This is a genomic window from Gilliamella sp. ESL0443, assembly GCF_019469165.1.
Classification (GTDB): Bacteria; Pseudomonadota; Gammaproteobacteria; order Enterobacterales; family Orbaceae; genus Gilliamella; species Gilliamella apicola_E.
On sequence record NZ_CP048263.1, the window covers coordinates 115,344 to 230,686 of the forward strand.

The 115,343-nt window shown below is 35.7% G+C and carries 114 protein-coding genes, 3 tRNA genes and 3 rRNA genes (2 of these 120 cut by a window edge); 72 read left to right on the forward strand and 48 right to left on the reverse strand.

Annotated features, from left to right (window positions below; genetic code table 11):
• The 29 genes from rpoC to GYM76_RS00645 all read left to right on the forward strand — a co-directional run.
• On the forward strand, positions 1 to 1,436 hold the 3' portion of the coding sequence (rpoC, locus tag GYM76_RS00505) for a DNA-directed RNA polymerase subunit beta' (protein ID WP_065561817.1). 2,782 nt of this gene lie to the left of the window's left edge; only the last 1,436 of its 4,218 coding nucleotides appear in the window; its start codon lies beyond the left edge, outside the window; its stop codon occupies positions 1,434 to 1,436.
• 80 nt (positions 1,437 to 1,516) lie between these two features.
• A complete protein-coding gene (locus GYM76_RS00510; RefSeq protein WP_065735208.1) occupies positions 1,517 to 1,828 on the forward strand; it encodes an antibiotic biosynthesis monooxygenase in 312 nt (103 codons plus the stop codon).
• A gap of 436 nt (positions 1,829 to 2,264) precedes the next feature.
• Positions 2,265 to 2,861, forward strand: a complete 597-nt coding sequence (locus tag GYM76_RS00515; RefSeq protein WP_065561819.1) for a LemA family protein — start codon at positions 2,265 to 2,267, stop codon at positions 2,859 to 2,861.
• 371 nt (positions 2,862 to 3,232) lie between these two features.
• Positions 3,233 to 4,159: a YgcG family protein gene (locus tag GYM76_RS00520; protein WP_220225537.1), complete on the forward strand. Its 927-nt coding sequence runs from the start codon at positions 3,233 to 3,235 to the stop codon at positions 4,157 to 4,159.
• Between the two features lie 181 nt (positions 4,160 to 4,340).
• Positions 4,341 to 5,243 carry a YgcG family protein gene (locus GYM76_RS00525; RefSeq protein ID WP_065561821.1) on the forward strand — a complete coding sequence of 301 codons (903 nt, stop codon included), beginning with the start codon at positions 4,341 to 4,343 and terminating at the stop codon, positions 5,241 to 5,243.
• A 369-nt stretch (positions 5,244 to 5,612) separates the two neighbouring features.
• Positions 5,613 to 5,864, forward strand: coding sequence for a hypothetical protein (locus GYM76_RS00530; RefSeq protein WP_220225538.1), 252 nt, complete (start codon positions 5,613 to 5,615; stop codon positions 5,862 to 5,864).
• Between the two features lie 100 nt (positions 5,865 to 5,964).
• Positions 5,965 to 6,870 (forward strand): YgcG family protein, encoded by a 906-nt coding sequence (locus GYM76_RS00535; protein ID WP_220225539.1) that lies wholly within the window; start codon positions 5,965 to 5,967, stop codon positions 6,868 to 6,870.
• Positions 6,871 to 6,973: 103 nt separating this feature from the next.
• Positions 6,974 to 7,882, forward strand: coding sequence for a YgcG family protein (locus tag GYM76_RS00540; protein WP_220225540.1), 909 nt, complete (start codon positions 6,974 to 6,976; stop codon positions 7,880 to 7,882).
• 320 nt (positions 7,883 to 8,202) lie between these two features.
• Positions 8,203 to 8,532, forward strand: a complete 330-nt coding sequence (locus tag GYM76_RS00545; RefSeq protein ID WP_065561825.1) for a PRD domain-containing protein — start codon at positions 8,203 to 8,205, stop codon at positions 8,530 to 8,532.
• Positions 8,533 to 8,577: 45 nt separating this feature from the next.
• Positions 8,578 to 8,946, forward strand: coding sequence for an SFCGS family glycine-rich protein (locus tag GYM76_RS00550; RefSeq protein WP_065561826.1), 369 nt, complete (start codon positions 8,578 to 8,580; stop codon positions 8,944 to 8,946).
• 13 nt (positions 8,947 to 8,959) lie between these two features.
• On the forward strand, positions 8,960 to 9,256 hold the full coding sequence (locus GYM76_RS00555) for a DUF4312 family protein (protein WP_220225541.1): 297 nt from the start codon (positions 8,960 to 8,962) through the stop codon (positions 9,254 to 9,256).
• A gap of 15 nt (positions 9,257 to 9,271) precedes the next feature.
• Positions 9,272 to 10,024: a DUF4311 domain-containing protein gene (locus tag GYM76_RS00560; RefSeq protein WP_065735203.1), complete on the forward strand. Its 753-nt coding sequence runs from the start codon at positions 9,272 to 9,274 to the stop codon at positions 10,022 to 10,024.
• 18 nt (positions 10,025 to 10,042) lie between these two features.
• On the forward strand, positions 10,043 to 10,696 hold the full coding sequence (locus tag GYM76_RS00565) for a DUF4310 family protein (RefSeq protein WP_065561829.1): 654 nt from the start codon (positions 10,043 to 10,045) through the stop codon (positions 10,694 to 10,696).
• Between the two features lie 49 nt (positions 10,697 to 10,745).
• Positions 10,746 to 11,882 (forward strand): amidohydrolase/deacetylase family metallohydrolase, encoded by a 1,137-nt coding sequence (locus GYM76_RS00570; protein ID WP_220225542.1) that lies wholly within the window; start codon positions 10,746 to 10,748, stop codon positions 11,880 to 11,882.
• Positions 11,860 to 12,999, forward strand: a complete 1,140-nt coding sequence (locus GYM76_RS00575) for a DgaE family pyridoxal phosphate-dependent ammonia lyase (RefSeq protein ID WP_220225543.1) — start codon at positions 11,860 to 11,862, stop codon at positions 12,997 to 12,999. Before GYM76_RS00570 ends, GYM76_RS00575 begins: the two co-directional genes overlap by 23 nt.
• Positions 12,999 to 13,739, forward strand: coding sequence for a KDGP aldolase family protein (locus tag GYM76_RS00580; RefSeq protein ID WP_220225544.1), 741 nt, complete (start codon positions 12,999 to 13,001; stop codon positions 13,737 to 13,739). Before GYM76_RS00575 ends, GYM76_RS00580 begins: the two co-directional genes overlap by 1 nt.
• Before the next feature lie 3 nt (positions 13,740 to 13,742).
• On the forward strand, positions 13,743 to 15,662 hold the full coding sequence (locus GYM76_RS00585; RefSeq protein ID WP_220225545.1) for a transcription antiterminator: 1,920 nt from the start codon (positions 13,743 to 13,745) through the stop codon (positions 15,660 to 15,662).
• Positions 15,663 to 15,958: 296 nt separating this feature from the next.
• A complete protein-coding gene (gene yceD / locus GYM76_RS00590) occupies positions 15,959 to 16,468 on the forward strand; it encodes a 23S rRNA accumulation protein YceD (protein WP_220225546.1) in 510 nt (169 codons plus the stop codon).
• A gap of 4 nt (positions 16,469 to 16,472) precedes the next feature.
• Positions 16,473 to 16,640: a 50S ribosomal protein L32 gene (gene rpmF, locus GYM76_RS00595; RefSeq protein ID WP_025316508.1), complete on the forward strand. Its 168-nt coding sequence runs from the start codon at positions 16,473 to 16,475 to the stop codon at positions 16,638 to 16,640.
• 33 nt (positions 16,641 to 16,673) lie between these two features.
• Positions 16,674 to 17,720, forward strand: coding sequence for a phosphate acyltransferase PlsX (plsX, locus tag GYM76_RS00600; RefSeq protein WP_081303428.1), 1,047 nt, complete (start codon positions 16,674 to 16,676; stop codon positions 17,718 to 17,720).
• Between the two features lie 4 nt (positions 17,721 to 17,724).
• A complete protein-coding gene (locus GYM76_RS00605; RefSeq protein ID WP_220225547.1) occupies positions 17,725 to 18,678 on the forward strand; it encodes a beta-ketoacyl-ACP synthase III in 954 nt (317 codons plus the stop codon).
• Between the two features lie 35 nt (positions 18,679 to 18,713).
• Positions 18,714 to 19,649, forward strand: coding sequence for an ACP S-malonyltransferase (gene fabD, locus GYM76_RS00610; RefSeq protein ID WP_065735198.1), 936 nt, complete (start codon positions 18,714 to 18,716; stop codon positions 19,647 to 19,649).
• 18 nt (positions 19,650 to 19,667) lie between these two features.
• Positions 19,668 to 20,402, forward strand: coding sequence for a 3-oxoacyl-ACP reductase FabG (gene fabG / locus GYM76_RS00615; protein ID WP_065561837.1), 735 nt, complete (start codon positions 19,668 to 19,670; stop codon positions 20,400 to 20,402).
• A gap of 150 nt (positions 20,403 to 20,552) precedes the next feature.
• Positions 20,553 to 20,786 carry an acyl carrier protein gene (gene acpP / locus GYM76_RS00620; RefSeq protein WP_065561838.1) on the forward strand — a complete coding sequence of 78 codons (234 nt, stop codon included), beginning with the start codon at positions 20,553 to 20,555 and terminating at the stop codon, positions 20,784 to 20,786.
• A gap of 153 nt (positions 20,787 to 20,939) precedes the next feature.
• Complete coding sequence (fabF, locus tag GYM76_RS00625; RefSeq protein ID WP_255561358.1) at positions 20,940 to 22,184, forward strand: beta-ketoacyl-ACP synthase II; 1,245 nt, start codon at positions 20,940 to 20,942, stop codon at positions 22,182 to 22,184.
• A 230-nt stretch (positions 22,185 to 22,414) separates the two neighbouring features.
• On the forward strand, positions 22,415 to 23,506 hold the full coding sequence (locus GYM76_RS00630; RefSeq protein WP_220225548.1) for a glycerol dehydrogenase: 1,092 nt from the start codon (positions 22,415 to 22,417) through the stop codon (positions 23,504 to 23,506).
• A 165-nt stretch (positions 23,507 to 23,671) separates the two neighbouring features.
• A complete protein-coding gene (gene dnaE / locus GYM76_RS00635; protein WP_220225549.1) occupies positions 23,672 to 27,151 on the forward strand; it encodes a DNA polymerase III subunit alpha in 3,480 nt (1,159 codons plus the stop codon).
• Positions 27,152 to 27,370: 219 nt separating this feature from the next.
• Entirely contained in the window at positions 27,371 to 28,330 is a 960-nt protein-coding gene (gene accA, locus GYM76_RS00640; protein WP_220225550.1) for an acetyl-CoA carboxylase carboxyl transferase subunit alpha, read from the forward strand.
• An 18-nt stretch (positions 28,331 to 28,348) separates the two neighbouring features.
• Positions 28,349 to 28,720 carry a diacylglycerol kinase gene (locus GYM76_RS00645; protein ID WP_220226188.1) on the forward strand — a complete coding sequence of 124 codons (372 nt, stop codon included), beginning with the start codon at positions 28,349 to 28,351 and terminating at the stop codon, positions 28,718 to 28,720.
• A 70-nt stretch (positions 28,721 to 28,790) separates the two neighbouring features.
• Here GYM76_RS00645 and GYM76_RS00650 read toward each other — a convergent pair whose 3' ends face one another.
• The 4 genes from GYM76_RS00650 to metK are packed head-to-tail and all read right to left on the reverse strand — an operon-like array spanning position 28,791 to position 31,897.
• Positions 28,791 to 29,633, reverse strand: a complete 843-nt coding sequence (locus GYM76_RS00650) for a 23S rRNA (adenine(2030)-N(6))-methyltransferase RlmJ (protein ID WP_065735195.1) — start codon at positions 29,631 to 29,633, stop codon at positions 28,791 to 28,793.
• Positions 29,627 to 30,244, reverse strand: a complete 618-nt coding sequence (locus GYM76_RS00655; RefSeq protein ID WP_220225551.1) for a hypothetical protein — start codon at positions 30,242 to 30,244, stop codon at positions 29,627 to 29,629. The genes GYM76_RS00650 and GYM76_RS00655 overlap by 7 nt, the downstream gene beginning before the upstream one ends.
• 14 nt (positions 30,245 to 30,258) lie before the next feature.
• Entirely contained in the window at positions 30,259 to 30,762 is a 504-nt protein-coding gene (locus GYM76_RS00660) for a SprT family zinc-dependent metalloprotease (RefSeq protein ID WP_220225552.1), read from the reverse strand.
• The gene (gene metK / locus GYM76_RS00665; protein ID WP_220225553.1) at positions 30,746 to 31,897 is read right to left on the reverse strand and encodes a methionine adenosyltransferase; all 1,152 of its coding nucleotides are present in this window, start codon (positions 31,895 to 31,897) and stop codon (positions 30,746 to 30,748) included. Before metK ends, GYM76_RS00660 begins: the two co-directional genes overlap by 17 nt.
• Before the next feature lie 205 nt (positions 31,898 to 32,102).
• Here metK and murI point away from each other — a divergent pair, with 205 nt between their 5' ends.
• From murI to gltP, 17 genes are all read left to right on the forward strand, one after another.
• Positions 32,103 to 32,930, forward strand: coding sequence for a glutamate racemase (murI, locus tag GYM76_RS00670; protein ID WP_220225554.1), 828 nt, complete (start codon positions 32,103 to 32,105; stop codon positions 32,928 to 32,930).
• Positions 32,931 to 33,311: 381 nt separating this feature from the next.
• Positions 33,312 to 34,849 (forward strand): 16S ribosomal RNA (locus GYM76_RS00675).
• Between the two features lie 55 nt (positions 34,850 to 34,904).
• Positions 34,905 to 34,981 (forward strand) — tRNA-Ile (locus GYM76_RS00680).
• A gap of 48 nt (positions 34,982 to 35,029) precedes the next feature.
• Positions 35,030 to 35,105: transfer RNA gene (locus GYM76_RS00685), tRNA-Ala, on the forward strand.
• 210 nt (positions 35,106 to 35,315) lie between these two features.
• A 23S ribosomal RNA gene (locus GYM76_RS00690) occupies positions 35,316 to 38,214 on the forward strand.
• Positions 38,215 to 38,367: 153 nt separating this feature from the next.
• Positions 38,368 to 38,483 (forward strand): 5S ribosomal RNA (gene rrf, locus GYM76_RS00695).
• Together the 16S, 23S and 5S rRNA genes with 2 tRNA genes alongside form the textbook arrangement of a ribosomal RNA operon.
• A gap of 116 nt (positions 38,484 to 38,599) precedes the next feature.
• Complete coding sequence (locus GYM76_RS00700; RefSeq protein WP_220225555.1) at positions 38,600 to 39,160, forward strand: YgjV family protein; 561 nt, start codon at positions 38,600 to 38,602, stop codon at positions 39,158 to 39,160.
• Positions 39,161 to 39,258: 98 nt separating this feature from the next.
• A complete protein-coding gene (gene rppH, locus GYM76_RS00705) occupies positions 39,259 to 39,831 on the forward strand; it encodes an RNA pyrophosphohydrolase (protein WP_220225556.1) in 573 nt (190 codons plus the stop codon).
• Complete coding sequence (gene lgt / locus GYM76_RS00710; RefSeq protein ID WP_220225557.1) at positions 39,828 to 40,697, forward strand: prolipoprotein diacylglyceryl transferase; 870 nt, start codon at positions 39,828 to 39,830, stop codon at positions 40,695 to 40,697. Before rppH ends, lgt begins: the two co-directional genes overlap by 4 nt.
• Positions 40,694 to 41,488, forward strand: coding sequence for a thymidylate synthase (gene thyA, locus GYM76_RS00715; RefSeq protein WP_220225558.1), 795 nt, complete (start codon positions 40,694 to 40,696; stop codon positions 41,486 to 41,488). Before lgt ends, thyA begins: the two co-directional genes overlap by 4 nt.
• 239 nt (positions 41,489 to 41,727) lie before the next feature.
• A complete protein-coding gene (gene lpxL, locus GYM76_RS00720; RefSeq protein WP_220225559.1) occupies positions 41,728 to 42,672 on the forward strand; it encodes an LpxL/LpxP family Kdo(2)-lipid IV(A) lauroyl/palmitoleoyl acyltransferase in 945 nt (314 codons plus the stop codon).
• A gap of 38 nt (positions 42,673 to 42,710) precedes the next feature.
• Entirely contained in the window at positions 42,711 to 43,793 is a 1,083-nt protein-coding gene (gene rlmM / locus GYM76_RS00725) for a 23S rRNA (cytidine(2498)-2'-O)-methyltransferase RlmM (protein WP_220225560.1), read from the forward strand.
• Positions 43,794 to 43,813: 20 nt separating this feature from the next.
• Positions 43,814 to 45,667, forward strand: a complete 1,854-nt coding sequence (locus tag GYM76_RS00730; RefSeq protein WP_220225561.1) for a penicillin-binding protein activator — start codon at positions 43,814 to 43,816, stop codon at positions 45,665 to 45,667.
• The gene (locus GYM76_RS00735) at positions 45,630 to 46,004 is read left to right on the forward strand and encodes a YraN family protein (protein WP_065735146.1); all 375 of its coding nucleotides are present in this window, start codon (positions 45,630 to 45,632) and stop codon (positions 46,002 to 46,004) included. Before GYM76_RS00730 ends, GYM76_RS00735 begins: the two co-directional genes overlap by 38 nt.
• A 16-nt stretch (positions 46,005 to 46,020) precedes the next feature.
• Complete coding sequence (locus GYM76_RS00740) at positions 46,021 to 46,599, forward strand: SIS domain-containing protein (RefSeq protein WP_065561979.1); 579 nt, start codon at positions 46,021 to 46,023, stop codon at positions 46,597 to 46,599.
• A gap of 97 nt (positions 46,600 to 46,696) precedes the next feature.
• Entirely contained in the window at positions 46,697 to 49,390 is a 2,694-nt protein-coding gene (gene gyrA, locus GYM76_RS00745; protein ID WP_065561980.1) for a DNA topoisomerase (ATP-hydrolyzing) subunit A, read from the forward strand.
• 91 nt (positions 49,391 to 49,481) lie between these two features.
• A complete protein-coding gene (gene gltP / locus GYM76_RS00750; RefSeq protein WP_370632593.1) occupies positions 49,482 to 50,792 on the forward strand; it encodes a glutamate/aspartate:proton symporter GltP in 1,311 nt (436 codons plus the stop codon).
• Positions 50,793 to 50,914: 122 nt separating this feature from the next.
• Here gltP and rpmG read toward each other — a convergent pair whose 3' ends face one another.
• Together rpmG and rpmB are read right to left on the reverse strand one after the other, a co-directional pair.
• On the reverse strand, positions 50,915 to 51,082 hold the full coding sequence (gene rpmG / locus GYM76_RS00755) for a 50S ribosomal protein L33 (protein WP_034884348.1): 168 nt from the start codon (positions 51,080 to 51,082) through the stop codon (positions 50,915 to 50,917).
• Positions 51,083 to 51,097: 15 nt separating this feature from the next.
• Positions 51,098 to 51,334: a 50S ribosomal protein L28 gene (gene rpmB, locus GYM76_RS00760; protein ID WP_025314527.1), complete on the reverse strand. Its 237-nt coding sequence runs from the start codon at positions 51,332 to 51,334 to the stop codon at positions 51,098 to 51,100.
• A 382-nt stretch (positions 51,335 to 51,716) separates the two neighbouring features.
• On the opposite strand from rpmB, the gene aroE reads away from it, so the two are divergent.
• The 4 genes from aroE to argA all read left to right on the forward strand — a co-directional run bounded on the left by aroE (position 51,717) and on the right by argA (position 55,210).
• Positions 51,717 to 52,547 carry a shikimate dehydrogenase gene (gene aroE / locus GYM76_RS00765; RefSeq protein WP_220225563.1) on the forward strand — a complete coding sequence of 277 codons (831 nt, stop codon included), beginning with the start codon at positions 51,717 to 51,719 and terminating at the stop codon, positions 52,545 to 52,547.
• Between the two features lie 133 nt (positions 52,548 to 52,680).
• A complete protein-coding gene (locus GYM76_RS00770) occupies positions 52,681 to 53,034 on the forward strand; it encodes a DUF1870 family protein (protein WP_220225564.1) in 354 nt (117 codons plus the stop codon).
• Between the two features lie 165 nt (positions 53,035 to 53,199).
• On the forward strand, positions 53,200 to 53,715 hold the full coding sequence (gene aroL / locus GYM76_RS00775; protein WP_065561984.1) for a shikimate kinase AroL: 516 nt from the start codon (positions 53,200 to 53,202) through the stop codon (positions 53,713 to 53,715).
• 166 nt (positions 53,716 to 53,881) lie between these two features.
• Positions 53,882 to 55,210, forward strand: coding sequence for an amino-acid N-acetyltransferase (gene argA, locus GYM76_RS00780; RefSeq protein WP_065735021.1), 1,329 nt, complete (start codon positions 53,882 to 53,884; stop codon positions 55,208 to 55,210).
• 41 nt (positions 55,211 to 55,251) lie between these two features.
• Here argA and GYM76_RS00785 read toward each other — a convergent pair whose 3' ends face one another.
• The 11 genes from GYM76_RS00785 to GYM76_RS00835 form a co-directional block, all read right to left on the reverse strand.
• Positions 55,252 to 56,505, reverse strand: coding sequence for a PTS ascorbate transporter subunit IIC (locus tag GYM76_RS00785; protein ID WP_220225565.1), 1,254 nt, complete (start codon positions 56,503 to 56,505; stop codon positions 55,252 to 55,254).
• A 104-nt stretch (positions 56,506 to 56,609) separates the two neighbouring features.
• On the reverse strand, positions 56,610 to 56,771 hold the full coding sequence (locus GYM76_RS00790) for a hypothetical protein (protein WP_220225566.1): 162 nt from the start codon (positions 56,769 to 56,771) through the stop codon (positions 56,610 to 56,612).
• A gap of 157 nt (positions 56,772 to 56,928) precedes the next feature.
• Positions 56,929 to 57,900, reverse strand: coding sequence for a sugar-binding transcriptional regulator (locus tag GYM76_RS00795; RefSeq protein ID WP_065561987.1), 972 nt, complete (start codon positions 57,898 to 57,900; stop codon positions 56,929 to 56,931).
• A gap of 102 nt (positions 57,901 to 58,002) precedes the next feature.
• Positions 58,003 to 59,247, reverse strand: coding sequence for a zinc-binding dehydrogenase (locus GYM76_RS00800; protein ID WP_220225567.1), 1,245 nt, complete (start codon positions 59,245 to 59,247; stop codon positions 58,003 to 58,005).
• A 163-nt stretch (positions 59,248 to 59,410) separates the two neighbouring features.
• Complete coding sequence (locus tag GYM76_RS00805; protein WP_255561360.1) at positions 59,411 to 60,241, reverse strand: mannose/fructose/sorbose PTS transporter subunit IID; 831 nt, start codon at positions 60,239 to 60,241, stop codon at positions 59,411 to 59,413.
• Positions 60,242 to 60,258: 17 nt separating this feature from the next.
• On the reverse strand, positions 60,259 to 61,065 hold the full coding sequence (locus GYM76_RS00810; protein ID WP_220225568.1) for a PTS mannose/fructose/sorbose transporter subunit IIC: 807 nt from the start codon (positions 61,063 to 61,065) through the stop codon (positions 60,259 to 60,261).
• A 24-nt stretch (positions 61,066 to 61,089) separates the two neighbouring features.
• Positions 61,090 to 61,584: a mannose/fructose/sorbose PTS transporter subunit IIB gene (locus tag GYM76_RS00815; protein ID WP_065561991.1), complete on the reverse strand. Its 495-nt coding sequence runs from the start codon at positions 61,582 to 61,584 to the stop codon at positions 61,090 to 61,092.
• Positions 61,585 to 62,004 (reverse strand): PTS sugar transporter subunit IIA, encoded by a 420-nt coding sequence (locus GYM76_RS00820; RefSeq protein WP_220225569.1) that lies wholly within the window; start codon positions 62,002 to 62,004, stop codon positions 61,585 to 61,587.
• Between the two features lie 214 nt (positions 62,005 to 62,218).
• Positions 62,219 to 62,896: a DNA mismatch repair endonuclease MutH gene (gene mutH, locus GYM76_RS00825; RefSeq protein WP_220225570.1), complete on the reverse strand. Its 678-nt coding sequence runs from the start codon at positions 62,894 to 62,896 to the stop codon at positions 62,219 to 62,221.
• 69 nt (positions 62,897 to 62,965) lie between these two features.
• Positions 62,966 to 63,514 carry an NADPH-dependent FMN reductase gene (locus tag GYM76_RS00830; protein WP_065735025.1) on the reverse strand — a complete coding sequence of 183 codons (549 nt, stop codon included), beginning with the start codon at positions 63,512 to 63,514 and terminating at the stop codon, positions 62,966 to 62,968.
• A gap of 79 nt (positions 63,515 to 63,593) precedes the next feature.
• Positions 63,594 to 64,190 carry a Dps family protein gene (locus GYM76_RS00835; RefSeq protein WP_220225571.1) on the reverse strand — a complete coding sequence of 199 codons (597 nt, stop codon included), beginning with the start codon at positions 64,188 to 64,190 and terminating at the stop codon, positions 63,594 to 63,596.
• 268 nt (positions 64,191 to 64,458) lie between these two features.
• Between GYM76_RS00835 and srlA the strand changes: the two genes are divergently transcribed.
• The 6 genes from srlA to GYM76_RS00865 all read left to right on the forward strand — a co-directional run bounded on the left by srlA (position 64,459) and on the right by GYM76_RS00865 (position 68,605).
• Positions 64,459 to 65,007, forward strand: a complete 549-nt coding sequence (gene srlA / locus GYM76_RS00840; protein WP_065561995.1) for a glucitol/sorbitol-specific PTS transporter subunit IIC — start codon at positions 64,459 to 64,461, stop codon at positions 65,005 to 65,007.
• 31 nt (positions 65,008 to 65,038) lie between these two features.
• Positions 65,039 to 66,028 carry a PTS glucitol/sorbitol transporter subunit IIB gene (locus GYM76_RS00845; protein WP_220225572.1) on the forward strand — a complete coding sequence of 330 codons (990 nt, stop codon included), beginning with the start codon at positions 65,039 to 65,041 and terminating at the stop codon, positions 66,026 to 66,028.
• A 95-nt stretch (positions 66,029 to 66,123) separates the two neighbouring features.
• Positions 66,124 to 66,492, forward strand: coding sequence for a PTS glucitol/sorbitol transporter subunit IIA (gene srlB / locus GYM76_RS00850; protein WP_065561997.1), 369 nt, complete (start codon positions 66,124 to 66,126; stop codon positions 66,490 to 66,492).
• 10 nt (positions 66,493 to 66,502) lie between these two features.
• Positions 66,503 to 67,282 carry a sorbitol-6-phosphate dehydrogenase gene (srlD, locus tag GYM76_RS00855; protein ID WP_065561998.1) on the forward strand — a complete coding sequence of 260 codons (780 nt, stop codon included), beginning with the start codon at positions 66,503 to 66,505 and terminating at the stop codon, positions 67,280 to 67,282.
• Between the two features lie 74 nt (positions 67,283 to 67,356).
• On the forward strand, positions 67,357 to 67,725 hold the full coding sequence (locus GYM76_RS00860; RefSeq protein ID WP_065561999.1) for a transcriptional regulator GutM: 369 nt from the start codon (positions 67,357 to 67,359) through the stop codon (positions 67,723 to 67,725).
• Positions 67,726 to 67,825: 100 nt separating this feature from the next.
• Entirely contained in the window at positions 67,826 to 68,605 is a 780-nt protein-coding gene (locus GYM76_RS00865; RefSeq protein ID WP_065562000.1) for a DNA-binding transcriptional repressor, read from the forward strand.
• Positions 68,606 to 68,783: 178 nt separating this feature from the next.
• Here GYM76_RS00865 and serA read toward each other — a convergent pair whose 3' ends face one another.
• Together serA and rpiA are read right to left on the reverse strand one after the other, a co-directional pair.
• On the reverse strand, positions 68,784 to 70,025 hold the full coding sequence (gene serA / locus GYM76_RS00870) for a phosphoglycerate dehydrogenase (protein WP_065562001.1): 1,242 nt from the start codon (positions 70,023 to 70,025) through the stop codon (positions 68,784 to 68,786).
• 70 nt (positions 70,026 to 70,095) lie between these two features.
• Positions 70,096 to 70,755, reverse strand: coding sequence for a ribose-5-phosphate isomerase RpiA (gene rpiA, locus GYM76_RS00875; protein ID WP_065562002.1), 660 nt, complete (start codon positions 70,753 to 70,755; stop codon positions 70,096 to 70,098).
• A gap of 208 nt (positions 70,756 to 70,963) precedes the next feature.
• On the opposite strand from rpiA, the gene GYM76_RS00880 reads away from it, so the two are divergent.
• The 4 genes from GYM76_RS00880 (at position 70,964) to GYM76_RS00895 (ending at position 74,054) form a co-directional block, all read left to right on the forward strand.
• Positions 70,964 to 71,869, forward strand: a complete 906-nt coding sequence (locus tag GYM76_RS00880) for a LysR family transcriptional regulator ArgP (RefSeq protein ID WP_220225573.1) — start codon at positions 70,964 to 70,966, stop codon at positions 71,867 to 71,869.
• 76 nt (positions 71,870 to 71,945) lie between these two features.
• Positions 71,946 to 73,016, forward strand: a complete 1,071-nt coding sequence (hemE, locus tag GYM76_RS00885; protein ID WP_220225574.1) for a uroporphyrinogen decarboxylase — start codon at positions 71,946 to 71,948, stop codon at positions 73,014 to 73,016.
• On the forward strand, positions 73,013 to 73,606 hold the full coding sequence (locus tag GYM76_RS00890; protein WP_220225575.1) for a YjaG family protein: 594 nt from the start codon (positions 73,013 to 73,015) through the stop codon (positions 73,604 to 73,606). Before hemE ends, GYM76_RS00890 begins: the two co-directional genes overlap by 4 nt.
• A 175-nt stretch (positions 73,607 to 73,781) precedes the next feature.
• On the forward strand, positions 73,782 to 74,054 hold the full coding sequence (locus GYM76_RS00895) for an HU family DNA-binding protein (protein WP_065562006.1): 273 nt from the start codon (positions 73,782 to 73,784) through the stop codon (positions 74,052 to 74,054).
• 120 nt (positions 74,055 to 74,174) lie between these two features.
• Here the strand turns inward: GYM76_RS00895 and ybaK are convergent, their stop codons facing one another.
• From ybaK to glyQ, 4 genes are all read right to left on the reverse strand, one after another.
• Positions 74,175 to 74,660 carry a Cys-tRNA(Pro) deacylase gene (ybaK, locus tag GYM76_RS00900; RefSeq protein WP_255561361.1) on the reverse strand — a complete coding sequence of 162 codons (486 nt, stop codon included), beginning with the start codon at positions 74,658 to 74,660 and terminating at the stop codon, positions 74,175 to 74,177.
• A 96-nt stretch (positions 74,661 to 74,756) separates the two neighbouring features.
• Positions 74,757 to 75,581: a hypothetical protein gene (locus GYM76_RS00905; protein WP_065562008.1), complete on the reverse strand. Its 825-nt coding sequence runs from the start codon at positions 75,579 to 75,581 to the stop codon at positions 74,757 to 74,759.
• A 60-nt stretch (positions 75,582 to 75,641) separates the two neighbouring features.
• Entirely contained in the window at positions 75,642 to 77,714 is a 2,073-nt protein-coding gene (gene glyS, locus GYM76_RS00910; protein WP_370632594.1) for a glycine--tRNA ligase subunit beta, read from the reverse strand.
• Between the two features lie 10 nt (positions 77,715 to 77,724).
• Positions 77,725 to 78,657: a glycine--tRNA ligase subunit alpha gene (gene glyQ, locus GYM76_RS00915; protein ID WP_065562010.1), complete on the reverse strand. Its 933-nt coding sequence runs from the start codon at positions 78,655 to 78,657 to the stop codon at positions 77,725 to 77,727.
• A gap of 202 nt (positions 78,658 to 78,859) precedes the next feature.
• Here glyQ and envC point away from each other — a divergent pair, with 202 nt between their 5' ends.
• Both envC and GYM76_RS00925 read left to right on the forward strand, forming a co-directional pair.
• A complete protein-coding gene (gene envC, locus GYM76_RS00920) occupies positions 78,860 to 80,068 on the forward strand; it encodes a murein hydrolase activator EnvC (RefSeq protein ID WP_220225578.1) in 1,209 nt (402 codons plus the stop codon).
• A complete protein-coding gene (locus tag GYM76_RS00925; RefSeq protein WP_065735032.1) occupies positions 80,065 to 80,862 on the forward strand; it encodes a divergent polysaccharide deacetylase family protein in 798 nt (265 codons plus the stop codon). The genes envC and GYM76_RS00925 overlap by 4 nt, the downstream gene beginning before the upstream one ends.
• 9 nt (positions 80,863 to 80,871) lie before the next feature.
• On the opposite strand, the gene rapZ is transcribed toward GYM76_RS00925, so the two are convergent.
• The 4 genes from rapZ to dsbB form a co-directional block, all read right to left on the reverse strand.
• Positions 80,872 to 81,720 (reverse strand): RNase adapter RapZ, encoded by an 849-nt coding sequence (rapZ, locus tag GYM76_RS00930; protein WP_065735033.1) that lies wholly within the window; start codon positions 81,718 to 81,720, stop codon positions 80,872 to 80,874.
• 93 nt (positions 81,721 to 81,813) lie between these two features.
• Positions 81,814 to 82,410: an XTP/dITP diphosphatase gene (locus GYM76_RS00935; protein WP_065735034.1), complete on the reverse strand. Its 597-nt coding sequence runs from the start codon at positions 82,408 to 82,410 to the stop codon at positions 81,814 to 81,816.
• A 74-nt stretch (positions 82,411 to 82,484) separates the two neighbouring features.
• Entirely contained in the window at positions 82,485 to 83,141 is a 657-nt protein-coding gene (gene rluA / locus GYM76_RS00940; protein WP_065562015.1) for a bifunctional tRNA pseudouridine(32) synthase/23S rRNA pseudouridine(746) synthase RluA, read from the reverse strand.
• 75 nt (positions 83,142 to 83,216) lie between these two features.
• Positions 83,217 to 83,750: a disulfide bond formation protein DsbB gene (gene dsbB / locus GYM76_RS00945; protein ID WP_065735035.1), complete on the reverse strand. Its 534-nt coding sequence runs from the start codon at positions 83,748 to 83,750 to the stop codon at positions 83,217 to 83,219.
• A 148-nt stretch (positions 83,751 to 83,898) separates the two neighbouring features.
• Between dsbB and rluC the strand changes: the two genes are divergently transcribed.
• Together rluC and GYM76_RS00955 are read left to right on the forward strand one after the other, a co-directional pair.
• Positions 83,899 to 84,873: a 23S rRNA pseudouridine(955/2504/2580) synthase RluC gene (rluC, locus tag GYM76_RS00950; protein WP_220225579.1), complete on the forward strand. Its 975-nt coding sequence runs from the start codon at positions 83,899 to 83,901 to the stop codon at positions 84,871 to 84,873.
• A gap of 26 nt (positions 84,874 to 84,899) precedes the next feature.
• Positions 84,900 to 85,559: a histidine phosphatase family protein gene (locus GYM76_RS00955; protein WP_220225580.1), complete on the forward strand. Its 660-nt coding sequence runs from the start codon at positions 84,900 to 84,902 to the stop codon at positions 85,557 to 85,559.
• Between the two features lie 61 nt (positions 85,560 to 85,620).
• On the opposite strand, the gene GYM76_RS00960 is transcribed toward GYM76_RS00955, so the two are convergent.
• From GYM76_RS00960 to proS, 3 genes are all read right to left on the reverse strand, one after another.
• Entirely contained in the window at positions 85,621 to 87,075 is a 1,455-nt protein-coding gene (locus GYM76_RS00960) for a M48 family metalloprotease (protein ID WP_220225581.1), read from the reverse strand.
• A gap of 134 nt (positions 87,076 to 87,209) precedes the next feature.
• On the reverse strand, positions 87,210 to 87,761 hold the full coding sequence (locus tag GYM76_RS00965) for a tyrosine-protein phosphatase (RefSeq protein WP_220225582.1): 552 nt from the start codon (positions 87,759 to 87,761) through the stop codon (positions 87,210 to 87,212).
• Between the two features lie 33 nt (positions 87,762 to 87,794).
• On the reverse strand, positions 87,795 to 89,510 hold the full coding sequence (proS, locus tag GYM76_RS00970) for a proline--tRNA ligase (RefSeq protein ID WP_065735039.1): 1,716 nt from the start codon (positions 89,508 to 89,510) through the stop codon (positions 87,795 to 87,797).
• A gap of 171 nt (positions 89,511 to 89,681) precedes the next feature.
• Between proS and GYM76_RS00975 the strand changes: the two genes are divergently transcribed.
• Both GYM76_RS00975 and GYM76_RS00980 read left to right on the forward strand, forming a co-directional pair.
• Positions 89,682 to 90,062, forward strand: coding sequence for a hypothetical protein (locus GYM76_RS00975; protein ID WP_220225583.1), 381 nt, complete (start codon positions 89,682 to 89,684; stop codon positions 90,060 to 90,062).
• Positions 90,063 to 90,299: 237 nt separating this feature from the next.
• A complete protein-coding gene (locus GYM76_RS00980; protein WP_220225584.1) occupies positions 90,300 to 91,658 on the forward strand; it encodes an L-serine ammonia-lyase in 1,359 nt (452 codons plus the stop codon).
• 254 nt (positions 91,659 to 91,912) lie between these two features.
• Here GYM76_RS00980 and mpl read toward each other — a convergent pair whose 3' ends face one another.
• The 4 genes from mpl to xerD form a co-directional block, all read right to left on the reverse strand.
• Entirely contained in the window at positions 91,913 to 93,295 is a 1,383-nt protein-coding gene (gene mpl, locus GYM76_RS00985; protein ID WP_220225585.1) for a UDP-N-acetylmuramate:L-alanyl-gamma-D-glutamyl-meso-diaminopimelate ligase, read from the reverse strand.
• A gap of 121 nt (positions 93,296 to 93,416) precedes the next feature.
• Positions 93,417 to 95,147 (reverse strand): single-stranded-DNA-specific exonuclease RecJ, encoded by a 1,731-nt coding sequence (gene recJ / locus GYM76_RS00990; protein ID WP_220225586.1) that lies wholly within the window; start codon positions 95,145 to 95,147, stop codon positions 93,417 to 93,419.
• A gap of 73 nt (positions 95,148 to 95,220) precedes the next feature.
• Positions 95,221 to 95,925, reverse strand: a complete 705-nt coding sequence (dsbC, locus tag GYM76_RS00995; protein ID WP_065735043.1) for a bifunctional protein-disulfide isomerase/oxidoreductase DsbC — start codon at positions 95,923 to 95,925, stop codon at positions 95,221 to 95,223.
• Between the two features lie 26 nt (positions 95,926 to 95,951).
• Positions 95,952 to 96,866 carry a site-specific tyrosine recombinase XerD gene (gene xerD / locus GYM76_RS01000; protein WP_065562027.1) on the reverse strand — a complete coding sequence of 305 codons (915 nt, stop codon included), beginning with the start codon at positions 96,864 to 96,866 and terminating at the stop codon, positions 95,952 to 95,954.
• A 146-nt stretch (positions 96,867 to 97,012) separates the two neighbouring features.
• On the opposite strand from xerD, the gene GYM76_RS01005 reads away from it, so the two are divergent.
• Together GYM76_RS01005 and grxB are read left to right on the forward strand one after the other, a co-directional pair.
• Entirely contained in the window at positions 97,013 to 97,639 is a 627-nt protein-coding gene (locus GYM76_RS01005) for a Pr6Pr family membrane protein (RefSeq protein WP_220225587.1), read from the forward strand.
• Complete coding sequence (gene grxB / locus GYM76_RS01010; RefSeq protein ID WP_220225588.1) at positions 97,636 to 98,286, forward strand: glutaredoxin 2; 651 nt, start codon at positions 97,636 to 97,638, stop codon at positions 98,284 to 98,286. The genes GYM76_RS01005 and grxB overlap by 4 nt, the downstream gene beginning before the upstream one ends.
• Positions 98,287 to 98,417: 131 nt before the next feature.
• Here the strand turns inward: grxB and GYM76_RS01015 are convergent, their stop codons facing one another.
• Positions 98,418 to 99,458 (reverse strand): tagatose 1,6-diphosphate aldolase, encoded by a 1,041-nt coding sequence (locus tag GYM76_RS01015; protein WP_065562030.1) that lies wholly within the window; start codon positions 99,456 to 99,458, stop codon positions 98,418 to 98,420.
• A gap of 183 nt (positions 99,459 to 99,641) precedes the next feature.
• Between GYM76_RS01015 and GYM76_RS01020 the strand changes: the two genes are divergently transcribed.
• Positions 99,642 to 100,961: an MFS transporter gene (locus GYM76_RS01020; protein ID WP_220225589.1), complete on the forward strand. Its 1,320-nt coding sequence runs from the start codon at positions 99,642 to 99,644 to the stop codon at positions 100,959 to 100,961.
• A 62-nt stretch (positions 100,962 to 101,023) separates the two neighbouring features.
• Here GYM76_RS01020 and GYM76_RS01025 read toward each other — a convergent pair whose 3' ends face one another.
• The 6 genes from GYM76_RS01025 to GYM76_RS01050 are packed head-to-tail and all read right to left on the reverse strand — an operon-like array spanning position 101,024 to position 107,764.
• Complete coding sequence (locus tag GYM76_RS01025; RefSeq protein ID WP_220225590.1) at positions 101,024 to 101,827, reverse strand: pyrroline-5-carboxylate reductase; 804 nt, start codon at positions 101,825 to 101,827, stop codon at positions 101,024 to 101,026.
• A 15-nt stretch (positions 101,828 to 101,842) separates the two neighbouring features.
• Positions 101,843 to 102,694 (reverse strand): VOC family protein, encoded by an 852-nt coding sequence (locus GYM76_RS01030; protein WP_220225591.1) that lies wholly within the window; start codon positions 102,692 to 102,694, stop codon positions 101,843 to 101,845.
• A 12-nt stretch (positions 102,695 to 102,706) separates the two neighbouring features.
• Positions 102,707 to 104,347 carry an ABC transporter ATP-binding protein gene (locus tag GYM76_RS01035; RefSeq protein ID WP_220225592.1) on the reverse strand — a complete coding sequence of 547 codons (1,641 nt, stop codon included), beginning with the start codon at positions 104,345 to 104,347 and terminating at the stop codon, positions 102,707 to 102,709.
• Positions 104,344 to 105,174 (reverse strand): ABC transporter permease, encoded by an 831-nt coding sequence (locus GYM76_RS01040; protein WP_220225593.1) that lies wholly within the window; start codon positions 105,172 to 105,174, stop codon positions 104,344 to 104,346. The genes GYM76_RS01035 and GYM76_RS01040 overlap by 4 nt, the downstream gene beginning before the upstream one ends.
• A gap of 2 nt (positions 105,175 to 105,176) precedes the next feature.
• Positions 105,177 to 106,154 carry an ABC transporter permease gene (locus GYM76_RS01045; protein ID WP_220225594.1) on the reverse strand — a complete coding sequence of 326 codons (978 nt, stop codon included), beginning with the start codon at positions 106,152 to 106,154 and terminating at the stop codon, positions 105,177 to 105,179.
• Positions 106,155 to 106,168: 14 nt separating this feature from the next.
• Complete coding sequence (locus GYM76_RS01050; RefSeq protein ID WP_220225595.1) at positions 106,169 to 107,764, reverse strand: ABC transporter substrate-binding protein; 1,596 nt, start codon at positions 107,762 to 107,764, stop codon at positions 106,169 to 106,171.
• Positions 107,765 to 108,094: 330 nt separating this feature from the next.
• On the opposite strand from GYM76_RS01050, the gene adhP reads away from it, so the two are divergent.
• Entirely contained in the window at positions 108,095 to 109,126 is a 1,032-nt protein-coding gene (adhP, locus tag GYM76_RS01055) for an alcohol dehydrogenase AdhP (protein WP_065735054.1), read from the forward strand.
• A 182-nt stretch (positions 109,127 to 109,308) separates the two neighbouring features.
• Complete coding sequence (locus tag GYM76_RS01060) at positions 109,309 to 110,754, forward strand: APC family permease (RefSeq protein ID WP_220225596.1); 1,446 nt, start codon at positions 109,309 to 109,311, stop codon at positions 110,752 to 110,754.
• A 182-nt stretch (positions 110,755 to 110,936) separates the two neighbouring features.
• On the opposite strand, the gene GYM76_RS01065 is transcribed toward GYM76_RS01060, so the two are convergent.
• The 5 genes from GYM76_RS01065 to GYM76_RS01085 all read right to left on the reverse strand — a co-directional run bounded on the left by GYM76_RS01065 (position 110,937) and on the right by GYM76_RS01085 (position 113,590).
• Positions 110,937 to 111,233, reverse strand: coding sequence for a GNAT family N-acetyltransferase (locus tag GYM76_RS01065; RefSeq protein ID WP_220225597.1), 297 nt, complete (start codon positions 111,231 to 111,233; stop codon positions 110,937 to 110,939).
• Positions 111,188 to 111,352, reverse strand: a complete 165-nt coding sequence (locus GYM76_RS01070; protein WP_220225598.1) for a hypothetical protein — start codon at positions 111,350 to 111,352, stop codon at positions 111,188 to 111,190. The genes GYM76_RS01065 and GYM76_RS01070 overlap by 46 nt, the downstream gene beginning before the upstream one ends.
• A 105-nt stretch (positions 111,353 to 111,457) precedes the next feature.
• Entirely contained in the window at positions 111,458 to 112,822 is a 1,365-nt protein-coding gene (locus GYM76_RS01075; RefSeq protein WP_065562041.1) for a PTS ascorbate transporter subunit IIC, read from the reverse strand.
• Positions 112,823 to 112,842: 20 nt separating this feature from the next.
• Positions 112,843 to 113,115, reverse strand: a complete 273-nt coding sequence (locus GYM76_RS01080; protein WP_065562042.1) for a PTS sugar transporter subunit IIB — start codon at positions 113,113 to 113,115, stop codon at positions 112,843 to 112,845.
• 31 nt (positions 113,116 to 113,146) lie between these two features.
• A complete protein-coding gene (locus GYM76_RS01085) occupies positions 113,147 to 113,590 on the reverse strand; it encodes a PTS sugar transporter subunit IIA (RefSeq protein ID WP_220225599.1) in 444 nt (147 codons plus the stop codon).
• A gap of 333 nt (positions 113,591 to 113,923) precedes the next feature.
• Between GYM76_RS01085 and GYM76_RS01090 the strand changes: the two genes are divergently transcribed.
• On the forward strand, positions 113,924 to 114,952 hold the full coding sequence (locus GYM76_RS01090; RefSeq protein ID WP_220225600.1) for a LacI family DNA-binding transcriptional regulator: 1,029 nt from the start codon (positions 113,924 to 113,926) through the stop codon (positions 114,950 to 114,952).
• A 63-nt stretch (positions 114,953 to 115,015) separates the two neighbouring features.
• Here GYM76_RS01090 and GYM76_RS01095 read toward each other — a convergent pair.
• Both GYM76_RS01095 and tgt read right to left on the reverse strand, forming a co-directional pair.
• Positions 115,016 to 115,092 (reverse strand) — tRNA-Pro (locus GYM76_RS01095).
• A gap of 71 nt (positions 115,093 to 115,163) precedes the next feature.
• Positions 115,164 to 115,343, reverse strand: partial view of a tRNA guanosine(34) transglycosylase Tgt gene (gene tgt, locus GYM76_RS01100; protein ID WP_220225601.1) — the end only. 957 nt of this gene lie beyond the right edge of the window; only the last 180 of its 1,137 coding nucleotides appear in the window; its start codon lies beyond the right edge, outside the window — the gene reads right to left on this strand; it ends in the stop codon at positions 115,164 to 115,166.

A 115,343-nucleotide genomic window follows, 5' to 3' on the forward strand; every position in this document is an offset into this window, starting at 1 on the left:
CACAGTTAACCATGCGTACGTTCCATATCGGTGGTGCGGCATCACGAGCAGCAGCAGAATCAAGTGTTCAAGTTAAAAACAAAGGTAGCATCAAATTATCTAATGCTAAATTTGTAACTAACCCAGATAAGAAACTGGTTATTACATCTCGTAATGCTGAATTAACGATTATCGATGAATTAGGTCGAATGAAAGAAACTTATAAAGTTCCTTATGGTTCGATTCTAACTAAAGGTAATGGTGCAGCGGTTGATGCCGGTGAAACAGTTGCTAACTGGGATCCACATACCATGCCAGTTATCTCTGAAGCGAAAGGCTTTGTTAAATTTGTTGATATGGTTGATGGTCAAACTATCACACGTCAAACCGACGAATTAACAGGTTTATCATCAATTGTTATTTTAGATGTCGCTGAACGAACAGGTGTTGGTAAAGATTTACGTCCAGCAATCAAGATTGTTGATGCTAAAGGTAAAGATATTTATGTTGCAGGTACAGAGATGCTTGCTCAATATTTCTTACCAGGTAAAGCATTAGTACAATTAGAAGATGGTGCTGAAATCAATGTGGGTGATACACTTGCACGTATTCCACAAGCATCGGTTGGTACTAAAGATATTACCGGTGGTTTACCACGCGTTGCTGACTTATTTGAAGCACGTAAACCTAAAGAGCCAGCAATTCTTGCTGAAATCGATGGTATTATCTCGTTTGGTAAAGAAACCAAGGGTAAACGTCGCTTAATTATCACTCCACTAGATGGTAGTGATCCATATGAAGAGATGATTCCAAAATGGCGTCAACTCAACGTATTTGAAGGCGAACAAGTTGGACGTGGTGATGTGATTTCTGACGGTCCAGAATCTGCACATGACATTTTACGTTTACGTGGTGTTAATGCAGTGACACGTTACATCGTTAACGAAGTTCAAGAAGTTTATCGCTTACAAGGTGTAAAAATCAATGATAAACATATTGAAGTTATTGTTCGTCAGATGTTACGTAAAGCGACAGTTATTCATCCGGGTGGTTCTCGTTTACTTGACGGCGAACAACTTGAAGTTTCACGCTTGAAGATTATTAATCGTGAGCTTGAGGCACAAGGTAAAGAGCCAATTGTTTACTTGCATGATTTGCTTGGTATTACTAAAGCATCACTTACTACTGAATCATTTATTTCTGCGGCATCGTTCCAAGAAACGACTCGCGTATTAACTGAAGCAGCAGTTGCTGGTAAAAATGATGAGCTTCGTGGCTTGAAAGAAAACGTTATTGTTGGTCGCTTGATTCCAGCTGGTACTGGTTATGCTTATCATAAAGAGCGTTTGCGTAAACGTACAATGCCTATTGATGATGAAATTCAACCAACTGTTTCAGCTGAAGAAGCAACAGCTAACTTAGCAGAATTACTCAATTCTGCAGAAGAAAATCAATAGTCAGTAGGACTAAGTTATTAAAATAGCACGTGTAAGCACGTGCTATTTTTTTATGTGTATTTAAAAAAAGGAGTTTTGATATGTATATTGTCATGAACCGATTTAAAGTAAAACGAGGTAGTGAAGAGGCTTTTATTGAAATATGGCGTAATCGTGATACCCATTTAAAAGAGATGAAAGGCTTTAATCGTTTTTATTTTTTAAAGGGGAAAACTGAGGAAAATTATACGTTATTTTCATCATTTGCTGAGTGGGAATCAAAAGCCGATTTCGACGCTTGGGTAAACTCAGAACAATTCAAACATACTCATCGTAATACCGGAAATAGACCAAATAATAACGATATTTACTATGAGCCAGCACAGTTAGAATGCTTTGAAAGTGTATTATAAATAATTATCAAATAATAAACCGCTTATTATAAATTGGTAAAATCTACCTAAATCATCATTAATAAAAGTTTTATGATCAAGAATAAAAATAAGCGGTATATTTTTTATGCGTAAATTAGGATTATACATAGCATGCATTATAAAAATGGCTATAATAATATTGAGTAAATTATCTTAAACAGTGTGGATTAAGGCGACATTAATTTGCAATATAGCCAATTCAATATTAGTGAGTCCACAGATTGATAACTTACATTCCTTGTTTTTTTCAGAGCTTGTTCTTTTTATCGAGATATCGGTATAAATTTGTTAGTGAGATTTAAACTTGAGGTATAAATAAGTGTTTAAAAATCGCAGATAGCTTATTTTAATTCTATTTTTTGATGTATTCATTTGTTAAGCTATCCATAAATTCAACTATTTATAGGAATATACAATGAAATCAAAATTTCTATTATGTGTTTTGGTATTAATTATTGTTGGAGCATTTTTTTGTTTTAGTCGATACAATGATATCCAAACTCGTGACGAAGGTGTAGCAGCTGCATGGTCAGAAGTTGTCAACCAATATAAGCGTCGGGCTGATTTAACTCCAAGTTTAGTTAATACGGTTAAAGGTTATACTACACACGAAAAAGAAGTGTTAACTCAAGTGACCGAAGCAAGAAGTAAAGTTGGCTCAATTCAAATCAACGCTGATCAGCTAACCGATCCGGCTTTATTTGCTAAATTCCAACAAGCGCAATCAGAATTAAGTACTGCCTTAAGCCACTTAATTGCTGTCAGTGAAAACTATCCAGATCTTAAAGCCAGTTCACTTTTTCAGGATCTTATGAGCCAGTTAGAAGGCACTGAAAATCGGATCGCAGTTGCCAGAGGACGATATATACAAGCAGTTCAATCGTTTAATATTTATATCCGAAAAATACCAAATAAGTGGATTGCTGGCTTTATAGGTGTAGAACCTAAACAGCAATTTACGGTTGATAATGAAAAAGAAATTTCAAATGCACCCGCAGTTAACTTTCAATAAACATAATTGCTCAAAAAATATTGAGTGTTAAGTTTGCTGTTAATCATCAGTTGGTATCGATCAACTGAAATTCTCTTCCTTTAAGATCGAGTTATGACCATACCTTAACTCGATCACATAGAAATATTGTACAATAAAGCTCTATTAAGTTTCCCCAATACAAAATAAATAGTGCCAAATTTCCATGACGGCAAAACTTGATAAAAAAAGCAGATGTTAATAGCAAAATTGTTATCTGGCTATATAATAGTCATTTCTACCTATTGATGTCTTATACTACTTAAACCTAAAATAGAGTAGATTAGCTTTTGATATGCGTTTTTTAAAAGTAATAATATTATTCTATTGCAGGTCATTTTGGTCAAAATATAATGAAAAAATATGTTTTCTTTAGTATGTTGTTAATGCTTAGTTGGTTTAGTTATGGTTTGACTGAAATTCCTGCTTTTAATAGTCATATTATTGATACAACCAATACTTTAAGTGCATCGCAAGTCAAGTCTTTAGAATCAAGCCTAATTCAATTTGAACACTCGAAAACTGATGGGGCGCAAATAGCGGTTTTGATGATCGCAAAACTCGACAACGAAACCATAGAGCAGTACGCGCAGAGAGTTTTTAACCAATGGAAAATTGGAAGAAAAGGGCTGGATAATGGTATTTTATTGTTAGTAGTAAAAGATGACCGACAGATGCGTATTGAAGTGGGGTATGGGCTTGAAGGCATTGTTACTGATTTAGTTGCTAGCCACATCATTCGGGAACAGTTAGCTCCACAATTTAAGCAAAATAATTATTATCAAGGTATTAATGATGCAATTTCGGTATTAAAAGATGTCACAATAGGTAATGAAATTCATCCAGAGAAACAAACCCAGAATAATCATAGAATTGGGTTAAGTGAAATGTTAGATATGTTGTTTAACTGGATTATTCAACAAAGCTGGAAAGTGTTTTCCTTTTTTGTTTGTTTAGCCTTCACGGTTAAATTCGAAAAAAATGTATTTAAACGCATTATCATTACATCACTATCAAATAGTTTATTTATCCTAATTGTAACTTGGTGTGTTCACGGTTTTACTTACTTATATCTAATCGATGTCGTTTTTATTTTTGGTATAAATTATGTAGTTGCTAACTTGTTATTCATCGCTATCAGTTTTAAAAATGGCACTAGAAGAAGTCGTAGCGGGAGTGGCAGTAGCAGCCGATCTTCATATAGCCATTCGAGTAGAAGTTCCCGAACCGGCGGAGGTGGCGGCCGCAGTGGTGGTGGCGGTGCATCTGGTCGTTGGTAATGAGATGAACAAAGATAATACTCATTAAGTTTTAATAGTAAGATTATGATTCGGCTATATATTAGTTTTAGTTAACCAATGATATCTTGTCTAAACGCTTTATTAAATGGATCGCAATTAACTGTTTGTTGTAAAAAGTAAAATTTTATTTAGCGTTGTTAATCATAAGGCAAAAAATACAATGAAAAGATATTTTCTAAGTAGTTTATTGTTAATATTCAGTTGGTTTTGTTATGGGCTAACAGACATCCCGGAATTTGCACATCGTGTTATCGACACGACTCATACTTTAACCGATTCTCAAAAAGAGTCATTAGAATCAAGCCTAATTGGCTTTGAAAAGCCTCGAACAGATGGTGCCCAGATAGCGGTTTTAATGATTCCCAAACTGGATGATGAAACGGTAGAACAATACGCAGATAGAGTCTTTATTCAATGGAAAATCGGTCGAAAAGGACAAGACAATGGTATTTTATTACTTATTGTAAAAGATGATAAACGTATGCGAATTGAGGTTGGCTATGGGCTTGAAGGAACTATTACTGACTTAGTGGCCAGTAAAATTATTCGTGAACAATTAGCGCCAGAATTTCGACAAAATAACTATTATCAAGGAATTGATAATGCCTTATCTGCACTGAAACAAAAAATCGATAATCCTGCCCCGAAAAGTGAAGATAACGAACAAGGCTTTAACTTGTTATCATCAGAAGATTTTACTTCCATGTTGAGTAATTATGCGCTGGTGTCATTCGTTATTTGTCTTATACTTGCCAAATTATTGTATCGTAAAGATAAAACCAATCAATGTCTTCTTACTGGTTTATTTAACGCACTATCTGTTGGTGGATTTACCCTTTGGCATATGCGCGATATATTTATTATAGTATTTATCATGTTTGTGGTATTTATTTTGAGTACCATTGCCAGCCGCATTGTGACTCCCGGAGCAGGCGGCGGAAGAGGAAATCATCGAGGAGGAGGCGGTTTTGGTGGTTCTAGCGGTGGCTTCGGCGGAGGTGGTGGCTTTAGCGGCGGTGGTGGTGGTCGCAGTGGAGGTGGTGGCGCTTCCGGTAGCTGGTAAATAGGATAAAAAATAAGGCGCTATATGCGCCTTAATCATATCGATTAATAGCAGTTTATTTTTTACAACAATCGCTAGCCACATCATTAGGGAACAGTAAGCCACACAATTTAAGCAAAAGAACTATTATCAGGGTATTAATGATGCAATTTCGGTATTAAAAGATGTCATAATAGGTAATGAAATTAATCCAGAGAAACAAGCCCAGAATAATCATAGAATTGGGTTAAGTGAAATGTTAGATATGATGTTTAACTGGATTATTCAACAAAGCTGGAAAGTGTTTTCTTTTTTTGTTTGTTCGTTTTCACGGTTAAATTCGAAAAAAGTGAATTTAAACGCATTATCATCACATCACTATCAAATAGTTTGTTTCTCCTTATTGTAACTTGGTATGTTCACGGTTTTAGTTACTTATATCTTACCGATGTCGTTTTTATTTTTGGTATAAATTATGTGTTTGCTAACTTGTTATTCATCGCTATCAGTCGTAAAAACGGCATAAGAAGAAGTCGTAGCGGGAGTGGCAGAAGCAGTCGATCTTCATATAGCTATTCGAGTAGAATTTGCCGAGGCGGAGGTGGCGGCCGCAGTGGTGGTGCATCTGGTCGTTGGTCATGAGATGAACAAAGATCATACTCTTTAAGTTTTAATAGTAAGATTTTGATTTGACTATATAATAGTTTTATTTAGCGTTGTTAGTCATGAGGCGGAAAATATAATGAAAAGATATTTTCTAAGTAGTTTATTGTTAATATTCAGTTGGTTTTGTTATGGGCTAACAGACATCCCGGAATTTGCACATCGTGTTATCGACACGACTCAAACTTTAACCGATTCTCAAAAAGAGTCATTAGAATCAAGCCTAATTGGCTTTGAAAAGCCTCGAACAGATGGTGCCCAGATAGCGGTTTTAATGATTTCCAAACTGGATGATGAAACGGTAGAACAATACGCAGATAGAGTCTTTATTCAATGGAAAATCGGTCGAAAAGGACAAGACAATGGTATTTTATTACTTATTGTAAAAGATGATAAACTCATGCGAATTGAGGTTGGCTATGGGCTTGAAGGAACTATTACCGACTTAGTGGCCAGTAAAATTATTCGTGAGCAATTAGCACCACAATTTCGACAAAATAACTATTATCAGGGTATTGATAATGCCTTATCTGTGCTGAAACAAAAAATCGATAATCCTTCCCCGAAATGTGAAGATAATGAACAAGGCCTTAGGATTGAACAGTTATTTACAGAAAACTTCGCTTATTATGCGCTGGTGTCATTCGTTATTTGTTTTATACTTGCCAAATTATTATATCGTAAAGATAAAACCAAACAATGTTTTCGTACTGGTTTATTTAACGCATTATCTGTTGCTGGATACACTCTTTGGCATGTGGAATATATACTTGAGATAGCATTTTTGATGTTTGTTATAATGTGTGTCGTATTTTGTTTAAGTACCATGGCTAGCGGCATTTTAACTCCCGGAGCTGGCGGAGGAGGAAATAATCGCGGAGGAAGTGGCGGTTTTGGTGGTTCTAGCGGTGGTTCTCGAGGTGGCGGATTTAGTGGTGGCGGTGGTGGCCGCAGTGGTGGTGGCGGTGCATCTGGTCGTTGGTAATGAGATGAACAAAGATCATACTCATTAAGTTTTAATAGTAAGATTTTGATTTGACTATATAATAGTTTTATTTAGCGTTGTTAGTCATGAGGCAGAAAATATAATGAAAAGATATTTTCTAAGTAGTTTATTGTTAATATTCAGTTGGTTTTGTTATGGGCTAACAGACATCCCGGAATTTGCACATCGTGTTATCGACACGACTCAAACTTTAACCGATTCTCAAAAAGAGTCATTAGAATCAAGCCTAATTGGCTTTGAAAAGCCTCGAACAGATGGCGCCCAGATTGCGGTTTTAATGATCCCAAAACTTGATGATGAAACGGTAGAACAATACGCAGATAGAGCCTTTATTCAATGGAAAATCGGTCGAAAAGGACAAGACAATGGTATTTTATTAGTTATTGTTAAAGATGATAAACTCATGCGAATTGAGGTTGGCTATGGGCTTGAAGGAACTATTACCGACTTAGTGGCCAGTAAAATCATTCGTGAGCAATTAGCGCCAGAATTTCGACAAAATAACTATTATCAAGGTATTGATAATGCCTTATCTGTGCTGAAACAAAAAATCGATAATCCTACCCCGAAATGTGAAGATAATGAACAAGGCCTTAGGATTGAACAGTTATTTACAGAAAACTTCGCTTATTATGCGCTGGTGTCATTCGTTATTTGTTTTATACTTGCCAAATTATTGTATCGTAAAGATAAAACCAAACAATGTTTTCGTACTGGTTTATTTAACGCATTATCTGTTGCTGGATACACTCTTTGGCATGTGGAATATATATTTGAGATAGCATTTTTTCTGTTTTTTATAATGTTTGTCGTATTTTGTTTCAGTCTCCTAGTTAGCAACTTTTTAACTCCCGGAGCTGGCGGAGGAGGAAATAGTCACGGAGGAAGTGACGATTTTGGTGATTCTAGCGGTGGTTTTAGCGATAGCGGCGACTTTAGCGGCGGCGGTGGAGGTTCTAGCGGTGGCGGTGGCGCTTCCGGTAGCTGGTAATTTTTAATAAAACGATCTTGGTTATATATCTTCTCCACAATAATCAGCTTTAACATTAAAACCCCGATCATCAAAAAAAAGTTGAGGAACGGGGTTTTTTAATATTAATTTAGGGCGTTAATGACGTTTTTAATCGTTTTTAATGATTAAGTTTGAAATCAATTTACTCAATTACTTATCCAACACGACAATCCTTGTTAGTTACAGAACTCACTCATCATGACAATAAATTTCCTTTTGCAATAGGAAAAAGTCTCTCTCCACATTGATTGTTATTTCATTTAGGCTAAGTCATCTTATAAATAAACAAGAGAATAATAATGACTATGCCACAATTCCGAATGGTCGAAGATGATTTAGATCCCGAAGTTGTTACTGAGCAAACGATAAAAATCATTAATCATTGGTTAGCTGAGCATCAAATCACTCAAAATGATGTGCAAAAAGCGATGCTGTTATCACATGTTAAAGCGATGGTAGAAAGAGCAAAAACTTTAGAAAAACTCCCCGAAGTCGATCCCACTATATTTGATGAATTATCAGAGCAAGCTTTAGCTCTTTCGCGTAAAACAGTAGAACTATTCAATAATCTTCCAATGGAAGAGGTTTATTTATTGGCTGTTCATTATGAGGTGGCCATGGCCAACTAAACAAGTTACTAGATATAAAAAACGATAATTAATAGGAGAACAATTATGGCAGAAGTAGTCATCGTAATCGGCGATAGAATGGGAAAAGGACAAAAAATTGCAGAAGGAATCAATTCTATTGATGGATGTCGCGCAATTGTTATACCAGGTATGGCCGCCGATATGAAATTAGGTGATGTGATGAATCAAGAAAATGCGGATTTAGGGCTTTCGTTTTGTGGAAGTGGTGGCGCGGGTGCGATAACAGCCCAAAATAAGTATGGTTATTCACAACGACATGGTATGCGTTCGATTGAAGAAGGTGAAACTGCCATTAATGATGGTTGTAAAGTGCTTGGTTTTGGTTTTATGGATACGGTAGAGCTTGGTCAGCGTATCGCCCAAGCATTTTTAAAAAAATACCCTCGTTCTTAAATAGGTTTGAAATATGAAAAAAACTGAGCAGATACAAGTAAGAGTAACCGGGCAAGGGGATTCAAAGCAGCGTGCATTTGCCATAGCCTTAAGCCAAGTGCAGAAACAGGTGCTTAAAAATACGAATAATATAATGTTACGAATTGAACCCCTAGATATTAGTGTTGTTTCTGCTACAGAAAAGATAACTACAGAACGTTTTTTATTTATCTTTTTACCTAGAAAAAAAGCATTTTATGACATCACTCTTGATGTATCAGTAAATGTTACGTTTATCGATCTAAGCGATATTAAATTTATCTCTAAATAACGTAAAAGGAAAGTCATGGAAATTCTAATTATAGCGTTAAAGTCTATTGTAATTGGTGGACTGTGTGGATTTGGAGTAGGAGCGGGTGCCGCTCGAATGTTTCATGCTCCAACCTATCAAGGTATGGGGGCATTTCGTACCCTAGGTGAGCTCAATTCATGTGAGGGTGATCCAGCTGCTCACTTTTCATTTGGTTTAGGATTCTTTTTTAATGCATGGGCTTCATCAGTTGCTGCGGGTTCATTCACGCAAGATGTTGATCATCGTATTATCCCAAACTGGGGCGCTGCATTATTGATGATAAAGAACCGAAATTTAGCTCAAACGCTACATGATCCTAAGAAAATGGCGTTTGCTTGCGCATTTATCGGTGTGATTGTTGTGTTATTTTTAAATACAACGACATCAGTTATTCCTGATTCATTAAAAATTACTGCAACAAAAGTCCTAGTTCCAGCTGCGAATTTGCTTGTGGCTACAGTGATGCCAGTTATTTTCTGGTTAGCTGCCTTAGATGCTGGTCGAAGAAGTGGTTTTTGGGGGACATTGTTTGGTGGCCTTGCCCAATTAATTATGGGTAATGCAGTGCCAGGATTAGTTCTGGGAATCTTGATTGGCAAAGGTGTAGATGACAGTGGTTGGAATCGAGTAATGAAAATCATGCTTGTTGCAGTAATCATCTTATTTGTCATGAGCGGATATTTCCGTGGTTTTGATATGAAGATGATAAATTCATTTCGAGATGGTTTGTCTTATTGGTTTAAATAATATAGGGAACAACACATTATGAATACTCAAACAACCATTAATAAAAGTTTTTGGTATGCAGATTGGTCTTTCCCTATTCTTTGTGGATTACTCTCTGCTGGTATTTTTGCTGGGACGCATACTTTCTATGTATATGGTATTGGCGCTTTTAATGAAATTGCCTTTGTTGCAATGCTTAAATCAGGAATGACAACGGGCGACTATGGCGCTGTAGCAGCTTTTGGGGCGAGCTTTTTATTTGCACGTGTTATTGAAGGATCGCTAGTTGGTATCCTTGATATCGGCGGTGCACTACAAACCGGTATTGGTTTAGGGGTACCTGCGCTGTTATTAGCTGGTGGCTATACATTGCCAATTGAGAATTTTTTTGTGGCATTAGTAACAGGTTTAATTCTCGGTTTAGCAATAGGCTTAATTATCATCCTGATACGTAAATTTACCGTTAACAGTGGCGGTGGTTCAACCTTTGGGGCTGATGTCATGATGGGCGCGGGGAATGCTTCAGGTAGATTTCTTGGTCCAATGATTATTTTATCAGCTATGGTTGCTTCTATTCCAATCGGTATAGGTTCACTGCTTGGTGCACTACTATTTTATGTGTGGAAAAAACCTATTACTGGTGGTGCAATCTTGGGTGCCATGATCTTTGGTGGTATCTTCCCAATTATATAACGTCATGTTCCCCTCTATTTATAACATGGTGGAGGGGTTGGATTAAATTATGTATGACTTAATTATAAAAAATGCCAAACTTATTAATGATTCAGTAACTGATATCGCTATTAACCATGGCAAAATTGTTGAAATTGGCAAGGATATAACAGCCCCATCTGAACAGGTGTTGGATCTAAAAAGTCAACACTATATCAGTGCTGGTTGGATAGATTCTCACACTCACTGCTTTGCGCGATCACCTATATATCATGATGAACCCGATCTAATTGGTGTTAAGGCTGGGGTGACGACAGTTGTTGACGCCGGCAGTGTTGGTGCCCTAGATATTGATGAGTTTTATGATTTAGCTATGCAAGCTAAAACTCATGTTTATTCTTTTTTAAATATCTCAAAAATTGGCTTAATAAGGCAAAATGAGCTTGCTGATATGCAAGATGTTGATGTTGCGTTATTTGACAAATCACTCGCTAAATATCCTCATTTTATTATTGGAATAAAAGTTAGGATGAGCCGTAGCGTTGTTGGTGACAATGGTATTTTACCATTAATCAAAGCGAAAGAGATGCAGAAAAAGACTGGTTTACCACTGATGATTCATGTTGGTAATAATCCTCCTGAACTTGATGAAATTGCAGATTTATTAACTAAAGGCGACATTATTACTCACTGTTTTAATGGTAAACCAAATCAAATATTCGATAAACAAAATAATCTGCGAGATTCAATTAAACGCGCTATTGAGCGTGGCGTCATTTTAGATATTGGTCATGGCGGTGAAAGTTTTAGTTTTGCTGTTGCCGAGCGCGCTAAATGTTTAGATGTTTATCCTAACACTATCAGTTCTGATATTTATTCTAAAAATCGCTTACAAGGCCCAGTATTTAGCTTGGCTAATGTTATGAGTAAATTAATTTGTTTAGGTTATAGCAAAACTAGAATTATAGATAGTGTGACGAAAAATGCGGCACAAATATTGCATTTAAAAAACAAAGGAGAAATAGCAATTGGCTATGATGCTGATTTGACTATTTTTGATGTAAGAAAGCAGACTGTTTTGTTTACTGATTCAGAAGGTGATGTGCGTGAATGTCATGAGCAGTTTGTTCCTTTGGCTTCTATCGTTAATAATATTATTGAAATAATACAAGAAGGTAGTGAAAATGAGCTCAGAATCTCAAACTGAAAAAGAAATATACAGTAAATACCATTTGAAAAAAGTGATTAATGCTTCCGGGCGAATGACTATTTTAGGTGTATCAACCCCTAGAGCAGAAGTGGTAGATACCGTATCTCATGGTTTGAATGAATATTTTGAAATAAAAGATCTTGTTGATAAAACAGGTCAATACATTGCTAAATTACTTAATGTAGAAAATGCTGTAGTTGTGTCCTGTGCTTCTGCTGGAATTGCGCAAGCTGTCGCGGGTTTAATTGTTAAAGATGATCGTGATTTGCTATTTAATCTCCATAGTTCTGATAAATATGTACCTCGTGAAATTATTGTTCCCAAAGGACATAACGTTAATTTTGGTGCTCCTATCGGTACGATGGTGTCTTTGGGTGGTGGGCTTGTCGTTGAGGCGGGGTATGCGAATGAGTGTAAACCAGAGCATATTGAATCACTAATTAATCCTGATACTGCAGCTATTTTATATGTTAAATCACACCATTGCGTGCAAAAAAGTATGTTATCCGTAGCTCAAACCGCCACGATTGCCAAAAAATATAATATTCCTTTAATTGTTGATGCCGCTGCAGAAGAGGATTTACAAGCCTATTATCAACAAGGTGCGGATTTAGTTATCTATAGTGGTGCAAAAGCTATTGAAGGGCCGACTAGTGGATTAGTCATTGGTCGTCATCAAGCAATTGAGTGGCTTAAACTTCAGTCTCAAGGTATTGGAAGACCAATGAAAGTGGGGAAAGAAGGTATTTTAGGTTTAACAAAGGCTATTGAATTATATATTAATGATCCAAAACAAGAAACTGGACAAGAAATGGTTTCTAAAATGACACCATTTATTGAAAAATTAAATTCAATTGATGGCATATCGGCAAAAGTTGTTTGGGATGGTGCAGGGCGCGATATTGCTCGAGCAGAAATATCATTTGATTCAAAAGTTATTGGTAAAACCGCAATTGAAATGATTGAGCTGATGAAGCAAGGTGAAGTTGCAGTCTATTTTAGGGAATATAAGGCCAATGAAGGCAAAGTAGATGCAGATGTTCGCAGTGTAACTGCCGAACAGCTTGATATTATCTATAACAAAATTAAAAAAATTATCCAAGGAGTAAAATAATGCAATTAACACCAAATTATTTTAATGACCGTGTCTGTTTGAATGTACTAGCCAATTCAATTGATAATGCGCGTGCTATTTATGAAGCTGCTCAAACTTATGTTGTTGTTGGCGTCTTATCAAAAAACTATCCAGATAATGAGCAAGCAATTACTGATATGAAAAAATATGCTTTAGCCATTGATAATGCAATTTCAGTTGGTCTTGGCGCGGGTGATCCAAACCAATCTAACATGGTGTCTGAAATATCAGCCGTTCTTCAGCCTCAACATGTCAATCAAGTTTTTACTGGAGTAGGAACAAGTCGCGCTTTGTTAGGGCAAAAAGAAACTGTAATCAATGGACTTGTATCACCAACAGGTAAAGTGGGCTTAGTTAATATCGCAACCGGACCATTAAGTTCAAAATCACCCGCTGCAATCGTACCTGTTGAAACCGCTATTGCGTTATTAAAAGATATGGGAGGGAGCTCTATAAAATATTTTCCTATGGGTGGTTTAAAACATGTAAATGAATATGAATATGTAGCTAAATGCTGTGCTGAATATGATTTTTATCTAGAGCCTACAGGGGGAATAGATTTAGACAATTATGAAGCCATTTTGAAAATTGCTTTAGATGCAGGTGTAAAAAAAGTGATTCCACATATTTATACGTCAATTATTGATAAAGAAACTGGTGCGACAAGAACTGAAGATGTTAAACAACTTTTAGCTATTACGCAAAAATTAGCAGGATGAGTAATGGCATCTAAATTGCTATTCCCTTATCAACGATTAGCTTATATTTTTGATACGATAAAAAATGAATTGCTACCTCAAAAAGAGCTAGCAAATCGTTTTTCAGTATCGATAAGAACTATTCGTTCGGATATTTCTGCTTTAAATGATGTGTTACAAACTTATGGTGCGCAGGTTGATTATATTAAAAATATTGGTTATCGCCTTGTAATAGTTGATTCTAACCTTTATGCAACAATACCCATCGTTCAGCAAATTGAACGGGTTCCTCGCACTAATAAAGAACGCGTTTCCGCCTTACTTATTGCATTTTTAACACAATCTAAATCTGTAAAATTGGATGATATTGCTGGTGAATGGTTTTTAAGCCGTAATACATTGCAAAATGATGTTATTGAAGTTAAGCAGTATTTAGACAAATACCATTTATCGCTCGATAATCGTCCTTATTCTGGTATGCGATTAGTCGGAGAGGAATCAGCTATCCGAGCTTGTTTAACTGATATTTTATGGCAACACCATATAACGGGCAATACTATCAATGTTAATCGTTTAATACAGGCAATATTGCCTGATATTGATTTAGAGTATCTTGAAAGCCTATTACAAGACCAGTTTGAACGTTTTGAATTGAAATTAACTTCGGAAGGGCAAGGGTATTTGCTCTATTGTTGTGCAGTCTCGATAACTAGAATTACGCAAGGTCATGAATTATTGGACTATCAAGTGGATCATATTGATTCTACAGTAATTGGAGCTGCACGAGAGGTCTCTGAAGGCTTTTCTTATTTTTTAGGCAGTGCACTTTCAGATGCTGAATTTAATTATTTATGTGTGCAGATTATGTCGCGCACTATTATGCAATCACCTAATCAAGCTAAAAGTCTAGAGTTATTTGAACATATCTTGTCTTATATCAATGATTCTTATCACTATAATTTGAAAGATGACATGAAACTTCGCCAAGATATGTTAATCCATATTTCATCGATGCTATCTCGGATCAAGTATAAAATTCATACTTCCAATCCATTACTACATGAAATTAAGCAATATTACCCTTTTGCCTATGATATTACTTTATCAGCATTAGCGAATATTCATAAATTTACTGATGTTAAAATGACTGAAGATGAAATTAGTTATTTAGCAATTCATATAGGCGTCGCATTAGAGCGTAACTATAGTGCTGGATATGAAAGATTAGTGCAAATTTTACTCGTTAGTGAATTAGGTAATGCCACCTTGCGTATGATTGAATCAAAGATTAAACGAGATTTCCCTCATATTTTAATTAAACGAACGCTTTCTTATCGAGAATACGAGCAGTTAACTCATATTGAGGAAGATTTTGTTGTCTCTACCGTTCGCTTGACCGAAAAAGATAAGCAAATAGTAAAAATAGCGCCATTTCCAACACCTTATCAACTTGAACAATTAGGGCGATTATCTATGGTAGATCGCACAATGCCATATATTATTGAGCGCTTTTTTAATGAAAAGTTTTTCCTAATTATTGATAAGCCAATGACACAAAATGAACTGTTTCAGATAATTTGTCAGCGCCTTGAGAAATCAGGATATGTTGGATCAGATTTTCATTCATCGGTGGTGGAGCGAGAGAATATTGTATCAACCTTAATTGGTGAAAATATTGCTATTCCCCATTCAGTAGGGTTGTTGGCTAAAAAGACAGTGGTAACAACTATTTTGGCTCCTCAAGGTATTGAATGGAATAAAAATGAGATTGCGCATGTCATTTTCTTATTAGCAATCAGTAAAGATGAATATGAAGATGCGATGCGAATCTATAATTTAGTGGTTAATTTTGTTAAAGAAAGATCAACTAAGCGGTTACTAAATAGTCGAAGTTTCGATGATTTTCAAGCCATAGTAAAAGACAGTTTTGGGCGGCTATCATAATTAATTTGCTTTAAATTTGAAATTGGGAAAGCGATTTCTATTAAGTGAATAGAATTTCAATGATCAAATAAATAACGATTTTGGATATTAAAAAACCCCGCTCCTCAACTTTTTTTTCTAATACTAATGTCAGGAAATAAAAATGATAAATATTAAAGGAATAATTAATAATGAAAACAAATTATCTTGTGCTTACCCATTGACGAAACAGTGATTTAAAGGTAATATGCGCGCCTTATGGCTTTGTGTGGTTTTTAGCTGCACTTAATAATTTTTAAGGTAGACATGCATATCTTATGCAAAATAAATTACCATTAACAATTGACCCAATCAAAGCAGCACAAAAAAGACTTGATTATGTTGGATATTATCCAGCAAAAAGTGCAACGAGGATTGAAAGTCCAAAAAGTGATATCGAATGTCATCTATCTTTTGATTATGATGAACAAAGATTTTGCGTTATCACCATTGATGCAAAAATAACGCTTGAGTTGATTTGTCAGCGTTGTTTTAAACCTTTTATCACTGAAGTCCATGTGATGAATAAATTCAGCCCTGTTAAGAGCGATGCTCAAACAGAGGCATTACCGGAACATTATGAACCCGTTTTAGTTAACGAGTTTGGTGAAGTAGATATATTAGCGTTAATTGAGGACGAAATTATTCTCTCATTACCAATTGCGCCGGTGCATGATAGTAAACACTGCGAAGTGTCAGAGGCAGATATGGTATTTGGTGAAATTCCAGCGGAGAATGAAAAACCAAATCCATTTGCAATTTTAGTTAGTTTAAAGAATAAGGGGTAAATCCATGGCTGTTCAACAGAATCGTAAAACTCGTGCAAAACGTGGTATGCGTCGTTCTCATGATGCATTAACTGTTGCTAATATCTCAGTTGATGAATCAGGTAAAACACATTTACGTCATCACGTAACCGCTGATGGTTATTATCGCGGTCGTAAAGTGATTTCTAAATAATTATTTAGTAACTAGAAATCTTCAGGTGACATTTTGGATAATCTAACCATTGCGTTAGATGCTATGAGCGGGGACTTCGGTCCTCGTATTGTTGTTCCTGCTGCAATTCAAGCATTACACCATTATCCAAACCTTTCTATCTTTCTTGTCGGTGATTTAAAGGAAGTTGGCTTTTTTTTGTCTAAAGAAAATGCAAAGCTGGTTACTCAATATCAAGAAAATGGTCGTTTGATGTTAACTGAATCTACTGCGATCATCGCTAACGATATGAAACCATCATATGCAATTAGGCATAGCCAAGGTTCCTCAATGAGGATTGCATTAGAGTTAGTGAAAAGTAGTAAGGCTCAGGCTTGTGTCAGTTCCGGTAATACTGGTGCGTTGATGGGGCTATCTAAGCTGTTGTTGCATTCTTTAACTGGTATCGATCGCCCGGCATTAGTTGCCACCATTCCTGCGTTAAATAACCAAAATACTGTTGTGCTTGATTTAGGTGCTAATGCAGAATGCGATAGTGATATGCTAGTGCAGTTTGCCATAATGGGTGAAATACTAGCAAAATCAGTCCTTCATATTAAAAATCCGCGCGTTGCTCTGCTTAATATTGGTGAAGAAGATATTAAGGGGCTAGATAAAATTCGTGCTGCGGCGTCTATTTTGAAAGCCAATGATCAAATTAATTATATCGGTTATTTAGAAGGCAATGAGCTGTTGACCGGTAAAACTGATGTGCTTGTTTGTGATGGTTTTGTTGGTAATGTGACGCTCAAAACAGTAGAAGGATTAATCAAAATTTTCATGTCATCATTTAAAATGCTATTAGGGCAAAACTCATTAATTATGAAATTTTTGAGTAAATGGCTTCAACGAAAAATAGTAAAAAATTTTGGTTATTTAGATCCTGGACGATATAATGGTGCCTGTTTACTTGGACTTCAAAGTATTGTGATTAAAAGTCACGGTAGTGCCAATCAAAAATCATTTTTTGCAGCAATTGAGCAAGCTATTTTAGCTATCGAAACGAATATACCTGAGAAGATTGCCAATAGTCTTTCTTCTGCACTACCTAAGAGCGAATAATTAGATGTATACAAAGATATTAGGAACAGGAAGCTATCTTCCAAAACAAATAAGAACCAATGCCGATCTTGAAAAGATGGTCGATACTAGTGATGAATGGATAACTACCCGTACTGGTATTAAAGAAAGACGCATTGCTGCACCCGATGAAACCGTTACTAGTATGGCTTATGAAGCGGCGATTAATGCGATTGAAATGGCGAAAATCGATAAACAAGAGATTGGTTTGATTATTGTTGCAACAGCAACATCGGTTAATGCTTTTCCAAGTTCAGCTACTGAATTACAGGCCAAATTGGATCTGGGTGATGTAATTGCATTTGATGTATCAGCTGCTTGTTCAGGATTTATTTATGCGCTTGATATTGCGGATAAATATGTGAAGAGTGGTGCAATTAAATATGCCTTAGTGGTTGGCTCAGATATGTTAACTCGTGGTGTTGATCCAAGTGATCGCGGGACAATTATTATTTTTGGTGATGGTGCAGGAGCTGTTGTAGTGGGTGCTTCACAAGAACCAGGAATTATTGCTTCTCATCTTCATGCTGATGGTCGTTATGGTGAATTGTTAAAATATCCATATGTCGATCGTCGTTCACTTAATGATCCAGTTTATATGACAATGCATGGGAATGAAGTATTTAAAGTTGCAGTCAAAGAACTTTCAAATTTAGTCGATGAGCTATTATCTGAGAATGCATTTAATAAATCAGATTTAGATTGGTTAGTTCCTCATCAAGCTAATTTACGAATTATTTCAGCTACGGCTAAACGTCTTGATATGGATATGAGTAAGGTTATTGTAACGCTTGATAAACAAGGTAATACTTCTGCTGCATCGGTACCTTGCGCTTTAGATGCAGGTGTGCGAGATGGCCGTATTAAACGAGGGCAGTTAATATTGTTAGAAGCTTTCGGCGGTGGTTTCGTTTGGGGCTCTGCACTCGTTAAATTTTAATTTATAACTTATTTTAAGTAATCAAGGATTTCAAAATGACCAAATTTGCAATGGTATTTCCAGGACAAGGCTCACAAGCTGTAGGTATGTTAAAAGATCTTGCTGAAAACTATCCAATTGTGAAGTCAACTTTTGATGAAGCTTCACAAGTGTTAGGTTATGATTTATGGGCTTTAGTGCAAGATGGTCCTGCTGAGGAATTAAATAAAACTTGGCAAACTCAACCAGCATTACTTGCTTCATCTGTTGCTATTTACCGTGTTTGGCAAAGTATTAATGGCGCTCAACCAGAATTTATGGCAGGCCATAGTTTAGGCGAATACTCAGCATTGGTATGTGCTGGCGTAATTGATTTTAAAGATGCAATTAAATTAGTTGAGCTACGTGGAAAACTAATGCAAGAAGCTGTACCAAGTGGTACAGGGGCAATGTTTGCTATCATTGGTTTAGATAACGATTCGATCCGTAAAGCTTGTGACGAAGCGGCTCAAGGTCAAGTCGTTGCACCAGTTAATTTTAATTCACCTGGTCAAGTTGTTATTGCGGGTAATAAAGAAGCGGTTGAACGAGCAGGTGCTCTGTGTAAAGAGGCTGGAGCTAAACGAGCATTACCACTGGCAGTTAGCGTGCCTTCACATTGTGCTTTGATGAAACCAGCCGCTGATAAATTAGCGGTAGCATTAAATAATATCACATTCAATGCTCCTAAATTTGCAGTAATTAATAATGTTGATGTTAAAGTTGAAACATCAGCAGACAAAATCAAAACAGCATTAATCGCTCAGCTATATAGCCCTGTTCGTTGGACTGAAACAGTAGAGGATATGGCAAAACAAGGTGTAACAATGTTAGTTGAAATCGGACCAGGCAAAGTTTTAACTGGTTTAACTAAACGAATCGTTGATTCATTATCGGCTTATGCTGTTAATGATAAAGCATCATTAGATGTTGCGATAGAAAATACTAAATAGAAGGTAAAAGGGGTAGTTATGAACCTATCAGGAAAGATTGCTTTAGTTACTGGTGCAAGCCGTGGGATCGGGAAGGCAATTGCAGAAAAATTAGTTGCTTGTGGCGCAACCGTTATTGGAACTGCAACAACCGAAAAAGGTGCTCAAGCCATAAGTGAATATTTAGGCACTAAAGGTAAAGGTTTAGCACTAAATGTGACCGATGAAGGATCTATTGAATCAGTTATTAATACAATTAAAACGGAATTTGGCGATATTGATATTCTGGTTAATAATGCAGGTATCACTCGTGATAATTTATTAATGAGAATGAAAGAAGACGAGTGGCAAGATATTTTAGATACTAATTTAACGTCTGTATTCCGCTTATCAAAAGCATTAATGCGTACTATGATGAAAAAACGTTATGGTAGAATTATTACTATAGGATCTGTTGTTGGTACTATGGGTAATGCAGGCCAAGCTAACTATGCGGCGGCAAAAGCTGGATTGATTGGATTTAGTAAATCATTAGCTCGTGAAGTTGCATCTCGAGGTATTACGGTTAATGTGGTAGCACCAGGGTTCATTGCAACAGATATGACAGAAGCATTGACTGATGAACAAAAGGCGTTAACATTAGCGCAAGTGCCAGCAGGGCGTTTAGGTGAACCAGCTGAAATTGCTAATGCAGTAGCGTTCTTGGCTTCTGATGAGGCATCTTATATTACGGGTGAAACTTTACATGTCAATGGCGGCATGTATATGGTGTAATTGATCAGAATAGTGTAAAATGAGTCAATAATTTCATATTTTGAACAAAAAATAAGCAATTGGGTTGAAAAATGATTGGCATCTTTTTCAACATTTTATAAACTTACATTCACCGCCACTTTCGGCGATATTTATAGGAAAAAAAAGAGTATGAGCACTATTGAAGAGCGAGTTAAGAAAATTATTGTTGAGCAACTTGGTGTTAAAGAGGATGAAGTTAGAAATGAATCTTCTTTCGTTGAAGATCTTGGCGCTGACTCTCTTGATACAGTTGAATTAGTTATGGCTTTAGAAGAAGAATTTGATACTGAAATTCCTGATGAAGAAGCTGAAAAAATTACAACTGTACAATCAGCAATTGATTATATTACTGCAAATCAATAAGGTTAGCAGAGTTTTCATAATAGGCGGTCAAATGATCGCCTAGTTTGTATTTGTATCTCTATTTTTATAGAGTGGATTCCAATTTAATTTTGAAAACTCATAAAAAATTTTCAATGATTCAAATTTCATTTCAATCCTTTTCTGGAGGACAATGTGTCTAAACGCAGAGTTGTTGTTACTGGAATGGGCATGATATCTCCAGTAGGTAATACAGTTGAATCCACATGGCAAGCTTTATTAGCCGGTCAAAGTGGTGTAGAACTTATAGAACACTTTGATACAGCCCCTTTCGCAACGCGCTTCGCAGCGATGGTTAAAAACTTTGATGGCGAAGATTATAATATTTCACGTAAAGATGCTCGTAAAATGGATTATTTCATCCAATACGGTATTGCAGCAGGTATGCAGGCAATGCAAGATGCGGGTATTGAAATTACGGAAGAAAATGCAGAGCGAATCGGTTGTGCTATCGGTTCAGGTATTGGTGGACTAGGATTAATTGAAGAAAATCATAGTGCATTAGTTAATGGTGGACCACGTAAAATTAGTCCTTTCTTTGTACCATCGACTATAGTAAATATGATCGCTGGTCACTTATCAATTATTTATGGATTAAAAGGTCCAAGTATTACTATTGCTACCGCTTGTTCTTCTGGCGTACATAATATTGGTCATGCAGCGCGTATGATTGCATATGGTGATGCCGATGCGATGTTAGCTGGTGGTGGTGAAAAAGCGAGCACTCCTCTTGGTATCGGTGGCTTTGGGGCTGCGCGTGCATTGTCAACTAATAATGACAACCCAAAAGCTGCAAGTCGACCATGGGATAAAGATCGTGATGGTTTTGTGCTTGGTGACGGTGCAGGTATCATGTTCCTAGAAGAATATGAACATGCTAAAAAGCGTGGTGCTAAGATTTATGCTGAAGTAGTTGGCTTTGGTATGAGTGGTGATGCTTATCATATGACTTCACCTCCAGCAGATGGTAGCGGAGCGGCATTAGCTATGAAATGCGCGATTCGTGATGCAGGAATAACACCTGAACATATTGGTTATATTAATGCGCATGGTACATCAACTCCTGCTGGCGACAAAGCTGAGACTCAAGCAGTTAAAAGCATTTTTAAAGAAAATGCCAACAAAGTAATGGTAAGTTCAACTAAATCAATGATTGGGCACTTATTAGGTGCAGCTGGTGCGGTTGAGTCTATTTTTACTGTACTTGCATTACGCGATCAGGCTGTTCCTCCAACAATTAATTTAGATAATCCTGATGAGGGATGTGATCTTGATTATGTTCCACACACAGCTCGTCAAGTGAAAAACTTAGAATATGCTCTTTGTAATTCATTTGGCTTTGGTGGTACTAACGGTTCAGTCTTATTCAAGAAGATTTAATCTCCATTTTTCCCATCACGATTTGGTGATGGGAAGCAACTATTTCCTTTTTTCATTTTCAATAATACATTTCACAATAAAAAATGTGGCATACACCTCATTTTTTAAAATATTTAGTAGTATATTAATAATAAAAGCGTATGTTTTAATCTAAAAATATAGATAGAAATATTTCTTAAAATAATAAGATTTATCTATGCAGGATTTTTTATTTTTTAGGAGCTGTTATTATGATTACTACTGCACTTTTTCCAAATCGTTACATTCAAGGTTTTAATGCAATTGAAAATAGCCTAGGCCAAGAGTTAGCAAGGCTTGGAAAAAAAGCATTATTACTTGAAAGTCCATCTGCACATAAAAATTTATCTAAAACTATCGAAAAATCACTATCAGGTAATATTGAAAGTATCGTAGATATTTTTAATCGAGAATGTAGCGATGAAGAGATTGCAAGGATAATTGAGTTAGCTAAATCTCAAAATATTGATGTGATTGTGGGTATAGGTGGCGGGAAGGTTATTGATACAGCGAAAGCGGTTGCAGCAACGATTAACTACCCTTGTGTTGTGGTCCCTACGCTTGCCTCTACAGATGCGCCTTGTAGCGCTTTATCAGTAATTTATACACCAACTGGTGAATTTAAAAGATATTTTGTGTTACCCAGAAATCCTGATGTAGTATTAGTTGATTCAAAAGTTATCGCTAATGCGCCTGTAAGATTTTTAGTTGCCGGTATGGGAGATGCTTTAGCAACTTGGTTTGAGGCCGAAGATTGTAGACAATCAAAAGCTGGGAATATGAGTGGACGATCAGGTCCAATGACTGCATTTGCGTTAGCAAAATTTTGTTTTGAGATTTTACTTAAGTATGGTGTTCAGGCTAAAAATTCTTGTGAACAAAAAGTCGTAACTCCAGCTCTAGAACATGTAATTGAAGCTAATACACTTCTTTCCGGATTGGGATTTGAAAGTGGTGGGCTTTCAGCTGCCCATGCCATTCATAATGGATTTACAGCATTAGAAGCAACGCATAATTATTGGCATGGTGAAAAAGTAGCATTTGGTACGCTTGCTATGTTAATGCTAATCGATAGCGATCCTGAAATGATCGAGACTGTTTATCATTTTTGTGAGTCGGTTGGATTGCCAACTACGCTAGCAGAAATTGGATTAGCTAATGTTAGCGATGATGATTTAATGCAAGTGGCAATTTTAGCTTGTGCTGAAGGTGAATCAATTCATAATTCTCCTGCAGAAATTTCTCCAGAAACAGTATTTGCTGCAATAAAAGCAGCTAATGCTGAAGGTTTACGGCGCAAATAACTTTTTATAATTTTTAAGACTAATTTGATTAACTTCCGTTCTTTATAACGGAAGTTTTATTTATTGTTTTATTAGTCGATTTTTTGATAAATAAAGCAATAAGAATATTCGTCTGGTTTGTGCTATAATTGTGGCTAATTTTTTGTGTAATTACTTTTGGTAAATATGACCGAACCTAAGTTTATTCATCTTCATTTGCATAGCGATTTTTCAATGGTTGATGGTATCGCTAAAGTAGGTGCTTTAGTCAATGAAGTAAGTAAATTGCAAATGCCTGCTTTTGCAATTACTGATTTTACCAATCTCTGTGGACTAGTTAAGTTCTATGGATCAGCCATGGGAAAAGGCATTAAACCCATTATTGGTGCTGACTTAGCAATTAAAAGTTCACAGCTAAGTGATGATATTTATCGATTAACAATATTAGCCGCTAACAATACAGGCTATCAAAATCTTACCTTATTAATTTCAAAAGCTTATCAGCGAGGCTATATTGGTGATATGCCTGTTGTTGATCAAGAATGGCTAACTATCCATCGAGAAGGTTTAATCATATTAGCTGGCCGTGAAAGTGATATTGGTATTGGTGTTATTCGCGATAATCAAGCGATTATTGATGAGGCGATCACTTACTATTTAGAAAATTTTAATCAACATTTCTATTTTGAATTAGTCCGTACAAATCGCGCCAATGAAGAGTTATTTATTCATAGCGCAATTAAACTCGCTGAGCAATATTCCTTACCGGTTGTGGCGACTAATGATGTGCGCTTCTTATCATCTTCTGATTTTGAAGCGCATGAAATTCGAGTAGCTATCCACGATGGTAATACACTTGAAGATCCAAGTAGGCCGAAAAACTATTCATCCGAGCAATACTTACGATCGGAACAAGAAATGTGCAAATTGTTTTCCGATATTCCAGAGGCATTGGAAAATAGTGTTGAAATAGCTAAACGATGTAATGTGACTATTCGACTCGGCGAATATTTTTTACCACAGTTTCCTACGGGTGATATGTCAACCGAAGATTTTTTGGTGCATAAATCACGTGAAGGTTTAGAAGAGCGGCTTGAGTTTCTTTTTCCTGATCCAGAAGTTCGAAAACAGCGACGCCCTGAGTATGATGAGCGGTTAGAAACTGAATTAAACGTAATAAACCAAATGGGCTTTCCTGGGTACTTTTTGATCGTCATGGAGTTTATTCAATGGTCAAAAGATAATGATATTCCTGTTGGCCCAGGACGTGGTTCAGGAGCCGGTTCTTTAGTTGCTTATGCTCTAAAGATAACTGATTTAGATCCATTAGCATTTGACCTACTTTTTGAACGTTTTCTAAATCCAGAACGGGTTTCAATGCCGGATTTCGATGTTGATTTTTGTATGGAAAAGCGTGATATGGTTATTGATCACGTTGCTGATATGTATGGTCGCGATGCAGTATCTCAAATTATTACATTTGGTACAATGGCTGCTAAAGCAGTTATTCGCGATGTAGGACGAGTTCTTGGTCATCCTTATGGATTTGTTGATCGTATTTCAAAATTAATTCCACTTGATCCGGGTATGACATTAGCTAAAGCATTTGAAGTTGAGCCTCAACTTCAAGAGCTTTATGATAACAACGAAGAAGTTAAGTCTCTCATTGATATCGCCAGACAATTAGAAGGGGTAACTCGAAATGCAGGTAAACATGCCGGTGGTGTAGTAATATCTCCGACTAAGATTACCGATTTTTCTCCTATTTATTGCGATCCCGAAGGTCATCACCCAGTAACACAATTTGATAAAAATGACGTTGAATACGCAGGGCTTGTTAAATTTGACTTTTTAGGGTTACGGACCTTAACCATTATTGATTGGGCTATTAAAATGATTAATGAGCGCCGATTAAAAGATGGAAAACCACCAGTTGATATTACTCGTATACCACTTGATGATGAAGAATCGTTCCAATTATTATTAAAAGCTGAGACAACAGCTGTATTCCAATTGGAATCGCGTGGAATGAAAGACTTGATCAGACGTTTAAAACCTGACTGTTTTGAAGATATGATCGCTTTAGTTGCTCTATTTCGACCAGGCCCGTTGCAATCAGGCATGGTAGATAATTTTATTGACCGTAAACATGGTCGGGAGGAAGTATCATATCCTGATATAAATCATCAGCATGAATCACTTAAACCAATCTTAGAACCGACCTATGGTATCATCCTATATCAAGAACAAGTCATGCAGATTGCTCAGACGCTATCTGGTTATACACTTGGTGGCGCCGATTTGCTTCGAAGAGCAATGGGTAAGAAAAAACCAGAAGAGATGGCTAAACAGCGTTCGGTCTTCAAAGAAGGCGCTGAGAAACAAGGCGTTGATGGTGAACTTTCCATGCATATCTTTGATTTGGTTGAGAAGTTTGCCGGATATGGTTTTAATAAATCTCACTCAGCTGCTTATGCACTTGTTTCATATCAAACATTATGGTTGAAAACGCATTACCCAGCCGAATTTATGGCAGCCGTAATGACTGCTGATATGGATAATACAGATAAAATTGTGGGTCTTGTTGATGAGTGTTTAAGAATGGGGCTGCAAGTAAATCCTCCTGATATTAACAGTGGTCTTTATCATTTCCATGTAAATGATAAAGGCGAAATTGTATATGGTATTGGTGCAATAAAAGGTGTTGGTGAGGGCCCAATTGAGGCTATTGTCGAAGCACGTAATAGTGGTGGTTATTTTAAAAATATCTTTGAGCTTTGTGCTCGAACAGATATGAAGAAAATCAATCGGCGCGTGTTAGAGAAACTAACTATGGCTGGAGCTTTTGATAAATTAGGTCCTCATAGAGCGGCTATTTTGCATAGTATCAATGACGCCATGCAAGCAGCAGATCAGTATGCTAGAGCTCAAACCATTGGGCAAGAAGATATGTTTGGTGTATTAGCTGAGGAGCCAGAACAAGTTGAAAATGCTTATGCTGCTGTTCCTGAATTACCCGAACAAGTATTACTTGATGGTGAACGTGAAGCTTTAGGGTTATATTTAACAGGTCATCCAGTTACGCAATATTTAAAAGAACTTAATCGATACTCTGGAGGCGTCAGAATAAGTGAAGCAGCTCCGACAGGATGGGGAAAAATGGCAACTTTTGCCGGTATTGTTATGGATGCGAGGGTTCGAATAACTAAAAAAGGTAATAAGATTGGATTGTTTACTTTAGATGATAGATCAGGTCGAATTGATGGTTTGCTTTTTTCTGATGCATTAGAAAAGTTTGGTCATTTATTAGTAAAAGATAAAATTTTAATCGTTTCAGGTCAAGTAAGCCATGATGATTTCAATGGCGGATTTAAAATGTCGGTTCGCGATATTGTCGACTTAAAAGATGCTAGGGCTAAGTATGTTAAAGGATTATCCGTAACCTTATCTGATGTTGAAGTTAACCGTCCAATTCTACAACGATTACAACAAATTATAGAACCTTATCGACATGGTAGTGTCCCGATTAATCTCTATTATCATAGAGAAGATTCTGTGGTACGTCTTCAATTTGGTACAACTTGGCGGATTGTACCTGAAGATGCGCTAATAATAGAGTTGAAAACTTTATTAGGAAATGAGCGAGTGGACTTTGAGTTTGATTAATTAAAAAACAGATTTTTTATTTAATGGTTGCAGTTAACCTATTAAAAGCTAGCTGTGCCATTTGGAATGTTGATGTTCATTAATAATAAATATTGGTGACTTCAATGATTATTACATAGTAAAATTGACTTAATTTTATTTTAATAAATAGTCAGTATACTAAATTTAGTAATGTATTTTAACTAAATACAATTAATACAAGAGGCAATCATAAGCGTTATGAATAATTTTTTGGAATTTGAAAAGCCGATAGCGGAATTAGAAGCAAAAATTAATTCCTTAAAGAATATTGATTCGCAACAAGTTGAATTGGATATCAATTTAGATAAAGAAATTAAACAGTTGAATCAAAAAAGTCGTGAATTGACTAAAAAGATATTTTCAAATTTATCACCTTGGGATGTCGCTCAATTAGCCCGACATCCTAATCGCCCTTATACATTAGATTATATTAATGAAATTTTTACCGACTTTGATGAGCTGGCCGGTGATAGAGCTTACGCAGATGACAAAGCAATTGTTGGTGGAATAGCTCGTATTGATGAACGACCTGTTATGGTTATTGGTCACCAAAAAGGTCGTGAAACTAAACAAAAAATTTATCGTAATTTTGGTATGCCTGCTCCTGAAGGTTATCGTAAAGCATTGAGATTAATGCAAATGGCTGAGCGATTTAAATTACCTATCATTACCTTTATTGATACACCAGGTGCTTATCCCGGTATCGGTGCAGAGGAAAGGGGGCAAGCTGAAGCGATTGCTCGTAATTTACGTGAAATGTCTCGTTTAAATGTACCAACAATTTGTACTGTTATTGGTGAAGGTGGTTCTGGCGGAGCACTTGCAATAGGTGTGGCCGATAAAGTTAATATGCTCCAATATAGCACTTATTCTGTTATTTCTCCTGAAGGTTGTGCGTCTATTCTTTGGAAGAGTGCAGATAAAGCGCCAGTGGCAGCTGAAGCAATGAATATGACTGCAGATAAATTGATAAAACTAAAACTTATTGATGCAGTTATCCCTGAACCTTTAGGTGGCGCTCATCGGGATTATAGTGCTGTTGCAGCCTCACTTAAAAAGCAATTACTATCTGATCTTGATGAATTAGGTAGTTTGGAGTTGCCTGTGCTTCTTGAAAGAAGATTCCAGCGTCTGATGAATTATGGTTATGTAAGATAATTTTAAATTTGGGAAGTTATTGTGAAAAAAGCAACAGGACTACAACGTATTATCAATGCGACGAAGTACTCATTAAAGGGATTTAAATCAGCTATTATAAATGAAGCAGCGTTCCGACAAGAATTAATTTTGTTAATTCTTGCTTATATAATTGTAATGCTTATTGATTTTTCTATTTATGAGCGAATTTTATTAGTTGGTTCAATAGGCTTTGTGATGATAGTTGAACTGATTAATAGTGCCATTGAATGTGTGGTTGATAGAATTGGAAGTGAGCGACATGAATTATCTGGTCGAGCAAAAGATTATGGCTCCGCGGCTGTTTTTCTTTCATTACTTTTGACTTTAATTTTATGGATTTATCTCTTTGCTTGCCATTTCTTCCCTTAATAGAAATTTTTAAAATTTTAATAAAAAAATGCGAGAAAATCTCGCATTTTTAACTTAAAAATAGCTTAAATTATTCACTAACAAGTTCTTTGATAAGATAATTTCCTGTTTTCTCTGTATCAAGAATGTTTTTTAGCCAAGGCATAATTGTTTGCATTTGCTCGTTTAACTTCCAAGGTGGATTAATCACAATCATACCTGAAGCTGTCATTCCCTTCTGATTATTATCGGGTTTTACTGCCAATTCGAATTGTGAAATTCTTTTAATACCTGAATTAATAATTTGCTCAATCATCTTTTGTGTTTGAGTTCTAGAGACAACTGGATACCAAATTAAATAAACCCCGGTTGCAAAACGTTTATATGCTTCAATTAATGCTTTTGGGATTTTTTGATAATCATCTTTTATCTCATATGATGGATCTATCAAAATAATACCTCGCCGTGATTCAGGGGGTAATTTTGATTTTAGTTGTGCAAATCCATCTTCTTTAAATACTTTAGCTCGCTTATCTTTACTAAATTCTTGTCTTAATAAGGAATAGTCAGTTGGGTGAAGTTCAGTAAGATTAAGTTTGTCTTGCTCTCTTAGTAATTGCTTAGCAATTAAAGGTGAGCCTAGATAATATTTTAAATTATCGAAAGGATTATAACGCTTCAGGACAGATAAATAGGTGTTAAGTAGTTCTGGCGTATCAGATTGTTGCCAAATTAAATTGATTCCTGATAAAAACTCTCCAGTTTTTTCAGCATGTTCACTTTGCAGTAAATAGCGACCAGCACCAGAATGTGTATCTAAATATAAAAAAGGTTTTTCTTTTTCTTTCAATGCATTAATACATAACGTCAATACAATGTGTTTTAACACATCGGCATGATTTCCTGCGTGATAGCTATGACGATAGCTTAACATGGCTTGTTTAACCTCTTTTGTTCATTTTTCTGCATATAAAAAGTTATTAATGCAAGACTTAAAAGACAAGGTATTTCCATTAACTCTTCAATAAGATCTTTTCTTTCGCTACTTAGGACTAAAAATTGATGACCAATACGATGATGTTCAGCAATATCAGCAATTCCTAAAAAGAGGAAAGCAAAAAAGATGTGCCAAACAGGAATTTTTTCATATTTATAACGACGAACTATCTCTTGACGGATTGTCGGTAAAAATATTGTTAAAAAAGGTATTCCAATTAAGATACCAGCAATTATTTTATAGTAGAAACGGGGTACCTCAGGGAAAAAGTCCCGCCCCCAGCTGATTCCCCTGCCAAAAAGCATAAACCACCAGAAAATTGTCCAAACCCAAAATTTGTATAGATTTACATGATTCTTGACCTTTTTAGCATAATAATATGTGTAACAGCACATAAATAATAAGAACAGTGATTGTAGATGTTCGACCAAGCTAACTGTCAATTTTCCATACAAAGGAATGAAAAAGTTACCTGCTATATATAAACAAAAGCTTAAAATCACAATAATCATGGAACTTTTGTAAAAATGTGTATCAAAATTAGGCATGATTTATTTCAACATTAAATAGATATTTTAAGTCTTAGTATAGTACCGCATTTACGGCATTGATAACTAGTTTTATTCTTTCGAATTTTGTTATGTCGTATTGGCGATAAATAATGTTCTTGGCAATTACAAATATAGACATATTCGTTACGTTTAATATTAAAATTATGAGTAACTTTAGGTTCCTTTTTCATTATTTCGGACATGACATATTGCCATTCTTGTCCATGTGGTTTTACTTTTCCAAATTTTTGAAAGGTAATGAGATGTGCTAATTCATGAGGAACAACTTCATTAATAAATTTTTCTCCATTCTCATTGAGCATTATGCTATTGAGTTGAATTTCCCAACGAGTTAAAAATGCGCATCCAGCAACACTACCTTTAGGTTTATAACTGACTTTGGGCTCTTTATAATGAGTATTTAATATATTATTGGCTTGAGTTAAGTGAGTTCTTAAACAAGCCAACACTTGATTATGGAGATAAATTGGAATTCGTTTATAATCCTGCTGCATCTCTAAGAATGGCTGCTTTATCTGTTTTTTCCCATGGGAATATATCTCGACCAAAATGGCCGTAAGTTGCAGTTTTTTGATAGATTGGTTGGATGAGATCTAGCATTTGAATTAATCCGTATGGTCTTAAATCAAAAAATTCTTTAATTAACGATATGATTTTATTATGCTCAATTTTTTCAGTACCGAAAGTATTGACATAAATCGATGTCGGGTTAGCAACACCAATTGCATAAGAAACTTGTAGCTCGCATTTATCAGCAAGTCCCGCTGCAACAATATTTTTAGCAACATATCTTGCTGCGTAGGCAGCGGAACGGTCTACTTTTGAAGGATCTTTTCCAGAGAACGCACCACCACCATGACGTGCTGCACCGCCATAGGTATCAACAATAATTTTTCGGCCAGTTAAACCACAATCTCCCATAGGACCACCAATTACAAAACGTCCTGTAGGATTGATAAAGTATTTCGTTCTTGAAGTTAGCCATTCTGTTGGTAATGTTGGTTTAATGATTTCTTCCATGACTGCTTCATGTAAAGCTTTTTGTTCAATACCTTCTGAATGCTGGGTTGATAAAACCACAGTATCAACACCTTGGATTTTTCCATTTTGATAAATTAAAGTAACTTGGCTTTTTGCATCAGGTCTTAACCAAGGGAGGGTACCATTTTTTCTCACTTCAGCTTGGCGTTGCATAAGGTCATGGGCATAACTAATCGCTGCAGGCATTAAATTAGGCATTTCGTTTGTAGCATAACCAAACATGATACCTTGGTCACCAGCACCTTGTTCCAATGGATTCTGCCGATCAACACCTTGATTAATATCTGGTGATTGTTTACCAATAGCATTTAGAACAGCACAAGAATTAGCATCAAACCCCATTTCTGAGCTGGTATAACCAATATCATTAATCGTTTTTCTAGTTAATTCTTCAATATCTACCCAAGCAGAAGTTGTAATTTCTCCGCCAACTAATGCCATACCAGTCTTTACGTAAGTTTCACAAGCCACTCGAGCTTTAGGATCTTGCTCTAAGATAGCATCTAAAACTGAATCAGATATTTGATCGGCTATTTTATCAGGATGACCTTCTGATACAGATTCTGAAGTAAATAAAAATTCTGACATGTGTTACCTTCTTTAACTTATTTAGAGCAATGCTCTAAATATAATCGTATGAAATACTTATGTTTGGCAGTTTTACCATCTAGACGTCTATTTTAATGATTTATTCTGTAAAAAGCCAGTACTACCTTAAACAAAATTGCTTGCATAAAATTTTAATCAATTTAGGATATGGCTCGATTAATTTTTTAACCTTCGTTAACTGCATATGAATATTGTAAAAAAAACTCCAACAGTATTAGTTTTTGATTCGGGTATCGGTGGGTTATCTATTTATAATGAAATTTACAATAAAATACCTTATTTACAGTATATCTATGCCTTTGATAATGAGATGTTTCCTTATGGTGACAAATCCTCTGAATTTTTAATTAAACGAGTAAGTCATATAATAGATACAATTATAGAATCATATTCAATTGATTTAGCCGTCATTGCATGTAATACCGCAAGTACTATTTGTTTACCTAGTTTACGCTCAAAGTTTTCTTTTCCTATTGTCGGTGTCGTACCTGCAATTAAACCTGCAAGCATAATTACTAAAAATAAATGTATTGGGTTATTAGCGACGAAAGCTACAATTCAAAGAGCATATACAAGTAATTTAATTAAAGAGTTTGCTCCTGATTGTAATGTTAAATTACTTGGTTTATCTGAATTAGCTTATATAGCAGAGAATAAATTACAAGGCATTGCTGTTGATATGCAGCAACTTGAGATGCTAATGCAACCATGGCTCAATCTACCAGTCATTCCTGATACAATTGTGCTTGGTTGTACTCATTATCCATTTATTAAAGATGAACTTAAACTACTTTTCCCTAATACGACTTTTATTGATTCGGGAAATGCGATCGCTTCTCGAGTTTATTCATTACTTAATGAGCGATTTGATCTAAAGAATGTTACAGCACAATCTTCAACAGACAATATTGTCTTGAGCACATTATGTAACCAACAAGTTAAAAAATTGATGGAAAAATTATCTAAATATAATCTTGATAAATATCAGAGAATTAGTGTATTAGATGATTAAAGCTTATTCGAACGATTAATAAATTGCTGTTTTTCACTTGCCAAAAAAAAAGAAGTGCCTATAATGCGCATCCACTGACACGGCGTCAGCGAAAGCAGACGATAATGAAGTTGGTGAACAAGATCAAATTTTTAAAAAAAAGATCTTGACGAATAAAAAGGTGTAGCGTAGTATACGCAGCCCTTGAGACAGCAAACTGAAGCAAGAAATTGAGAAGTTAACTTAAAGCTGTCAGCTCTTTAAAAAGAAGAAACAGACAATCTGTGTGGGCACTTACGAGACAAAAAATTAAAAGTCTACGGACTCAAAAATTAAGTCTTGATAAGTGACACTGAAGATTCATTTGAATATGTCAGAGACAGTTATTGAGCATCAAACTTTAAATTGAAGAGTTTGATCATGGCTCAGATTGAACGCTGGCGGCAGGCTTAACACATGCAAGTCGAACGGTAACATGAGTGCTTGCACTTGATGACGAGTGGCGGACGGGTGAGTAAAGTATGGGGATCTGCCGAATGGAGGGGGACAACAGTTGGAAACGACTGCTAATACCGCATAACGTTGAGAGACCAAAGCATGGGACCTTCGGGCCATGCGCCATTTGATGAACCCATATGGGATTAGCTAGTTGGTAAGGTAAAGGCTTACCAAGGCGACGATCTCTAGCTGGTCTGAGAGGATGACCAGCCACACTGGAACTGAGACACGGTCCAGACTCCTACGGGAGGCAGCAGTGGGGAATATTGCACAATGGGGGAAACCCTGATGCAGCCATGCCGCGTGTATGAAGAAGGCCTTCGGGTTGTAAAGTACTTTCGGTAATGAGGAAGGTGATGTATCTAATAGGTGCATCAATTGACGTTAATTACAGAAGAAGCACCGGCTAACTCCGTGCCAGCAGCCGCGGTAATACGGAGGGTGCGAGCGTTAATCGGAATGACTGGGCGTAAAGGGCATGTAGGCGGATAATTAAGTTAGGTGTGAAAGCCCTGGGCTCAACCTAGGAATTGCACTTAAAACTGGTTAACTAGAGTATTGTAGAGGAAGGTAGAATTCCACGTGTAGCGGTGAAATGCGTAGAGATGTGGAGGAATACCGGTGGCGAAGGCGGCCTTCTGGACAGATACTGACGCTGAGATGCGAAAGCGTGGGGAGCAAACAGGATTAGATACCCTGGTAGTCCACGCTGTAAACGATGTCGATTTGGAGTTTGTTGCCTAGAGTGATGGGCTCCGAAGCTAACGCGATAAATCGACCGCCTGGGGAGTACGGCCGCAAGGTTAAAACTCAAATGAATTGACGGGGGCCCGCACAAGCGGTGGAGCATGTGGTTTAATTCGATGCAACGCGAAGAACCTTACCTGGTCTTGACATCCACAGAATCTTGCAGAGATGCGAGAGTGCCTTCGGGAACTGTGAGACAGGTGCTGCATGGCTGTCGTCAGCTCGTGTTGTGAAATGTTGGGTTAAGTCCCGCAACGAGCGCAACCCTTATCCTTTGTTGCCAGCGATTCGGTCGGGAACTCAAAGGAGACTGCCGTTGATAAAGCGGAGGAAGGTGGGGACGACGTCAAGTCATCATGGCCCTTACGACCAGGGCTACACACGTGCTACAATGGCGTATACAAAGGGAGGCGACCTCGCGAGAGCAAGCGGACCTCAGAAAGTACGTCTAAGTCCGGATTGGAGTCTGCAACTCGACTCCATGAAGTCGGAATCGCTAGTAATCGTGAATCAGAATGTCACGGTGAATACGTTCCCGGGCCTTGTACACACCGCCCGTCACACCATGGGAGTGGGTTGCACCAGAAGTAGATAGCTTAACCTTCGGGAGGGCGTTTACCACGGTGTGATTCATGACTGGGGTGAAGTCGTAACAAGGTAACCGTAGGGGAACCTGCGGTTGGATCACCTCCTTACGAAGAGCTCGTAAGTGTTCACACAGATTGTTTGTTTAGAAAGAGTCACTTTATTGGGTCTGTAGCTCAGGTGGTTAGAGCGCACCCCTGATAAGGGTGAGGTCGGTGGTTCAAGTCCACTCAGACCCACCAATTCGACAATTAAGCTGATGGCTTGATTAGTTGATGAAGTGAAACAATGGGGCTATAGCTCAGCTGGGAGAGCGCCTGCCTTGCACGCAGGAGGCCAGCGGTTCGATCCCGCTTAGCTCCACCATTAAAGATACCTCTTTTAAAAATCATAAAATTATTTTTGTATTTATTTAATATTCGAATGAATAGAAAGATAAAGCTCTTTAACAATTAGGAACAAGCTGAAAGAAACGAGTTCTCGTTTTTACGGAAGGCATTTGTATGAAAATATGAATGTAATGAAGTAGAAAAGAGAAAAAAGCGTAATTAAAACCAAGACAACTGTGAGTTGTAAGGTTAAGAAATTAAGCGTACACGGTGGATGCCTAGGCAATCAGAGGCGATGAAGGACGTGTTAATCTGCGAAAAGCGACGGTGAGCCGATAAAAGGCGCTATAACCGTTGATGTCCGAATGGGGAAACCCAGTGCAGGCGACTGCACTATCATCTGATGAATACATAGTCAGATGAGGCGAACCGGGAGAACTGAAACATCTAAGTACCCCGAGGAAAAGAAATCAACCGAGATTCCCAAAGTAGCGGCGAGCGAAATGGGAGTAGCCCAAGCGGGTAGCATAATGTATTAGTGGAAGCGTCTGGAAAGTCGCACGATAGAGGGTGAAAGTCCCGTACATGAAAATGCATTATGTGGAAGCTTATAGAGTAGGGCGGGACACGTGATATCCTGTCTGAAGATGGGGGGACCATCCTCCAAGGCTAAATACTCCTGATTGACCGATAGTGAACCAGTACCGTGAGGGAAAGGCGAAAAGAACCCCGGGAGGGGAGTGAAATAGACCCTGAAACCGTGTACGTACAATCAGTGGGAGCTGTTACCGTTGGGTAATAGTGACTGCGTACCTTTTGTATAATGGGTCAGCGACTTATATTCTGTAGCAAGGTTAACCGAATAGGGGAGCCGAAGGGAAACCGAGTATTAACTGTGCGTTAAGTTGCAGGGTATAGACCCGAAACCCGGTGATCTAGCCATGGGCAGGTTGAAGGTTGGTTAACACTAACTGGAGGACCGAACCGACTAATGTTGAAAAATTAGCGGATGACCTGTGGCTGGGGGTGAAAGGCCAATCAAACCGGGAGATAGCTGGTTCTCCCCGAAAGCTATTTAGGTAGCGCCTCATGTATAACTGTTGGGGGTAGAGCACTGTTTCGGCTAGGGGGCCATCCCGGCTTACCAACCCGATGCAAACTCCGAATACTGACAAGTTCAATCATGGGAGACACACGGCGGGTGCTAACGTTCGTCGTGAAGAGGGAAACAACCCAGACCGCCAGCTAAGGTCCCAAAGTCATAGTTAAGTGGGAAACGAAGTGGGAAGGCTTAGACAGCTAGGATGTTGGCTTAGAAGCAGCCATCATTTAAAGAAAGCGTAATAGCTCACTAGTCGAGTCGGCCTGCGCGGAAGATGTAACGGGGCTAAAACTATGCACCGAAGCTGCGGCAGTGCACGTAAGTGTATTGGGTAGGGGAGCGTTCTGTAAGCCGTAGAAGGTGTGTTGTGAGGCATGCTGGAGGTATCAGAAGTGCGAATGCTGACATAAGTAACGATAAAGCGGGTGAAAAGCCCGCTCGCCGGAAGACCAAGGGTTCCTGTCCAACGTTAATCGGGGCAGGGTGAGTCGACCCCTAAGGAGAGGCCGAAGGGCGTATCTGATGGGAAACGGGTTAATATTCCCGTACTGGCTATAACTGCGATGGGGGGACGAAGAAGGCTAGGTTTACCACCTATTGGATGGTGGGTTAAGCGTGTAGGGGTGTGATTAGGCAAATCCGGTCACTGAGACCCTGAGGCGTGATGACGAGCTACTAAGGTAGTGAAGTAATTGATGCCCTGCTTCCAGGAAAATCCTCTAAGCTTCAGGTTATAGTTAATCGTACCCGAAACCGACACAGGTGGTCAGGTAGAGAATACTCAGGCGCTTGAGAGAACTCGGGTGAAGGAACTAGGCAAAATGGTGCCGTAACTTCGGGAGAAGGCACGCTGATGTTAATTGAAGTCCCACGCGGATGGAGGTGAAATCAGTCGAAGATACCAGCTGGCTGCAACTGTTTAATAAAAACACAGCACTGTGCAAACACGAAAGTGGACGTATACGGTGTGACGCCTGCCCGGTGCTGGAAGGTTAATTGATGGGGTTATGCGTAAGCAGAAGCTCTTGATCGAAGCCCCAGTAAACGGCGGCCGTAACTATAACGGTCCTAAGGTAGCGAAATTCCTTGTCGGGTAAGTTCCGACCTGCACGAATGGCGTAATGATGGCCAGGCTGTCTCCACCCGAGACTCAGTGAAATTGAAATTGCCGTGAAGATGCGGTGTACCCGTGGCAAGACGGAAAGACCCCGTGAACCTTTACTATAGCTTGACAGTGAACATTGAGCCTTAATGTGTAGGATAGGTGGGAGACTATGAAGTGTGTACGCCAGTATGCATGGAGTCATCCTTGAAATACCACCCTTTAATGTTTGATGTTCTAACCTATACTTCTGAATCGAGGTAAGGGACACTGTCTGGTGGGTAGTTTGACTGGGGCGGTCTCCTCCCAAAGAGTAACGGAGGAGCACGAAGGTTAGCTAATCCTGGTCGGACATCAGGAGGTTAGTGCAATGGCAAAAGCTAGCTTGACTGCGAGAGTGACGGCTCGAGCAGGTACGAAAGTAGGTCATAGTGATCCGGTGGTTCTGAATGGAAGGGCCATCGCTCAACGGATAAAAGGTACTCCGGGGATAACAGGCTGATACCGCCCAAGAGTTCATATCGACGGCGGTGTTTGGCACCTCGATGTCGGCTCATCACATCCTGGGGCTGAAGTAGGTCCCAAGGGTACGGCTGTTCGCCGTTTAAAGTGGTACGCGAGCTGGGTTTAGAACGTCGTGAGACAGTTCGGTCCCTATCTGCCATGGGCGTAGGAAAATTGAGAGGGTTTGCTTCTAGTACGAGAGGACCGAAGTGAACGCACCGCTGGTGTTCGGGTTGTGATGCCAATTGCATTGCCCGGTAGCTACGTGCGGAATAGATAAGTGCTGAAAGCATCTAAGCACGAAACTAGCCTCGAGATGAGTTTTCCCTGAAGAGATTCAGTAAGGTCCGTTTGAGACTAAGACGTAGATAGGTCAGGTGTGTAAGTGTAGTGATACATTGAGCTAACTGATACTAATGAACCGAGAGTCTTAACCTTACAACTCGGAGTTGTTTTGGGTTACGCGAAGTTGAGAGTAAGAAATCATCGAAAGATGGTTAAAGATTAATAAAACAGTTTGTTCCGGATTGAGCGATTGGTGAAGATATGTGATAATCATCATCAGTTGAAAGAAAGAGAAGACAGAATATGTCTGGCGGTAATAGCGCGGTGGTCCCACCTGACCCCATGCCGAACTCAGAAGTGAAACGCCGTAGTGCCGATGGTAGTGTGGGTATTACCCATGTGAGAGTAGGGTGCCGCCAGACTTTTAAATTAGAGCGAGAGCCCAGCAGCAATGCTGGGCTTTTTTGCATTCTACAATTAGTAAAAGTATATTCATGAATCATTTATTATTCAGATCCATTTGTCTAAGGAGTAAACAGTGGATAATTTAAACTTTTTATATCAATTTTTGGGTTCAGATTTTATTGAAAAATACACAACAGTTCCTCAACTAATTGGTATATTAGGTTATCTTGTCGGTGTTAGTGCCTTTTTGCAACGTAATGATAATGCATTCCGATGGCAATTAACAATTGTTAACGTCATTATGACGCTGCATTTTTATTTATTAGGTCCTGAATCCTATCCTGCTGCTATACTCAATATTGTAAATATTTTTAGGAATGTGACTTCTACTTATACTAAGAATTTTTTAGCAATGTTTTTCTTTATTGCATTGATGTGGATATTTTATTTTTTTACAACGCCGGATTGGAAGCAATTCATTAATTATTTCTCGGTTATTGGAACGACATTAGTAACCATTGCGCTATTTCGATTTGAACAACAAAAGATGCGATTACTTATATTATTGAGTAGTGCTTTATGGATCATTTATAGTTTATGGATAGGATCTTTAGGAAGCCTAGCAATAGAGATAACATTTGCGCTAATTAATATTATTACTATTATTAAATTATCCCAAAAATCTCGCATATAATATTAGATTTAGTCGATTAATATCATTTTCCTATTTATTTATTAGTGTATGTATGAAACAATTCGACTATATAAAAAAATAAATTTTTGAGGTAGTCAGTGATCGATAATGATGGCTACCGTCCAAATGTAGGAATCGTTATTTGTAACAGGTATGGTCAAGTACTTTGGGCTCGTCGATACGGGCAAAATTCTTGGCAGTTTCCTCAGGGCGGAATAAAACAAAACGAAACGCCTGAACAAGCAATGTTTCGTGAACTTAATGAAGAAGTAGGATTACAACCCAAAGATGTAAGAGTTTTGTCGGTTACCAATGGTTGGCTAAGGTATAAACTACCTAAACGAATGATTCGTTGGGATAATCAGCCAGTGTGTATCGGCCAAAAGCAGAAATGGTTTTTATTAGAATTAATTTCTGATACATCGGTAATAAACTTAAATATTTCACCAACTCCAGAATTTGATGATTGGAAGTGGGTAAGTTATTGGTATCCTATAAGGCAGGTTATTGCTTTTAAGCGTGATGTATATCGTAAGGCGATGAAAGAGTTTTCTTTGCCAGTTTTTACTATACAATCTGACATAGAAGATCCTATAACAAATCTTTCTAAGAAAAAACGATTTAACTTCTTTACTCATAAACGAAAAAATAAACAGCGTATTAAAAAATGAACCAATTTTTACAATTCCCCGATTTTAATCCAATTGCTTTTTCAATCGGACCTATTTCCTTACACTGGTATGGTGCAATGTATTTATTTGGCATACTTGGCGCCTTATATTTAGCTAAGCGTCGAGCTAACAAACCAAATAGTAATTGGACATCGCAACAAGTTGAAAATTTACTATTCTGGGGATTTTTAGGTCTCTTCATTGGTGGACGATTAGGCTATATATTATTTTATAACTTTGATGCTTTTATCGATGAGCCTGCAATCTTATTTCGAGTTTGGGAAGGAGGCATGTCTTTCCATGGTGGGTTGATTGGTGCAATTTGCGTTATTGCTATATTTGCTAAAAAGACCCAAAAAACATTTATGCAAGTAGCTGATTTTGTTGCACCGTTAGTTCCGATCGGTTTGATGTTTGGTCGTTTTGGTAATTTTATTAACGGTGAACTTTGGGGGCGTGTAACTAACTCATCAATTGGTATGTTATTTCCGACGTCGACTCATGCTGATTTTATGTTTGTACAATCACATCCTGAATGGTTTTCTTTATATAGCCAATTAAATGGTGTTTTACCAAGACACCCATCACAACTTTATGAAATGGTATTTGAAGGCATAGTCTTATTTATTATTTTGAACCTTTTTATCCGTAAACCACGTCCAACAGGTGCTGTGTCAGGGCTATTTTTGGTTTGCTATGGAATATTCAGATTCATCATAGAGTTCTTCAGACAACCAGATGAACAGCTAGGATTATTTTTGAATTTTATTAGTATGGGGCAAATTCTCTGTCTACCAATGATTATCGGTGGAATTTTGATCCTTTTATATGCATATAGATTTAACAATAAGGTTATCTCAAAATGAAACAATATTTAGCATTAATGCAAAAAATTTTAGATGAGGGAACACCTAAATCAGATCGAACAGGGACAGGTACATTATCAATCTTTGGTCATCAAATGCGATTTAATTTGCAAGATGGCTTTCCGTTGGTAACAACAAAAAAATGTCATTTACGTTCAATTATCTATGAATTGCTTTGGTTTCTTAAAGGGGATACCAATATTAATTATTTAAAAGATAATAAAGTAACGATATGGGATGAATGGGCGGATGAAAATGGTGATCTTGGCCCAGTTTATGGTAAACAATGGCGTGCTTGGGGAACCGCTGATGGTCGTCAGATAGATCAAATCTCTCAAGTAATTGAACAAATTAAACATGATCCTGATTCAAGACGAATGATCGTGTCTGCATGGAATGTTGGCGAACTTGATCAGATGGCATTAGCGCCATGTCATGCTTTTTTTCAGTTTTATGTTGCTCAAGGTAAACTCTCGTGTCAACTCTACCAGCGTTCATGTGATGTATTTTTAGGATTACCATTTAACATTGCCAGTTATTCATTATTGGTTCATATGATTGCTCAGCAGTGTGATTTAGAAGTTGGTGATTTTGTTTGGACTGGTGGTGACACACATCTCTATTCTAACCATATGGAACAGACCCATTTACAATTAAGTCGTGAGCCGAAACCATTGCCTAAACTGGTTATTAAACGTAAGCCACCTACAATTTTTGATTATGAGTTTGAAGATTTCGAAATTGTTGGCTATGACCCTTATCCTGCAATTAAAGCGCCAGTAGCTATTTAAAATTAAAAAAAGTTGAGGAGCGGCCTTTTTGAGCATGTTTCAATTTAACAATTACTAAAAATTATAGAATAGGGATTAATCAATTTAATCCCTAACATCTTTTTTAAAACATTATCTTTACAAAAAAATCTATTAATAAAATGATGTTCCATCATGCTTAATTATTTTATTTTTCTGCCGCTTAATTCAAGATTGGTATATAATAATTCACTTTGTTTAAATTGTTATTTAATCTTAATATGAGTCAAGAAATTCATCCTACTTTTACAAAACGGTTATTACATCCTCGTTACTGGTTAACGTGGTTTGGTATTAGTATTTTATATCTAATCGTATTGTTGCCATATCCAATAATTTATCAAATAGGAAAAGGCTTAGGATTGCTTTCAATGAAGTTAATCGGTAAGCGTAAAGAAACCGCAAAACAGAACTTGAAACTATGTTTTCCTGAAAAAACTGATCAAGAACGCGATAAAATATTAAGAGATAATTTTATTTCAACTGGACTTGCTATATTTGAAACGGGTATGGCTTGGTTTTGGTCAGATAAAAGACTTGCTAAACACTCTTCAATTGTAGGTGATTCGCATATCACTCGCATACAACAATCTGGACAAGGTGTTCTATTAATTGGGATTCATTTTTTAACGTTAGAACTAGGTGCACGTATTTTAGGAATGAGTCATCCTGGTGTTGGTGTCTATCGACCAAACGATAATCCGGTTATGGATTATATTCAATTAAAAGGACGTTTAAAATCAAACAAATATATGTTGGATCGCTATAATACTAAAGGCATGATTAGAGCACTAAAAAATGGTGAATTGTTATGGTATGCACCTGATCATGATTATGGCCCTAAAAATAGTGTATTTGCTCCACTTTTTGCTGTCGAAAAAGCCGCAACCACAATAGGGACTCGAATTTTAGTTAAATTAGGCCAACCAGCAATTATACCTTTCACCCCTAAACGTGAAACAAAAGGTCATTATACCGTTTATGTGACTCCTGAACTTAAGGGATATCCTATCGATGATGATGTTCAAGCGGCCACGTTTATGAATAAAGCAATTGAACAAGAAATTCTTAAAGCACCAGAACAATATATGTGGTTGCATCGACGATTTAAAACTCGTCCCAAAGGGGATGCACCTTTATATACTGATAAAGTTCAATCAGATTAATTTAATAAATTCGATTGTGAAAAACGATAAGATACGATATGCAAAAACTAAATAAAATAATTTTGTATTGCCGGCCTGGATTCGAAAAAGAATGTGCGGCAGAAATAACTGATAGGTCCGCACAAAAAGAGATATTTGGATTTGCGAAAGTTAAAGAAAATAGTGGTTATATAATATTTGAATGTTACCAAGATGGTGATGCTCAATTATTGATTAAAGAAATTTCATTTCGAACACTGATTTTTGCCAGACAAATGTTTGTTGCAGGTGATTTATTAGATAATTTACCAACAGAAGATCGTATCACTCCTATAATCGAGGCATTATCTGGTATTGTTGATAAAGCAGGTGATTTGCGTGTCGAAGTTGCTGATACGAATGAAGGTAAACAATTAGCAGGATTTTGTCGGAAATTTACAGTTCCTCTTCGACAAGCTTTACGAAATAAGCGCATCCTTTTAAAAGTTCAAAATCCATCACGGCCAGTAATTCATCTATTATTCATTAACAATAATAGTTGTTATGTAGGATATTCCTTAAGTCAAAATAATTCGCCTTTTTATATGGGAATACCAAGATTAAAATTTCCTGCTGATGCCCCAAGCCGTTCCACGTTAAAACTAGAAGAAGCTTTTCATATTTTTATTCCTTATGAAGAGTGGGATGAACGACTAAAAGGTGGTTTAAATGCAGTTGATTTAGGTGCGTGTCCTGGAGGATGGACTTATCAATTAGTCAAAAGAAGCATGATGGTATATGCTATAGATAATGGTCCGATGAATGAAAAACTTATGGAGTCAGGGCAAGTTAAACATTATCGAGAAGATGGCTTCAAATTTATACCTAAAAAGCATAATATTTATTGGCTAGTGTGTGATATGGTTGAAAAACCAGCCAAAGTAACAGAATTAATTGCCAAGTGGCTTATTAATGGTTGGTGCCGAGAGACAATTTTTAATCTCAAGTTGCCAATGAAAAAACGTTATGAAGAAGTAAAACAAAATTTACAATTACTAATAAAAGAACTAAATAATAATCAAATCAATGTACAAATTCAGGCTAAGCAGCTTTATCACGATCGTGAGGAAGTTACTGTTCATGTGCAACGAATTTGGGGATGAAAATTTATAAGAGAATGGGTATGAAATTAAAACAATCCTTTTATGCTATTGTTATGTTAGCATTATTTTCGCTTTTAATTGGTTGTAATCTCAGCTTATCGAAAAGTGGTAAATATGATGAGACTAAAGATTCCAATTATTATTTGTCGCAAGCTGAATCAAGTTCAGGAAATGCCAAAATCGATTGGCAATTGTTAGCTGTGCGGGCTTTAATAAATGAGAATAAATTGTCTCAAGCAAACAAATTATTATCTGAGCTTCCTGCGAATCTTAATGCTGAACAACAAAAAGACCAATTGTTATCTCAAGGCGAAATAGCCGCCAGAAAAGGACAGCCATTTAATCTTAATCAACTATCTGCTGATAAATTAAATGATTCACAATCATATCGTTATTATTCAATAAAATTAGCTTTAGATCGCAAAGCTAGAAATATAAATGAACAAGCTCATGATTATTTATCTTTACAAAAATTTGCCCCAGAGAAACATCAAAAGCAGATATTAAATAATACTTGGAAATTCTTTAGCAAACTATCTGCAAGTCAAATAAGTCAAATTTCTGCTGCTGATAATGAAGTAATATTAAGGGGTTGGATTGATTTAAGTTATACATATAAAAGTAATAATAAAAAAGCATTAGCTCAGTCAGGTGATAGTACTGATGTTGTTGATGCAACAAATAGTAGTCAAAGTGCACAATTAAAACAAGCTATTGAAGATTGGTCATCAAGATATCCAAATCATCCAGCCCAAGAGATTGTTTCGGCGCTAGTAGGTGGCCAAAAGCTTTCTGTTGATAATGTAAATACGAAAACAGTTGCTTTATTATTACCTTTAAATGGTTCTTCTCGTATATTTGGTAATACAATTCGTCAAGGTTATGTTGATGCTGTTAAATTTTATCCACAAGAACCGCAACAAAATGTTGTTGTTTTAGATACCACATCATTACCAATGGAAAGCTTAATTGAACAAGCTCAAGCACAAAATGTTGAATTAATTGTTGGTCCATTGTTGAAAGAAGAAGTCATTAAAATAAAACAGTTAGCACCTTCTATTCCTGTTTTAGCATTAAATAAAGTGGATGACGGTACTGTTTCCTCTAATAAGATGTGTTTCTTCGCATTATCTCCTGAAGATGAAGCAAAAGATGCGGCTGACCATATTTTTGCTCAAAATAAGCAAAAACCACTGTTAATTGTTCCACAAACTGATTTAGGTAGACGAGTTGCTAAAAGTTTTGCTAAACAATGGTCACAAATTGCTAATGGTTCTCAAGCTTATGTCCAATATGTCGGTAGTATCGGTACTTTGAGGGGCAATATGAATCATAATAGTGGAATAAGTTTAACTGGCCGACCAGTCTCTTTTGATGATGGTAATGCTACAACATCATCAAGTTCCGCTGGTTTTGACGCGATTTATGTTTATGCCTCATATGACGAATTAACGTTAATAAAACCAATGCTTGATTTGGGAGCGGGCAAAACTATTGGTAATGGATCATCATCAGTTACGCTTTATTCTAGTTCTAAAAGCCATGTAGCAAACGCTTCAAATGATTTTAATTATGATATGAATAAAACTGAGTATGCTGATATCCCATTGATTATCAATTCATCTGATAGAACGTCTTCCCTTATCCCTGGCAATATTCAAAAAGATTATTCTTTAACTCGATTATACGCTATGGGTATTGATGCATGGAGACTCGCTAATCGTTTCAATCAATTGGATTCTTATCAACCTAATTTTTTAGATGGTATGACCGGTAAATTGTCAACAAGTAATCAATGCGAAGTAACGCGATCACTTTCTTGGCAAGAATATGTTTATGAAGCATCTGATCAGTCCTCACAGCAAAGCGAATAGTAAAAAAATTGGTAAGTATTATGAACAATTAGCTTGCCAATTTTTAACCAAGCAAGGACTTGTATTATTGGAACAAAATAGCCTATACCAAATTGGTGAAATTGATTTAATTATGCGAGACAAAACCTGCTTGGTCTTTATTGAAGTTAGATATCGAAAAAATGCCCATTTTGGTGAAGCTGAAATGACAATATCGTTTAATAAACAATCTAAAATTAAACAAGCTGCACAACTTTGGATGTTAGAGAATAACTTTAATATTGAAGAAACAGAGTTTAGATTTGATGTTTTTGCCATAACGGGCAAAGATCAAAAATGGATAGTTAATGCGTTTTAATGGTTAGGTGAAAAACGTGCAAGATTTAATAAAAAATTATTTTACTGAAAGTATTCAAACTCAAATAGTGATGGCGGAATCACTAGGCTCTTCAATTGAAAAAGCAGCTAATATTATTGTTGGTGGATTACTTAATGGTAATAAAATTATGGGATGTGGTAATGGGGCTGCGGCAGCGAATGTACAAAGCTTTACTTCACGCTTAATTACAAGTCTTGACATTGAAAGGCCAAGTATTCCTGCTATTGCTTTAGTTTCGGATAATGTTTTGTTAAGTGCGATATCAAATCATGAAGAGATATATGCGCGGCAAATTCAAGCTTTAGGGCAACAAGGTGATATTTTGATTATATCCACTTGTGAAGGTAATAGTCGCTCAATTATTCGTGCCGTCCAAGAAGCTGTGATAAAAGATATGAAAATTGTTGCATTAACCGCATTTGATGGAGGTGAAGTAATCGGTTTGCTTGGTCAGAATGATATTGAAATCAGAATTCCATCTTACAAAAAGGTGATGGCCTACGAAATGCACACAATGATTTTGAACTGTTTATGCCAATTAATTGAAAATACTTTGTTTATTCATACAGAATAAGTTGAAATAAAAACAGTTTAGTTCTGCATTAATAGCTATTTTTGTGCTATAATTATAAGCTATTTTAAGATTTAAATTAATAAGAGAACATGGTGTTATGACCGAACTAGCCAAAGAAATAACTCCCGTCAATATTGAAGACGAATTAAAATCCTCTTATCTTGATTATGCTATGTCTGTTATCGTCGGGCGTGCTTTGCCTGATGTACGTGACGGACTAAAACCCGTCCACAGACGAGTTTTATTTGCTATGCATGAAGCTGGATACGACTGGAATAAACCTTACCGAAAATCTGCTCGTGTTGTCGGGGATGTAATCGGTAAATATCATCCACATGGTGATTCTGCTGTTTATGACACTATCGTTCGTATGGCACAACCATTCTCATTACGTTATATGCTTGTTGATGGTCAAGGTAACTTTGGTTCTGTTGACGGCGACTCTGCTGCTGCAATGCGTTATACCGAAATTCGTATGCAAAAATTTGCAGGGGCATTGTTGACAGATCTTGACAAAGAAACCGTAGACTTCTCACCAAACTATGATGGATCAGAAATGATCCCTGATGTCCTTCCAACTCGAATTCCTAATTTACTCATTAATGGTTCATCGGGTATTGCAGTTGGTATGGCAACTAATATTCCTCCTCATAATTTAGCTGAAGTGATTAATGGCTGCTTAGCATTCATTGAAGATGAAAATATCTCTGTCGATGGTTTAATGGAGTATATTAAAGGTCCAGATTTTCCTACCGCAGCATTAATTAATGGGCGTAAAGGTATTGAAAATGCCTATCGAACTGGTCGTGGTATCATTTATATTCGTTCTAAAGCAACGGTTGAAGTTGATGATCACACTGGTCGTGAAACGATTATTGTTAATGAAATTCCTTATCAAGTTAATAAGAAAAAATTAATCGAGAAGATTGCAGAGTTAGTCAAAGATAAAAAAATTGAAGGCATTTCAGCACTGCGTGATGAATCAGACAAAGATGGTATGCGTATTGTTATTGAGATTAAACGCGATGCCGTTGGTGAAGTTGTTCTAAATAATCTTTTTTCATTAACTCAACTACAAGTTTCTTTTGGTATTAATATGGTGGCTTTACATAAAGGCCAACCAAAACTATTAAATTTAAGAGAAATGATCGAAGCGTTTGTTCTTCACCGCCGTGAAGTGGTAACGCGTCGAACTATTTATGAACTTCGTAAAGCTCGTGAACGTGCGCATGTATTGGAAGGTTTAGCTATTGCATTAGCTAATATAGATCCTGTAATTGAATTAATCCGTGCCGCGGCTACGCCTTCGGAAGCTAAAGCTAAACTATTATCGCAAGCTTGGCAACTAGGTAATGTTGCTGCAATGCTTGAAAAAGCTGGTAATGATGCTGCTCGACCGGAAGATTTAGCGCCAGAGTTTGGTATTCGAGATGGCCATTATTATCTTTCAGAAGCTCAAGCTCAAGCTATCTTAGATCTTCGTTTACATCGATTAACCGGACTTGAACACGAAAAAATTCTTGATGAATATAAAGAGTTATTAATTCAAATTAGTGGTTTACTCCATATTCTTGCAAGCCCTGAAAGATTAATGGAAGTTATTCGTGAAGAGCTTGAAGCGGTTCGCGATCAATTCCAAGATGCAAGAAGAACAGAAATTACTGCAAGCAGCGCTGATATCAATATTGAAGATTTAATCGCTCAGGAAGATGTTGTAGTTACACTTTCTCATCAAGGTTATGTGAAATATCAACCGCTATCTGATTATGAAGCGCAACGTCGAGGTGGTAAAGGTAAATCGGCAACAAAAATTAAAGAAGAAGATTTTGTTGAGAAGTTATTAGTTGCGAATACTCACGATACTATACTTTGTTTCTCTAGCCGTGGCCGTTTATATTGGATGAAAGTGTATCAATTACCAGAAGCCAGCCGAGGTTCTCGAGGTCGTCCAATTATTAATTTATTACCGCTAGAAGCTGATGAACGCATTACAGCAATTCTACCTGTTCGTGAATTTGATGATGAACATTGTGTATTCATGGCAACAGCACAAGGTACGGTTAAGAAAACCTCTCTAATTGAATTTAGTCGTCCTCGAAGCGGTGGCATAATTGCTATTAACTTACGTGATGATGATGAACTTATTGGTGTTGATTTAACAAGTAATGAAACATCTGATATCGTTGATGATGAAGAACTAAACGATGATGTGGTTGTTGAAGAGACAGATAGTGATGATGAAGTCTCTCAAATTTCTAATACCGAAGACATTATGTTATTCTCTGCTAATGGTAAAGTGGTTCGATTCCCAGCGAATAAAGTTCGTTGCATGGGACGAACAGCGACAGGTGTTCGAGGTATTAAATTAGAAGGTGATGATAAAGTTGTATCACTAATTGTTCCTCGAGGAAATGGTGCAATCTTAACTGCAACTCAAAATGGTTATGGAAAACGTACTGAACAAGAATTATATCCAACTAAATCACGCGCTACAAAAGGGGTTATCTCTATTAAAGTGAGTGAACGAAACGGTGCAGTAGTTGGTGCAGTACAAGTTGAAGAAACTGACCAAATCATGCTTATTACTGATGCGGGTACCTTAGTACGTACTCGTGTATCTGAAGTAAGCATTGTTGGTCGAAACACTCAAGGGGTAACCTTAATTCGAACAGCCGAAAACGAAAAAGTGGTCGGATTACAACGAATTGCTGAAACGGAAGATGATGATGAATCGGAATTGTCCCAAGAGGCTTATGATAGTGATGATTCCGCTCAAGAATCCGAAGAATAATTTTTAATTATAAAAAAGGATTAGCCACACAGACTAATCCTTTTTTGTTTTCGAAAACCACGACAAGGAATAGAATTACATGTCTTTCTCTATAAAAAAAGTTGTAACTAATCTTGCTTGGCAAATTTTAATTGCCTTGGTCTTAGGTGTAGTGGCAGGTGCTTTTCTATATGAATTAGCTGATCCTAATCATGAATTACATTCATATTATCAATTTGCAATTGTTAATATTTTCCAACCAGCAGGTGATATCTTTATCCGCTTAATTAAGATGATTGTATTACCAATTATTCTTAGTACTTTAACGTTAGGTATAGCAGGCATTGGTGGTTCAAAACGTTTAGGAATGCTTGGTTTTAAAACTATTCTTTATTTTGAAATTATTACCACTATTGCCATTTTATTAGGTCTTTTTTGGGGAAATTTCTTTGCACCTGGCGCGGGAATTGATTCTTCAACGTTAGCCTCAGCAGATATTAGTAAATATACTAAAGCAGCTGAAGAACTTAGCGGTAAACCTCACGGTTTAATTGTTATGATTTTAGACATGATTCCAGCTAATATCTTTAAAGCAATGTCTGATGGTGCAGTTTTACCTGTTATCTTCTTCTGTGTCTTTTTTGGCTTAGGCTTAATGTCGTTACCGGATAAACAGCGTGATCCATTTTTATTCTTGTTAAAAGTGGTATCAGATACAATGTTTAAAGTCACTAATATGATTATGCGTTACGCCCCTATTGGGGTATTTGCATTAATCACGGTAACTGTTGCCAAATATGGATTCGCTTCATTATTGCCATTACTGAAATTGATTTTAACTGTTTATTCAGCAATGATTATATTTACTTTGGTCATATTAGGTTTAGTTTGTAAATTATGCCGATTTAATATTTTTACCTTATTAAAAATATTGAAAGAAGAACTCGTCATTGCGTTTTCAACTGCAAGCTCTGAAACAGCTTTGCCTAAGATCATTGAAAAAATGGAAGCTTATGGTGCACCGAAAGCAATTACGAGTTTTGTTATTCCTACTGGATATTCATTTAATCTTGATGGTTCAACATTATATCAAAGTATAACTGTTATTTTTCTCGCGCAATTATGTGGTATGGAATTAAGCATTCTAAATCAAATTATCATCGTTATAACATTGATGATAGCGTCAAAAGGGATTGCTGGTGTACCAGGTGCCTCAATTTTGGTACTTTCTGCGACTTTGGGCAGTATTGATATACCGCTTGATTATATTGGCTATATCATGGGAGTTGAGCGTATATTAGACATGGGACGCACTGTGGTTAATGTGGTTGGTAATGCCTTAGCGGCTATTGTTATTGCACGCTGGGAACATGCTTTTGATGATAAAAAAGCAAGAGCATATGAGCAAGAATATTTAAAATAAGACATCATTTAATTTATAAGGCTTCAGTTGAAACTGGAGCTTTTTTATTAATTTAATCTAATTATCACAATCATAGATATAAAAAAACCCAGCTAAGCTGGGTTTTTTATTTAAAAGTAAAATTATTTAATTTTAGCTTCTTTATAAACAACGTGCTGACGAACAACAGGATCGTATTTTTTGATCTCCATTTTTTCAGGCATTGTTCTTTTATTTTTGCTAGTGGTATAAAAATGACCGGTACCAGCAGAAGAAACTAATCTAATTTTCTCACGTACACCTTTAGCCATGATATGGTTTCCTTATTAGTACTTTTCACCACGGGCACGAAGTTCAGCTAAAACTGCATCAATACCCTTTTTATCGATAGTTCGCATACCTTTAGCAGATATACGTAATTTTACAAAACGTTTTTCACTCTCAACCCAAAAACGGTGAGTTTGAAGATTTGGTAGAAAACGACGTTTAGTAGCATTCATCGCATGAGAACGATTATTTCCCACTAAAGGACCTTTTCCTGTTACTTGGCATACTCGTGACATGTCAATAATTCTCCGAAATTTCTATGCTTAAGCCTTGGGCGTAATATGTTAATGGAATTAACCTCGTCAGGCTTTTAGTTTGCTGCAGTTCTATTTGAGAAGCAGTCTAACCTCTCACACTACACCCATAATAATGAGGTAGCGAAGTATACGCTTTTACAGGTAAATTCTCAAGCATTATCTTATCTAAGCTTAAAAATAAGTTTTTAATTGAAAAAGATTAATAATTCTAAATTGATTATGATGACGAAATAATTATCTCATAATTTAGATTGTTTTTGTTCAATATAAAACGATTTAATCTTATAATAATTGTGTTTTAATACTATGGATTTTAAATTTCATCTATTAGTCTGAATTTATTTACTTTCAAGGAGATAGTATGAGTCAGTTTACGCCATATAGCATCTATGGCATTATCGGTTATCCTTTGGGGCATAGTATGAGCCCACTTATTCATACTACATCTTTCCAAGATTATGGTATTCCTGCCGTACTTGTACCTTTTCCTACACCACCAGAGGAAATTGCGACACTTTTTAAATCAGTACGATTACTAAATATCCGTGGTTTGTGCGTTACGATCCCTCACAAACAAACTATTATTCCTTATTTAGATGAAGTCACTGATCATGTTAAAAAAGCGGGTGCAGCTAATTTAGTTTATTGGGATGGTGATAAGCTTTGTGGCGATAACACCGATATTATTGGTTTTATGCAACCACTAGCGCAAAAAAAATTACCAGCTGAATATAAAAAAGTGTTAATACTTGGGGCGGGCGGTGCAGCACGTGCGGCGGTTGTTGGATTACAAGATCTTGGATATAGTGATATAACAGTTACCGATATTGTCACTGATTTACCCCAAGCATTAGCTAAAGAATTTAATCTTAAAACGGTAGCTTGGGCAGATAGAGATAAAGTTGAAGCACAAATTATTGTCAACTCTACTCCATTAGGTATGCAAGGTAAATTTGAAGATCAAACGCCTTATGAACAAGCATGGTTTAAAGGTAAAGGCATAGCTTACGATATTGTGTACACACCATATAACACGAAGTTTAGACAAGAAGCTGAAAAAGCAGGATGGGAATCGATTTCTGGGCGTGAGATGTTTATTGGTCAAGCAAATGCTCAATTTAAAATTTGGACAGGAAAAGAGCTTTCAGATAGGGCAAAACAAGCTGTGATTGATGCTTTATCAGGTAAATAAAAGCTAAAAATTAACCATCTCATTCAATTGGGATGGTGACTGAATATTTAATCTTCATCTTAAAAATTTATTAAATCGGCTAAGATTGTTAAAGTGATTAATAAATTTAAAATGTGATTAAAAGGGAGTATTTATGACTAATTTAGAGTTACAAGCATTTCGCCGTTTTCTGATGCTAAAAGTATCAGAGGCAAGTGAGTATATCGGTAAAACGGACGTAAAAACTTGGCATGATTGGGAAAACGGAGTTTTACCTGTTCCTGAAAATGTCGCAACTACAATGAAAGAATTAAAAAGTCTTCGTAGTGAAAAAATAAAACTGATTATCAATAGTATTAATGATCGTGTAGGAAGTAATACCATTCGATATTTCATGACATACCAAGAGTTTAAAAAAGTGAATCCTGAATTAGATGTGATTCAATGGCGATTGCATCAATCGATTGCTACTGAACTTTATTTTAGAGGTTTAGAAAAGTTGTGTTGATTGTTATGCTCAACGCTAGATTATGTTTAAAGAATGCTAGGTAAATTGCATTAAATCATATGGATAATAAAATCAAATTGTAAAAAAATATTGCAAAAATAAAAATGAATCACTAGCATACATAAATAACTTATTTTAAGATCTGTATATCAAGAAGGGCCCAAAATGAAAAAAATAATTTTTTTAGTTGGCGCAAGAGCTGCTGGCAAAACAACAATGGGTAAAATGTTAGCCAAAGAGTTATCATTTTCTTTTATCGATACAGATTGTCATTTACTTGAAACCACGCAAAAAACGGTTGCTGAGATTGTAGAAAAAGAAGGTTGGGAAGGTTTTCGTGCTAGAGAAAGCCAAGTCCTTATTGATACTGCTAAACCAAATCGCGTTATTGCAACTGGTGGTGGTATGGTATTAGCTGAGAAAAATCGACAGTTTATGAAGCAAAATGGTGTCGTCATATTTCTATCTGCACCTGCTGAAATATTAGCAGCTCGTTTGATGAAAGATCCTAATATTGCTCAACGACCATCATTAACGGGTTTATCAATTTCTGACGAAATGGAGAAAGTTCTTGCTGAACGTTTACCTTTATATCATGATGCTGCTCATCATATTGTAGATGTTGATCAAGATGAAAATTTAATTCTAAATCAAATGATTGAAAAACTGAAAAATCATTAACTCTACTTCTTTCATTATCTTCCATTAACTATTCGCTAAGCTATTTTTATAAAATAGTTTTATCTATTTTATGTTCTTGAATTTTTCAAAAAAGACTTGCCATTGGATAAAAAATAAATAAAAATACAAAAAATATGAATAAATATTCATTTTGGATGGTGGTGCGATGAAAGAAAGAACAACTGAACTCGTTGATGGTTTAAGGCATTCAGTACCTTATATTAATGCACATCAAGGAAAAACATTCGTTATTTTATTAACTGGTGCAGTTTTAAAAAGTAATAATTATGCAAGTATCATTAGTGACATTGGTTTATTGCATAGCTTGGGTATTAAACTGGTCATTGTTAATGGTGCGCGTAACCAAATAGATGAATCACTGAAAAATCATAATATTAAACCTAAATACCATAAAAATACTCGGATCACTGATGGCCCAACTCTAGATGTAGTTAAACAGGTAACAGGGTTATTACAACTTAATATTACCGCCAGCTTATCAATGAGCTTAAATAATACACCTTTGCAAGGCGCACATATAAATGTGGTTAGTGGTAATTTTGTTATAGCACAACCATTAGGTGTTGATGATGGTGTTGATTATTGCCATACAGGTAAAATACGTCGAATTAATAACGAAGCAATAGATGAGCAATTAAATCGTGGTTCGATTGTACTATTAGGTCCTGTAGGTGTGTCAGTTACAGGTGAAAGTTTCAATTTATCGTCAGAAGATGTTGCAGCCGAAGTAGCTATTCGACTTAAAGCCGATAAACTAATCAGTTTTTGTGCAGAACAAGGTGTACTTGATGAACAAAATCATGTAATAACTGATCTGTTCCCAGTGGATGCTGATAATTATGTTAATCGCAAAGAAGAATGTGGTAAACACCTATCTAGTGAGGCTCGTTTTTTGCGTGCGGCATCCAAAGCATGTCGTAATGGCGTCCGTCGTAGCCATTTAGTTAGCTATTTAGTAGATGGCTCTATTTTGCAAGAACTGTTTTCTCGTGATGGTATTGGTACACAAGTTGCTATGGAACATTCAGAGCAAGTTCGCTTGGCAACAATCAATGATATAGGTGGGATATTGGAGCTGATTCGACCACTTGAAGAGCAGGGTATCTTAGTTAAACGTTCACGAGAACAATTAGAGATGGAAATTGATAAATTCACTATTATTGAACGTGATAATATGACAATTGGCTGTGCTGCGCTTTACCCTTATCCAGAAGAAAAAATGGGTGAAATGGCTTGTTTGGCGATTCATCCACAATATAGAAACTCATCACGCGGTGATTTATTATTAGAAAAAATTTCAGAAAGTGCTAATAATTTAGGATTAGAAAAAATCTTTGTGCTTACCACTCGAAGCATTCATTGGTTTCGTGAAAAAGGTTTTAATCCAGCTGAAGTGGATGATCTACCGATTAAAAAGAAACAACTCTATAATTATCAAAGAAATTCAAAAATATTAATGTTTGATTTAATTTAAATTTATCGAGAAAAAGTCCGTTATAGCAACGGACTTTTTGATTAACTAAATAGCTTAACAATAAATTCAGTGATTAACGATAAGGATGTGAAATCAGGATCAGCAAAGGTTACACCTTCAACACCTAAAAATTTGAAGAGAGGTAATGCGAGGGCTGGCAACACACATAAAAGTAAACCATTAACGAAAGAGGCAATAACCGCTCCTCTTGCTCCACCTGTTGAGTTACCAAATATTGCTGCTGTTCCACCAGTGATGAAGCTTGCCATAATTCCGGGAATGATAATAGGTAAACCAATAAAAGGGAAAACGACCACACAAGCTATTTCAGTAAAGAAACTCACAATAAAACCAACTAATACACAATTTGGTGCTTTATCAAATAACACCATTGGATCGACAGCCGGCACACAACCAGGTGCGACAACTTGGGCAAATCCTTTAAAAGCTGGGATGATTTCTTCAGTAAAAATAGCGACCCCTTTTTTGGCAATATAGAGTCCTCCGGCAAAAATAGCTGATTGTTCCAACGCAAAAATAATAAACGTATTGTTTTTAAGTATCTCATTCAAATACTCAGCGGATGAAAAAGCACCGGATAAGCATAGTAAAACAAACATGGTAATAAAAGTCGCAACATCTGATTGCCTTAAAAAGCTAAAACGATCATTTATTTTAATCTTTTCGATATCATTTTTTTTATTTCCTAGCCATTTACCTAAATAGGAACCTAATAAGTATGAAACTGTACCAGCATGGGCAATACAATAATCATTATTCCCTATTATTGTACGGCTAAATTTAGAGAGTAAAGTTGGAAATATCGCCATATAAAGGCCAATAATCATTGCGCCAGTTGCAACAATGATATAGCCATTATAGCCCATACCTTGTAAAGCTGCGGTAAATGAAAATGCCATGAATAGCACTAAATGCAATGATAAATAAATCGATTTAAAGCGGGTAAATCTTGCTAATAGTAGATTAATTATCATCGCAAAAAAGAGGATAAAGGCGGCACTAGTACCAAGTGATTCCATCGTCAATGCGGTAATGGCTTCATTACTTGGTACGACCCCATGCATTCCAAATGCATGAGTAAACATGTTACTGAACATAATTAACACGCCACCTAAGATTTTTCCACCCGTTTTAATTAACACAAAACCAATAAATGAAAGTAGGGTGCCAGTAATAATTTTAGAAAGTTTTGCTCTCTGTAGTACCAATCCTATGAACGCAACTAATGCAATAATGATAGCAGGCTGACCAAATATATTTAGAAAAAGATCCATGTTTTTGCTCCAAATTTAATAACAAAACTGAAGATCATTATAATTAAAACAGCGTTCCAAATTGTGTTTTGGATCACAAATTAACAAATGAAATATGCAAATAATCAATTGGTAGCGCCATAATCTCTAACATTACATTGTTTATTAGGAATATTAAGTTTATCCAAAGTAACTGGAACAAATGGTGGTGAAGCTATAACAGCGAAACTAGCGGTAAGCGTGAGTAAACTAATAGATAATCCATTTTTTATAATTAAACGATACATGTTTTTTCCTTAATGAAGAATAAAAAAGATGAAGTATAAAAATGATTATCTAGGTTAATAGTCTAAGAATCTGTTAATAGAGTCACAAATTTAAAAAATAATTTATAAAAATTGAAATGGCGTTTTAATTTACGCAAGTGTCAGCTTTTTTATGAGATCAATTAACTAATTGATTTGCCATTTCATCACTAATGACTAATACATCAATATAATTTGCATTTAATGCAGCGATTAAACTGTTAAGTTTTTCAGCGTCGCCACTTGCACATATTTTTAGAGGGATTTTTTTTAAATTTTCTAACGTCACGCCAATAATTTGATCATGGAATGGCGTTTGTAATTCTTTACCATTTTTGTCATAAAATCGCGATAAAATGTCGCCGACAATTTTTCTGTTAGTAATTTTTTGAAAAAGTTCACCATAAAAACCATACCAAATTGAGCTTTTGGATATAGCTGGACAACCAATACTAAATAAAGCAACTGTGATCTTATTCCACCAATCATTGAGTTCTTTCATGTGTTGAGTTTTTTCAATTTCAGTTTTTAAATTAGCGGTATCAACGATAGCGGGGTAATCAATTAATATTGCTTTACTTTTAAGTTTATCGGAAAGTTTACAAGCTATATTATTTACGTGGTATTTTGTTTCGATCTTGCCAGAAGGGCCACCAATCATTGGTACGATGGTAACATTTTCAAATGTAGCATTATCATTTTTTAAACTATTCACAATATAATTGATCGAGCGCCCCCAGGACACACCAATCACATCATTATCGGTAATATTTTTGAGTAGGACACTTGCTGCCACATTACAAACAATCTGATTTTTACTTTCATTGTCTATATCAGTGTTGACGGGTACAACAATGACTTGTTTTAAATGATATTTATTACAAATTTTTTCTTCTAACGCTATATCAGGTAACAGATTATAATTAATCGAAATTGAAACAATGCCTAGCTCGCGTATTGTTTTTAACATTCGACTAATGCTTGAGCGATGTATGTTAACTATTTTTGCTATTTCGGACTGTGTTTTATTCTCTTCATAATACAATTGAGCAATCTTAATTAACATCTTATGCTGTTCAAACTCGTCGTTGCTAAAATTTTGATTAATCATAGTAGCGTTATCTTATTATCTTTAGTTATTAAAAAACTCCATATTTTTATTCAAATCAAGATGTCACAAATAAATGTCATCTTGATTTGAATAAAGTATAAATCAAGAATCAATATCAGGAAAATAATTTAAAACATAATCTTCAGCTTCTTTTGACCAAATACCATTATTTTTAGAGAGTATTTTTTGTAAAGTAATATCATCCGCATTTTTATCTAATGATTCTATGCATTTAAGATCAAATTTTTTGTGGGTATAAACTAATTTTTTTCCACCTTTAATTTGGTCCTGTATTTGGGTGACTTTACTTGCTTGATCGATACCCATAATATGAGATACGATTTTTGCCACGTCTACTGAACCTGATTCGATTAGTTTCACCGCTTCTCGCATATCATTAGTATTACCGCCTGAAGTGCCAACGATATGGGTAAAGTTATAATGAACATCGTAAAAATTAATTTCAGCCGAAAAGTTTTTATCTTGGGGGCCAGCAAAAAAGTTAAGGCAACCGTCAATCGCTAATAGTTGAGAGGCGAGTTGAATTAACTCTTGAGACGGTAAGAAAACAAAAACATCATCAAAACTTCCTGTGGTGGATTTATCTTTTAATAATTTCGCTTGATCATCGACATTAGAAATATCTACAAATTCTAATTCAATACCATTACGAGATTGATAAAGGGTTTTTAGATGTTCTATTTTCTCTTTGCTACGACCAGTTACGACAACCTTTTTAGGTGCGATGGGTCCCCCTAATGCATAATCTATTGCTAGCATACCCATAGGGCCCGTACCACCTAAAATAATCAGATTACCATTAGGCTTTATGCCCATAATATGTTCATAACTATTTGGCTTTAAATGAAAATTAGCATTGAATGCCCCAATGATACACGACAATGGTTCAATTAATGCACCTTCGAAATAAGTTTGTCCATCATAAGGAATCAAACAGTCTTGTTTTAGTACATCATGGTTAATTATCATGTAAGTTGCACAACCACCAGTATAAGGATAAGAATAACCTACGCAATATGGGCTATCAGAAAGTTGTAAATTGGCCTGAACGACATATTTTTGTCCTGGTTTGAATTTATGTTGCCATTTTTTACCCACTTGTATAATTTCACCGCAGCATTCGTGTCCAATAATAATGGGGTTATTTTTTAAGTCGGGTGGCGTTTTTTTATGATTTTCACCTTGATTGACTAATTTTAATGAAGACATACACATACTATCTACAATGACTGTAACTAGAATTTCATCATCAGTAATTTCAGGAAGTTGAAATGACTCCAATCGCAAATCATTTTTTCCATACAGTCTAACTGCTTGAGTTTTCATATATTCCTCTAATTCTCTAATATGGTTAAATTTATTTAGGAAAAGGTTTAAAGCGTTTTTATTTTAAAAAATCAAATTACTATTAATAAAGTTCTCGGTAATTGCTTTAAACCTTTTTATTCATTTTCAACGATCAATTTTTTATTTCTTTAACGCTTTAACCTTAAGCAAGAATACCTAAACCATAGCCAATAATACCTACCGCAAATAATGCAAAGATTAAAATTATTGGACTGACTTTTTTCCTTAACAATTTCATCATCAAAAGTGTTAACGCTAATGGCAATAATCCTGGTACAAGGTCATTGAGAATGCCTTGTACTGTCATAATGACCTCTTCTCCATTCATGCCGGTCGTTTGGGATACAATAAGTGGGACATTTATGGAGGTCCATTTTGTGACTAAGACACCCATGATAAATAGGCCTAAAATTGTTGCGCCTTCTGTTAATTTTGGAAGAATATTACCTGAAAGATCTTTAACAATTCCGATTCCTTTAGATAATCCATACGTTAATCCATACCATTTCATGGCAAGTCGAATTAAGTTAAATAAGACAAAAAACAGTAATGGCCCAGCTATATTTCCGGTTAGTGCTAGTGATGCCCCAAGTGCTGCAGTTATTGGACGTAAGGTTCCCCATACTAATGGATCACCCACTCCCGCTAACGGTCCCATTAAACCAACTTTTAAACTGTTAATTGTGCCATCAGAGATATCAGCACCATTTGCTCGAGCTTCTTCCATTGCCATGGTAACGCCTATAACGGGTCCACACATTGCTGGAGTCGTATTGAAAAACGTTAGATGTCTTTTTAATGCTTCACGTTGCTCCTCTTTGGTTTTGTATACTCGTTTGATTGTAGGAATCATATCCACACAGAAAGCTAAGGCATGAATTCGTTCATAGTTGAAAGATGCTTGTTGAAAATTAGATCGAATAAATGTACTAACAATATCTTTCTTTTGAATGGTATTTAACATTTCTTTCATAATAGAATCCTTATTTATTAATCGTCTAACTCGTCATCAGCAATGATTGAATTTGCCACAATACTTTTTTCGCTATTTTTAGTCGTGTTAAACTTTGAATTTAATTGGACATAAATGGTGGCAAAAATAACGCCTAAAATACCGAATGAGAGTAAACTGAAGTTTAAGTAACCTCCAAGAACAAAGCCTAAATAGAAGAAAGGTGCTAAATATTTAACCATCATCATGTTTAATACCATTGCATAACCAACTACCACAATAAATCCACCTGCAACAGCAAGACCACCAGTAACAATATCTGGCAACATGCTTAATAAGGTGTTAACGGTATTGGCATCAACATAAATGGCGACCAATGTTGCTGGTATTGCTACTCGTAAAGCTTGTACAAAAAGCGCGCTATAATGTAAAAGTTCTATTTTTTTGAATTGAACTTTTTCTGCGGCATTATCAGCTTCATGTTGGAAGGCAACCGTGATTGTTCTTGCAAATACCGTTAGAACTTGACCCGCTGCTGCAACGGGGAGGGCGATTGCGATTCCAGTTTGAATATCTTGTTTACCTACTACAACTAATATCGCGGATATAACACTAGCCAGTGCTGAATCAGGTGATTGTGCCGCACCAATATTCATCCAGCCTAATGCAATCAATTCAAGCGTACCACCTAAAATGATACCTGTTTTTATATCACCTAATATTAAGCCTATGACGGTACAGGCAATTAATGGGCGATGAGTTTGAAACTCATCAAGCACACTTCCCATACCTGCTATACAAGAGAAGATGAATATTAATACAATTTGAAATAATGAAATTTCCATTTTTTGCCTCCTTGTTTATTCCTATTAATTAATAGGGAATTCTTGTTCAAGTAGCTTGATAAAATCGACGTTAGGATCGGTAATTACCACTTTTAAGCAAAGATCAACTCCCATCTCATGCATCTTTCTAAATGCCGATACATCGTTTTCATCCACTGACACCGCTTTAGTAATCTGCTTTTTACCTGCTTTGAAAGACATACCACCAATATTGATACTCTTAATTGGTACACCTTGTTCGATTAATCGCAGAATATCGGTTGGATTGGTAAAAAGATAAAACACGGTATCGTTTTCATATTTTGGGTTTTTATAAACCGCTGCCGCTTTTTCAATACTCACAACAGAAACTTTAATTCCAGGAGGTGCAGCTTGTTTAACTAATGTGGCTCGGATTTCGTCATTAGCAACTTCATCACTAACAACAATGATTCTTTCTGCTTTTGCTTCTTTGGTCCAAACTGTTGTGACTTGACCATGTATTAAACGGTCATCAATGCGTACTAAATTTATAATCATTTAAAGTTCCTCTTCTTCAGCGATATTTTTAGCTATTTTTTTGAAAGATTTGATGAAATCGGATTTCATGTCATTAAGTTGTTCAAAAGTTTCTTCAAGGCTAATTGAAGAGTAATCAAGATGTAATAACGCTAAACAAAGTGGTAAAGATAAACCACTGATGACTTCGATGTTTTCTGATTGCATTGCCAACATTGCCGCTGCGTTATAAGGGCTACCTGAAAAAATATCAGTAATAATGATGAATGGTTGCTCAGTTGATTGATTCATAATTTTTAGATATTTGTCTTTTAATGTCTCAATACCATCACCTAATTGAAAAGTGATAGCCCGTACATTTGGGTACTCACCAGCTATCATTTCAATGCTATTTTTCATTTCCACGGCAATGTTTCCATGACCCGCTAATATAAAGTTCATCTCACACCTCTTTCACAAATTCTCTTGTTGCTTCACAAATGTTTAAATGAATTTATATGCACAAATGCTCAAAGTAAATCACTAATGTGCAAAAATGTGACGTAGATTTGATTTTCTTGCAAAATAAAAGAAATGGTTTTTTTCTTAACGAAAAAAGGAGTATTTTGTAAGGCTAAAAAAATAAGGGTGATCGAAATTAAATGATCATTTCTTCTTAACTTAAATGATCAATGGAATTCTGTAGGATTTGTGAAGTAAATGACTTTTTAAGATAGAACCCTCTTGGGCGAGTTAAAATAATCTCGCCATTTTCACCAATGGCTTCAGTTAAAGCTTTTCCATTGGCAGCTTTAGGTCTGATCTGTAAATAGGTGCCATAACGCGCGGTGATTTTTTCAACTTGACCAAGAGCTATCATATCCATTAATTCTTGCCAATCTTGCTTAAGTTGTTGCTCTTGTTCTAAAGTTGGTGTCCAAAGTATTGGTTTTCCAACTTTTCTTTCTGCAAGAGGTATACTTCTTTCCCCTTCGATCGGGATCCAAAGTACTTTGCTAAGCTTGTATTTAACATGGCTGGTTTCCCAAATCACACCGTGATTTGCCATTAAAGGAATAACACTAACAAAGGTAGTTTCTAATGGTTTACCTTCTTTATTGACTGGAATTGTTTTTAGTTCAATGCCTAAATTAGAAAAGTCTTGTTCTGCTTTACTGCCGGCATTCGCACCAAGATAAGTTTCAATCAGATTGCCTACCCATCCTTTTTGTTTATTAAGATTAGCAGGGATAGGAATATTGACATATTTAGCTATCTCAGCAAAGCTATAGCCAGCGGCCATTTCTGCTCGATTCAATAACTCTTGTTCATTAGAAGGATAAAAGTTTAGCATCTGTTTCGAATAAATTTAATAATATCCACAATCAATTATATTGGTTGTGGATATTAAAATAAATCATTATTAACTTAGCTGTTCAACCCATTTAGCATAACTTTCAATGATTGATGAAAGAAAAGACTTGGTTTTTTCGTTAATATTGCCACTTTCATCAAAAGCTGTACCAATATTACCGATATAAGCTTCCGGTTGTTGTAGGGTAGGCATATCAAGAAAAACTAAAGATTGTCGTAAATGATGATTTGCACCAAAGCCACCAATAGCGCCTTGTGATACAGAGACCACAGCAGCTGGTTTTTTAGACCAAACACTTTTACCATAAGGGCGTGATCCAACATCAAGTGCATTTTTTATGACAGCGGGTAATCCGCGATTGTATTCTGGTGTAACAAAAATCACACCATCACAATTGGCAATTTCTTGGCGAAAACGATTATAGGATTGTGGCGGTGTATCAGTATCAATATCTTCGTTATATAAAGGTAAATCACCGATTTGAATGATATTTAGTGAAAGTGATGATGGCGCAATTTGTTGAAAAACTTTGGCTACTTTTAAGTTATAGGAATCTTTACGTAAACTACCAACAAGTACTGCAATTTTTTTACTCATTTTTGGTTCCTCTTAAATTGAAAATAAGAGACACCATGAGTGTCTCTTATTTATGATAATTACAGAACTTCACAGAGCTTTAGTGTCCTGATGAGTCCATTCTACGACCTGTTTCAAATAGGAACCATGCGCGTCTTTCAGTTTGATCAATCCACTCTTCAATTAAACTAGCTGTTGCGGTATCGTTATATTTGTCACAGATATCATGTGCTACGCGCATACGTTCTGTAAGTTTGATGTTATCTTGACAAAGTTCAGCAAGCATATCTGATGGTTCAACAAAATCAGCATTGTTGTCTGAAATACTTTGTAATTTAGAAATATGACCAATTGAACGTAAAGTCGTTCCACCTAATTTACGTACACGTTCAGCAATTGGATCTGTCATTGCAAATAGTTCTTCACCATGGTCATCTAACATTAAATGATAATCACGGAAATGTGGACCGCTGACATGCCAGTGGAAGTTTTTAGTTTTTAAATATAGAGCAAACACATCTGCTAATACAGAGTTCATTGCGCCAGAAATATCTTTTGAAGCTTTTTGGCCTAAATCAGTTGGAAATAAAATTGCAGATTGTTGTAATCTTTTGGCAGAACTTACATTTTTTAAAACTTTTGGAGATGTTGATGATTTCGAAGCCGTTGTGCTTTTTTTTGTAGTACTTTTAGCCATGTAATATTCTCCTATAGGTGAATTAAATGATTATTTAACTAACACCAAATTACGCCAACTCTTTATTAAAGTCCAATCAAAATGAGCTATTTTTAACTATTACTGCTATATCAACTATCTATGAATGATTAATTACCCCATTTTTTTCTATTGTTTAAAATATTTCTTTCAAAATAAAAGAAAATGTTTCAAACTGTGATCCAGTTAAAGTTTTTTTGATTTCATAATTGTTAATATTTCTTTGCAATTTAAATCAATAGGAGAAAATATGATTGATACAATTTCATTTGGAGCCGAGTGGTTTATCGGTTTATTCCAAGAAGGCGGTAAAGTGTTAGTCGGGATGGTCACCTCGATTTTACCTTTATTAATTTCATTGTTAGTAGTTATGAATGCGGTCATTAAATTTATTGGACAAGACCGTATTGAACGTTTAGCTCAAGCTTGTGCGGGTAACCCTGTTTCACGTTATTTATTACTTCCTTTAATTGGTACATTTGTATTTTGTAATCCGATGACACTAAGCTTAGGTCGCTTTATGCCAGAGTTTTACAAACCTAGCTATTATGCAGCATCCTCTTATAGCTGCCACTCAATGAATGGTTTATTTCCACATGTAAATCCTGGCGAACTTTTTGTTTATTTAGGGGTTGCTGCTGGATTAACTACATTAAATTTACCATTAGGTCCATTAGCTGTTAGTTATTTCCTTGTCGGTTTAGTTACTAACTTCTTTAGAGGTTGGATTACTGACTTTTGTACAGCCATTTTTGAGAAAAAAATGGGAATTAAACTAGATAGAAAAGTTCATTTATAACAATTATCTATCACGATATAAGGAAAATAAAATGGCTAAATATATTCATATTGAAAAAGGTGAAGCAGGTTGGGGTGGTCCATTAGAGCTTCCAATCGTTGCTGGTAAAAAAATTGTTTACATTGCAGCTGGTACTAGACCAGCAATAGTCGATACTTTAGTTGAACTAACTGGTTGGGAAGCAATTGATGGTTTTAAAGAAGGTGAACCACCAAAAGACGAAATAGGCGTTGCTGTAATTGACTGTGGTGGTACTCTCCGTTGTGGTATTTATCCAAAAAATCGAATACCAACTATCAACATCCACGCAACTGGTAAATCAGGACCACTTGCACAATATATTGTCGAAGACATTTATGTTTCTGCTGTTAAGCCAAACAATATCAAACTAATTGAAAAGGAAGGTGATGTTGTAGGAGAAACAGTTCAAGCAAAAACTAAAGCGTCAGAATTTAAAGATTATGACAGTAGTAAAAAAATCACTGAACAAAGTGATGGCTTATTAGCCAAAATTGGTATCGGTATGGGGTCTGGTGTAGCAGTTTTTTTCCAAGCTGGCCGAGATACTATTGATACTGTTCTCAAAACGATTTTACCTTTCATGGCATTTGTTTCAGCCTTAATCGGGATCATTATTGCATCTGGATTAGGTGACTTCATTGCCCATGGATTAGTCCCTTTAGCAGATAATCCACTTGGTTTAGTGATATTAGCATTAATTTGTTCTTTCCCATTACTTTCACCGTTCTTAGGTCCTGGCGCGGTAATCGCGCAAGTTATCGGTACATTAGTTGGTGTACAAATTGGGTTAGGTAATATTCCACCTCATTTAGCACTACCAGCATTGTTTGCCATAAATGCTCAAGCTGCATGTGACTTTATCCCTGTCGGTTTATCACTAGCAGAAGCAAAACAAGATACTGTTCGTGTAGGTGTTCCTTCGGTTCTAGTAAGTCGATTTTTAACTGGTGCACCAACCGTATTAATCGCTTGGGCAGTGTCATTATTTATCTATCAATAGACATATTTAAGTATTTAGGGATGAACATCATCCCTCTTTAGCAAACAGTGAAATTTGAAAATTTCGCTTCAACTAAAAATTAAAGAAGGTTAACGATGTCGAATGTTATCTATCAATCAAAAATTAATCAAATTGGTGAGTTTGCCCCAGATGCATTGGCTGATGGCATGCTAATACTATTTAAAAATGGCGCGCCATCAGACTTAGCTGATTACTGTTTTGTACATAGTCATGATGATTTAAAACAAGATCTACAAGTAGGGCAAGTATTTCAAATTGGCAAACATACTTTTCAAATTACCTCCGTTGGCGATGTTGCTAGCACCAATTTTCGTGAATTAGGGCATATCACATTAAGGTTTGACGGCAGTAGCCAAGCAGAATTACCGGGAACTATCCATGTAAAAGGTGACATTCCAAATCAACTTTTTGTGGGTGATGAAATTAAAATTTTAACTAATTAAGGAACAAAGAATGAAAAAAGTTGCAGTTGTTGTAGGTGGAGGACAAACTTTAGGTGAGTTTTTATGTAAAGGGATTGCTGATGCTGGTTATAATGTAGCTGTTGCTGATTTAAATATTGAAAATGCAAATAAAGTAGCAGATGCTATCAATCAGAAACATGGAGCCGGTACCGCAAAAGGCTTTGGTGTTGATGCAACAAATGAAGAGAGTGTGATTAAACTTGCACAAGATGTTGATAATACATTTAACCGAGCTGATTTAATGGTTTATAGTGCAGGTGTTGCTAAAGCAGCTCCTATTACAAACTTTGCTTTAAGCGATTTTCAATTATCAGTAAATGTTAATCTTACTGGTTACTTTTTGTGTGCTCGCGAGTTTGCTAAATTAATGCTCAAACATAAAACGGCTGGACGAATTATTCAAATAAATTCAAAATCAGGTAAAGTAGGTAGTAAACATAATTCTGGTTATAGTGCTGCTAAATTTGGTGGTGTTGGTTTAACTCAATCATTAGCACTTGATCTTGCAGATTATGGTATTACTGTAAATTCATTAATGTTGGGTAATTTATTAAAATCACCAATGTTCCAATCATTAATTCCTCAATACGCTAAAAAATTAGGTATTCCAGAAAACGAAGTTGAGCAAGTTTATATTGATAAAGTGCCACTTAAACGTGGTTGTGATTATCAAGATGTGCTTAATGTCTTATTATTTTATGCAAGTGATAAGGCTTCATATTGTACTGGACAATCAATTAATATTACTGGTGGCCAAGTAATGTTCTAATTAAAATAAAGTGCGAAAGTGTTTGTTATCACTTTCGCATTTTTATTTAGCCTAAATTATTAATGGAGATAGCCATGAACATGACGACAACTTTAATTATTTTTGCGCTTATGGCTTGGTGTGTCCAAATCATATTTAGTTGGTTGCAAATTCGCCGATTTAATCAAGCCTTTTTAGCGATGAAAAAAGGGCGATATTTGGGGGTTGGTCGTAGTCAAACTAAATGGTTTAAGCCAAGAGTCCTAATTGCTATCTCATTAGATGAAAACCAAAATGTAATTGATTCAGTAAAAATGAAGGGCATTACAGTATTTGCATTACCTAAGACTATTCCTCAATTACATGGACTTAATGCAAAAGAGATTATACCTGAAACGATTTACCCAAACGATCCTGCTTCGCGAAGTGCATTATCAGTTGCGTTAACCGCGAGCAATAAATAGTATTTAACTTTTATTTTGAAAAGTATTTTCTTTTATATTGAAGTATACTATCTTGCAAAGTAAATGATCTTATTTACTGTGAAAATAATGGAATCTTGGCATGAAAGTTAAACAAAGGCAAACCGCAATTTTAGAATATTTACAAAATCATGGACAGGTTAGTGTAGATGAATTAGTCGCACATTTTCGGACTACTGGAACCACTATAAGGAAAGATCTTACTCAACTTAATGAGAGTGGATTAGTTTTAAGGACTTATGGTGGAGCAATGCTAAATCGAGAAATCGGTGACAGAGCTATTGATCATAAAACCTACATTAATACTGCTGCTAAAAAAGCGATTGCTCAAGAAGCCGCTAAATTGATCCATGAAGGTGATTCAATTATTTTCGATGCAGGCAGTACTGTCGCACAGATGATTCCAATGTTAGCCCAGTTTAATAATTTAACTATTATGACCAATAGTTTACATATGGTTAATGAACTGGTAGCTAATGATAACGATCAAACCATTATTTTAACAGGTGGCACTTTTCGCCGAAAATCAGCCTCCTTCCATAGTAATCATGCATCAGCAATTGCGGCCTTTGAATCTTATACTTTTGATAAATTATTTATGGGTGCTGATGGTGTTGATGTAGTTGGTGGTGTGACAACATTCAACGAAAGCTATCATGGTAGTGTGGCGATGAGTAAAGCCGCTGCAAAATTGATTTTACTCGTTGACTCAACCAAATTTGGGCGACGTAGCCCAAATGTCGTTTGTGATATAGAATCAGTTGATACGATTATTACAGACAATAATTTAGATGATAAATATTACGACGCATTAATTCAAAAAGGTATTAAAGTTATAAAAGTAAAACCTTTAGATAAGTAAAAAGATATTAAAATCTAAAAAAAGTTGAGGAACGGGGTTTTTGACGTTAATAATGGTGGTAATTTTATTAAAATTGGTTTGATATTAACGATCTATCTGAAACACTCGAATAATTTCTAAACCTAATATTATGCGTTCGGACATGGAAATAATTGCCCGAACGCCTTAGCAAAGTGGATTAGAACAATAATCTTGCTCGAATTGTACCAGCGACATTTTTTAGTTTAACTAATAACTCTTCTGCTTTATTTTGTTCTACTCTATCAATATCAATCACAACATAACCAATTTTAGAATCAGTCTGTAAATACTGAGCTGAAATGTTTAGACCTTGTTCTGCAAATAGCGTATTTATTGCAGTCAACACGCCGGGTTGATTGTGATGAATATTAATAAATCGACTAGATCCTTTTGCCGGAATCGGTAATGATGCTTCAGGGAAGTTAACCGCTGAAAGTGTTGCGCCTGTATCAGAATATTTTGCCAACTTGGTTGCAACTTCAATACCGATATTTTCTTGAGCTTCAGTAGTTGAACCGCCGATATGTGGGGTAATAATGACATTATCAAATTTACACAGTGGTGATTCGAATGGATCGCTATTAGTTGCCGGTTCACTAGGGAAAACGTCAATAGCAGCACCACTAAGTTTATTGTTTTCCAACGCTTGAGTTAAGGCTTCAATATCAATCACACTACCGCGAGAGGCATTAATCAATATAGAGCCTGATTTCATCATGTCGATTTCTGATTTGCCAATCATTTTAATTGTGGTTGAGTTTTCTGGAACATGCATACTTACAATATCACTCATGGCAAGTAATTCTTTCATGGATGAAATTTGTTTGGCATTGCCTAATGGTAATTTAGTTTCGATATCATAAAAATAAACATTCATGCCTAATGATTCAGCCAATACGCTTAATTGACTACCGATATGGCCATAACCAATGATACCTAAATTTTTACCACGCGCTTCATGAGAACCTGTGGCTAATTTGTTCCATTTTCCCTGGTGAGCTTTGGCATTAGCTTCAGGTACTCGGCGAAGTAATAAAATCGCTTCAGCCAATACTAGCTCTGCAACAGAACGCGTATTAGAAAACGGTGCATTAAAAACAGGAATTCCTTTAACGGTTGCAGCATCAAGTTCAACTTGATTGGTTCCAATACAGAAACAACCAATTCCTGCAAGTTTTGGGGCAGCATCGATTATATCTTTTGTTAAATGTGTTCTTGAGCGAATACCAATAAATCTTGCATCTTTAATTGCCGCTTCAAGTTCGGATTTGGATAGCGCACCTTTATGATATTCAATGTTGTTAAAGCCTGCCGATTTAAGTGTTTCAATCGCGCTAGGGTGGACACCTTCAAGTAACAGAAACTTGTTTTCATCTTTGGTTAACGCTTGAACAACCATTTCTTCCTCTCTATCTTTAATATTTAAAACAATTTGTCATGCAAAGTTATTAATTAAAAAAAGTAATTTATTATTTTTTTATTTCTTTCACACCAGAACTCGTGCCTACCAAAGCGATATCAGCGCCTTTATTAGCGAATAACCCTACTGTGACGACACCGGCAATACTATTAATCCTATCTTCTAATTCCATTGGTTTTGCAATTACAAGGTCGTGAACATCTAAAATAACATTGCCATTGTCAGTAACCACTCCTTGACGGTAGATAGGTTTGCCGCCAAGTTTGAATAATTCTCGAGCAACATAAGAACGGGCCATCGGAATGACTTCTACTGGAAGTGGAAATTTCCCGAGAACGTCGACCACTTTTGACTCATCAACGATACAGATAAATTGTTTTGCCAGAGCCGATACTATTTTTTCACGTGTTAACGCGGCTCCCCCGCCTTTAATCATTTGCATATTATGATTAATTTCATCTGCTCCATCGACATAAATATCTAAGCTATCAACGTCATTACAGTCTAAAACTGGAATACCATAGCTTTTTAATTTTTGGGTTGACGCTTCTGAACTAGAGACAGTTCCTTTTATCTGATCTTTTATTGTTGCAAGAGCATCAATAAAGTGAGCCGCAGTAGAACCTGTGCCTACGCCTACTAATGAATCTGGTTTAACAAATTTAAGGGCTGACCAACCTACTGCTTTTTTTAGTTCATCTTGTGTCATGATATCACCGTGTGTAAATATAATTTTGATCAAAAAATTAAAATTTTAAAAGCAAAATTGTTTAAGATATGGCATAGTACCCAATTGGGAAGCAAAAATCATTAGTATTTTAAGAAAATCTATAAGGTTTTAGATCTATTTCAAATTTTTTGCAAAATTAAAATAGCTTGAATGACCAAGCGAAGATCAAATCATTAGTAAAGAGATTATGAAGCGTCCAGATTATAGAGCATTACAAGCATTAGATGCAGTGATAAAAGAACGAGGATTTGAACGAGCAGCTGACAAATTGTGTATTACGCAACCAGCAGTATCGCAACGCATTAAGCAATTAGAAAGCTTTTTTGGTCAGCAACTATTAGTAAGAACGATTCCTCCAAAAGCGACTAAACAAGGTGAGCATCTTTTAGGATTATTGCATCAAGTTGAATTATTAGAACAACAATGGTTAGGTGACAATGAGCAAAATACTACGCCATTGTCATTATCAATTGCAATTAATGCTGACTCTTTAGCAACTTGGTTTTTACCCGCTTTAAAACCAGTTTTAGATAAAAATATTTTACGCTTTGATATTCAAGTCAAAGATGAAGAGCATACGTTAGAACTTCTACGCTTAGGTACTGTCGTTGCTGCAATTAGCATTCAACCCAATCCTTTACCGGGATGTTTATCTGATTTATTAGGGGCATTGGATTATATTTTTGTTGCTTCTCCTGAGTTTGCTAAAAAATACTTTCCTAATGGTGTTACTCGTTCATCGCTTTTAAAAGCGCCTGCAGTGGCATTTGACCATTTGGATGATATGCACCAAGCCTTTTTGCAAGAAAATTTTAGTCTTACACCAGGTAGTGTTATTTGCCATATTACTAGTTCATCTGAAGCTTTTGTCCAATTGGCTAAACAAGGTTCTGCATGTTGTATGATACCAATGTTACAAGTTGAACAAGAGTTAAAAAATGGTGAATTGGTTAATTTAACGGAAGGCTTATTTCAAAGACGTATGCTGTATTGGCATCGCTTTGCTCCAGAAAGTAGCGTGATGCAAAATATTTCTGAAACATTGATTTGTTACGCTCAACGTATATTGTCGCAGCCTCAAGATCGGAAATAATTGTCAAATTAGCTATTTTGAGCTAAATGTAGAACTGTCCCATTTACCCTATCTCATAATTTATAGAGCTAAAAAGATGAGCCAATTGAAAAACGATCGTTATTTACGTGCATTACAATGTTTACCTGTGGATTACACGCCAATTTGGATGATGCGCCAAGCCGGTCGATACTTACCTGAATATCGGCAGCTTAGGGCTAAAGCTGGTGATTTTATGACGATGTGCCAAACACCAGAACTTGCCTGTGAAGCAACTTTACAACCCATTCGGCGATTTGATCTTGATGCTGCTATTATTTTTTCAGATATTTTAACCATTCCCGATGCAATGGGACTTGGTTTATATTTTGAAACAGGCGAAGGGCCTAAATTTAAAAAAACGATTTCTTGTTTAGATGATATTGCACAATTGCCTATACCAGATCCAGGACAATCTCTCAAATATGTAATGGATGCTATTGGGTTAACGAAAAAAGAGTTAGGTGGCAAAGTTCCATTAATTGGCTTTTCTGGTAGTCCATGGACTTTAGCAACTTATATGGTTGAAGGCGGTAGTAGTAAGACCTTTACTAAAATAAAAAAGATGCTTTATTGTGCACCTAAAGCATTACATTTGCTGCTAGAAAAATTAGCTAACAGTGTAATATTGTATTTAAATGCTCAAATTGAAGCTGGCGCCCAATCGATTATGATATTTGATACTTGGGGCGGGGTGCTTAGCCATGAAAGTTATCGAGCGTTTTCTTTGTATTATATGGAACTTATCTTATCTCAACTAAAAAGGGGTAAGAAAAGCCAGAATATCACTTCTTATGTTCCTGTGACGCTATTTACAAAAGGTGGTGGTTTATGGCTCGATACTATTTCTAAATCAGGGGCTGATGCCATCGGTGTTGATTGGACAGTGGATTTGAATCAGATAGAACAAAAAGGTAAGATTGCCATACAAGGTAATTTAGATCCTTCTATATTGTATGCCAATAAGGAAACGATTGAGTCTAACGTTGAGTCGGTTCTATGTGAATTTGGCTATCATAATGGTCATGTCTTTAATTTAGGACATGGTATTCACCAAGATATTCCCATTGAGCATGTACAATATTTAGTTGAATCAGTACACACACGGTCAAAAAGGTTTCATTCATGATTAAAAATCCTATTCAATTAAGAATAGCAAAATTGCCAGTTTGGAAGCAGCGTTTATTTATGGTTTGTCTATGCGAACGAATGTATCCAAACTTTATTTATTATTGCAATTTACAACAAGATGAACAATCAGCAGTAGGATATAAAAAAATTCTAGATCTTATTTGGGAATCACTATTGGTTGAGAATGTGAAAATTAATTTTGATTTACAACTTGAGAAACTTGAATCGTTAATTCCAGTCATCAAGGAAGATAGCCCATATATGGTTTACCCTGCTATTGATGCTTGTCAGGGTCTTAGTGAAATTCTACACTCTTATATAAGTGGTGAAATAGATGAACACTCAGCCAAAGTTAGCTCTATTTCCGCAACTACTGTAGCTGAATTTGAAATGACAAAAGATAATATTGAACTTTCAGAAGATGAACAAGTAACTTTGCCTAGTGTAATTGATGAATTTGATTTGCAGTGGGAAATTTTTCGCTTATTGAGTGATGAAAATAATGAAATGTTAGACTTGATTAAAGGCTTGAAAATGGACATTCGGTCTGCAGAAACTAGCAATATTGGTGTTTTTTTGAGCAATTAAATCGGTTAAAGCGTGATTTTTTTAATTTTTATTAAATTTTTCTTTAACATTAGGCAAATATAGACTACATTTAACAACAATGTAATCTAAATCAAGTTTACAGAAGCAAAGTTGGGTTTTAACTTTGTTTATTAATGTTAACTTTAACAATAAAATAAATATGTAAGGATATTCCATGAATAAAACAGAACTTGTAGATGCTATTGCTAGCAAAGCTAATATTACTAAAGTTGCAGCAAAAACTGCTTTAGAAGCAACTTTAGCTTCAATCACTGAATCATTAAAATCTGGTGAGCCAGTTCAATTAGTTGGTTTCGGTACATTTAAAGTTAATGCTCGTAAAGCTCGTACTGGTCGTAACCCAAAAACTGGTAAAGAAATCAAAATTGCAGCAAGCAAAGTACCAGCATTTGTTTCTGGTAAAAGCTTAAAAGAAGCAATCAAATAATTTTATTGCTTTCTATTAGAGAATTTTTTAAGGCCATAACTCATCGTTATGGCTTTATTTTTAACTCCAACTTTTTAATCTATTTTTTCTTGAGTTTTTAGAAATGATTTTACTTATTATCTAAACCGTTAATTTAGCAAATTTAGCATTTAATTGATCAGCTAAATCTTGTGGTGATATTTCGATTTCTAATCCTCTTTTACCCCCTGATACCATCATCATTGAATATTGTTTAGCACTATCATCAATGAGTGTAGGTAATAGCTTTTTTTGTCCGAGAGGACTTATCCCACCGACTAAATAACCTGTTGTTTTTTGTGCTAGATTCGGGTCAGCTAATGCTACTTTTTTGCAATCAAGAATTTTAGCGGCTTGTTTAAGATCCAATGTACAATCAACCGGTAATACACAGACTGCTAATGATTTATTGTCCCCATTTATGCATACAATCAGTGTTTTAAATATCTGACCTGAAACAACATTTAGTTCTAATCCAAGTTTATCCGCAGCTTCTTGTCCATAATGGGTTTGTTGTGCGTCATGTTGATATTGATGGATATTAAATTTAATTTTATGCTTTTTGAGCAATCTAATGGCTGGCGTCATAATAGTAAGAATTATTATAAGTGAGAATGATGATCCCTATTAATTGCCATTAATAGGGATTTTTAGGATTAAACTAAACTATACTACATAAAAAAATTAAGAGATGATTTGTTGATTGTTTTGATTATTATCATCTAGTTTCGGTAATTCAACATTATTAGATACGTTGTATAAGCGATAGAAGAAGCTATATACAAAGAAACTAATAAACATAGATACTATTGAAGTAATAGTCGCTACAATAATATTATTACCCAATAAATAATTAATAAGCCCTAGAACGATAGTAATCCCAAAAGAAATTAATACCATTAGTAAAGGTGCTTTCCATTTTGTTACAGCTAATTTATGGCTTCCAGCAAATCTTTGAAAAAATCCTATTGAATCTGGAACTATTAATGAAGCACAAAAGTAATTCACAATGATGCTTATGATAAGATATATAGCAAAACCTATCAATATAGTTAATAATACAACTAACTTTTGGGGTAATATCATTCCGATAATCCACATAATTAAAGAAAGCAAAATTCCTGCTATAATAAATATAATAAAATAAATAGCGGTAAATCCTGCAAGATTTAGAAAAGCAGGTAATATGCGTTGTGACACTAATTTCGTATCTAATTTGTCACTAGCAGTTAAATTATAAATAATACCAATTGCCACGGCACCAATAAAGATGAAGACAATTGTTAAAAGCAATAATCTTCCAAATAATGCACCAAGAACTTGAGCTGGATTTGAGTAATAGACCATGCTAGCTACAAGAGCAGCTGGATCAAAAATAAGATACGATAATAATGAACTAGCTAATGCAAGCACTACGCTTGCGATTGCGATTAGTGGGAATCTATTGCGAATAAAGTTAACTGTTTTTTCAAAAGTAACTAAAAATGATAAATTGTTTTGTGAGTCCATCGTTTTTCCTTATGGGTGGTAATACTAGTATTACCACGGTCTTTATATTTAATTCAAAAGTTATGATTGTAGTATAGAAATATCGGCAACCTTCAAAAATAAATTTTGTAATTTTTTCAAAAGAGCCAATCGGTTTAGTTTAATTTTTTCGTCATCAACCATTACCATTACTTTCTCAAAAAATGTATCAATAGGTGCTTTAAGTGATGCTAATTCAATTAAGGCATCTTGATATCGACCTTCAGTAAAGTAAGGTGCTAACTTATCTGTCAATATTGCTATTTGCATAGCTAATTCGCTTTCAGCTCCCGTTTCAAGAAGTGAAGCGTTAATATTTTCAGGGATAGCGTTTTCAGATTTAGACAAAATATTTGATACACGTTTATTTGCTTCTGCTAATGAAGAAGCTTCAGGTAACGTTCTAAAATGTGTTACCGCATTAACGCGGGTATCAAAATCTGCAGGCTTGGTTGGATTAATTGCCAAGACAGCCTGAATGGTATCTATCGCAAATCCTTTTTCTTGATACCATGCTCGGAATCGACCTTGCATAAAATTAACAATATCTATAACAACATTGTTGTTGGTTAATTTATTTCCATATAAAGATGTGGCAAAACTTGCTAGCTCAACTAAATCAAGAGGTAAGCTTTTTTCAACAATAATACGTAATACACCAATAGCTGCACGGCGAAGTGCAAATGGATCTTTATCACCTTTAGGATGTTGACCAATACCAAAAATACCGGCTAATGTATCCATTTTTTCGGCAATAGATACCGCACTAGACACAGGAGTACTTGGTAGTTCATCGCCTGAAAAACGAGGTTTATATTGTTCTTCAATAGCGGTAGCGACTTCAATACTTTCACCATCTTTAATCGCTATATATCGACCTATGATGCCTTGTGTTTCAGGAAATTCAAACACCGTGTTGGTCACTAAATCACATTTAGTTAATTTCCCTGCACGTTTGGCTTGTTCAGTGTTAGCACCAATTTTTTCAGCGATGAATCCAGATAAGGCCTCAATACGAAGTGCTTTATCTTTAACTGTACCAAGTTGTTGTTGAAATAAAACCGTCTCAAGGCGAGGAAGGCGATCTTCCAAACGTTGTTTTAAGTCTGTTCTATAGAAAAATTCGGCATCAGCTAAGCGTGGACGAACTACTTTTTCATTACCAGAAATAACAACTTGAGGATCTTTCGATTCAATATTGGCAACGAAAATAAAGTTTGGTAATAGTTTTCCTTGTTTATCATAGACAGGGAAATATTTTTGATCGCCTTTCATCGTATATACCAATGATTCAGCTGGAACTTCTAAAAATCTTTCTTCAAATTTTGCTGTTAATACTACAGGCCATTCAACCAATGATGAAACTTCCTCAAGTAAGCTTTCAGTTAAATCTGCTTTACCATTAAGTTTTTCAGCAGCTTCTTGAACTTGCTGCTTAATGATTGATTTTCGCTTGTTATAGTCAGCAATAACTTTGCCTCGTTGTTCAAGGATTTCAGGATATTGGTCAGCATTATCAATGGTAAATTCTTGTTCACCCATAAAGCGGTGTCCGCGAATAATACGATCTGATTGAATGTCTAAAATGACGCCCGGTACGAGTTGATCACCATATAGCATAGTTACAGTATGGCTTGGTCTGATAAATTCAACTTGGCGAGCTGCCCAGCGCATAGGTTTAGGAATAGGTAATTTATTTAATGCATTTTTAACCATATCACATAATAAATTAACAACAGGCTGTCCTTTTTGATTATGAGTATAAGATAACCATTCGCCTTTATCTGTTTGAATGCGCTCTGCTTGAGAGATATCGATGCCACACCCTCTAGCCCAGCCTTCTGCTGCTTTTGTTGGTTTACCATTTGCATCAAATGCGGCACTTACCGCAGGACCGCGTTTAACAACTTGGCTATCTGGTTGAGTGTCATTTAAATTCAATACTTTTAAAGCTAAACGGCGCGGCGATGCAAACCAAAGTACCTCACCATGTTCTAAGTTAGCATTATCAAGTTGTTCAATAAAATTAGCTGCAAAGCTTTCAGCCAAAGTGCGGAGTGATTTCGGTGGTAACTCTTCAGTACCGATTTCTACTAGAAATGTTTTTTGCATAATATATCAATTCCTACTTTGATGCATTTTGGTTAGAACGTTTATTTTGGCACATTGGAAATCCAAGTGCTTCACGAGAGGCGTAATATGCTTCAGCAACCATTTTTGTTAATGTTCTGATACGCAATATGTAACGTTGTCGCTCAGTTACTGAAATAGCTTTGCGGGCATCAAGTAAATTGAAGCAGTGAGCTGCTTTTAAAATACGTTCATAAGCAGGTAGCGGTAGAGGTTTTTCTAATTCAAGTAACATTTTTGCTTCTTTTTCATGTTGTTCAAAACAATAAAATAAGAAATCAATATTAGCGTACTCGAAATTATAAGTGGATTGTTCAACTTCGTTTTGGTGAAAAACATCACCATAAGTGGTTTTACCAAATGCGCCATCACTCCAGATTAAATCATAAACGCTATCTACGCCTTGAATATACATAGCAAGGCGTTCTAAACCATAAGTAATCTCGCCAGTCACCGGTTTACACTCAAGACCACCAACTTGTTGGAAATAGGTAAATTGGGTCACTTCCATACCGTTTAACCAAACTTCCCAACCTAATCCCCATGCACCTAATGTTGGATTTTCCCAATTGTCTTCTACAAAACGGATATCGTTAACAGTTGGATCAAGACCAAGCTCTTTTAGTGATCCTAAGTAAAGTTCTTGGATATTATCTGGTGATGGTTTTAAGATAACTTGGAATTGGTAATAATGTTGTAACCTATTAGGATTTTCACCATAACGACCATCAGTAGGGCGGCGAGAAGGTTGAACGTAAGCAGCATTAATCGGTTCAGGACCAAGTGCTCTTAAACAGGTCATTGGATGAGAAGTACCTGCGCCGACTTCCATATCTAATGGCTGAATCACTGTACAACCTTGATTAGCCCAATAATCTTGTAACGTAAGTATTAAACCCTGAAAGGTTTTGACATTAAACTTTTGCATGATGTTATCTTTGTGGTTAAATTAATTTTTACTACAAATTAAATAGTGCTACATTTTATACTTTTTATTAGTGCTTGTGAAATGCCTAATTACTTTTATTAATAAAGTTACATAATATAGTTTTCATTTTGCATCTTTACACATTTGTAGGTATAGTAAAGTTATCTTTATTGCTTGGTAATAAATCATAAATAAAAAGGCCATGTCTATTTATCGTAATCTATTGATTATTTTATTTATTGGATTAATGAATACACATTTTGTGTATGCTGATGATAATCAACAATTAGAATCATTGCGTCGTTCAATTAAAGAGCATGAAAAGCGCCTAGCAGAACAAACAAAAGAACGGACTCAATTGGTCAATGATCTTAAAAACCAAGAAACTGAAATTGCTAATTTACTTACATCGATTGAAAAAAATGGTCTTACGCTAAAAAAATTAGATGGGGAAATTACTAATTTAATCAAGCAAATTGATGAATTAACCATTAAACAAAATCAACAACGAGATGAGTTATCCAAACAGCTAGAAAGCGCATTTAAATTAGGAAAAAATACCAATTTTAAGTTGATCTTTGCTAGCGAACAAAGTGAGCGTAATGAACGCCTTATTACTTATTTTCGTTATATTAATGAAGCAAGACAACAACAAATAAATAAGCTTCGTGAAACGCAATTACAACTCAATGAAAAGAAAAATGCTTTACAAAAAAAGCAAGCCATTCAAAAAACACTACATAACAAGCAAAAACAAGAGCAAATAGCCTTAGAAAAAAATCACCAAAAACGCCAAAAAACTATCAATTCTCTTGAATCATCAATGCAAAAAAATCAACAAAAATTAGCTCAACTTAAAGATAATGAAGCGAAATTACAGGCTAAGATTGCTCAAGCAGAAAGAGAAAACCGTCGAATTGCGGAAGAAGAAGCAAGACAAGCCAAAAATATCCAAGAAAAACAAAAGAATACAAATTATACACCTAATGCGGATGAACGTGCATTAATGGCTCGAGTTAGTGGTATTGGTAAACCACAGAATCAATTTCTTTGGCCTGTAAATGGTAGTATTGCTCATCGATTTGGTGAGGCTTTGCAAGGTGAACTTCGTTGGAAGGGAATGGTGATAAATGCCAAAGATGGCACACAAGTCAAAGCAATTACTGATGGTCGAGTTATCCTAGCCAGCTGGCTGCAAGGTTATGGTTTTGTGGTTGCGCTTGAGCACGGTAAAGGCGATATGAGTTTATATGGCTATAACCAACGTGTTTTAGTAGAAGTCGGTGATAATGTTAGGACAGATCAGCCGATTGCAATTGTTGGTTCAAGCGGAGGTCAAAATACTCCTGGACTTTATTTTGAAATTCGCCGAGATGGTAAAGCATTAGATCCTAGTGGTTGGTTAAAATGATTAAACGTATATTATATATAGGGATATTATTATTAAATGTAAATAGTGCATATGCTGCGAAACTAGCGTTAGTGATTGATGATTTTGGTTATCGTCAACATAATGAAGAACAGATTATTTTATTTTCACCCAACATTACAATTGCTGTTTTACCTCATTCACCAAATGCCAAACATATCGCAACCTTTGCTCATCAACATGGTAATGATGTGATTATTCACTTACCTATGGCTCCTATGGGTAAACAACCTCTAGAAAAAGATACTCTATTTCCTTATATGGATGAAGCAGAAGTAAAAAGAATTGTTGATGATGCAGTATCCCTAGTTCCATATGCAATAGGTGTAAATAATCATATGGGCAGTTTGATGACATCAAATTTCAATGGTATGCACAATGTTATGAAAGCATTAAGTCATCACTCAATGTTTTTTTTGGATAGTAAAACGATAGGTAAAACTCAAGTAAAAAATGCCGCAACTGATTATAATATAACTGTAATTGGGCGTGATGTATTTTTAGATGATAAGCAGATAGAAAGTGCTATTAGTCAGCAGTTTGATCTGGCAGTTAAAATTGCGCAAAAAAATGGTTATGCTATCGCCATTGGCCATCCACATCCTCAAACCGTTAATGTTTTAAGAGCAAAATTAGCTAATTTGCCTGACAATATCGAATTAGTTAAAGTCAGTGAATTAATTAAACCGGCTAAACCTAAGCTAACTCTGAAAGATATTTTTGAAAAATATAAAAAACGATTTGAGGAGTTACCAAATTTTGAACTTTCAGAGTAGTAGTAGTAATTATTTTTTTTCAAGTGTTCGATGACGAATTTGCACTTGTTTATTTTGCGCTTTAAAAAACCCGGCTAATTGTTCTGCAATAAAAACAGAACGGTGTTGCCCGCCTGTACAACCGATGGCTATCGTTAAATAGCTACGATTATTTTTTTCTAACATTGGTAACCACTGTTGTAAATAATTGGCTGTTTGATAAATGAAATTGGTAACTTCATCATGTTTTAGTAAGAAATTTTTAACAGGCTCATCTAAGCCAGTTAATGGACGTAATGATATATCCCAATGCGGGTTAGGTAAAAATCTTACATCAAATACGAAATCAGCATCGACAGGTAAACCATGTTTGAAGCCAAATGATTCAAAAATCATGGTTAATTCCCGCTCTTTTTTTCCTAAAATCCGTGAACGAAGAATATTAGATAACTCATGAACTGAAAGATTATCAGTATTAATAACTAAACTTGCGTGTGATTTTAAAGGCTCTAAATACTTCTCTTCAAGATCAATGGCTTCTTCTAAAGAGTATTTTTGATTGGTTAGTGGATGTATTCGTCTTGTTTCGCTATAACGTCGGATCAGAGTATTACGACTACAATCAAAAAAGATTATTTCAGGAGTAACAGATGATGGTAATCGCTGAAAAATATCATGATCAAAATTAAAGTTAGCTGGTAAATTGCGAATATCGATACTAACCGCAACAGGTGTATTGTTATCTTTTAATGATTCTGCAAGTTGCGGTAATAATGCGACGGGAATATTATCAACGCAATAAAAACCCATATCTTCTAATGCGCGTAATGCAATTGATTTTCCTGAACCGGAACGGCCACTTACTATCAACAATATCACAATATCGACTCCAAAATAATTGGTGCACTAGTATATACTGTTTAGTTCAACATGTGCAATTCATGAAAAGAAACAATAAGCTAAATAAATTCTCTAATAATCTGTTTTTATTTTAGCTATTAACTGTTTTAAAGCCTGTCCACGATGAGAAATTTGGCTCTTATGTTCTTTAGTTAGCTCTGCTGCACTGCAATTAAGCTCAGGAATATAGAATAATGGATCATAACCAAAACCACCACTTCCATGAGGTTCATTCATAATTAATCCATTCCATTTCCCTAAACAGATGATTGGTGTAGGATCATTTTCGTGTCGCATAAAAGCGAGTGCACAATAAAAGTATGCTGTCCTTTTTTCTTTAGGCACATCTTTTAATTCAAGTAACAGCTTTTCATTATTGCTTTTGTCATTACCATGTTCTCCCGCATAACGAGCTGAATAGATACCAGGTTGCCCGTTTAGTGCTTGAACAACTAAACCTGAATCATCTGCTATCGCCGGTAGTTGAGTCACTTTTGCGGTATGTCTTGCTTTTAAGATGGCATTTTCAATAAATGTTAGGCCTGTTTCTTCTATATCAGGAACATTGAAGCTATTTTGGGCTATAACATCAAATCCAGCATCGGCTAAAAGCGTTTGTAATTCATTGACCTTTCCTTGGTTATTAGTGGCTAAAACAATTTTCTGCATTTAATGACTCCATGATATTAGTTTTATATCGTAATTAGTTAATTAAGTATAGCAAGTAGATGTACGCTTAAATTTTAAAAATCAGGCTCACAACGGAATGTCAGAGTTTCACCGGTTTTAGGATGATTTATTGTTAGATGTTGAGCATGTAACAATAACCTTTTTGACATTGAAAATGCTTCAGGATGAGCATAAAATTTATCGCCTAAAATAGGATGCCCTATAGCTTGCATATGCACTCTTAATTGATGAGAGCGCCCTGTAAATGGAAACAATGCCACCCGAGTTGTATTATCATTATTGCGTGAAATAACTTGATAATGTGTTAATGCATATTTGCCATTTTCATGATCTACCATCTGTCTTGGGCGATTAGGCCAATCACAAATTAATGGGAGTTCGACTTGGCCTGCGTCATCCTTAAGGTGACCGTGGACCACAGCAATATATGTTTTTTTAGGTATACGCTCTCTAAACTGCTTTTTAATTTCTCTATCTGCTAATTTAGATAAAGCAGCAACCATAATGCCACTCGTAGCCATATCTAGACGATGGACTGATTCAACATAACTATATTTTTGTTGTAAACGATGAATAATACTATCTATAAATTGTGGTTTATTTCCTGATACCGACAAAATACCAGGTTGTTTGTTAACCACAACAATATGATCATCTTGATATAAAATAGTTAACCAAGGATCAATGGGGGGATGATATTCCAAAAGCATTTAGTGTGATAATTTGTCAAATTAAATTGTCACACATTCTAACAAACTCGGTAAAAAGTGCCAGTTGAAATAAACTTATTTACTCCAGATTGACTTTTTATTAGCTGAAAACAATTGGCAAAATAGTATGATTAAACTAACAAAAAGATAGCAAGCAAAAATGATTATCATCCATTGCGACATTTCAATAGTTAAGAACGACCAGATTTTTTCTGAACAAGAACCATAAGCATTAAACATGCTTGGTAACCATTCATTTAATGGTAACCAAGAAGGGAATTGGACATTAATTGCACAGGTATCACTTAAATCTGGTTCGAACTGCAAATGGGCATGAAAAGTTGCTAATTCAAACCCCTTAAAAGCGCTAAATAGCCAGATTAATATGCCAGCTAGTCTAAATATTAATTTTTTAGGGTTGATAAGTCCAACGATGCTGCCAAACATAATACCGTAAATTGCACATCGCTGATAAATACATAAAGTACAAGGAGCTAGGCCTAAACCATGTTGAAAATAGAGAGCGGTCAATTCAAAAATAGCGGTGGAAAGAAACAATAAAAACCAAGCAAATCTTCCTCGAGAGTATTGGTTGAGTAAATACAACATACTATTTTATTCCTCCATATTCCGCTATAATCATTTTATATTAAGGTTATTAAAATTAACCAATCTTATTCTTATTACCATTAGTGTAGTTTATTTTTAAGTAATGTAAAACGACTTTTATTTATTAAGGGTGGATTAATCTTTTCTTATGGACTCAAACGTTCAACAAACAAAATTACAAGTCTCATTTGTCACAATCACTGAAGAAAATGTGACACAACGAATTGACAACTTTTTAATAACATACCTTAAAGGTGTGCCTAAAAGTATGATTTATCGCATACTTAGAAAAGGGGAAGTGCGTGTCAACAAAAAGCGGATTAAGCCAGAATATAAATTAACCATTGGTGATGAGGTTCGAATTCCACCTATTCGTGTTTCAGAAAAAACAGTTCCTGAAATTTCAAAAAAACTGAATAAAGTTGCTGATTTAGAAAAATCAATTATTTATGAAGATGATGTGATTCTTGCGATTAATAAACCATCTGGCATTGCCGTACATGGTGGAAGTGGCTTAAGTTTTGGCGTTATTGAAGGATTAAGAGCATTAAGACCTGAAGCCAAATTTTTAGAATTAGTACATCGTATCGATCGTGAAACATCTGGTGTTTTACTTATTGCTAAGAAACGTTCTGCACTAAAAGCATTACATGAACAACTTCGTTTAAAACAGATGCAAAAAAATTATTTAGCTTTAGTGAAAGGTAATTGGCCTTCTGAATGTAAAGTTGTACAAGCACCACTATTAAAAAATGTACTCAAAAGTGGTGAACGCGTGGTTAAGGTAAATGCAGAAGGTAAGCCATCTGAAACACGATTCAAAGTGGAAGAACGCTTTGGTTTTGCAACATTAATAAAAGCTAGCCCCGTAACCGGACGAACGCATCAAATTCGTGTACACACTCAATATGTTAATCATCCAATAGCATTTGATGATCGTTACGGAGATAGCCAATTTGATGAATTATTAGCTAAAAGCAAACTTAATCGATTATTTTTACATGCAGCTAATGTGAAATTTATTCATCCAAAAACTTTACAAGAGATGCAATTACATGCCCCGATGGATAATATATTGCAAAACTGTTTAATCCAGATTAGAAATGATAAATATCAACAATGATTTAAATGAGAAGGTAATCAACAATAATGAAAGATCTTAATTTATATTTAATTAGACATGGTCAAACCGAATGGAATATTAAAGATCAAATGCAAGGATCGAAAAATTCGCCTTTGACAGAAAATGGTGTTTTAGGCGCTCAAATCACAGGAAAGCATCTGAAAAATATACCTTTTATACAAGCCTACTCAAGCCCACAACAACGGGCTAAAGAAACTCGAGATTATATCATTCATGAAAATGACAATGTCATTCCGACTTTTGAACTTGATAATCTAAGAGAAATGGATTTTGGTCTTTGGGAAGGCAAACATGTTCCTTCATTAAAAAAAGAAATACCTGAATTCACGACTTATTTAACCGATCCTGAAAACTTTGACTCATCTATTAACCAAGGTGAAAACTACCTTGATATACTTTCTCGTATGAAAGAAGCTTTAAATGTTATCGTAAAAAATGCACCGCAAGATGAAGGTAATATTTTAGTTGTATCACATGGTACGGTTTTAAGAATATTACTTTGTGTTTTAAATGGTGGAGATTGGCGTAGACATCGTGATGAAGATTATTTCCCACGAGTGTTAAATACCAGTATAAGTGTAGTTAACTATAAGCAAACTGATGATAAGCCTGAAGGGGAATTTTCAGTTAAGTTTTATAATAATGTCGATCATTTAAACAATTAATTACCGTTAATTTTGTCATGTATACTCGGCTAATTAAGTTATTAGCCGAGTAATATTCAGACTACCTTCTGCTATAAGCAGTGTAACGTTTTTGTAATTGTTTTAATTGATTTATTCTTGCGTCAATTTTTGAAATTAATGTTTGATTACCTTTAGCTTGAGCTCTAGCATTGGTTAATAATTGAATTGCTTCTGGGAAACGTCCTTCAAGCGCGATTGATTCTGCCCTTGCACTCATTTCTTGAGCTCTCGATTTTATTCCCCCATAAGCGGTAACCAGTAAATCCCAACCATTAGTATCATCATTGTGATCAAATGTATAACGATGCAATAAACTCACCGCTTGCTGATATTGGCCATCTTTTATATAAGCATTAGCAAGATTTAATTGTAATACAGCATTATCCGGTGATCGTTTTAAGGCAGATTGTAAACGAGCTATGGCTTCTTTATTATTATTACTTTCTAAATTGATATCTGTCATTAAATCAATGTACCAAATATTATCTGGATCATTATCTAATAACGGTTGCAATTGAATTTTTGCTTGAACAAGATTTTTACTTTTGTAATTACTTAGTGCGACGGCATAGGTTAGCGCCTTTTTACCCTGATCGGTATTCAATTTGCGATAATTATCAAGTAATAGTTTAGCAGTATTATTATTTCCCATAAGTATTGCTATTCGGGCCTTAGCTAAATAATAACTTAATGAGGAAGGTACATTTTTTTTAGAATATTGCAAAGAGCGATTGCGCATATCCGATAAACGGCTATTCGGTAATGGGTGAGTCATTAAAATTTCAGGCGGTTTACTACTGAAGCGACTTTGATCAGCCAGCTTTTGTAAAAATTCAGAAGATGCATGAGGATCAAATCCGGCTTTCGCTATGGTTCTAAGCCCAACTCTATCGGCTTCTTGTTCATTTGATTGAGTAAAACTAATCATACTCTGTGTCGAACTTGCCATAGTGGTTGTCATTGCCGCCATACCCGCTTCTGGATTAGCTAATGTTAATAGTAATGAACCTAAGGCTCCTCCCCAAACATAAGGACTATTTTTATTTTGAGCCTCCATAGCGCGAGCTAAATGGCGTTGAGTAACATGCCCAATTTCGTGAGCCATAACCGAAGCTAATTGGCTTTCATTATCAGTATCCATAATTATTCTTGAATGAATGACAACATTACCGCCAAAAAAAGCAAAGGCATTGAGCACATTACTTTTCATTATATAAAAATGGAAAGGGGTTTGAACTGATTCAGATTTAGAAACTAATTTTTTCCCTAAATTATTAATATATTGATTTAAGACAGGGTCATTGGCTATAGGAGCACTGCCTCGTAACAATCGCACATAATAATCACCCATCTCTTTTTCTTGCCCGATGCTTAATGTGGTTGCAGCTGCGGTTCCCATCTCAGGTAGTGTTATATTATCTGCTGCATAAACAATAGGTGTATTTTGTAAGAATAGTGATGTTGATAGTACCAATGCGATTGCTTTTTTTAACATATTTATGACTCATAAAAAAATTTGATTATGAAACATTTTAGCTTAAAAAAAAGACAATATCACTTTGAATTTTTTATCAAATTGAGCTATTTATTTGATAAAGACTATTTAGTTTATTAAATTAAATAATGAAATTATTCAAATACAGCATGGCGAATATATTCTACATCAACGTTTTCAATGTATTTTCGTATGTTAGGATAAACATTGTAGTGATGACCAAATTCAGTTTGCATTAACTCATTAATTGCTTGAGATTTAGTCCAATTTTCAAAAACCAAACGGTACATAGCAATAGTGACGCCGGTACGATCACTACCTTGCCAACAATGGATTAATATCGGTTTAGGGGAGCTATGAATTGCTTTCATTACTTGGATCATTTTCTCATCAGTAATATCACCTGCTCGCATTCGAATCCAAACTTCTGACATCTGTGTATTTTCGACTAACTCTCGATCGCTGTGAAATAGCCGTAAATTTATAATGGTTTTAAAGCCAAGTTTATCAAGCTGCGCTATCTGCTCTACATTGGGTTGCTCAGAGCGATAGACATCATTAGAAACTTGATAAAAATTATCAGGGAGATGTAAAGAATTGATATTAGATTGGCAACCACTAATAATAAAGCACAAGTAACACAATAAGAAAATATTAGTTATTTTGGATATTTTATTACAGGCCATTTGTGCTCCAATATTAAAATCTAATTCTTAAATTTATTGTTGACGTTTTTTAATAAATTCAACGATATCATCAACTTTAATTAATTCTTTATCGCCACCCGCACGATGTTTGTATTCCACTTCACCATTATCAAGGTTACGTTCACCAATAACGATAGTATGAGGAATACCAATAAGTTCGGCATCTGCAAACATAACACCAGGACGCTCTTTACGATCATCAAATAATACTTCAATACCCAGAGCTTGGAGATCGGCATAAAGTTTTTCAGCAGTGGCTTGTACTTTTTCTGATTTATGCATATTCATTGGAATAATGACAACACTAAATGGTGCAATCGCTTCTGGCCAAATAATCCCTCGATCGTCATGGCATTGTTCAATTGCAGCTGCAACAATTCGGCTAACCCCAATTCCATAACAGCCCATGATCATCACATGGTTTTGTCCATCTTCACCTTGGACAGTTGCTTTCATTGCTTCTGAATACTTAGTACCAAGTTGGAAAATATGCCCAACTTCAATACCACGTTTAATTTGTAATGTCCCTTTACCATCTGGGCTAATATCGCCTTCAACCACATTACGAATATCTTCAATGCGAGGTAAAGCGACATCTCTTTCCCAATTGATATTGAAATAATGTTTATGATCAATGTTGGCGCCAGCACTAAAATCACTCATTACTGCCACATCACGGTCAATGATGATTGGCATATTAAGGTTTACTGGTCCTAAAGAGCCAGGTCCTGCATTCACTACCGCGCGAATTTCTTCTTCAGTTGCAAATTCAAGCGGTGATGCCACAATATCAATTTTTTCCGCTTTGATTTCATTCAACGTGTGATCACCACGAACTAATAAAGCTACAAGTTGGTGCCCACTCTCTTTAGTCGCCTTGACCATGAGTGTTTTAACTGTTTTTTCAATCGGTAAATTGAATTGTGCAACTAATTCATCAATTGTTTTGGCATCAGGTGTATCAACCAGTTCCATTGCCTTAGTTGGTGCTGATCGGCTTTGCGTTGGTGCTAATGCTTGTGCCATCTCAATATTAGCAGCGTAGTCAGATTCAGTTGAAAAGACAATATCATCTTCACCACTATCGGCTAATACTTGGAACTCATGCGACCAGTTGCCACCAATAGAACCCGTATCAGCACGCACTGCTCTAAAATTTAAGCCTGCACGAGTAAATACCGCACTGTAAGCCTTATACATATCATCATAGGTTTCTTGTAAAGATTCTTGTGAAGTATGAAACGAATAAGCATCTTTCATAATAAATTCACGCGAACGCATTACCCCAAATCGTGGGCGGACTTCGTCGCGGAATTTGGTTTGAATTTGATAAACATTAAGCGGTAATTGTTTATAGGAACTGACTTCATTACGAAGTAAGTCAGTGATCACTTCCTCATGGGTTGGGCCTAATACAAAATCACGGTCACCACGGTCTTTAATACGTAATAGCTCTGGACCATATTGTTCCCAACGACCACTCTCTTGCCAAATATCAGCAGGCTGTACAACAGGCATTAATACTTCAATTGCACCGGCTTTATTCATCTCTTCCCGAACAATATTTTCAACTTTTTTAAGTACACGATAGCCAGTGGGTAGCCAAGTATATAGTCCAGCGGCAACTTTACGGATCATGCCGGCACGTAACATTAATTGATGGCTTATCACTTCAGCATCAGCGGGTGTCTCTTTTAATGTAGATAGAAGATATTTACTGGTTCGCATAAATTTATCCTGAAAAAAATAATGTACTAATGAATATACTAAAATGTGAGCTAGTTTAGCAGTACCTAACGTAACACTAAAGTAATTTTATTGGTTATTGTTGTTATGATTAAAAATATAGAGTAAATTTAGATAATTATAAGATTAGAAAAATAATAAGGTTGAATATTTTTGAAATTTTTATCTCGTATTGCTCTTATTCTGTTTTGCATGGTTCTATTTTACTATCCATTCAAAATTACCAAATATTATTTAATGGATATGAGTTATGATGAAATTTCAAATGTCGGTTGGCACTTTGATACTTGCAAAACTAAAGATGATGCTTTAGTAAGCAGTAATGATTGCCCGTGTGGTGGATTAATCGAACCGGATGATGGTTTTTACATTAACAACGAAGGATACATGTTCTTGGATAATGAACTCTATGGTAAGGTGACTTTGATAGAAAAACCAAGCTATTTTCAAACGGAGCTTTATACAGGGGGAACATTAAAAATTGAACATATAGATACGGGGTTAATTTGTTACTTCGACTCTGTTATGGATTAAAATTACGGGTATTATAAAATTGTTACTATGATTCTATATAATCACTTTGATATGTTTTTAAACCAAAATTAGGTGTCAAAAACCCCGCTCCTCAACTTTTTTTTAATTTATTTAAGGATAAAAATTTAATCTCAATTATTAGCTTGATTAGCTAATACTTATCACCATAATATAGCATTATATAAGTCATTTTTTATTCATAACTACGTGCATGTCAAAGATTATAAAAGGGATAAAATGGGTTCAGTTTTTGAGATATTTAAAATTGGTATAGGTCCTTCTAGTTCACATACAGTTGGTCCAATGCGAGCGGGTAAGGCGTTTATTGATCAACTGATTGATAATGGGCAAATGCCATTAGTGACAAAAATTGTGGCAGATGTTTATGGTTCTTTATCACTGACCGGCAAGGGGCATCATACTGATGTTGCAATTATTCTTGGATTATCTGGCGAAAAGCCTGATACCGTTAATATTGACCAAATTCCCCATTTTATTCAAACCATGAACCAATGTGGTAAATTACCGATATATAATGGTAAATACCAAATTGATTTTTCAAACGAAAGCATTATTTTTCATTCAACTTTTTTACCATTACATGAAAATGGTATGACGTTAAGCGCTTATCATGATAATGAACTCATCGTCCAGAAAACCTATTATTCAGTGGGTGGAGGAAAAATTGTTGAAGAGGAGCAGTTTGGACAACAACAGCAGAATTCTGTTGATGTGCCTTATCCTTTTTCAACAGCAGCGCAATTATTGAAGCATTGTGATGATAATTCGTTGTCGGTATCGAGTATTGTGTTAAAAAATGAGTTACAACTGCATAGTTATGATGATGTTGTAAATTATTTTTCTTTAGTTGGACAAACAATGCTTAATTGTATTAAACGCGGCATGAATACTGAAGGATTATTACCTGGTGCGCTTAAGGTTCCTCGTCGAGCAAATGCACTTTATCGCCAATTATTGACTAGCAAAAATAATAATGATCCAATGATTATTATTGATTGGATAAATATGTTTGCGTTAGCAGTCAGTGAAGAAAATGCCGCAGGGGGAAGGGTAGTGACGGCTCCTACCAATGGCGCTTGCGGCATAATACCAGCCGTTCTTGCCTATTATGATAAGTTTATCGATCCGGTCTCGCCCGATATTTTTATTCGCTATTTTTTAACTTGTGGAGCCATTGGTTTACTTTATCAAAAAAATGCATCTATTTCAGGTGCTGAAGTTGGTTGTCAGGGTGAGGTCGGTGTTGCTTGTTCAATGGCGGCTGCTGGTCTGGCTGAATTGTTGGGGGGTAATCCTCAGCAAGTTTGTATGGCAGCCGAAATTGGTATGGAACATAATTTAGGTTTAACCTGTGATCCTGTTGATGGTCAAGTACAAGTTCCTTGTATTGAACGTAATGCGATTGCTGCAGTTAAAGCAATTAATGCGACACGCATGGCATTAAGGCGCACTACTGCAGCTATCGTTTCGCTTGATAAGGTGATTGAAACTATGTACGAAACCGGAAAGGATATGAATGCAAAATACCGAGAGACTTCACGTGGTGGGTTAGCAATTACTGTTCACTGTAGTTAATAATGAAGAGTTAATTATGTGAGCTTTTTGCTGTACAATGTAAGTAATCACTCACCGAAGTTACTTTAGTGAGTGATAAATGTTAAGTTATAAGTCTTACCATAATCACTGTTAAAACATTACCACTATTACTCGATGCCACTATTATCTGATTATAAATAAGAGTGGCATATTTAAGTATTACAACAATCTTTTTTGCATCTTTTAATATGCAGATGCATTTAGGAAAATTAATTATTTAGTGCGATTAATCGTTATGCATCTAATTGTTTTCTTAATTGTTGTTTTTTTAAGCTTTCTAAAATCTTGTTATGAATTCCACTAAAACCACCATTACTCATAATCAAAATGGCATCGGTTGGTTTGGCTGATTTTGTTATCATTTCAACTAATAAGTCAATATCAGCTGTCCAATAAGCCGGTTGGATACAGGCATCGACTACATCAGCAACTAACCAAGGTAGTTGTTCTGGTTGGAACATATATATTTCATCAGCGCGACCTAATGATGGAGCGAGTTCATCTTTTGAAATCCCTAACTTCATTGTGTTAGAACGAGGCTCTAATACTGCTAAAATTCGTCGATTTGCACCAATTTTGCTGCGTAATGCTTCTAATGTTGCTAAAATTGCCGTTGGATGATGAGCAAAATCATCATAAATTTCAATGTTATTGACCTCACCATATAGCTCCAAGCGTCTTTTAGCATTTAAAAATGAACCTAACGCTAAACAAGCATCTGCTGGATCTATACCAACATTGTGTGCAGCGGCAATTGCCATTAAGGCATTATGCATATTGTGTTCACCAACTAAAGAATAGTTAACTGTACCCATCTTTTTGTTGTTGTAATAAACATCAAACTGGCTGGCATCATTAGCAATCTTTTTCGCTAACCAACCGTCTTCAGATTCGGTAAAAGATTGTTTACTCCAACAACCTTTTGCTAATACTTGTTTTAAATTGACATCTTCTTGAGGAGAAATTATCAATCCTTTACTTGGTACTAAACGAACTAGATGATGGAACTGTTTTTGGATAGAACTAAGATCATCAAAAATATCTGCATGATCAAATTCCAAATTATTCATAATCAGTGTTTTGGGACAATAATGCATAAATTTAGAGCGTTTATCGAAAAATGAACAGTCATACTCATCCGCTTCAATAACAAAAAAGTTACCTTCACCTAATCTTGCTGATACTTCAAAATTACCCGGAACACCACCAATAACAAAACCCTGTTTATAGCCTTGTTTTTCTAAAATCCAGTTAACCATTCCAGCCGTTGTTGTTTTGCCGTGTGTACCTGCCACAGCAATAACCCAACGGTCTTTTAGTACATTATCATGTAACCATTGTGGTGCAGAGACGTAAGGAATGTTATTGTCCAAAATGTATTCAACACAAGGATTTCCTCTTGATAGAGCATTGCCAATGATAACTAGATCAGGAGTTGGTGTTAATTGTGATGGATCGTCTCCTTCAATAATATCAATATGCTCTTTTTGTAACAGCGTACTCATTGGTGGGTAAACATTTTTATCTGATCCTGTTACTTTGTGACCTAATGAACGAGCTATTAATGCAATACCGCCCATAAATGTGCCACAAATCCCAAGAATATGAATATGCATTTTTTGTCCTTAATGTTGTATAAAATGTACTAATGATAAAACTATTGTATTGCTAATTTTATTTTTATGATTAACTGATCTGATTTTACAGAATCTAGTAATTATAGTCGATCTTAATCGCTTATGCGATAGGCCAAATATGTCTTATCATTAATTTTAGGGTTTGATTTCCTCGAAACTCATTTACATCTAAGTGATAAACAATTTTTGCTTCTTTTATCGTTTGGTCTGGCCACTTTGTTAAATTAACATTAAAACAGATCCCTTCAATTATTGGTCCCCCATTTTTGGGTTCTAATACTAATTTAAGGTGTTTTTCAGCAAATATGCGTTGCTGATGAATAATAAATTCGCCATCAAATGTAGGTTCGATAAATCCTTCACCCCATGGACCAGAGTCTTTTAGTAGTTTTGCAATTGAATAATTAAAATCTTCGTTATTTATCTCGCCATCGGTTTCAATCGTTTGTTCAAGTACCTTCAAATCAAGTTGCTCAGTTATCACTGTTTCTAAAAGATCCCTAAATTTATCTAAATCTTTTTCTTGAATACTTAATCCAGCAGCCATGGCATGACCACCAAAGCTAACCAAAATATCTGGATATCTTTGATTCAATTCATAGAGTACATTTTGTAAGTGAATACCATCTATTGATCTTCCAGAACCTTTCAATAATCCATCTTCTGTCGAAGCGAAACATATCACAGGACGATAATATTTGTCTTTCAATCGTGCTGAGACTATACCAATAACACCTTGATGCCACTCAGGATGATGTACCACTATTGAATTAGGTAAAGAAGGTTTATGTATCTGTTCAACGTGGGATAAAGCTTCTTGATACATCGTTTGCTCAATTAATTTTCGATCACTATTAAGCGTATCAAGATCGGCTGCTTGATTGACTGCACTATCATAGTCTTCACATAGCAATAATTCTACGCTCAGAGACATATTATCCATTCGTCCAGCAGCATTTAGTCTCGGGGCTATATAATAAGCAAGATCTGTTGAGGTGAACGTAAGGGGATCTCGTCTGGAAATATTTAATAATGCTTTAATTCCTTCACAACAATAGCCTGCTCGGATACGGCTAACACCTTGATGGACTAGTATTCGGTTATTTAGGTCGAGTTTTACCACATCGGCAATAGTGCCAAGGGCAACTAAGTCTAATAAGCTAGCAATATTAAATTCTTCTAACTTATGTGTGGTGAACCAGTTTTCCTTGCGTAATTTTGACCGTAATGCCAACATAAAATAAAAAGCTACACCAACACCTGCTAAATGTTTTGAAGGAAAAGTGCAATTTGGTAAATTAGGATTGATAATTGCATCCGCAGGAGGTAGTTTTTCTGGACATAAGTGGTGATCGGTAATAATGACGGTTAAATTCGACTGTTTTGCAAATTCGACCGCCTCAACAGCAGAAACACCGTTATCAACAGTAATAATAAGATCCGCTTTTTGTAAAATTGCTTTCTTTACGACGTTAATACTTAAGCCATATCCATCATCAAAACGATTTGGAATAATATAATCGACAAATTGACACCCCATTTTTTTTAACGCTTTTACCGTTAATGCGGTACTGGTTGCGCCATCGGTATCAAAGTCTCCAACAATCATTATTCGCTCATTGTTTTTCATTGCAGAATAAAGAATGTCAACAGCTTTATTGGTACCATCTAGATTGTCGTAGTTACATAGATTACGAGTGGTATAGTCTAGTTCTTGCATAGACGTTATTCCGCGCAATGCATATACTCGCTGCAACAATAACGGAATGTCATTTGATAATTCTGGTAGCGTTTCGGGTAACTTACGATGTATTAATTTATCTGCTTTCATATGATGAATGTTAGCGCGTATGCGCTAACAATTTTTTGTATTCTATAATTTAAAGGTTATAAATTATACAGTACTAGTTATTAGATTTCTTTTTTAAAATTTCGATTAATTTATCAGCCGGAACGTAACCAGAGACAAGTTGTCCATCAGGTAATACTATTGCTGGTGTTCCACTAATACCTAGTTTTTTACCAACGTTAAATTGCTGTGTTACATAAGGGATCATGCTATTAGCAGGTGAAATTTTATTACCTTTATATGCATTTTCAAAAGCGGCTTTGCGATCAACTACACTCCAAATGGATTGCATATTTTTACCTACTTCACTATCTGCTCCTGCTCGTGGAAAAGCAAAATAGTGAACAGAGATGCCTGCATTTAAATATTGCTCAATATTTTCGTGTAATAATTTACAGTAGTGGCATGTGTAATCGGTAAAAACTGAGATAACATATTGTTCATTTGGAGCTTGATAAACAATGGCATCTTTTTCAATTGATTTCATTAATTTTAAGTTATTGCTGTTGGCAATATTTACTGGTTCACTGCCTTCAAGATTATAGATTGGCCCTTGAGTTAAGAATTTACCATCATCAGTAACATAAAAGATACCATCTGGTGTGGTAACACTTTTTAGCCCTTGTATTGGATTATTTTCGATTGTAATTTCTTTACTAGAAAAACCTAACTTTTCCATTGTTTTTGTAATATCGGCGTTAGAGGCTAATACTGAAGTTGAGATCAATGCTAAACCTAAACTGATTACTAATTTTTTCATTCAATTATCCTTAGTTTATTGAACCGCTATGCGCGAGGATGATGTTTGCTGTGCAACTGTTTTAATCTTTCTGTTGCAACATGTGTATAAATCTGTGTAGTTGATAAACTACTATGCCCAAGTAACATTTGTACAACACGCAAATCGGCACCATGATTAAGCAAATGCGTTGCAAAAGCGTGTCTAAGTACATGAGGCGAAAGGGCTTCTATATTAATGCCCGTTAGTATGGCATAATATTTTATCCTATGCCAGAAAGTCTGTCGTGTCATTTTTTTACCCAATCGACTTGGAAAAAGAACATCAACAGGGCCATTTTTTAAAAGATCGTTGCGCGCATATTTGAAATAGTATTCAAGCCAATAAATAGCCTCTTCACCCAATGGAACTAAACGCTCTTTATTTCCTTTACCAACGACTCTAACTACTCCTTGTCTAAGGCTTACATCGCTAATCTCCAGATTCACTAACTCCGAAACGCGTAGCCCTGTTGCATAAAGCACTTCTAACATCGCTTTATCTCGCAATTCTATTGGATCATCAATACTTGGTGATTCAAGAAGAGCATCAACCTGTAATTCAGTTAGATCTTTGGGTAACTTTTTGGGTAATTTGGGTGATGATAATATAGCTGATGGATCATCCGTACGATAATTTTCTTGATATAAATATTGAAAAAAACGTTTAGTCGCACTAAGTAAACGAGCTGAACTACTTGCTTTATAACCATCTTTAACGCGTTGCAATAAAAATTCCTGCAAATTAATTGATTGCGCAGTGATGAAATTAACTTGCTGTGATTGCAGTGATTGGCTTAAAGCAAACAGGTCGAGTTTATAAGATTCGATAGTATTTTCAGAAAGATTTCGTTCCAACCAAATTGAGTCTAAAAATTGTTCAATTAATATTTTATTTTGTGATGATATCTCTTTATCAGACATTAAAAGCCAACTCTTTTTTCGACGATTTTTCCTATTATATACTAACTGCTAATAACTATTCACTTTAGTTTATGTTGGAAGAATCTTTTGTATCTTTTCTTTAGCCTACGATATACTGCACTATCGGTTATTTTTTATAATAAGTTATGCTGAAACGAAATATTAATCTTTTTATTGTGCTATATGCTTTTTTGGTAATAGGTCTTGAAACTTATATTTATTGGCATACACGACTTCGTCCTTGGCAACCAGGAACACCTATCGGGAGAATGGTTTTTTATTACAGTTTTTTTACCGTGTTGTCTAATCTCATGTTGGCATTTAGCTGTTTGTGGTTAGCCTTTAATCCAAACTGCAATCGATATTTTTTTAAAGTGATTCGATTAAATGGTTTAATCGGAGTAATTATAACGGCTATTGTCTATAATCTAATATTAAGAAGTATTCATAAACCACCGAGTACATTATTACAATTTACTAATGAGAGTTTACATGTCGTTTTACCTATTGCTGGAGTATTAAGTTGGTTAATATGGGGACCATTTCGACGAATTCATTTCAAGGTTATCGTTGGCTCGTTTTTGTCAATGCTAATTTATGGTATTTATATCTTCACAAGAGGTTATTTTACTAATCAATATCCCTATCCTTTTATTAATGTAGTGAAGGTTGGTTACGCTAAAGCGCTTTATTCCTCTGGATTGGTTTTTGTGCTGTTTTTAGTCTTGGCTTTTTTATTATGGGGCATTGATTGTTTTAGGAGACGAATATGAAATTATTTATTTATGAACACTGTCCTTTTTGTGTACGTGCAAGAATGATTTTTGGCTTGAAAAATATTCCGGTTGAGCAGCATGTTTTTCTAAGTAATGATGCTAAATCACCAGAAAGCATGATTGGCGAAAAAATGGTACCCATCTTACAAAAAGAAGATGGTAGCTATATGCCAGAAAGTTTGGATATTGTTGCTTATATCGATAGCAATTATGGCGGTAGCCCTATTTTAACAGGACCTAAAAATCCAAAAATTGAAGCATTGATAAAACAACTTCAACAATATGACTATAAGTTAGAGTGTCCGCGTTATATCAAACTTGGTTTAGCTGAATTTGCTACTCAAGATGCTATTGATAATTTTGTCACAAATAAGAGTAAAAAGATGGGATCGTTTGATGAATGCCTTGCTCAAACTGATTCGTTAATCGCTAAGGTTGCTGATTTATTCACTCAACTTGAATCCTTAATCGCATCGCCTAATGCATGTAATGGCTCGTTATCTTGGGATGATATTTGTTTGTTCCCAATATTACGCAATTTGACATGTGTTAAAGGACTTAAATTTCCGACTAAAATTAGAGAATATTTAGAATCTATGTCTAAAAAAAGTAAAGTAAATTTATTTTTTGATAAAGCTATCTAATTGGAGATATTTGCAGGAGTATTAAAAAGTAATTAGCTAATTTATTGTTAATTATAAGAGTACAAGTTGGAAGAAAACTTGTACTCTTTTTTGTATTAAATCTTCGTTATAAATTTTAAAAAAATAATCAATTAATTGCTTAATACAGGATCAATAATTTCAATCTTATCTTTGCCACCATACACATCATACCAAGGTGTTGCGTATTGTTTTAAGATTTTGTTAAGGTGTTCAACATTTTCACGACCAGTTGTATCTAGCCAACGTTTTAATCCATCTTTACCGCCGTTAGCATATGCTGCTACGCCTTCAAACCAAGTTGCACGACCGCCTAAAATACCACTGTATTTAGCGCCATGTTCGCCAGCAAAAATAAGCTCTTCATGGAAAGTCTTGGTTGGTACACCAGCACTTAAGTAGATAAATGGGCGTGTAGCAGCGTCACTTGCTTGTTTAAAATATTCAGCCGCTTGTTTTTGGGAATATACCACAGGATTATTGTCGTTAAACCCTTCAACATTTTTAAATAGAACTGGCACTTCTACTTTTAAGATATCGATGTAATAGTGATCTTTAGTAAATTCCTTAATAGTTTTGATCACTTTTTGAGGTTTGATTTTGGCAAATTCAGGGCTTTTATCATCAGTCACCACATTATCATAGACAATTGGTTCGACAAATACCGGAATATCAGCGGCTCTCGCTTCATTGCCTAAACGTTCTAAAAAGGCATGTTTTTTATCTAAGATATCTTGAGGGTCATCCGGATTATAATAAACAAGGACTTTTGCTGCATCCGCACCTTTTTTCAATAAACGTTGCAGTGAATCTTCAGGCAAAATATCAGGTAAACGACCAGGAGTATTGGCATCATAACCAGTTTTTTCATAAGACATGATTAAGCCTGCATTTTTATTTTTAGCAGCCATACCTTTGAAACCAAGTTCTTCATCAAGCAAAATGGCACTAACATATTTGGTTAATTCCTGAGAAACAAGCTCTTTAAATTCATAAACCATGTCAATGTGATAACGCTCTTGACCAACGGCATTTTGCATCATTTTTACCATTGAACCACGCTGATCGATTGCTAATGCTGCAATTACGCCATCTTGGTTAGATAATTGTTGCATACGGTTGAATTTTCCACGAGAAATGCGTTTTGTTGCCATTTTAGAACTCTCCATTTGTTAAGATTTTGTTATTGTAGGTATTTGTATGACTAACTATTAATCATTTAGTGCTAGTTTTGATTTTTGTTCACTTTTAGATATTTTCTTTTAAATAACAGTTAGTTCTTGTATAGTAGTACAATTTACTAGACTGATTGTAAACAATTATTTACAAGGATGATTATGTCAAATTCTGCAATTTCCCAAAATGTGAGAACATTAAATAATCAGGATTATAAAACCCTAGCACTTTCAGCATTAGGTGGCGCATTAGAGTTTTATGATTTTATTATTTTTGTTTTTTTCTCAATAACGATTAGCCATTTATTTTTTCCGATTAATATGCCTACATGGTTAAGCCAAGTTCAGACTTTTGGTATTTTTGCTGCTGGCTATTTGATTCGCCCTTTTGGTGGTATTGTGATGGCTCATTTTGGTGATATATTTGGCCGCAAAAGAATGTTTACACTTAGCATCCTATTAATGGCTTTACCAACATTATTTATTGGCTGTCTACCAACTTATGCCAATATCGGTATTTTTGCGCCATTATTACTGTTAATGATGCGATTATGCCAAGGACTTGCCGTTGGTGGTGAAGTTCCTGGAGCATGGACATTTGTTGCCGAACATGTTCCTAAAAATAAAATAGGTCTAGCGTGTGGTATTTTAACTAGTGGATTAAGTTTAGGTATCCTGCTTGGTTCACTGGTATCGACAATAATGAGTAAAAGTATCTCGGTAGAACAAATGAATGAGTGGGGATGGCGAATTCCATTTATTATCGGCGGTATTTTCGGTTTAATCGCTATGTATCTACGTCGTTGGCTAAAAGAAACGCCGATTTTTCTTGAAATTCAAAAGCGTAAAAATCAAGAATTATCAAGAAAGTTGCCAGTAATTACTGTGATTACCCAATATTTACCCCAAACAATTTTATCGATGCTACTTACTTGGGTGTTGTCAGCGGGTATTATGGTGATAATGTTAATGACGCCAATTTTGTTACAAAAGCAATTTGGTTATTCAGCAATTGAAGCTTTGCAAGGGAATATATTGGCTATCATCGGACTGATTATCAGTTGTACGTTTTACGGTATGATGATGGATAAGTTTTCGATGGGCAAAGTACTTGTTGTTGGTTGTATCCTGGCTGCTATCATGATTGCTATATTTTATCTATCACTAGATAATCCGAATCTTCTATTTATCACTTATTCATTAGCAGGTTTTAGTGTTGGAATTGTCGGTTCTTTTGCTTATTTTATGGTTAAAGTGTTTCCAACTCAGGTGCGTTATAGCGGTGTGTCGTTCTCATTTAATATGGCTTATGCCATAGCTGGTGGCTTAACGCCATTACTAATCTCATTTTTTAGTGATTTTGTGAGTAAAATGGCGCCCGCTATTTATGTTGTTGGATTATTTGTGTTAGGTGCATTGATCGGGCTATTTTTATTAGTCAATAATAATAGCCAAAAATATATAGCAAAAGATATCTCTTAACATTTAATAGATAATAAAAAAAGTTGAGGAGCGGGGTTTTTTAAGTTCCTCAACAGTTATATTTAGCTTATTTTACTGCTTTTTCCCAGCTCAATAGTTCGAATGACTCCAGCTTTCACGCTTCGTTGTAACCCTGCTGCAAAATCACTATTATTTAGTTCATACAAACTATGTATTCCAACTCCGGCTGGCGAGTTATTAATATCCAGTAATTGTCTTGGATGTTTTTGACTTAATTGAAGCATTGAGGCTGCGCCGTGTAAATTTTCGATCGCAATACGTTTGGCCATATCTCGGGGCAATCCAACTAAAACTCCAGCATCAACTAACGATTCATAAAAATAATAAATATAATTCGGTCCTGCAACAGCATAGCCAGTAAAAATATCAAGCAGTGATTCGTCAATATATTCAAGTTTACCAAAACTTTTGAAGAATTGGGTGACGGACTTTTGTTTTGCAACAGCCTGATCATTCTCGTCGGTAGCAATACCTGAATAACCAAAACCTGTATCGGTAAGTGTATTTGGAATCGTTCTAATAACAGGAAGATCAACTTTTAAGGATTGTTTTATTTGGGCAATTGTTACTCCAGCAATGATTGAAATGATAACAGTCTCTTTAACATCCAATTGTTGAACTATCTTACTCCATGCATCTTGAGGTCTAACACCCAATACAATAATATCTGCATTGACGATTTTGCCAGTTGGGGTAACGCCATAAGTTGAATGTAAATAGTCTAAGCGAGATTTAACAATATCGTTCACTAATATATTTTGGGGTTCATATGTTTTATTTTTTATCAAAGCGCTAATAATCGCTTCAGACATATGGCCACTACCGACAAATAAAATTTTACTCATACTGATAGTTCCTATTTATAATTGGCTAAAGATCATTACAACACCATAAGTTTCACTGGCAGGTACGATAATCGTATCATTCTGTAAATTGTATTTAACTTCCCCATTTTCTAGTGCTTGTTGGGTTTGCGCTAATGATTTTGTTGTGAAGCCTAAAGCAACTTTACGATCTTGGTCGTTATTCGCTTTACTTACTGACGAGCCAAAAAGATGCTGTATTGCATTTGGTGTAAGGTAATCAATAAATTTATCTTCAGCTTTTAGACGTACGCCTCCGTCAATTTCGATAATGTTTGCTGAAGGGAAAGTTTTTTCAAGCAAGTTAATTGAGGAACGGGGTTTTTGAGCTTCAATAATGATTTGATTAATATTTATTACACCATTTGGGTGCGTTTGCCACTCTTTACGCCAAACGAGTTCCGGGGTCAGTTGGTCGCAAAAAAAGATCTGTCCATTTGGTGTATAGGAAGGGTCTAATCTGACGGTTTTAAAACGCGCCTCAGGTTTAGTGCCATCATTTAATTCGACAGGTCTAAAAAAGGATTTAGGACCGTCACCCTCAACTTTTATACCTTGGCTAACTAGTTGATGATAAAGTTTGTTGGCATCTTTGGTTTTGAAAACCAACCCAGTTAGCCCGTCAGCAAAACACCAACTTTTATCTACTTTACCCGCATTTTGAGGTTCAAAACCTAAAAGCTCAAGATATGTGGTCGTAAATATCGCTAAATTGTTACTTGTTCCTAGTGAATGGTGGCCCCTTGGGGTTGTTGTGAATCCCAGTTTTTGATATTGAGAATTTGCTTGATCGAGCTGATCTGATACGGTGATTACAACATGATCAATTTGTGGACTAAGTGTTGTCATTATATTCACTCCTTAAATATGAATAGCGGGAGACATATCAATTAATCGATGTGGATTCCATCCTTTACCAGGAACCGCATCAAGTAGATCTTTGGTATAAGATGCTGTCGGATTTAGAAAGACTTGTGATGCGATACCTTGCTCGACGATGTTTCCTGATTTCATTACAATAATATGATCACAAATTTGTGCAGCAACTCGCAGGTCATGGGTGATAAATAGAACCGTTAAATCCAGCTTTTTTTGTAATTGCGTTAATAGTTCAAGAACTTGTGCCTGAACTGAAACATCAAGCGCCGATACCGGTTCATCAGCAATCAATATTTTCGGCTCTAATGCTAATGCTCGAGCAAGGCCTATTCGTTGCCTTTGTCCTCCTGAAAATTCATGAGGATAACGGTTTAATGCCTCGCTTTCCAATCCCACCATGTTGAATAACGCTTTTGCTCTTTTGATGGCTTCGTGTTTGTTTGTTCCGTGAAGTATTGGTCCAATCGTAACTTGATCGCCGACTTTTCGACGTGGATTTAATGACGCATAGGGATCTTGAAAGACCATCTGAATATGGCGTGAATATTGTTTAAGTTTTTTCCCTTTTAAATTGGCAATATCTACATCTTCAAAGTTGATTTGACCGCTGTCTATTTCTAATAATTTAATAATGCATCTGGCTAACGTTGATTTACCTGAGCCGCTTTCTCCCACAACGCCTAAAGTACTACCTTTATGTAACTTAAAGCTAACATTATTAACCGCATAGGTTGTACGTCGGTTTTGCTTAAAAAAGCTATGATTGTGATACGTTTTTGATAGGTTGTTCACTTCAAGAATAATCTCTTTATTAATACGTCGAACATCCCCAGGAGTAAGGGGAGGGACAGCGGCTATTAACGCTTGTGTATAAGGATGTGTTGGTGAATTTAATACGTCAGTCGCTAAGCCTTGCTCAACGAGTTGTCCTTTCTGCATAACCGCAATACGAGTTGCAATATCAGCAACTACACCAAAATCATGAGTAATGAATAATACTGCGGTACCTTTGCGTGATTGTAGTTCGCGAATTAATTCTAATATGCATGCTTGAGTTGTGACATCTAAAGCTGTTGTTGGTTCATCAGCAATCAAAATAGCGGGTTCTAATGCTAATGCCATAGCAATCATGGCACGTTGACGCTGGCCACCAGAAAGTTGATGTGGATAAGCTTTAGCAACAGACTGCGGATTGGGCATTTGCACATCCGTTAATAATTGGATAACTTTCTGATTAATCTCTTGTTTATTTAACTTAGTGTGGATAGTGAACATTTCACTAATTTGATTAGCGATGGTTTTTAATGGATTTAGCGCAGTCATCGGGTCTTGGAAAACCATACCAATATGCGCACCACGAATTTTACGCATTTGTTCATCATGGTAAGTGAGTAAGTTGTTTCCGTCGTAATCAATCTCACCTTGAGAAGCAATAATACCGTCAGGTAATAATCCCATGATTGCATTGGATAATAAAGATTTACCCGAACCACTTTCACCAACAATACATAGGATTTCGTTAGCATAAAGATCGAGTGACACATCATTAACCGCATATTTTCGATCCGAACCATGAGGCAAATCTAGGGTTAAATTTTTAATTGATAGTCTTTTTTGATTCATCGTTTTTTTAACCTTGGATTGAGTGCATCATTTATTCCTTGTCCAACTAATGATGCAGATAAAACGGTTAGCAATATTGCAATGCCAGGAATAGCTGAAACATACCATTGTTGACGTAATACTAGTCGTCCATTACCGACCAGATTTCCCCATGATGAGATATTGGGATCGGAAAGGCTTAAAAAGGCTAGCGCACTTTCCATTAATATCGCGGTTGATAAAATAACACTGGCATACATAATTACTGGCGGTAATGCGTTTGGTAAAATCTCTTTAAACATGAGTCTAGTTGAGCTCATGCCTATGGTTTTTCCCGCCTGCACAAATTCACGATTGCGTAATGATAAAAATTCTGCTCGAGTTAACCTTGCAACGGGTGGCCAAGAAACAACACCAATTGCAATCACCACAATATTGATTGTTGAACCAAATACCGCAACAGCAACGAGTAATAGTAAAAAGTTAGGTAAAATCTGGAATGCTTCTGTAAGGCGCATCAGTATGTCGTCAACCCATCTTCCGTAGAATCCTGAAATAGCACCAATAACCACACCAATAATAATTGCTATGAATGTTGAGATGAGTCCGATAATCAGTGATACTTTTGCACCATGAAAAAGCTGGGCAGCGATATTTCTTCCTGCCTGATCTGTTCCCAGGATAAATTTAGGATTTGTAAAAGGCCATTGTAAGGGGCGGCCAGCTAAGCGAAGCGGATTTCCAGGAAAAAACCAATCTGCGCTTAATGCAATAATGATAATTAATAACAGTAAAATTGTACCAATTCTAGCAATTGGGCTACGGAAATAGTCTTTTAATATCGCCATCATTAATGTCCTGTAATGCGTGGATCGAGCTTTGCGTAAAGCATATCGACAATAAAATTAATAATGATAACGAGTATTGCTGAAACAAATACTACGCCAAGTAAAGTGTTTAGATCTCTTTGTACTACAGAATCATAGGCAAGTCGTCCTAATCCAGGAATGGCAAAAATGGTTTCAATAACCACCGAACCGCCTAACATGGTGCCTGCTTGTAGACCGATTAGTGTTATCATTGGTAACATGGCGTTACGTAGTATGTGATTAACCAGTATCTGGCGGCTACTTAATCCTTTTGCTTTAGAAGTTTTAACAAAGTCTAAGGTCGATACTTCAAGTAATGAAGCGCGCATAATGCGTAAATAGATTGCTAGATAAACTAAAGCTAGGGTGGTAGTTGGCAAGATTAAATACCATGCAATATCAAAAAATGCTGAAATACCCGTTAATGATTCGCCGATACTGCCAAACCCACTAGGTGGTAACCAATTCAAATAAATTGAGAAGAAGACAATTCCCATGAGAGCTAACCAAAATGAAGGTGTTGAATAAAATATTAGTCCCAATATTGAAATTAATGTATCTTGCCAGCGGTTCACTTTTTGAGCGGATAAAATGCCAAGGATTGTACCGAAGGTAAACGCTAAGAACATTGCGCAAACCATCAATAGTAATGTAGCCGGTAAACGTTCTAAGATCATATGGCTAACTGGCTTATTATATATTGCAGATTGCCCCAAATCTAAATGAACTAATCGCCATAAATAGTTGATTAATCGTGAACTTGTTGATTGGTCAAGTTCATATTGATGACGCATTTCATCAATAACGCTTGACTCGGCACCACCAATTTGGGCAAGTAAAGCATCCACTGTATCGCCAGGCGCCAATTGTAATAATAAAAATAGCGCAATTAGTATGATAACCAGTGCTGGAATCGTGGTTAATAATCGTCTAAGTGCTAAAGTCAGTATATGCGTCATCATTTCACCTTAACTTAGTGTTCTATCCATACATCAAACCAACTACTTGATGGCCAACGTGCTGTATTATGATGATTGTGTACTTTGTTATTAATCACTGAGATGAATTCACGTTCTGTTGCGAACCAGAGTGGTAGTTCAGTATTCACGACATCAACTAGTTGACCATAAAGTGCTTTACGTTTGACTGGATCTATTTCAGTTGCGGCACTATCGATTAATTGGTCGACAGCATCTGATTTCCAGCCATATTGATTTGTCCAAGGTGCTCCTTCAGGACTGCCAGAACGTAACCAAACAGTTGTCGAAACTGCTGGATCGCCTCTATATTGGTGCCACCCTGTAGCAATATCAAAATCGTGGAGTTTATAAACGGCATTTAAAGCGCCAGCAGTGTCGAGATTAACGATAACCACATTAATGCCGATTTCAGCTAAAGATTGTTGGATAAATGTTGCAAAAAGTGGAACATCTTCACCATTATTAATATGGACTAATTTTAAGGTAAAACGAGTGCCGTCAGCTTTTCGTGGATAACCCGCTTCATCTAATAATTGTTCAGCTTTTTCTCTATCAAAAGGGTAAACAATTTTACTGTCTTTAGGGTAAAAAACGTTTGATGATGGAATAATACCGGTTGCAGGCTTACCAAATCCGTATAAAAAGTCATCGATGAAGAAAGGAATATCGAGTGATTGAACAATTGCTTTGCGAACGTTTAGGTTAGCAATGATCGGATTGCGGAAGTTAAATTCTAAAGTATTATTGAAAATATTTGCTTGAGAACCTTTTGTTAAAACCTCAAATTTTGAGTTTTGTTTGAATCGATTAATATCAGCAAGGCTTAATTTTGAGTATGCACTTAAATCAATTTGTCCACTTTCAAGTGCAGCTGATGCTGAAGAGTTATCGTTAATAATGCGCCAGATTATTTTATCTAAATAAGGATATCCTTTTCGCCAATAATCAGGATTGCGTTCAACAATAATATGTTGTCCTCGTTGATATTCAACGAACTTGAATGGCCCAGTCCCTACGGGTGCGGTGTTATAAGGATTATTTAATACATCGGTACCTTCGTACAAATGTTTGGGAACAACATAGCCAAGATCAACTAAAGCTCTTAATAGTAAATCTAATGGCATTGGACGAGAATAATTGAATACCACTGTATGGTCATCAGGTGTATCGACAGAGGTTAAATTAAGTTGTAATGCAGTTGAGAAATTTAATCTTTTTTTCCAAAATTCTAATGCGTTATATTTTACATCTTGTGATGTAAAGGGTTTACCATCGTGCCATTTGACACCTTCGCGTAATTTGAATGTTATTGTTTTTCCATCTGGTGAGGAAGTCCATGATGTAGCAAGAACAGGAACAATTTGGCCATCTGCATCGAGATCAACTAATGATTCAACTACTTTTCCTGATACTTCATATACACCCGTTGATGCACGTAAAGCAGGGTTAAGAACCCTTTGTTCTCCAGAATAATGGACAACTAGTGTTCCACCTCGTTGTGGTGTTTTTTCATCCGCCACCGAATAAAATGGCAACAAAATTGACAGTAGTCCTATAATAAATATTTGTTTAATATTGAATAATTTCATGTATGCTCCTTGTTGTCACCATATTTTCGGTATTTATAACAATGAAAATTTTTAGGATTTAACTATAAAAATTTTTAGTAAATTTGAGAAATGCCGATATCGCATATTTATATTACTTTTAGTTATATATTTACTCGCGAGGCTAACTTGTAGAATTTTTATGATCACCAGTTTTTTTAGATGTTTAGGATAAATATCGCATATACACAATAAATTAAAAATAATTCTCATTTTTATTGATAATTGTGAAATAGCGCATATTTTTTCTAAATAAATAGGCTAAAATAAAAGCAGTTATGTTTTTAAATTGTAATTATCTAGGAGAAACAAATGAAAGCTGCAGTTATTAGACAAGAGTGCGATGGTCAAGTTGAAATTAAAGATATCCCTGTACGCCCTTTAGAAGCAGGGGAAGCTTTAGTTGAGGTTGAATATTGTGGACTTTGTCATACCGATCTTCATGTTGCAGCTGGAGATTTCGGTAAAAAACCTGGTCGTGTAATTGGTCATGAAGGTGTCGGTATCGTGACTAAAATTGCGCCTGATGTAAAAAGCTTGAAAGTTGGTGATCGTGTCAGTATTGCATGGTTCCATGCAGGTTGTGGTACTTGTGAATATTGTATTTCCGGTAACGAAACATTTTGTCGTAGTGCATTAAATTCTGGTTATACTGTTGATGGCGGTATGGCTGAGCAATGTATTGTTAAAGCTGATTATGCGGTAAAAGTCCCTGATGGATTAGATCCAGCTCAAGCAACAAGTGTAACTTGTGCGGGGGTTACCACTTATAAAGGAATTAAGGTAGCTGATACTAAACCAGGTCAATGGCTCGCAGTATTTGGAATTGGTGGTCTTGGAACGTTGGCTATTGAATATGGTAAGAATGTTTTTAATAACAAAGTTGTTGCTATTAGTAACAGTGATAGCCAGTTAGAATTGTGTAAAAAACTTGGTGCTGATTTAGTTGTTAATCCTAAAAAGGTGGAAGATGTTGGTGCCTATATTAAAGAGCATACAGGTGGTGGTGTTCATGGTGCAGTTGTAACTTCAGTTACTAAAACTGCATTTAATCAGGCTATAGGTTCTGTTCGTCCATTAGGTCGTGTTGTTGCATTAGGTCTTCCTTCTGAAACAATGGATTTAAGTATTCCTAAGACAGTTTTAGATGGTATTCAAGTTTTAGGTTCGCTAGTTGGTACACGTGAAGATTTAGCCGAAGCATTTCGTTTTAGTGCTGAAGGTAAAGTTGTGCCAATAGTTGAAAAACGCCCATTTGAAGATATCAATAATATGATTGATGAAATGAAAGCGGGTAAAATTCGTGGTCGTATGGTTATCGATATGAAAATGAAGAAAAAATAATAATTATCATTGAATTGTTAACAGTCAGCTTTATGCTGACTTTTTTATTAAACAGAATGTTAACTATTTTATAATTTGTATGACTTTTTTTAGATTAAGAATAATCTTTCTTGTGTTTTATAAATAAAACCCTATCATAAGCCAATTTTGCTTGCTTAATTGATAGATTTAAGGGGTTGTTTATGTCTGAGCACAATTTAGAGAATAATTTGCGGAAAGATTTGGGTTTACTTTCTGCACTATCACTAGTTGTTGGAATGGTTTTAGGGGCTGGTGCCTTTATGAAACCGCCAGCGGTACTAGAAGTAGCTGGGGATTATAATTTTGCATTGTTAGCTTGGATAATCGGTGGTGCTTTTTCTATTTGTGGTGGTTTAACACTCTGTGAATTGGGCGTTATGTTCCCGAAAACAGGTGGCATGTTGGTTTATTTAGAAAAGATTTATGGTGCAAAAGTTTCACATCTATATGGTTGGATGATAACCGTTTTATTTGCGCCATCATTAGTAGGCGCATTGGTAGGATATTTTAGCTCAGTTTGTTGTTTATTATTTGATATCAATGATTCTTATCGATTGGCGGTTAGTGCTGGGGTTTTGGGGTTCATTGCATGTATCAATTCAATAGGGGTTAAACAAGCTGGATATCTGCAAACCATCGCTACTTTTTGTAAACTCATTCCAATTTTGTTGTTAGCAATATTTGGATTATGGAAAGGTAATGGTCAAGTTGCATTATTTAGTTCAAGCGGCCAAGGAATTGAAACTACTGCGCCATTTGCAGTAGCAATATTGGCAACCTTGTTTGCTTATGATGGTTGGGCGCAAGTAGCGTCCGTTGCTGGTGAAATTCGTAATCCATCAAGAGTGTTACCCAAAGCCATTATTCTCGGCATTATATTTTTAGTAATAGTTTATGCCTGTATTAATATTGCATTATTCAAAATATTTCCTGTAAAAGAGATGGTTACGCTTGGACACGATGCATCTGCGGTGGCTTCACAACGAATGTTTGGACATTTAGGTGGTAATTTAGTTGCAGTTGGCATTATGGTTTCAATTTTAGGCGGTATCAATGGTTATATCATGACGTTATCGCGAACTATGTTTAGTATGGCGGAACGAGGTACAATTATTGGAGCACGTTTTTTAAGTACTATTGATGAAGATAGCCGTTCTCCGGTTAATGCCATTATTGTTTTGGTCATTTTTTCATTTTTGTATTCAATATTACTAGATGCTGATCGGTTATCTGAGATTTCAATGTTTGCGATTTGGGTATTTTATCTACTTACTTTTGTTGGTGTGATTATTGCCAGAAAAAAATATGCTGACGTACCTAGGCCTTATAAAGTTATCGGTTATCCTATTATTCCCATTGTGGCTATAAGCGGAGCAGCTTATGTTATTTATGGTATGTTGATTTATCAAACTGTAAACGGTATTGCTTCAATCTGTTTGACATTAATAGGCTTACCTTTGTACTACTATTATCACAGAAAAAATCATAATAAAGAGCTTTCGCTTGGTGAAATGAAAAAATATCGTGTCAAAACACAATACGTTATTGCTTGTGGAACTTTAATCGTTATAACTGCATTAATTGTGTATGGTTATATCATCAATTGAAATATATTCCTTAATAAATACATTCAATAAACCGACTATTGTCGGTTTATTTTTTTAAACTTAGATATAACTTGAAATTAAGCTATAAATATTTTGATCATAATAGTTGCCATTAAGATATTCTGCTTGTTTAAGTGTTCCTTCATAATCAAAACCACAACGCTTAGCGACTTGATTACTTTTTAAATTAGTGACAGAACATTTAATGACAAAACGTTTAATAAGTTTTTTATCGCATAATAATGTGTGAGTGCTTGGATAGCTTGTGTAATAATACCCTTTCCTTGTGCTTTGCTATCTAGCCAATAGCCTATATAAGCTGTTTTATTGCTTTTATCAATGTGGTTAAAGGAAAGTAATCCAACTGGTATGTTATTATTTAAAATAACATAGGTTTTAGTTTCATCTCGTTGATGTTTATTAAAACAATCTGCTAAAAAGTTAGCCGTATCTGACTCGCATTTGTTTGGCCATGCCATAAATTGACTGAACAAAATACGATTTGAATCAATAATGTGATATTGGCATAATGAGCCGTTGCGGTTTTTAGATAAATATCTTCAGTGACATAAATTTTATTTTGTTGGTTATCATCCATTTTTTATTCCTTTAAAAAACAACTATACAATGACTATTTTTATAAAATTGCCAGACTGATTAGTCTGGCAAATTAGATGGATTTTAATCGATACAATATTATCTATTAATCATTATGGATATCGCTTTTCGGTTTAGCTACATAGTTATACACAACTAATAAAGCGAAGATACCAACAATAATCATCATGATAACATCTTTATTAAACCATTTTGCCATATTACCAAGTAAAATGCCTACACCACAAAAATCGACATCAGAAAACGTTGTATTGGCAAAACCAAGTGATCCTAACACAGGTAATAATACCACAGGTAAGAATGTCACTAATAAACCATTAGCAAATGCGCCAAGCATTGCGCCTCGACGTCCCCCCATTGCATTACCAAATACACCAGCAGTTGCACCACAGAAGAAATGTGGAACCACGCCCGGTAAAATCAGTACGGCGTTAAGTTGACCTAGGACAAATAATCCGACTAATCCACCTAAAAAGCTGAATAAAAAGCCAATTAATACGGCATTAGGGGCATAAGGAAATACGACAGGACAATCTAAAGCTGGTTTGGCATTCGGGACTAATTTTTCTGAAAATCCTGTAAATGCAGGGACAATCTCGGCAAGAATTAAACGTACGCCTTGCAATATGATAAAGACACCCGCTGCAAAAGTAATCGCTTCAATGATGGCATAAACTAAATAATTATCACCATTGCTAAGATTGCTTTCAACATAATTTGAACCGGCAAATACAGCTAAAATAAGGTAGATAATCATCATGGTTAACGAGATTGAAATTGAACTGTCACGTAAGAAGCTTAAGTTTTTTGGCAAATTCATCTCTTCGGTTGAACGAGATCCTTTACCAACTGCCATTCCAAGCCAACCAGCTAAGACATAACCTAGCGTACCAAAGTGACCAAATGCGACATCGTCATTACCAGTAATTTTGCGCATTTGTGGTTGAGCTAAAGCGGGAAAAAACGCCATAATAAGCCCTAAAACTAATGCACCTGTAAAGACCAATTGCCAATCTTTAAACCCTGAGACAGTTAAAATAATACTAATCATACAAGCCATATAAAAAGTATGATGGCCAGTTAGAAAGATGTATTTTAAACGAGTAAATCGGGCAACGATAATATTTGCAATCATGCCAAACGCCATAATTAAAGCAGTTGCTGTGCCATACTCATTTAATGCCATTGAAACAATAGCTTCATTGTTGGGAACAATTCCTTGTAGTTTAAATGCTTGTTCAAACATTAAGCCTAAAGGGGTAATGGCACTGATAAGCACTGTTGCACCACCGCCTAATACCAAAAAGCCTAAAATAGTTTTAATGGTTCCTTTAACCGTATCGGCAAACGATTTACGTTGAGCCAATAATCCTACCATTGCGATTAAACCAACAAGTACCGCTGGAACTTTTAGGATATCAACAATAAATTTTACTATTTCCTGAATCATAGTAACACCTCAAAGTTTGCTTAGTTTTTGGCAAAATGTTCAACGAGTTTCTTTTCCAAATCGTTGATATCAATAATATTATTTAATACTACTAATTTTTCAGTTGGAATTCCTGAGCTGGTAGCGAGATCTTTTGTCATCACGAACAAATCAGCTTGATCGGGTGTTGCTGAAGCTAGATCAGCGTGAGTGACTTCTGCATCAATGTTTAGTTTTTTGAGTACTTTTTTGATATTCATTTCTACCATAAAACTACTACCAAGTCCTGAGCCACAAACTGCCATAATTTTCATATTGTTTATCCTTTTACTTATACGTTGGAAATTAATATTGTTTGATAACCGCCAAAATTTCATCACGATTTTGCGCATTGAAAATTTTCTGGATATCGTCAGATTCGCCAAACAGTACCGCCAATTGAGTTAACATTTCGATATGGCTGGTACTATCGTTAGCGGCTAATAGAGTGATTAAATAGACTGGATCGTTTTCTTCGGAATTAAATTTAACGCCTTGTTTAACCAGTAACATCGATAGGCCTAATTGGTTTACGCCTTGTTCTGGCCTTGCATGAGGCATTGCAATTCCGGGTGCCAAAACATAATAAGGACCTATTGATTTGTGTAGTTCAAAAATAGCCTTAATATAATCTGATGTAATTGTTTTATTCTTTAATAATGGCTCAGCACAAAGTGTTATCGCTTCTTGCCAATCTTCGACTGAATCAACAACATTGACTGTTTCATTAGTTAACCATGTACCTAACATTTTACCTCCATTAAGACCGTTAATCATTTTGATAATCTGTTAGAAAATTATCATATTAAGTAATAATAGAAATCAAAAATTGTCAGAAATGTGATAGCGCTATCAAAGTTAGAAAATTTTTTTTCGATTGTGTGACATAGATAACATTTTTAATGTATTAATTCTAAACTATTCCGCTTTGACATACTAGAATTAGAAAAAAGTCACAATTTAGCTATAAACTGCTTGATGCATTGTAGATGATTATTGAGTAATCTTCTGTTTTTTAATATCTTTACAGCAAAAATTGTATGCGTAAATGAATATATAAATCAAATTCAATCGGGATGAAAGATGCAGGATACTAAAAAACGTCGAAATACAGGGCAGATTACTTTATTTGATGTTGCTAAATATGCTGGCGTGGGAACAATGACGGTCTCTCGGGCTTTACGCACGCCGGAAAGGGTATCAGATAAGCTTCGACATAAAATTCAATTAGCTGTTGAGACATTGGGCTACAAGCCGAATGTCGCCGCCAGTTTATTAGCATCAGCCAGCGCCAATCGAGTGATTGCCGTTATTACCACTCGAATTTATGATTATTCGGTAAGAATATTGCTTGATTCGCTACAGACACAGTTAGCTAAAGAGGGGTATACCACACTTATCATTGAATCTTATCATTACCATAAACAAGAGTCCCAACTGTTAGAGACACTTTATAGCCATAATCTTGAAGCTGTCTTGCTGTTTTATGTTGAAAATGATGAGCTGATAAAAAAAATTGTTCAAAATAAAACAATCACCGTAATGAATATCGGTAAAAAATATGATGAATCAATCGATGTTGATGTTGGCTTTGATGATAGTTTAGCGATGTATAAATTAACAGAGCATGTGATTAATAAAGGGTATCGAAATATTGCCTTACTTTGTGCAAATCAGCAATATCATCTATTTCAACAGCGTTTACATGGTTGGCATAAAGCGATGCTCAATTATCACTTGCCGACTCATCGTATCATTCATGCCGCCAAACCAGCGAACTTTAGTACCGGCGCACAGTTGCTTGCCGATATTTTGTTAAACTGGTCTGAGGTTGATGCGTTAATTTGTACTACCGACGAATTGGCTTGCGGTGTGCTATATGAGTGTCAACGGCGACATATTCGCGTTCCTTATCAATTGGCCGTCAGCGGTTTTGGTGATAATGAGTTTAGTGAAGTTTGCTTTCCGCCGTTAACCACTGTTGCAATACCGTCTAAACAAATTGGCGAATACACAGCGACGTTATTGCTAAATAAATTAAAAAATGGGAAGCCAATTAAATTGGAAAGCACGGAGCTTTTACCGATCATAAAATCACGAGCCAGTTTGTAATAAAAAATAATAAAAGAGATAATAAAAAAGCCTACTCAATGAGCAGGCTTTTTTATTTAAAATTGGTCGGCGAGAGAGGATTCGAACCTCCGACCCACTGGTCCCAAACCAGTTGCGCTACCAAGCTGCGCTACTCGCCGTTAGGATGCGCATAATACTGCGCTAACCTCGATGTGTCAATAGTTACCCCTAAAAATTATAATGATAATTTTTATTTTGTGAAAGGAGCGGGGGTTTTGCCAATTCTTTGGTAAAACTCGACGACAAATGCTTCGTAACGTTGATTGGCAACCGCATCACGAATTTCAGCCATTAAGCGTTGATAATAACGTAAATTATGAATGGTATTGAGCCTTGCCCCTAATATTTCGCCACATTTATCTAAATGATG

Coding starts and splice junctions, on each gene's coding strand:
- ybaK (WP_255561361.1), bottom strand. CDS start 74,660: ATGACGCCAGCCATTAGATTGCTCAAAAAGCATAAAATTAAATTTAAT.
- GYM76_RS00510 (WP_065735208.1), top strand. CDS start 1,517: ATGTATATTGTCATGAACCGATTTAAAGTAAAACGAGGTAGTGAAGAG.
- GYM76_RS00830 (WP_065735025.1), bottom strand. CDS start 63,514: ATGAGTAAAAAAATTGCAGTACTTGTTGGTAGTTTACGTAAAGATTCC.
- GYM76_RS00810 (WP_220225568.1), bottom strand. CDS start 61,065: ATGGAAATTTCATTATTTCAAATTGTATTAATATTCATCTTCTCTTGT.
- GYM76_RS00540 (WP_220225540.1), top strand. CDS start 6,974: ATGAAAAGATATTTTCTAAGTAGTTTATTGTTAATATTCAGTTGGTTT.
- GYM76_RS01025 (WP_220225590.1), bottom strand. CDS start 101,827: ATGAGTAAAATTTTATTTGTCGGTAGTGGCCATATGTCTGAAGCGATT.
- GYM76_RS00545 (WP_065561825.1), top strand. CDS start 8,203: ATGACTATGCCACAATTCCGAATGGTCGAAGATGATTTAGATCCCGAA.
- dsbC (WP_065735043.1), bottom strand. CDS start 95,925: ATGAAAAAATTAGTAATCAGTTTAGGTTTAGCATTGATCTCAACTTCA.
- GYM76_RS00535 (WP_220225539.1), top strand. CDS start 5,965: ATGAAAAGATATTTTCTAAGTAGTTTATTGTTAATATTCAGTTGGTTT.
- GYM76_RS01065 (WP_220225597.1), bottom strand. CDS start 111,233: ATGGCATGGCCAAACAAATGCGAGTCAGATACGGCTAACTTTTTAGCA.
- GYM76_RS00565 (WP_065561829.1), top strand. CDS start 10,043: ATGAATACTCAAACAACCATTAATAAAAGTTTTTGGTATGCAGATTGG.
- GYM76_RS00860 (WP_065561999.1), top strand. CDS start 67,357: ATGAACATGACGACAACTTTAATTATTTTTGCGCTTATGGCTTGGTGT.
- GYM76_RS00820 (WP_220225569.1), bottom strand. CDS start 62,004: ATGAACTTTATATTAGCGGGTCATGGAAACATTGCCGTGGAAATGAAA.
- fabG (WP_065561837.1), top strand. CDS start 19,668: ATGAACCTATCAGGAAAGATTGCTTTAGTTACTGGTGCAAGCCGTGGG.
- acpP (WP_065561838.1), top strand. CDS start 20,553: ATGAGCACTATTGAAGAGCGAGTTAAGAAAATTATTGTTGAGCAACTT.
- GYM76_RS00515 (WP_065561819.1), top strand. CDS start 2,265: ATGAAATCAAAATTTCTATTATGTGTTTTGGTATTAATTATTGTTGGA.
- GYM76_RS00805 (WP_255561360.1), bottom strand. CDS start 60,241: ATGAAAGAAATGTTAAATACCATTCAAAAGAAAGATATTGTTAGTACA.
- yceD (WP_220225546.1), top strand. CDS start 15,959: ATGCAAAATAAATTACCATTAACAATTGACCCAATCAAAGCAGCACAA.
- GYM76_RS00655 (WP_220225551.1), bottom strand. CDS start 30,244: ATGCCTAATTTTGATACACATTTTTACAAAAGTTCCATGATTATTGTG.
- GYM76_RS01035 (WP_220225592.1), bottom strand. CDS start 104,347: ATGAATCAAAAAAGACTATCAATTAAAAATTTAACCCTAGATTTGCCT.
- GYM76_RS00575 (WP_220225543.1), top strand. CDS start 11,860: ATGAGCTCAGAATCTCAAACTGAAAAAGAAATATACAGTAAATACCAT.
- GYM76_RS00580 (WP_220225544.1), top strand. CDS start 12,999: ATGCAATTAACACCAAATTATTTTAATGACCGTGTCTGTTTGAATGTA.
- GYM76_RS00660 (WP_220225552.1), bottom strand. CDS start 30,762: ATGCAGCAGGATTATAAACGAATTCCAATTTATCTCCATAATCAAGTG.
- aroL (WP_065561984.1), top strand. CDS start 53,200: ATGAAAAAAATAATTTTTTTAGTTGGCGCAAGAGCTGCTGGCAAAACA.
- GYM76_RS00785 (WP_220225565.1), bottom strand. CDS start 56,505: ATGGATCTTTTTCTAAATATATTTGGTCAGCCTGCTATCATTATTGCA.
- srlD (WP_065561998.1), top strand. CDS start 66,503: ATGAAAAAAGTTGCAGTTGTTGTAGGTGGAGGACAAACTTTAGGTGAG.
- GYM76_RS01030 (WP_220225591.1), bottom strand. CDS start 102,694: ATGACAACACTTAGTCCACAAATTGATCATGTTGTAATCACCGTATCA.
- GYM76_RS01080 (WP_065562042.1), bottom strand. CDS start 113,115: ATGAAAATTATGGCAGTTTGTGGCTCAGGACTTGGTAGTAGTTTTATG.
- GYM76_RS01070 (WP_220225598.1), bottom strand. CDS start 111,352: ATGGATGATAACCAACAAAATAAAATTTATGTCACTGAAGATATTTAT.
- GYM76_RS00730 (WP_220225561.1), top strand. CDS start 43,814: ATGAAATTAAAACAATCCTTTTATGCTATTGTTATGTTAGCATTATTT.
- GYM76_RS01045 (WP_220225594.1), bottom strand. CDS start 106,154: ATGACGCATATACTGACTTTAGCACTTAGACGATTATTAACCACGATT.
- argA (WP_065735021.1), top strand. CDS start 53,882: ATGAAAGAAAGAACAACTGAACTCGTTGATGGTTTAAGGCATTCAGTA.
- GYM76_RS00650 (WP_065735195.1), bottom strand. CDS start 29,633: ATGTTAAGCTATCGTCATAGCTATCACGCAGGAAATCATGCCGATGTG.
- GYM76_RS00890 (WP_220225575.1), top strand. CDS start 73,013: ATGATTAAAAATCCTATTCAATTAAGAATAGCAAAATTGCCAGTTTGG.
- rpmG (WP_034884348.1), bottom strand. CDS start 51,082: ATGGCTAAAGGTGTACGTGAGAAAATTAGATTAGTTTCTTCTGCTGGT.
- GYM76_RS00960 (WP_220225581.1), bottom strand. CDS start 87,075: ATGTTAAAAAAAGCAATCGCATTGGTACTATCAACATCACTATTCTTA.
- GYM76_RS01005 (WP_220225587.1), top strand. CDS start 97,013: ATGCTGAAACGAAATATTAATCTTTTTATTGTGCTATATGCTTTTTTG.
- GYM76_RS00955 (WP_220225580.1), top strand. CDS start 84,900: ATGAAAGATCTTAATTTATATTTAATTAGACATGGTCAAACCGAATGG.
- GYM76_RS01060 (WP_220225596.1), top strand. CDS start 109,309: ATGTCTGAGCACAATTTAGAGAATAATTTGCGGAAAGATTTGGGTTTA.
- rlmM (WP_220225560.1), top strand. CDS start 42,711: ATGCAAAAACTAAATAAAATAATTTTGTATTGCCGGCCTGGATTCGAA.
- proS (WP_065735039.1), bottom strand. CDS start 89,510: ATGCGAACCAGTAAATATCTTCTATCTACATTAAAAGAGACACCCGCT.
- xerD (WP_065562027.1), bottom strand. CDS start 96,866: ATGTCTGATAAAGAGATATCATCACAAAATAAAATATTAATTGAACAA.
- hemE (WP_220225574.1), top strand. CDS start 71,946: ATGAGCCAATTGAAAAACGATCGTTATTTACGTGCATTACAATGTTTA.
- lgt (WP_220225557.1), top strand. CDS start 39,828: ATGAACCAATTTTTACAATTCCCCGATTTTAATCCAATTGCTTTTTCA.
- rluA (WP_065562015.1), bottom strand. CDS start 83,141: ATGCTTTTGGAATATCATCCCCCCATTGATCCTTGGTTAACTATTTTA.
- mutH (WP_220225570.1), bottom strand. CDS start 62,896: ATGCTAAACTTTTATCCTTCTAATGAACAAGAGTTATTGAATCGAGCA.
- GYM76_RS00550 (WP_065561826.1), top strand. CDS start 8,578: ATGGCAGAAGTAGTCATCGTAATCGGCGATAGAATGGGAAAAGGACAA.
- aroE (WP_220225563.1), top strand. CDS start 51,717: ATGAGTCAGTTTACGCCATATAGCATCTATGGCATTATCGGTTATCCT.
- rluC (WP_220225579.1), top strand. CDS start 83,899: ATGGACTCAAACGTTCAACAAACAAAATTACAAGTCTCATTTGTCACA.
- thyA (WP_220225558.1), top strand. CDS start 40,694: ATGAAACAATATTTAGCATTAATGCAAAAAATTTTAGATGAGGGAACA.
- GYM76_RS00555 (WP_220225541.1), top strand. CDS start 8,960: ATGAAAAAAACTGAGCAGATACAAGTAAGAGTAACCGGGCAAGGGGAT.
- GYM76_RS00980 (WP_220225584.1), top strand. CDS start 90,300: ATGGGTTCAGTTTTTGAGATATTTAAAATTGGTATAGGTCCTTCTAGT.
- dsbB (WP_065735035.1), bottom strand. CDS start 83,750: ATGTTGTATTTACTCAACCAATACTCTCGAGGAAGATTTGCTTGGTTT.
- GYM76_RS00795 (WP_065561987.1), bottom strand. CDS start 57,900: ATGATTAATCAAAATTTTAGCAACGACGAGTTTGAACAGCATAAGATG.
- GYM76_RS00965 (WP_220225582.1), bottom strand. CDS start 87,761: ATGGCCTGTAATAAAATATCCAAAATAACTAATATTTTCTTATTGTGT.
- rpiA (WP_065562002.1), bottom strand. CDS start 70,755: ATGACACAAGATGAACTAAAAAAAGCAGTAGGTTGGTCAGCCCTTAAA.
- fabD (WP_065735198.1), top strand. CDS start 18,714: ATGACCAAATTTGCAATGGTATTTCCAGGACAAGGCTCACAAGCTGTA.
- GYM76_RS00845 (WP_220225572.1), top strand. CDS start 65,039: ATGGCTAAATATATTCATATTGAAAAAGGTGAAGCAGGTTGGGGTGGT.
- recJ (WP_220225586.1), bottom strand. CDS start 95,147: ATGAAAGCAGATAAATTAATACATCGTAAGTTACCCGAAACGCTACCA.
- GYM76_RS01085 (WP_220225599.1), bottom strand. CDS start 113,590: ATGTTAGGTACATGGTTAACTAATGAAACAGTCAATGTTGTTGATTCA.
- GYM76_RS00520 (WP_220225537.1), top strand. CDS start 3,233: ATGAAAAAATATGTTTTCTTTAGTATGTTGTTAATGCTTAGTTGGTTT.
- GYM76_RS01050 (WP_220225595.1), bottom strand. CDS start 107,764: ATGAAATTATTCAATATTAAACAAATATTTATTATAGGACTACTGTCA.
- GYM76_RS01020 (WP_220225589.1), top strand. CDS start 99,642: ATGTCAAATTCTGCAATTTCCCAAAATGTGAGAACATTAAATAATCAG.
- GYM76_RS00815 (WP_065561991.1), bottom strand. CDS start 61,584: ATGATTATAAATTTAGTACGCATTGATGACCGTTTAATACATGGTCAA.
- GYM76_RS00800 (WP_220225567.1), bottom strand. CDS start 59,247: ATGAAAACTCAAGCAGTTAGACTGTATGGAAAAAATGATTTGCGATTG.
- mpl (WP_220225585.1), bottom strand. CDS start 93,295: ATGCATATTCATATTCTTGGGATTTGTGGCACATTTATGGGCGGTATT.
- metK (WP_220225553.1), bottom strand. CDS start 31,897: ATGTCAGAATTTTTATTTACTTCAGAATCTGTATCAGAAGGTCATCCT.
- gyrA (WP_065561980.1), top strand. CDS start 46,697: ATGACCGAACTAGCCAAAGAAATAACTCCCGTCAATATTGAAGACGAA.
- rpmB (WP_025314527.1), bottom strand. CDS start 51,334: ATGTCACGAGTATGCCAAGTAACAGGAAAAGGTCCTTTAGTGGGAAAT.
- srlA (WP_065561995.1), top strand. CDS start 64,459: ATGATTGATACAATTTCATTTGGAGCCGAGTGGTTTATCGGTTTATTC.
- accA (WP_220225550.1), top strand. CDS start 27,371: ATGAATAATTTTTTGGAATTTGAAAAGCCGATAGCGGAATTAGAAGCA.
- GYM76_RS00835 (WP_220225571.1), bottom strand. CDS start 64,190: ATGGCTAAAAGTACTACAAAAAAAAGCACAACGGCTTCGAAATCATCA.
- envC (WP_220225578.1), top strand. CDS start 78,860: ATGTCTATTTATCGTAATCTATTGATTATTTTATTTATTGGATTAATG.
- GYM76_RS00865 (WP_065562000.1), top strand. CDS start 67,826: ATGAAAGTTAAACAAAGGCAAACCGCAATTTTAGAATATTTACAAAAT.
- GYM76_RS00790 (WP_220225566.1), bottom strand. CDS start 56,771: ATGTATCGTTTAATTATAAAAAATGGATTATCTATTAGTTTACTCACG.
- glyQ (WP_065562010.1), bottom strand. CDS start 78,657: ATGCAAAAGTTTAATGTCAAAACCTTTCAGGGTTTAATACTTACGTTA.
- grxB (WP_220225588.1), top strand. CDS start 97,636: ATGAAATTATTTATTTATGAACACTGTCCTTTTTGTGTACGTGCAAGA.
- GYM76_RS00880 (WP_220225573.1), top strand. CDS start 70,964: ATGAAGCGTCCAGATTATAGAGCATTACAAGCATTAGATGCAGTGATA.
- adhP (WP_065735054.1), top strand. CDS start 108,095: ATGAAAGCTGCAGTTATTAGACAAGAGTGCGATGGTCAAGTTGAAATT.
- GYM76_RS00585 (WP_220225545.1), top strand. CDS start 13,743: ATGGCATCTAAATTGCTATTCCCTTATCAACGATTAGCTTATATTTTT.
- GYM76_RS00735 (WP_065735146.1), top strand. CDS start 45,630: ATGAAGCATCTGATCAGTCCTCACAGCAAAGCGAATAGTAAAAAAATT.
- GYM76_RS01090 (WP_220225600.1), top strand. CDS start 113,924: ATGCAGGATACTAAAAAACGTCGAAATACAGGGCAGATTACTTTATTT.
- GYM76_RS00570 (WP_220225542.1), top strand. CDS start 10,746: ATGTATGACTTAATTATAAAAAATGCCAAACTTATTAATGATTCAGTA.
- GYM76_RS00560 (WP_065735203.1), top strand. CDS start 9,272: ATGGAAATTCTAATTATAGCGTTAAAGTCTATTGTAATTGGTGGACTG.
- murI (WP_220225554.1), top strand. CDS start 32,103: ATGAATATTGTAAAAAAAACTCCAACAGTATTAGTTTTTGATTCGGGT.
- dnaE (WP_220225549.1), top strand. CDS start 23,672: ATGACCGAACCTAAGTTTATTCATCTTCATTTGCATAGCGATTTTTCA.
- GYM76_RS00525 (WP_065561821.1), top strand. CDS start 4,341: ATGAAAAGATATTTTCTAAGTAGTTTATTGTTAATATTCAGTTGGTTT.
- GYM76_RS00770 (WP_220225564.1), top strand. CDS start 52,681: ATGACTAATTTAGAGTTACAAGCATTTCGCCGTTTTCTGATGCTAAAA.
- rpmF (WP_025316508.1), top strand. CDS start 16,473: ATGGCTGTTCAACAGAATCGTAAAACTCGTGCAAAACGTGGTATGCGT.
- serA (WP_065562001.1), bottom strand. CDS start 70,025: ATGGTTGTTCAAGCGTTAACCAAAGATGAAAACAAGTTTCTGTTACTT.
- GYM76_RS01075 (WP_065562041.1), bottom strand. CDS start 112,822: ATGATTCAGGAAATAGTAAAATTTATTGTTGATATCCTAAAAGTTCCA.
- srlB (WP_065561997.1), top strand. CDS start 66,124: ATGTCGAATGTTATCTATCAATCAAAAATTAATCAAATTGGTGAGTTT.
- GYM76_RS00630 (WP_220225548.1), top strand. CDS start 22,415: ATGATTACTACTGCACTTTTTCCAAATCGTTACATTCAAGGTTTTAAT.
- GYM76_RS01040 (WP_220225593.1), bottom strand. CDS start 105,174: ATGGCGATATTAAAAGACTATTTCCGTAGCCCAATTGCTAGAATTGGT.
- GYM76_RS01015 (WP_065562030.1), bottom strand. CDS start 99,458: ATGGCAACAAAACGCATTTCTCGTGGAAAATTCAACCGTATGCAACAA.
- lpxL (WP_220225559.1), top strand. CDS start 41,728: ATGAGTCAAGAAATTCATCCTACTTTTACAAAACGGTTATTACATCCT.
- GYM76_RS00925 (WP_065735032.1), top strand. CDS start 80,065: ATGATTAAACGTATATTATATATAGGGATATTATTATTAAATGTAAAT.
- GYM76_RS00895 (WP_065562006.1), top strand. CDS start 73,782: ATGAATAAAACAGAACTTGTAGATGCTATTGCTAGCAAAGCTAATATT.
- GYM76_RS00605 (WP_220225547.1), top strand. CDS start 17,725: ATGTATACAAAGATATTAGGAACAGGAAGCTATCTTCCAAAACAAATA.
- GYM76_RS00935 (WP_065735034.1), bottom strand. CDS start 82,410: ATGCAGAAAATTGTTTTAGCCACTAATAACCAAGGAAAGGTCAATGAA.
- GYM76_RS00905 (WP_065562008.1), bottom strand. CDS start 75,581: ATGGACTCACAAAACAATTTATCATTTTTAGTTACTTTTGAAAAAACA.